The sequence below is a fragment of the Neokomagataea thailandica NBRC 106555 genome (genome assembly GCF_001598495.1).
Taxonomy (GTDB): domain Bacteria; phylum Pseudomonadota; class Alphaproteobacteria; order Acetobacterales; family Acetobacteraceae; genus Gluconobacter; species Gluconobacter thailandicus_A.
Genome location: NZ_BCZB01000008.1, coordinates 1 through 112,649 on the forward strand (window position 1 = coordinate 1; position 112,649 = coordinate 112,649).

Consider the following 112,649-nt stretch of genomic DNA (forward strand, 5'->3'; position numbering starts at 1 on the left):
GCACAGGCGCAGTCAGGGACGGTGCATGAGCCGTTCTCGTTTGTATTTATGACGGACACGCATTTACAGCCGGAGCTTGATGCGACCAAGGGCTGTCAGATGGCGTTCCGCGCGATTAATAAAGAACGTGCAGATTTCGTGGTGCAGGGGGGCGATCATGTTTTTGATGCTCTTGGGGTTTCAAAAGAACGTGCCAATAAACTGATTGATTTGTATGAAATGACCGAGCAGGTCATTGGTAAAAAAATATACCATACGATTGGTAATCATGACTGTTTTGGCGTGTATGAGCAGAGTGGCGCATCTTTGTCAGATCCGGAATTTGGGAAGAATTATTTTCGCCGGATTTATGGGCAAACATATTATACATTTGCGCATAAAGGCGTTCATTTCATTGTTCTGGACTCAATCGGGATTACGGAAGATCGGAAATATGAAGGGCGGTATGATGCCGCGCAGCTTGAATGGCTGAAAGCAACTTTGGCTGCTTTGCCTATGGGAGCGCCGATCATTGTCGTGACGCATATTCCGATGGTCACGGCGTTTGGGACTTATACGGATTTAGACCACAAAAAGCTTCGCCCCTCCGGCTTGTGTACGGTCAATACGCGTGATGTTTTAACGCTCTTGCATGGTCATAATGTTTTGGCAGTTTTGCAGGGGCATACGCATGTTCTTGAGCGTGTTGAATTGAATGGTGTGCCGTATATCACGGGCGGTGCTGTTTGTGGGAATTGGTGGCATGGTGAGCATTTAGGCACGCCTGAAGGGTATATGATTGTGCATGTGGATCAGGGAGTGGTGCGCACAGAATATCGGACATATGGTTTCCAGACGGTTAGTCCGCAGGAGACGCTTTTCTAAAGCGCTGTAAGGTATAGGAACCGGCGAGTATAAGGCTATTCACGATGAGGCCGGGAGTGGCGGGATGAAAACCGTATAAGCTCCCGGCATATTCATAGGTACTGACAGAGACGATTAGACTGCTGAAGAGTGCAAGAGAAATGGCTCTACTGGTGAATGGCCAGTTAAAGAGAATGCTGAATATGCCGGGGATAAGCTGCGCTAGTCCCATGTAGAAGAAGACATTGAGGCTCGTCATGAGTAGCCCGGGCACGGTGGCGCTGGCGAGTGAGAGTGCGAGGTAAAGCGCAATGATGCCGCGTCCGACGTGTTTTTGGGTCGTATGTGAGAGGTGAGGCACAACGTTGCGCGCCATAATAGCGGCGAGGGACAGGCAGACGGCTCCGAGCCACACTAAGCCAGTGAGCGCGATGCCAGCAAGCACGAGGCCGGTGACCCATGCGGGTAAGAAATGCTGCGTGATGACTAAGACAATGGTGTCGGCTTTATAGGCTCCGAGGTTGTGCGTAAGCCCGAAGCCGCCAATGGCAAAGAGAAGTGGGAAGAGTAAGAGATAAAACGGCATCCAGCATTGGGCACGCCGAATGGCATCTGCGCTGCGTGCGGAGAAGGCGGCGGATACGGCATGTGGAACCATGCAAAAGGCGATGGCCTGAATAATGATGGTGCTGAGAATGAAGGTATTGGCATGGGGAGCGGGTGATGTGGAGGCGATATGGTCTAAAGCGGTTTTGAGCGGGCGTATTGGGTGCTCAGACCAATGGTAGAAGGCGGCCCCAGAGAGGGTGATGACCAGTAAAATCATCAGCGCGTCTTTAAGGCAGGAAATGAGAGCGGCTCCGCGTAAGCCGGAGATGGCAACAAAGAGAAAAGCGAGGCCAGCGCAGCATAAGCCGATGGCGGTGCTTGAGAGGCTCGGTGCTAAGAGTTTTAACGCGCTGATGAGGCCTAAAAATTGTGTCGTCCCCAGGGGGAGGGTGAGCAGTGTTAAAAGTAGGGCGACGGCGCGTTCGAGTGATGGGCTTTTGAAATGGGCACGAAAAAGGTCTGGTAGAGTGATCGCCCCGTGTGTCAGCCCTAACGCATGTAATCTGGGGTACAGAATATAGCCTATGGGAAAGGCGAGGAGGATATAGCCCGTGAGCCATATGGCGATGTCGGCGCCATGTGCAACTACTCCACCGGGTAGTCCCATGACCGAGCCAATTGTATAAGTCTCCCCCACAGAGAGTACCAGAAATAGGGCGGTACCCAGTTGTCCGCGTGCGGCGAAGAAGGAGCGCGGGTCGGCCGTGGTGTGATGGCGCTGCGCGAGCGGAATGAGGGCCAGTGCGCAGAAGATAACAAGGCAGAAGCTTAGGATCATGACGAGGAGGAACGATTCACGAAGAAAAGAGTGCAGGAGATGAGAATAATACCGCTAAAGAGCCATAAGATCTGAAGGGGAATGCCGAAAAGAGCATAGGGCTTTGCGGCGTGTAGGGTGATCAGCACACAAAGCCAGAATAAGGGTAGGCCTATGAGGATAGAATAATTTGGACTTGGCCTCATAGCTGGGACCATGGTTGTGCGGTCATTCCGGGGGGGCAGGTGGCTAAATAAACGCCCCGCGCAATCGCGCGGGCGAGGACATCTGCTGCGAGTGCGCCTATGCGGGTGACGAGAATATTACGCTCTAAAGATCCGGGGGCTGGTGTGGGATTTTGTTGGGCGGTGGACAGCGCGAATACCACGTCTCCATCGAAGGGGGCGTGAACGGGGCGTATGGCACGTGCCATACCATCTTGGGCAAGAATAGCGACGCGCTTGAGTTCGTCATTGGTGAGGGTGATGTCTGTCGCGATGCAAGCCAAAGTGGTGTTGGTGCGTGGTTGTGGGTTGAGTTTGGCGAGGCCCCAATCTTCAGGGGAGGTCGCAGATTTAGCAGGGCCGAGGCCGCCGAATTCGTCCCCTATTTCGAACTCTCCAGCCCAAAAACGGCGCTCGCCCGGGACAACGACGGAGCCTAGGGAATTACAGGCTACAATGGCACCAACGGTGATGCCGTCATGGGTCATGTAAGAGGCAGAGCCGATGCCGCCTTTTAATGCACCTGCTGTGGCGCCGTATCCTGCGCCATGTGTGCCGAGGGGAAAGCTGTCAGACGCACGAGCAATGGCAGTCATACCGAGTGCTTGGTAAGGAGGGTTTGCGCCCCAGTTTTTATCGCCTCCTGTTGCGAGGTCATAGAGCGCGGCAGTCGGGACGATGGGGGCGGGAGGGGTGGTTGGGCTTGGACGAAATGCGAAGCCACGCCCACGGGCGCCGAGCCATGCTGCTGCGCCATCTCCCGACGCTAAGCCATAAACGGAGCCGCCAGAGAGGACAATTGCATCGACGGTGTGGACCATGTTGCCGAGTGTGAGCGTATCTGTCTCACGGGTGGCGGGGCCGCCGCCACGGATATCCACGGCTGCTGCTGCCGGGGCGCGTGGCAGAATGACACTGACGCCTGTGCAATTAGAAGGGGCATCAGCATAGCCGACTTGTAGGCCTGGAACGTCCGTTATGAGGTTGCGGGGGCCGACGGTACCGTGGCGAGACGGAGAGGCTGCGAAAATGCGAGGGGGCCTCACCATAAAAGCGGCGCTTGTAGTGAGCAGTGTGCGTCGTGTTGCTTTCATGGAGGAGGTAGGAGTTTTGCAGCTCATATTCGTTTTTCGTGCTGGAGGGGACAAGCCGTGAGGAGAGAACTGTATGTGTGTGGTGTGAGTATAAAAAACGACCTGTGCATTTACAGAGTTGCGGGATTTTATCTCTAAACGATACGATAGTAAAATTTTATTTCGGGTGTTTGTAGTCATGAGGATTTTTTATTTTGTAATAAAATTACTGTTAATCGATTGAATAAGTTGAAGTATTGGAAATTATATGGTGCTGTGTTTATGGTGTTTTTTATGAGGGTATGTGATGTCTTTTGGAAGAAAATTTTATAAAAATTCTCTGATTGTATCTTTTATTTTAATGCTGAGTGCAGGGATGGCACATGCGGCATCTGAAACGATGCCAAGCGCTTGTGATAATGCACAATTTCTACGGGATCAGCAGAATTTCTTACAAAATGGCGCGACGGGGGTGGACCTGCCAGAGCATATTTGCGGGCACGTTGTTGCGGTTGCACCGCGTGCGAGGCAAACGCGTAGCGGTTTGCATGGTTTTTTTTATGTCAATGTTGGCTCGGGTGTGTCGATCCGGATTGTCTCTGATCTGGACCGTATGAATGCTCCGTCATGGCCGTGGGTGCATAAGCAAGACCAGGTTGAAGTACAGGGTCGTTATTATTTTGATAACTTGCGTAGTCAAGGTATTGACTGGACGCATCATGGCACCGGGCGTTCATGGGCTTGGGGTGGCTTTGTTGTTGTGAATGGCCAGCATTACGAGTGATGTATGCCCCCGGCGGCTGATGGCCTGCCGGGGGGCGGTTAGTGCTAGTGCGTAGTCTCATCCGTTGATGTTTCAGATGTAGTCGTATGGCTGCCCGCTGCGGCAATGTCGAAAGTGAGCGCGTTATTTTTAAGGCCGATGGAGACTGTTCCGCCTTGTGCCAAGCGCCCGAAGAGAAGTTCTTCTGCCAGTGGCTTTTTAATGGTCTCCTGTATGACGCGACCGAGTGGGCGCGCGCCGTATAAGCGGTCATATCCACGCTCGGCCAACCACTCTTTTGCGGCGGACGAAATCTCAATGGTGACGTTGCGATCTGCCAATTGAGCTTCCAGCTGGAGGATGAATTTTTCCACGACGCGCCCAACCGTTTCCGGGGTGAGGTTTGCGAAAGGAATAATCGCATCTAGCCGGTTGCGGAATTCTGGTGTGAAGAGGCGCTTGATGGCTTCTTCATCTTCTCCAGAGCGGGCGGTGCGCCCAAAGCCGATGGCTTCCTTGGAGAGGTCAGAGGCGCCTGCATTGGTGGTCATAATGAGAATGACATTACGGAAATCAACGGTTTTGCCATTATGATCTGTCAGGCGGCCATGATCCATGACTTGCAGTAAGATATTGAAAAGCTCGGGATGTGCTTTTTCGATTTCATCGAGGAGCAGGACGGCATGGGGGTGTTGGTCAATGGCGTCTGTTAACAATCCGCCTTGATCAAATCCGACATAACCCGGAGGTGCGCCAAGTAGGCGTGAAATGGAGTGGCGCTCCATGTATTCGGACATATCAAAACGGATGAGTTCAACGCCAAGAGATGAGGCTAATTGGCGGGCAACCTCCGTCTTGCCGACGCCTGTAGGCCCGGAGAATAGATAGTTGCCAATGGGCTTTTCAGGTTCTCTTAGGCCCACCCGGGAGAGCTTGATCGCAGATGAGAGTGTTTCAATGGCATGGTCTTGGCCAAAGACCATGTTCCGCAAATCACGCTCAAGGCCACGCAGTGTTTCGCGGTCATCGGCGGAGATGCTCTTGGGAGGAATACGCGCGATTTTCGCGATGGCGTCCTCTACGTCTTTGAGCGTGACGGTTTTTCTGCGTTTGCTTTCTGGGACGAGCATACGTGCGGCCCCGACTTCATCAATGACGTCAATGGCTTTGTCAGGCAGTTTTCGGTCATGCACATATTTGGCCGCGAGTTCGACCGCGCCGCGTAGTGCTTCATCTGTGTAGCGGACGCTGTGGAACTTTTCGTAGCTGCTTTTAAGCCCGCGCAGAATTTTGATGGCGTCTTCCACGCTGGGTTCGGGGACATCAATTTTTTGGAAGCGCCGCACGAGGGCGCGGTCTTTCTCAAAATGTTGCCGGAACTCTTTATAGGTTGTCGAGCCAATGCAGCGCAGCGTGCCTGCGGCCAGGGCAGGTTTGAGTAGGTTGGAGGCGTCCATGGCGCCGCTTGACGTTGAGCCGGCGCCGATCAGGGTATGGATTTCATCAATAAAGAGGACGGCGTTTGGGGCTTCGTCAAGCTCAGTAATGACGGCTTTTAAGCGCTCTTCGAAATCCCCACGATAGCGCGTTCCGGCTAGGAGGGCGCCCATATCAAGGGCGTAAATTGTGGCGCCTTGTAAGATTTCGGGGACGTCTTTTTCGATGATGCGCCGTGCAAGGCCTTCAGCAATGGCCGTTTTGCCGACGCCCGGGTCACCGACAAAGAGGGGGTTATTTTTGGTACGACGGCACAAAATCTGGATTGTACGTTCGATCTCTTGGTCGCGCCCGATCAGGGGGTCAATTTTTCCGGCTTCAGCGCGCGCATTGAGGTCAACGCAATAGGTTGCCAGCGCACCATCTTTGGTTTTGCGTTCCTCGGACTCGTTCTGTTTATTTTTTGGATCGGTTGTTGAGGTTTTACGCGCTCCACGGTCGGGTGCTTTGGCGATGCCGTGTGAAATAAAATTGACGGCATCCAGCCGGGTCATATCCTGTAGCTGAAGGAAATAAACAGCATGGCTTTCGCGCTCAGCAAAGAGGGCCACAAGAACATTCGCGCCGGTGACGTCATCGCGGCCTGTGCTTTGCACATGAATGGCGGCACGTTGGATAACGCGCTGGAATGCGGCGGTGGGTTTGGGGTCAATACTGAGTTCTGATGCAAGGCCGGAGAGGTCTTTGTCCAGAAACTCGGTGAGTTCTGTGCGGAGTCGCTCGAGATCAACACCGCATGCGTGAAAGACGCTGAGTGCTTCTGGGTCTTCGGTCAGGCTCAGCAGTAAATGCTCGAGCGTGGCGTATTCGTGCTTTCGCTCCCCGGCGAATGTGAGGGCGCGGTGAAGTGTCTGTTCGAGCATACGGGACAGCATGGGCGCTCCTCTCGGCCTCTCAAAGGGAGAGGCATTTTGGTGCGATGTGGCTGTGGAAATGAGTCACAAACGCGGTCTTGGTGAGTTTTCCGGTTCCGGGATGGTTGGTTAGAAGGGTGGAATCGGCCTTATTCTTTTTCAAGGGTACATTGCAGTGGGTGCTGGTTTTTGCGCGCCAGATCCATAACATGAGCAACCTTGCTCTCGGCGACTTCATAAGTAAAGACACCACAGACGCCGACGCCGTGTTGGTGTACTTCGAGCATGATATCCGTTGCTTCATCGCGTGATTTGCCAAAGAAGCGCTCAAGGGCATGCACAACGAATTCCATGGGGGTGTAGTCATCATTCAGCATGAGGACGGTGAACATGGAAGGTTTGCGCGTGCGGGTGCGTGGACGCACGACGACGTCAATCTCGAATTCGGGTTCGTCATCCTCTCCGGGGGGCGGAGTGATCGGGTCTGAAGTACCCATCGCTGAGACGCGCACGGCGCTGTCATTCAGGCGGAGGGAATCAGGCAGCATAGAAGTGGGGCGCAATGTCGATAGAACCATGACGTTAAGAATATGGGATGCTTCTATAGCCATGAGAAGGGGGGATTTGCATGATTTTATGTGGCGGGATGGAAAGAGGTAAGGTGTTGCGTTCACCATGTTTTCGCCACCTTCAGAAAATATTAAGTAAATTCAGAAAAGGTCATGGACGTATGAGTGGGGCCACGCGTAGATAGTCGTGTGGTTATTAAGGTGCTGTTTTGAGGCGCTTTATGTGTCGGTCACGTTATTCGGCGGATGCCGGCGGCGTGGTTTTGTGCGTCTATGTGTTATGGCTCCGTGGTCACGGTTACGCTTAAAGGCTGCAAGGTAATGCGCTTCTCGTCCGGTTCGTCTGCATTTTTTTCTGCTCTTGTCGTTATTGGGTGTGTTTGCGCTATGCTCGTGCCATCTGGGCGTGCATGGGCGCAATATCCGGGGCATATTTCGAGTTATGTTCTCGATGCGCAGACGGGTGATGTTCTGTCGCAAAGTGATGCGGATTTGCAGCGTTATCCGGCATCTTTGACGAAGTTAATGACGCTGTACCTAACTTTTCGTGCCTCTCAAGCGCATCAAATTACGTTTGATGAGCAAGTGCCTGTGTCGATTCATTGTTCCATCCAAAAGCCGTCCAAATTGGGTTTGGTGCCGGGTACACGCCTGACGGTTGAGCAAGGGGTTTTGGCGCTGGTCACGAAATCGGCCAATGATGCGGCCTGTGCGTTGGGCGAGTTTCTGGGTGGCGGTGATGAGGTGCGGTTTGCACAACTGATGACGCAACAAGCGCGTGCGTTGGGCATGAATAATACGACATTCCGGAATGCGTCAGGCCTGCCAGATCCGGATCAGGTGACAACGGCGCATGATCTCGGCATTTTAGCGCGCCGTTTGATTAATGATTTTCCGGGCTATTACCATTATTTTGATGTGCCGCAGTTTTATTTCCATCGTCGTTTAATCCCGAACCATGATCCAATGTTGAAGATTTATTCTGGCGCGGATGGGTTGAAGACGGGTTATACGGACCTAGCGGGGCGTAATTTGGTGACCTCTGCGATGCGTGGAAACACACGTTTGATTGGCGTGGTCATGGGGGCGTCAAGTAATACAAGCCGTTCTTTGACGATGGCGGCTTTATTGGATCGTGGCTTTGCCGATAAAGGTTTGGCGCCAGAGCCTTTGATGCATCCGGCTGCGTCGCGTCCTGTCTTGGTGTTTGCTGGGCGCAGGGGCCGTGTGCGTGGGCGGCAGCTTGCTGCGACGCACCGTCCTGTTGAGGTGGCAGAAGCTTCAGCGCGGAAGCATGGTATGCGAGGTGTGCGCCATACAGGGAGTGTGCGGATGGTGAGTTTACATGCTCAGGGGGCAGCACATCACGTTAAGCGGCACGTGCGCGGATAATGTTTATCAACTGATTGCAACGCTAGAACTTGCGGTTCCAATCGGATCGACGCATCTTATCGGCACGTAGTGTAAGAATAAGGTGATAAGCGCGATGGCCGGTGAGATTACAATTTATAACGCAGACGATTTTGTTGGTCTACGTGCGGCAGGGCGCCTCGTTGCTGAAACCTTGGATATGATCGGGGATCATGTGCGCCCTGGTGTGACGACTGAAGAGTTGAACACGTTGGTGCATGAGTTCACCTTGGCACATGGGGCAACGCCAGCGCCTTTAAACTACCGTGGTTTCCCAAAGTCCTGCTGTATCTCCATTAATCATGTCGTGTGTCATGGTATTCCGGGTGGCAAGGTGCTGGCCGAAGGGGATATCTTGAACATTGATGTCACCTCCATTCTCGATGGTTGGTATGGTGACAGTTCCCGTATGTATATCGTCGGTAAGGCCCCAAAGAAGGCAGAGAAGCTGGTAGAGCTAACGTATCAGTCTTTGATGTTGGGTATTAAGGCGGTGCGCCCGGGCAATACATTGGGTGACATTGGTCATGCTATTCAGAGTTTTGCAGAACGGAACCGCTTATCCGTTGTGCGTGATTTCTGCGGGCATGGCATTGGGCGTGAATTCCATTCAGAGCCGAATATTTTGCATTATGGTAAGCCGGGCCAAGGCCGCGAGTTGGTGGCCGGAATGGTCTTTACCATTGAGCCAATGCTGAATCTGGGCCGCCCGGATGTGAAGATCCTTGATGATGGCTGGACGGCAGTTACGCGTGATCGTTCTTTGTCTGCGCAGTTTGAGCATATGCTGGGCGTGACGGAAGATGGTTGTGAGGTCTTTACGTTGTCCCCTCGTGGTTATACCTGCCCGCCTTATGGAGAAAAAGCATGATGGCTCTTTCATTGCGTTCAAAGGGTTTGGAGAGCCGCCGTAAGGCTCTGTTCTCTTCAGCGTTAGCCGTGGCATGTGCTGTCGCGCCATTTTCGTCGGTTTGGGCAGCCGGGGCGGCGTCTGTGGCTGCTACGTCTGCGGACCCCTTGGCGTTTGGTCCGGACCAAAAAGAAGCGGCGAAGCTCGTTGCAGCAAAGCATGGCATGGTGGTGTCCGCGCAGCATTTGGCATCAGAAGCGGGCGCTAAGGTGCTGGCTCAGGGTGGTAATGCTGTTGATGCGGCGGTGGCTGTTGGGTATGCGCTGGCTGTTGTTTATCCAGCTGCCGGGAATATCGGTGGTGGTGGGTTTATGACCATCCACCCAGCACATGGCAAAACGGTGTTTATTGATTTCCGTGAGCGTGCACCAGGCCAAGCGCGGGAAGATATGTATCTGGACGCGTCAGGTAATGTGATTCCGGGGGCGTCTACCGAAGGCTGGAAAGCGGTTGCTGTTCCGGGAACGGTGGCTGGGTTAGATGAAATTCATCGTAAATGGGGCAAATTGAGCCGTGCTAAGGTGATGGCACCGGCAATTGCTTTGGCGCGTGATGGTTTCATTTTAAACCAAGCCGATAGTGATCTTTTTGCGACGTCCTCGCGCTACTTTCAAAAAGATATTTATGCGCAAAAAATCTTTTTGCGCCCGGACGGAACAGCGTTGCAGCCCGGGGATCGGCTGGTGCAGCGTGATTTGGCCAAAAGTTTGAGCCTTATTGCGCAAAAGGGGCCAGATGCTTTTTATCATGGGCCGATTGCGGATGAACTGGTGCGTGCCAGCCACGAAGGTGGTGGCCTGCTAACGAAGGCTGATTTTGCGGCGTATCATACGCGGACGTTGGAGCCTGTGCGTTGTGTGTATCGCGGGTATTTGGTGGAAACGTCTCCGCCGCCGAGCGGTGGCGGTGTCGCGTTGTGTGAAATCCTGAACATTTTGTCGGGCTATGACATGACGCAGTTGGGTCTGCATACGGCTCCTGCGGTGCAGCGCGAAGTTGAAGCTATGCGCCATGCCTATTCGGACCGTCGGGACCTTGGAGATCCAGCATTTGTGCAAAACCCAATCGCGCATTTGACGGATCCGGCTTATGCGGCGGCTATTCGTGCGGCAACACCGACAGATCATGCTGTACCATCTGAAGATCTGCGCTCTAGCGAAGCGAAGCCAGTAGCTCCGCAGCCTATACCTGCACCAGAGCATGAAAAGCACGAAACAACGCAGTTTTCTGTGATGGATCGTGAGGGAACGGCCATTTCGGCAACCTATACGCTGAATGGTTGGTTTGGCGCAGGTGTGATGGGTGGTCATACGGGTATTTGGATGAATGATGAGATGGATGATTTCTCATCAAAGCCGGGTGCCCCCAATATGTTTGGCATTGTCGGTTCCAAAGCGAATGCGATTGCGCCGGGTAAAACGCCACTTTCCTCAATGTCTCCAACAATTTTGTCAAAGGACGGCAAGGTTGTCATGGTGATTGGGAGCCCGGGTGGTTCACGCATCCCGACGATTACGCTTTCCGCGATTTTGGGCGTTGTGGATTATGGATTGAATATCCGTGATGCGATTGATCTACCGCGCATTCATGAGCAGTGGGAGCCGAGTGCCGTTGAAATCGAAAATGGTGCGTTGAGTGCAGATGTGCAGAAAACCCTTCAGGCGGAAGGTTATGTTCTGTCGCCGCATCGTGTTTGGGGTGTGGCAGAAGGTATTCTGGCTGGGCATCCAACATTGAGTGCGCCGGTAACGGGGCTGCTCTATGGTGCGGCTGATCCGCGTCACGGTGGTGGTGAAGCTGCAGGGCAATAAGCATTCTGTAAAAATGATGTGGAATAGGGGGTTGCCAGACCCCCTACTTCATGTGTTAGACGGGCGGCGGAAGGTCGGCGCTGGACGGATGTGTCGCGAACTCGGTCAGGTCCGGAAGGAAGCAGCCGTAGTGAATTTCAGACGGGTCAGATGTTCGGCCTTCCACCCCTCCCCAAAAATGATGTTATTGCAAAATACAGAGCTGTTTCGGGCTTTCAGGGGTGGCGTGTGCGATGACCGCTACGGTTGTTCATGACAGAGATTGAAAACGATATTCCGTTACCGCCAGAGAGTGGTGGTGGGTTCTTTGGCGATGCACCCGTACAAAGTCCTGCGCCGTCTTTAGAGTCTGATGATTTGGCGGAACCTGAAAAAGTACTTCCCCCAAAAGATGATGTGTACCGGGTACTGGCTCGGAAATATCGGCCTCGTTCATTTGAAGATTTGATTGGGCAGGATACGCTGGTGCGTATTTTGCGGCGTGCATTCTCGCTTCAGCGCGTTGCCCATGCCTTTATGCTGACGGGTGTGCGTGGCGTTGGTAAAACGACGACGGCGCGGATTATCGCGCGTGCGCTGAATTGTGTTGGGGTTGATGGAAAAGGCGGGCCGACGGCGGATCCGTGCGGTGTGTGCCCAAATTGTACGGCGATTTTGGCAGATCGTCACCCTGACGTGTTGGAGATGGATGCGGCGTCACGCACGGGCGTAGATGACGTGCGTGAGATTATTGAAGCGACGCGTTTCCGCCCGATGCAAGGGCGCATGAAAGTCTTCATCATTGATGAAGTGCATATGCTGTCCCGCAATGCTTTTAATGCCTTGTTGAAAACGCTGGAAGAACCGCCTGCTCAGGTGACGTTCATTTTTGCCACGACGGAACTGCGTAAAGTGCCGGTTACGGTGCTGTCACGCTGTCAGCGTTTTGATTTGCGGCGTGTGCCGCAAGTACAGTTGCAGGAGCATTTTGATCGTATCGCCCGTAAAGAGGGTGCGGTGCTTTCAACGGATGCGTTGGCGTTAATTGCGCGTGCGGCAGATGGTTCTGTGCGTGATGGCTTGTCTTTGCTGGATCAGGCGATTGCGCAGGGCGCGGCTGATTCGCAATCTGTGTCTGACATGCTGGGCTTGGCAGATCGTGGGTTGGTATTTGATTTGCTCGAAGCTTTGATGGCAGGCCGCGTTGCGGATGCTTTGGCTTTGACGGATCAAGCTTATGCGCGTGGGGCTGATTTAGGTGTTTTGCTGACGGATGTACTGGATTTGGTGCATTTGGTGTCACGCTTGAAAGCTGTGCCCGCCTTGCGTGAAACGCGTGAGTTGCCTGAGGCGGAGAGGGTGCGTGGTGGTGCACTGGCGGACCGTTTATCCGTCTCCGTTTTGGGGCGTACGTGGCAGATGCTCTTGAAGGGCATTGGAGAGGTTGAGCAAGCGCCGGATCGCCGTCAAGCTGCTGAGATGATCCTTATTCGCTTGTGCCATGCGGCGCTTTTACCAACGCCAGATCGGTTGATCCGGCAATTAACGGAGTCTGCTCCTGAGGGTGGTGGCTCTGGACGTGTAGGGAGTGGAGGTTCAGCCGGGGGGGCGTCGTCTCATGGTGCGCCGGGAGGCCCTTCGGCTTCCACTCAGCGCGTGGATGCTCCTTCGCAAGGGTATGATCAGGGGCCTAGAGCGCAGTCATCGTCTTCAACAGGCGCGCCGCTGAAGTTGGTGGCAAATGGCGGGCAGGTTATTGATCCGCATTATGCTGGGCAGCGCGTGCCGGAGCCTGCTCCGACGCAGCGGCCTGTGGCGGTTGAAGCCTCGGCCAGTGAGGCTGTGCCGTCTGAGCCTTCGCAGGCGTCTCACAGTGATGCGGCATCTGAAGATGCAGCGCCTTTGCCGCCGAGAACGTGGCGTGAGATGGTGGCTTTGGCGCGTGGACGTGAACCGTTATTGCATGGCATGTTGCGTAATGCGGTGCATGTAGTGCGTTTTGCGCCGCCGGTGGTGGAGATACGCTCTGACGACCCTAAAGCGCGCGTGGAGCGGAGTTTACAGGCTTTATTGGATCATCTTTTTCCAAAAGCGTGGCGTGTGTCTACGTCAACGGAAGAAGGGGAGCCTACTCTGGATGAGCAAGGGGCAGAGATTGTTGCTCTGAACCAAGCTGAGGTTGAATCCCATCCGCTTGTCCAAGCGATTTTGATGGCTTTTCCCGGTGCTAAAATTGGGGAAGTGCAGGATCATGGCTTGGATGATTATGGATTGCCGCCAGAAGAGGTGACGTCTTTGGTGGATAATGAACCACCGGATCTGGAATTTGCGCCATTGGATGCAGATCTTTTGGATGAAGACGATATCTACTGAGTAATACAGGAGCAAACGCTATGAAGAATCTTGCTGGATTGATGAAGCAAGCAAGCCAAATGCAGTCTCGGATGCAGGACGCGCAGAAGGAACTGGCGAATCTGGTTGTTGATGGCAGTGCTGGTGCTGGTTTGGTGACGGTGCAACTGACCGGTAAGGGTGAAATGCGTAACTTGCGCATTGATCCAAAGCTTGCAGAGCCAAGCGACATGGAAACGCTGCAGGATCTGATTGTCGCGGCTTATGCAGATGCGAAGGCGAAGGCTGAAGCAGCAAGCTCCGAAGCGATGCGTGGCGTTACGGGCGGGATTGATCTGCCGCCGGGCTTGAACCTGCCGTTCTAATGCGGATGTAAGGGGCTGTATCCGGTGAACGCACTGTGAACGGTACGACAGAAATCGAGCAATTGATTACAATGTTCGCGCGTTTGCCGGGGCTTGGGCCGCGGTCGGCGCGTCGTGCTGTGTTGAATCTTTTGCGGCAGCCAGAGGCGCGGATGTTGCCTTTGGCGCGGCAGATTGAGCGCACGGCGCAAAGTGTGCGGACATGTACGCAATGCGGAAATCTGGATACGGTTGACCCTTGCCATTTATGCACGGACCCATTGCGTGATGGGTCCGTGGTGTGTGTGGTTGAGACGGTGGGCGATCTTTGGGCGCTGGAGCGCGCCACGGTGCATCGTGGGGTCTATCAGGTTTTGGGAGGGACGCTGTCTGCATTGGCAGGGTTCGGGCCGGATGATTTGAATGTACAGCCGTTAATGCGCCGTATAGAGGCGGGTGGTGTGTCAGAGGTCATTTTGGCGCTTGGCGCTACGGTAGAAGGCGCGACGACTGCGCATTGGTTGCAGGAAAAACTGTCCGTTTATGGTGTGTCTGTCAGTCGTGTCGGGCATGGTGTCCCGATGGGGGGAGCGCTGGACGGATTGGATGATGGTACATTAGCAGCCGCTCTTATGGCGCGTAGGTCTTTAGGGTGATGTTGGGGGCTGGGGCGATGTTGCCAATCTCGGCAAAAATGCCACGCGTGGCGCTTGTGACGGGGGGCGCGCGGCGTATTGGGCGTGCGTTGGTTGAGATGTTGGCCCAAGAGGGCTTTTCCGTTGCAATTCATTGCCGAGAAAGCGTGCAAGAGGCTGAGACGCTGCTGGCCCAGATTGGTGGCCGTGGCTGCGTTGTGCAGGCAGATTTGGCCTGTGAGGCAGATGTCAGTGGCTTGGTGGCGAAGGTGCACGATACGCTGGGGCCTATTGGGGTATTGGTCAATAATGCCTCAGTCTTTACGCGCGATGAGGTTGGCGATGTGACGCGCGAGAGTTGGGATCGTCACCTTGAGCCGAATTTACGGGCACCGTTCGTATTGGCGCAGGATGTCGCATCATTTTTACCGGATGATGCGGAAGGAATGGTGCTGAATCTTCTGGATCAGCGCGTGTGGAATCTGACGCCGCATTTTGTGACATATACTCTGTCTAAGTCAGGGCTATGGACGTTGACGCAGAGTTTAGCGCTCGCATTGGCACCACGTTTGCGGGTGAATGCTATTGGCCCGGGGCCTGTTTTGCCTGCCGTAGGGCAGTCTGATGAGCATTTTCAGGCGATGTGTGACCGTACCCCGTTAGGGCGGGGTTCCTCGCCTGACGAGATAGCTGCGGCGGCGCAGATGCTGCTCGCTTTGCCGTCAGTGACGGGGCAGATGCTAGCGCTGGATGGTGGTCAGCACTTAAACTGGTCTCCGCGGTAACGTATTGCGTTATGCTGAGCTCTGTTCTCTTGCGTGAGGTGGTTGCCGGTGACTGTGATGCGCTGGTGGCTGCGAATTGCGCGAATAAGCCGTTTCATGCCCCATGGGCGACGCCATTTTGTGACGAAGCAGGTTTTCGGCAATGGTTTGCTGTGTGTTCTTCTGATGGTGCAGCGGGTTACGTGGCGCTGGAGCGGCAGACGGGTCAGGTTATTGGCGTTTTGACGTTAAGCCAGATTGTGTACGGCAATTTCTGTAATGCTTATTTGGGGTATTATGGGATGAAGGCCGCGTGCGGTCGGGGCCTTATGACGGAAGCGGTGCGGCTGGTCTTGGTGCGTGCATTCGGGGATTTGGGCTTGCATCGGATTGAAGCCAATGTGCAGCCTGATAATCAGCGTTCGATTGCGCTTCTTCATCGCTTAGGGTTTCAAAAAGAAGGCTTTTCGCCACATTATTTGCGGATTTCTGGTGTGTGGCGGGATCATGAACGTTGGGCGATCCGGCGTGAAATGTTTAGCGGTAGTTAATGGCAGCGCTGGGAAAATAGTCTTCGATGACGAGCGAGATCGGTGCATGATCGCTGGCGCGACGCAGAACGGCGCGATTTTCGAGCAGATAGACTGATGCTTCTGGCATGGCCGTGCTGCTGATGGTGGTGCGTGAGAAATGAGTGTCTTGAACGGCGCGACCAAATGGGGTGGTGCTGTGCTCAAGGCGGGTATTCATCTCCGCAGTAAGGCGTTCTGGAACGTACCAATTCCATGCATCAGACACGGGAACGTCGCCGCAGAGGAGTTGAACGTGGCGCAGCTTAAGTGCGGTGGATGATGTCAGTTCTAAGCGTTGGATGATATCGGCTGCGGGGGCAGGTGGCGTACCAATTGTGACGCTGTGAACGTGAATGGGGGAGGGGCAGAAGCTCTGGAGTGTTGCTGTGGCGCTAGGGCGGCTGGCAAGGCGCTCTTGGAGGTTCTGGGTATCAGTGTGCCGTGAAGGAGCGGCGCATCCGCTCAGCAGTGCAAGCGTTAAGCCTGCACATGCCGAGGGAAGAACGTAACGGAGCAAAGGAGAACTGCTCTTAGTTATCGTCGCGGTCGTCTTTGTCTGTTGGGACTTCGATGTCGTTTGACAGATCATCGTCATCATCAAGATCATCATCGCTTTCGATAACATCATCGGCATCATCATCTGTGTCCAGATCGACATCGACGTCGTTTTCGTGCTCGCTTGGAGCCGCGTTGGGATCTTTTTCTTCAGGGAGCGGCTCATCGTTTTGTTTCAAACGACCGATATCGCTCGGTTGGGTACCACCGCATTTGGGGCAAATCGCGGGGACGCGGTTCAAGTCATAAAAGCGGACACCACAATCAACGCATGTCCGTTTCAGACCGAGTTCGGGTTTTGCCATGTTGCGCAAGCCTACCAATGCCACGGAATTAGAGAAGGGCGGCCATGCCAGCTTGAGCGGAGTCTGTCAATGTTTTTAGGGTTTTTTCGGTGATTCGTTTAGGGGGAATGGAGAATTTTCCTGCATAAACGGTAATTGACAGTGTCCAGTTATGGGCGGCATGAACGAAACTATGAATCAGCGACCTTTGACCGTTTCTCGTGCGTTATCAGGCTTGCAGGGTACGACCCGCGTGCCTGGCGATAAATCCATCAGCCACCGCTCACTTATGTTTGCAGCGCTTGCAACGGGGCAAACGCGTGTGAGTGGCCTCCTTGAAGGGGAGGATGTGTTGCGCACTGCGGATGCAATGCGGGCTTTGGGTGCGACGATCACGCAGGACGGTGATGTTTGGGTTATTGATGGGCGGGGTGTCAGTGCCCTGTCAGAACCTGAAGATGTGCTTGATATGGGTAATTCGGGGACGGCGGCGCGGCTTTTATCGGGTATCTTAGCGACGCAACCTTTCTTGAGTGTGATGACGGGGGATGCCTCTCTTCGTTCACGCCCCATGCGCCGAGTGACAGTGCCGTTGAGTGAAACTGGCGCTGTGTTTGAAGCGCGTGAAGGTGGGCGCTTGCCGATGGCCATTCGTGGCACATGTGAGGCTAAGCCGTTGAGCTATCGTTTGCCTGTGGCGTCTGCTCAGGTGAAGTCTGCGGTTTTGCTCGCGGGCTTGAATGCTCAGGGTCAAACGGTTGTTGAAGAGCCCGTGGCGACGCGGGATCACACGGAAAATATGTTGCGGCACTTTGGTGTGCCGGTTGCGGTTGAGGTGATGGAGGATGGTGGGCGCCGCATCGCGCTAACCGGGCCGGCTCAATTGAGCGCGCGTGATGTTGTGGTGCCGGGTGATCCGTCTTCAGCGGCTTTCCCGATTGTTGCAGCACTGCTGGTGCCGGGCTCTGATGTCTTGATCACGGGGGTTGGCCTCAACGTTCTGCGCACGGGGTTATTCCAAACTTTGCGTGAGATGGGGGGTGATCTTGAGGTGCTGAATGAACGCATTGAAGGTGGGGAGCCAGTGGGTGACCTGCGTGTGCGTTATTCGGCGTTGCGTGGTGTAGCTGTGCCGCCGGCACGTGCGCCTTCTATGATTGATGAATACCCCGTTCTGGCGGTTGCATGTGCGTTTGCAGAAGGGGAATCGCGTTTGCAAGGGTTGGAAGAGCTGCGCGTTAAGGAAAGTGACCGTCTTGCCGCGACGGTTGCTTTGCTGGATGTGAATGGCGCTGCGACCACGGTGGAAGGTGATGACCTGATTGTGCATGGCCTGAAAGGTGATGTGGGTGGCGGGCACGTGACGACACATATGGATCATCGCTTGGCGATGAGTGCGATTGTGTTTGGTTTGGCGGCGCATAAGCCGGTTTCCGTGGATGATACGGCGTTTATTGAAACCAGTTTCCCGGGTTTTGTAGAATTGATGAACGCTCTGGGAGCAGGAATTCGCTGATGTCCGGTGGGTTTGTTATCGCGGTTGATGGGCCGGCGGCAGCTGGTAAGGGGACGTTAGCGCGGGCTCTGGCAGAGGCTTATGGATTGCCGTATTTGGATACGGGTTTGTTGTACCGTGCTGTTGCGCGGCGTGTGCTCAATGCAGGCGGAGACCCACAGAATGCTGCGGAGGACATGGCGCAACATCTGACGGCCGAAGATTTGCAGCGCAATGATCTGCGTGTTCCTGAAGTGGATCGTGCGGCGTCTATGGTTGCATCGCAACCTGCTGTGCGTGCGGCTCTTCTGGAGCGCCAGCGTGTTTTTGGGCGTACGGGTGGGGCCGTTGTCGATGGGCGTGATATCGGGACGGTCGTATTTCCGGATGCGCCTGTTAAGCTGTTTATTACGGCGTCAGCCAAGACACGTGCATTGCGTCGTTATCATCAGATGCATGCAGATATGCCACTGGAAGGTGAAGCGTTGCGCCATGCGGTGGCAGAGATTGAAAGCCGGGATCAGAGAGACTCGGAGCGTGATGTTGCCCCGTTACGGGCGGCAGATGATGCCTTCACGATTGATACGGATGATTTGACGGCGGCTGAGGTTTTTCAAAAAGCGTGTGATTACATTGCGCAGCGTCGTAAGTAACGTCCTCTCGTCCTGATTGGGGAGTGGAAAAAGCACTTTTTGATTGACATTGACTGTGTCAAGGGTGTCTTTGCTTGCTTTGAAAGCAAGGCACCGTAAAGGTTTGCTTTCCTCTTATGTGTGTATCGCAGGCATGAGGGTATTTTGGATCATTGACCCGTTTGATGCTTTTAGGGCCGACGGGGAGACGTCACACGCATAACAACGTCATGTGTGGCGCAAGCATGGATTTCCAGCGTATTGCGGAAATCTGGGAATATTAGACTACATGGCTTCTGCCACTCTGATGAACTCGGTTGCACACGGCACCGAAGATTTTGCTGCCCTTCTCGACGAGACACTGGGTCGCGACACTGGTTTTGAAGGCTCCGTTGTTACGGGTCGTGTTATTCGTCTGTCTGACGAGTTCGCGATTGTTGACGTTGGCCTGAAGAGCGAAGGCCGCGTTGCACTGAAGGAATTCGGTCCTCCGGGTGCCGCTCCTGACGTGAAGCCTGGCGATGTTATCGAACTGTACGTTGAGCGTTACGAAGATCGTGATGGTTCCATCGTTCTGTCACGCGAGAAGGCTCGTCGTGAAGAAGCATGGACGGCTCTGGAGCGTGCATTCGGCAACAACCAGCGCGTGAACGGCACGATTTATGGTCGTGTTAAGGGTGGCTTCACGGTTGACCTCGGCGGCGCAATGGCGTTCTTGCCAGGCAGCCAAGTGGACATCCGTCCGGTTCGTGACGTTGGGCCGCTGATGGGTCAGCCGCAGCCGTTCCAGATCCTGAAGATGGATCGTGCGCGTGGTAACATCGTTGTGTCACGTCGTGCAGTTCTTGAAGAGACCCGTGCTGAGCAGCGTTCTGAGCTGATCCAGGGCCTGAAGGAAGGCATGATCCTTGACGGCGTTGTCAAGAACATCACCGATTACGGTGCGTTCGTTGACCTCGGCGGCGTTGACGGCCTGCTGCACGTTACGGATATCGCTTGGAAGCGCATCAACCACCCATCTGAAGCTCTTCAGATCGGTCAGCCGGTTCGCGTTCAGGTTATTCGCTTCAACTCTGACACGCAGCGTATCTCCCTTGGCATGAAGCAGCTTGAAGCTGATCCATGGGAAAATGTTGCTGTTAAGTATCCAGCAAGTGCTCGTTACACGGGTCGCGTCACGAACATCACCGATTACGGTGCATTCGTTGAGCTGGAGCCGGGTGTTGAAGGTCTGGTACACGTTTCTGAAATGTCTTGGACAAAGAAGAACGTACATCCGGGCAAGATCGTTGCTACTTCTCAGGAAGTCGACGTTATGGTTCTCGATGTGGACAGCTCAAAGCGCCGCATCTCTCTGGGCCTGAAGCAGGTTCAGCGCAATCCTTGGGAGCAATTCCAAGAAGAGAACAAAGTCGGTTCCGTCATCGAAGGCGAAATCCGCAACATCACCGAGTTCGGTCTGTTCATTGGTCTCTCCGCAGACATCGACGGCATGGTTCACATGTCCGACCTGTCTTGGGACGAAGCTGGCGAAGCTGCCATGGCGAACTACGAGAAGGGCCAGGTCGTTAAGGCTAAGGTTCTCGACGTGGACGCTGAGAAAGAGCGCATTTCGCTTGGTATCAAGCAGCTTCAGGAAGATCCAGCCGCTGACACGCTCGCACGCGTTCAGAAGGGTGCAATCGTAACCTGTGTTGTGACCGCAGTTCAGACGAACGGCATCGAAGTGAAGGTTGACGAAGTCCTGAACGGCTTCATCCGCCGCGCAGAACTGGCTCGTGACAAGGCAGAGCAACGCCCAGAGCGTTTCGCTGTTGGCGAGAAGGTTGATGCGAAGGTCGTTGCTGTTGAGCGTGCATCACGCAAGCTGGCTCTGACGATCCGTGGCCGTGAGGTCGAGGAAGACAAGCAAGCTATTACAGAATACGGCTCATCTGATTCAGGTGCATCACTGGGTGATATCCTGGGTGCAGCAATCCGTCGCCGTACTACGGATTGATGCAAAATAACGCCGCTTTATTTGGGGTGTTATGAAAAGGGTCGCTTCGGCGGCCCTTTTTTTATTTATTCTAAATCATGAGGGTATGCGAAAGGTGTTTTTGCTGTTTTAATAGATAAGCTAGAAATTATCATAACGTCGAGTGCAGTGCATATGAAGTGTACTGTATGTCGTGAGTCTTGATTCTAAATTGGGGGTGGGCGTAAGGCGCTCAATTGCTTGATGGCGGTCATTTATAATACAAACTTTACGCATAACCCCAATTCATACCTTACTCTTGCGATAGAGCGTGCTGCGAAGTCTCTATTTGGGCGCGAGGATGTTGTTGTTGCGGATAACATGTCTTTGGCGGGTATTGCTGCATCCGGCGCGCATGATGTGCTGATTTGTATTGATGCGCAGCGTATTCATTTGCCTCTTCTGCGCCGTGTTCGTCCGGCATTTAAAACGATGATCTTGTGGACGTTTGAAGATCCCTTTATGCGGGACTTTAACGTTGAGAATGCCAGTCTCTTTGATTTTGTATTCACGAATGATCCGTCTTGTGCAGAATACTACACTGGTAAAGGCCATTATCTGCCGCTTGCTGCGAGTGCGTCGATTCACGAACGGAAAGTATTGACAGCAAACGAGCTGGAATATGACATTTTCTTTGCGGGGACGATGTGGCCAAACCGTGTTGAGACATTGCGGCGTGTTATAGCAGCGTTTCCTGAGGCGCGTTTAAAGTTGATTTGCCCGGGGAATGAGTACTTGCCGCCTCTCCCGGCAGACTTGGCCGCCTTGGCTATACAGCGCCCTGTCAGTCATGAAGCCTTTATTGATTTTGCGAATGTCAGCGCTGTTACTCTGACGATGTTCCGGGATTATGCGAGCCATGGTGATGTAAGCCAAGCGACAGCACCGGGGCCGCGTTTTTTTGAACTTGGGCTGGCGGGAACGGCTCAAGTGGTTGAAGCGCCAGAAAATATGGCGAGCGAGCATTTCGAAACAGTTGATGGCGTAAGCCTTGCACGTGACCCTGATGGGGTTGTTGCTGCTGTTGCGCGCCTTTTGGAGAGCAAGAGTGTACGGCGTAAAGCCGCTCAGGCTGCGCAAAAGTCTGTCTTGCAGCACCATTTGTATGAAAATCGCTTGCGGAAGATGCAAGAGATTACGGGGGCTGATTTTGGCCGCCGTAAGAGTGGCATTGTTCCGGTGGAACGCCGCCGCCGTTTGCGGGTATTGATGTGCACGCATTCCACGATTCATGAGCAGGCATGGGGTGGTGTTGAAGTCTATCAGCAGGCTTTGTGCTCAATGCTGGGGCGTGATGTCGAATTCTTTTACTGGTTGCGCCGTAGTAGTTCTTGCTGGATGACAACGGCGAGCGGTCAAGAGTTGGATCGTTTTGAAGTGCCCGAAGCCGGCTGGCAGGATGTTATGTGCGATGGGGCCGAGGAAATGGCCTTCTCCAGTGTCATTGGACAGTATAACATTGATGTTGTTCACTTCCAGCATCTTGGTCACCACGCGCTTTCTTTACCGATTATCGCCAAAGCGAGTGGCGCAGGTGTGGTGTTTTCTGCGCATGATTTCTGGCTGGTGTCATCGCGTTACAACCTGCTGAACCATGAACTGCGCTACGTTGAGGAAGAGGTGCGGTCTGTTTTGGCGGCAGATGTGAGCCTCAAAGCGGCTGAAAACGTTGAATATGGTGGTGAGCAGACACGCCGTGCCTTTGTGTCAAAAATGTTACGTTCCATTGATGCCATTATGTTTGGTACGCAGCACTCACGGGACTTGACCCACGATATTTACCCAATCTTGGATCAGAAAGTCAGTCTGATTACGGGTATTCCAAGTCCTGAGAACACCGTACCCGTTGTGCCAAAAGCCTATCAGTCTTTGGAAGGTCGCCCATTAGGTGTGGCTATTGTTGGCAATTTCCTTCGTACGAAGGGTGCGGACACCATTTTAAGCTTGATCGAGATTGCGCACCCTGATCACTTCCACTTCCATATTTTTGGGTACGTCCACCCGGAATATGAGGCGGTTCTGAACGCGGTGCCGCGTTCAAATGTAACGGTGTATGGTCGTTATGATATGGGTGAGATTGATGCGCTGAAGGTTGCAGATGTTGCATTGAACCTCTCTATCTGGCCGGAGACGTATTGTATTTCTCTCTCAGAAGCGTGGCAGAATGGGCTTTTGCCGATTGTGACTGATGTGGGAGCTTTGGGAGATCGTGTTGAAGACGGTGTGAATGGCTTTAAGGTGCCTATTAACCGCCCAAGCATGGTCCTCGAGCGGTTGGAAATGTTACGTTCGTCTGAAGCGTTGCGCCGGAAGATGATGGCTAATATCGGGCCGCATCTTTTGACGAACGCTGCGGATTATTCGCGTGATTTGTTGCAGTTATATCGTGATGTGGCGCCCCGGCGTGAGATGGGGGTTTCCGATCTGCGCATTGATACGGGGCAAGTTCATTTGCTGCCGCATAATAATTGGCGCCATCAAGCGCCACCACGCCACATTTTTGATCCGCCGACGCAGCATGATTTGGCGATTGAGTTGCCGGTGGAGGTGAATGATTGGTTCTCGATACAGGGGGCAGAATGTTATGTTGATGACATTTGTCACCATGTTCTCCGCCCGAGCGGAGAGATTGATTTTAATGGTGCCAACGACTTCCATATTCGTGGGTGGTTCCTGCTGCCGGGAATTTCTACGGCAGGGCGTATGCTCGCTGTCTTGATCGGTGATGGGCCTGATAGCCCAACGATTTATGTTGAATGCCAACGTGAAACGCGTGGTGATATTGCAAAGCTGTTTGCTGATTCACCGCGTCGCTCAGGCTTCTCTGGGCGTGCTTCACTGCGTGGAAAGTGGTGTGAGGGCCGCTTCCGTATCGCATTAATTAATGTGCTTCACGGTCAAGGGGCATTCCAGCTCACGTCATACCAAATTGAGGTTGAAGGCGGTCAAGTTACTGAAATTGGGCGTGTTGCACCGTCTAATGGGCAGATTTTGGCAGATTTTGAGCGTGTTGCACATAATGATGGCGTTTTGCGCGGCATCAAGTTGTCATCTGTGCAAAAGGAAGGCCTGCATTCTTATGGCGATGGGCGCTTAGAGCAGTTTATTGATGACTTCACGGGGGTTGTAGGGGAGCCTCTTCGGGGTGTTGAGGCCGAAGGCACTCTACATATTCGTGGGTGGGGTTTTTTGAAAGGCCTCCAGCGCGCTGGGCAAATGTATGTTGCGTTAGTACAGCCTGAGCGGGGGGAGGTTGTGCTGTCAGCCTTGAGCCGTTGTGTTCGTCACGATGTGGCGGTGGTGCATGAGGATGCTCCTTTGTGTGCGGGCTTTGAAGGTACTTTAGATCCAAAGCGTGGCTATGCATTGACCCTGGAAGGGCACTATCAAGTGGCGCTTTTGAATGTTGCTGGTGAGGTCTTTGGGACGTATGTAACTGATTTGGCCGTCCATTTTAGTAAGGGTAAAATTCAGTCTACTGCTCGTGAAGGCTTGACGCAGGAAGCAGCGCAGCATGTCGATGAACTTCTGAGTAAGCGGGCTATGTCCTGAACATTAAGGGCACGACGTAATGCCAGGTGAACAAAGAAAAATGCTCTCCGATACAAATATACGCCAGCCTAGCTGGCGTATATTTGATGCTGATTGGTATATATTGCGATACCCGGAAGCTGAAGAGTGGATGAAAAAAGAGGGCATCAATGATGCTCAAGAATTCTATCATCAATTTGGACAAAAATATGGGCATTCTCCAAATAGGTATTTTGATGAGGTTTGGTATTTAAGTTTTTATCCTGATGTACATAAGTCCGTTATTGAGGGGAGTTATGAATCTGGGTTCGATCATTATTGTTCTGGGGGTTATGTTCATAATTCGGGGCACTGGCTTTTTGATGAGCTTGCATATCGTCGACGCTATCATGAGCTGACGCAGCGTTATTTGGAAGAGCAAGGTTTTTTAAACGGTTACGATCACTATTTAGAAGTCGGATCTAAAAGAAACTATATTGGCCATCGCTTTTTTGATTTGGAACTGTGCCGTAATCTGGCTTTACATTTTCCAGATTATTTTAAGCCGCATGACAATTTATTTGCATCATGGCTCGTGCTTCCAGCCTCAGTGGCGAATGCTGGGCGGGTGTCATGGTATTTTGATCCAGTATGGTACTTAAATCGTTATCCATCGGTTCAGAAAGAGATAGATGAAGGGCGTTATAGCTGCGCTCTCCATCATTATATGACGAATGGTAGAGCTAGGCACTACGATCCATTAGAGTTCTTTTCGGAAGATGAATACGCTGAGTTGTACCCCGATTTGAGGGGGGCATTAGACCAAGGTGTTTTCCGTAATGGTTATGATCATTTCGTTCGATTTGGTGCAAATGAAGGACGTTCACCGGGGAAGAACCTTAATATCGATGCATATAAATCACGTCCGCAGGTCCGGCGTGATTTACATAATAAGCTCTTTGATACTCCGTTCACGCATTATGTGGCAGGGCGTGTAACGCCAGATTCACAGGCTGCATTGGCGGGGGTGGTAGAACTGGACGAGGTGCAGGCGAAGGTTGTGTTTGAGCGTGAAGCTGAAGCACAATTGCCGATGCTGGTGCGCCGCCGTTTAGATTTCACTTATTCTGGGTTGCCGGAAATGAGTGTGATCATGGTCTTATATAATAAAATTGCACTGACCATGCAGGCTCTGGCGTCATTGCGTGCGAATTATTCAGGTGCCATTCAGGTCATCATTGTGGACTCTGGATCTCATGACCAGAGCCGCCAATTGGCGCAGTTTGTTCGTGGGGTGAAGCTTTTACGGTATCGATACAATATCGGGTATCTGGAAGGGTGTAATGCCGGGTTGGCGGAAGTCGAAGCTCCGTTTGTTCTGTATTTGAATAATGATATTCGACTGGCACCGGATGCAGTGCGTTTGGCTTTGAAGCGTATTCGGTCAGAGGCGAGTATTGGGGCTGTCGGTGCGAAGATTATTCGTACGAACATGCATTTGCAGGAAGCGGGTTCGGTGGTGTGGCGCGATGGTAGTACTTACGGCTACCAACGTGATGCGGACCCAAATTTGCCGGAAGCGAATTTTATCCGTGATGTGGATTACTGCTCCGCCGCGTTTATCGTGGTGCGCTCTTCTTTATTGAGGCGCTTGGGTGGGTATGATCCGCGTTTTCGGCCGGCCTATTTTGAAGACGTAGATTTATGTGTGCGCATCATTAAAGCAGGATTCCGGGTTGTTTATGATCCGACAGTGGTGATTGAGCATTTGGAGTTTGGGAGTTCGGGGGCATCAGGCTCATTGGCGTTGATGCAGGCGAACTTAAAAGCGTTTGCGCGGGCACATCCAGATTTTTTGCGCCATCAACAGCCGCATCATTTGCGTAATGCGGTTCATGCGCGTGAGCGCAGGCGGGATGAGAAGCGGATTTTATGTATTGAGGATCGTTTGCCGCTTAGGCGTTTGGGCTCGGGGTATGTCCGGTCTAACGACGTGGTGCGGGAGATGGCGGCATTAGGGTACCGCGTCACGGTCTTTCCTATGCTGTCGCGTGAGCAAAGTGTTCTGGATATTTTTGGCGATTTTCCAGACACGGTTGAATTGCTGCCTGATCTCCATGTGGCAGATTTTGCAGAATTCATCCAAGAGCGTGCCGGGTATTATGACCTGTTATGGGTGGGAAGGACGCATAATATGGCGCGTTTGCTCCCAATTTTGAATGAGACGAGCCGTTATCTTCCTGCGGGTGGTGCTGTTTTGGATACGGAGGTTATTGCGACACCACGAACGCTGGGGCGTTTGGATGTGTTGGATTTGCCGCGTTCTGGGCAAAGTTTTGATGAGATGCTGCAAGAAGAGCTGGATGTAGCTCATTTTTGTCAGCGTATTGTTACGGTGACGGAGAATGATGCGTCTTTGGTGCGTCGTGCTGGGTACGATAACGTGTCCGTGCTCGGGCATGAGATGCGCCCTAAGCCGACGCCTGCGGGTTTTGAAGAACGGCGTGATATTCTGTTCTTAGGGGCATTGCATGATGTGGGGGCCCCTAATCATGATAGTCTTGAGTGGTTTGTTGAAGAGGTTTTGCCGCATTTGGATGGCGTATTGCCAGATGATGTGAAGTTCACTATTGCAGGATTTATTAGCTCATCGGTTGATATGAGCCCATTTGCATTACATCCGCGAGTTGATATTGTGGGATCGGTGCATGACTTGGGACCATTATTTGATCGGCATCGAGTTTTTGTTGCGCCAACGCGTTTTGCTGGCGGTTTGCCCTTTAAGGTGCAAGAAGCAGCCAGCCTAGGGGTCCCGATGGTGGTAACATCTTTGCTGGCGTCTCAGGTTGGTTGGGAAAATGGTAAGCAGTTGCTTCATGCTAGTGGTGATGATGCGAAGTCTTTTGCAGATGCAATTGCGCGTTTGTATCAAGATGGTGAACTGTGGACGCGTCTACGCAATGAAGCTTTGTCATCGATTCGAGAAGAATGTTCGCCTGCAAAGTTCAGACGTGACCTCGATCAGATTATACAGACTTGTATTGTGTGATCAGATCAGGTTTTCATTGAGTTGGTAGGTTAATGCCGTTTCGCGATAGCGAACTATTTGAGGAAACAGGTGAAGTAATGTCGGAAACCGTGATTGAACGTCCTGACGAAACGGCAGCATTGGCCTCGGGTATGTCCGGTCGTGTTCTCGTGTGTAGTGGCGGGCGCTATGAAAGCCAAGCCAATGCGCAGATCCGTGAGTCGATCATGGATGGCTGGGCGGCATGTTTTGGTGAGGATAATGTAACGGCGGTGCATATCTCGGCGGCTGCGGCTTCGGTTGCGGTTTTGAAGCCGACCATTGTATTTGCCATTGGTTCATATCTGCCAGAGAGCACGTATTTCGGGGAAGTCTGTCGTGAAGCGCGCAAAATTGGTGCTGTAACGGTTTTTTGGGCTACGGAAGATCCCTATGAGCAGGATGCGAATTACCGCGTAGCGGATGATTTTGACGTTGTGTTCTCGTGTGATCGCTGGGGACATAATTTTTACCAGCGCGATCGTGTTTTTCACCTGCCATTGGCGGCGAGCCCGACGCTTCATTACATGCCGATTGATGAGACGGTAGAAAAGACGGTTGATGTTCTTTTCTGTGGTGTGGCGTTTACAAGCCGTAAAGACATTGTCCGTAATCTCCTCCCAGTCTTGCGTAATCTGAACATTAAGATCATTGGTCCGGGTTGGGGGGAGTTGGGGATTGGCTTCTCTGACGCACGTATTGAAAAAAACCAGCTTGTTGAGTTGTATCGTCGCTCCAAATTGGTTCTGAACTTGGGCCGTTCTCTGCATTTTGAAAATAAGCGCTTTATTATTGCGCCTTCTACGCCGGGGCCGCGTACGTTTGAAGCGGCGTTGGCGGGGGCGTTCCAAGTGTTTCATGAAGATACGCATGAAATTCGCCGCTATTTCCGTGCAGATGAAATCCCGACGTTTTCAAACCGTAAGGATTTTGAGAAGCTCGTTGAGACATATCTGAATGACGATGCGAAGCGTTTGAGCATGGCGCGTAAAGCGCAAGAGCGTACGCATAAGGAACATTTATATAAGCACCGTATTGCGCAGGCATTGGCGGTTCTGAAGTCTGAGGGCTTGATCGGCGGTTAAGTGGCGGTTCCGTTGTGAGAGACTATTTGTAAAAGGCGGGAGGCATCAGCTTCCCGCCTTTTTTATTGTTTGAAGGGGGTGGTGTCAGGGGGGGGGGAAGCCCTGACACGGTGAGATTATTGTGGGGCAGGGCCTAGGACGGCTTGAGCGAGGTCATGTGGGCGGACCCATTGGGCAAAAGCGGCCTGAACTTGCTCGGGGGTCATGGTGTAAATGGCTTTGGCCATCAGGTTGGGCGTGTCCAGTGGGCGGCCAAGGGTACTGAGGCTCAGAATGTTTGCGGCTAATCCATCAAAGCTGGAGCGTTCAACGGGCAGATCTCGGAGCAGGGCAGCTTTGGCGAGGTTCAGAGTATCTGTTGAAACGGGCTTTGTACGCATGGTTTCAACATCTTGTAGGGCATGTTCACGGGCTTTGGAGACTTTGCTGGGGTCTGAGCCAAAGGAAATGGAGAATGATGCACGTGTGCGTGAATAATTAAAGCCACTGCCTACGCCGTAAACATAGCCTGTTTTAACGCGTAAATCCTGCATGAGAAGTGATGAGAAGCCATCCCCTAAGATGGCGTTCCCAACGGTGAGTGCGTAATGTTGTGGGTCATTAACGTTCAAGCCGATGGTTTCTGAGAGATGTACTTCATCTTGAGAGCGCCCCGGATCTGCGACGTTGATTTGGGAGGCTTTGCTGAGTGGGATGGTTGGGAGGTCTACCTGTGGGATTGGGCCGTGTGCTGTCCAGCCGCCAAAGGCTTTTTCGATGTTGGCGCGGGCGGCTTCAGGGGTGATATCTCCAATGATGACGATGGTGGTGAGGTCGGGGCGGTAATTGGCCGCGTAGTAATTTTGTACGTCTGAAAGAGACACGCCCATAATGCTTTGCGGTGTTGCCTCTCGTAGTGTTGGGTCATTTGCAGGGACGAGGGCTGCGTGGCGTGCGCGCCCAAACTTATATCCTGGAGACTGGAGAAGTCCTGCGGTTGCTTGTGCGGCTTGGATTTGTTGGATGTGAAATGCCTGTGCCGGGAAAGCGGGGGTTAGTTCGTGCTCGGCTAAGAGGCTGAGCGCTTGGGGGAAGGCATCTGTTAGTGATGAGAGGCTAAATGAGGCTCCGGCGCTTTCGCTTGCGGCAAGGTCATCAAACGCACGGGCGAGCGCAAGGCGGTCATGATGTGTGGAGCCGAAGAGAAAAAGCGATGATGTGAGGTCTGCAACGCCTTCTTTGCCTTTGGGTTGTTGGAGGTCTGAATTTTGGCGGATCATGCCGTGTAGTACGATTGTGTGGCTGACATGTTCAGGCTGGACGATCAGTTGTAGTCCGTTGGCCAGTGTGTAGGCTGTTGGTATGGGCGCTTCTGGTGGCAGGGTGACGCGAGATAGGGCTTCTGTTGCCCAAGCGGGTAGTTCAACCTTACCGGATGGTGGGGCCGCAAAGGATTCTGTGCCGCCGAAACCTTTGGCACCGGTTGGGACGCCCTTTTTGCTGGGGGTTAGTGTGGCGGAGAGCATGTGATCGGGGTTCAGTATGGTGCGCGCGAGCTCATCGACTTGTGCTTTGCTGACATGACGGAACGCGGCGATCATATCTTCAGGGCTGTTGAGGTGATTAAATGTCAGAGCTTGTGACCACGTGCTAGCGAGGTCTGAGATGCTATTTGCGTTGAATTCGAGAGCTGCGATTTCTTTGCGTCGAGCGGCTTCGATAAGATCTTCGGGAATACCATTTTTGCGGTAATTTTCGAGAATAGCCGCCATAGCCTGACGCAAGGGTTCAGGGTTGGCTGTAGGTGGGAGTGCAGCGTAGCTGAAGGCGAGGCCAGCTTGCGGGTTGGGGTCGTATTCAATCCCTGTATCAAGCGCTTTGCCCGCAGGGACGAGGCCAAAAAGGTCAGCGCGATGGCTGCTGAGGGCATCAATCAAAAGGGTGAATGCCGCGTAGTTTTTGTCCCGTGCGCCGGGCGCTTGCCATGCATTGACGAGGACGGTCGCGGGGAGGTCTGTATCGAGAGCGATAGATTGAGATGTGATGGGGGTTGGGGTGACGGTCGGGCGTGCAGGTAGGGTTATGGCCGGGATTTTGCCAAAAGCAGCTTCTACTTGGGCTAGGGCTTCTTTCGGGTTTATGTCACCCGCTATGACGAGTGTTGCGTTATTGGGGCCGTACCAGTGGTTATAAAAATCACGCAGGGTTTTTGCTGTGGTTTTGTCAAAAGAGGGGCGTGAGCCGAGGGCATCTTCTTCATAGGGAGTATTTTTGAAGAGAATACCGTTAATTTGCGCGAACATGCGGTAGAAGGGACTGGAGAGGTCGCGAGAGACTTCTTGCTCAATCGCTCCTTTCTCATGGGCCCATTCTTTGTCGGTAATGTTTAAGCCCCGCATACGGCCTGCTTCAATTTGCAAAGGGACGTTAAGATTAGCCGCAGGCGCGCTGAAGTAATACTGGGTGACGTCCGTCGTGGTGTCGGCATTATCATTATTGCCGAGTTGTGCGCTGATGGTGGACAGCTGGTCCCGGGAGAGGGTTTTTGCGCCATTGAACATCATGTGTTCGAGCGCGTGGGCTGTGCCAGAAAAGCCTTTGGGTGCGTTTACGGAACCGGTTTCGTAGTTAATCATCGTCTGTACGACTGGGGCGAGCGCATTGCGGATGATAACGACGCGCAGGCCATTGGACAGTGTGGCGCGCGTGACGTTGCTCTCTTGTGTTGTTTGAGCATGTACAGGGGGGCTGCTGAGCAAAGGTGTTGTTAAAATGGATGCGGCCATAAGGGCTGCGCGTGAGAGGCGGGTAAAGTTGAGCATGGAGTAGGCTTCCTAGAAATATGTTCTAACAGTGACGTTAGCGTTACGTTTCTAAAACTGTCTAGCCGTGTTGTTTTTAATAAGGCTGCTTCGGAAAAAGATGTGCGTGCTGCGTGAGAGTGCAGTAAGAAAGGCGTATGACTCTTGGAGAACGTCTTACCCGTTGGGATGGTTGGTTGATTGACCATGTATTCCAACCCGCTGCAGATCGGCTGCCTTATGAAAAGGCTGCAATTCAGTTGGGAATGAGCTTTCAGCTTGGCTCACTGATGTTGACTGCGCTGGCTCTTCTTTTGCCGATTGTGCTGTTTGGATCCTCTTTTTCGGATGTTGTGGATTCAGGGCTGATCTGGCTGATGAATTTTGCTTTTTTCATGGGCATGAAACGGAGTGCGCCTTTGGTCCGCTCTGGGACGATGAATCCATTGCGGCCGATGCTGATGGCGCAGCGTCTTATTGCTATTGGGTTTGTGGTGTATCAGGCATGGTGGTGTGCTGGTGTGTATGGTCCGTTCTTTGAACTGGCGATTATTATGCTGCTTTCGCAGGTGACGTTTGTGTTGGGGCTGTATTTTGTTGCGTGTCAGCCAAGACCTCCGCGTGCACGCTTTGCCCAAAGAGGTGGCCCTGTCATTGATGGTCCTTGGCAGGCGAGTGGGCAGATACGCTGATTCATTGAAAGAGGGGCGTATGGCTGAAGGGGGGAAGCGTTTGCGTATCTTGCATGCGCTATCGACCTGTGAGTTTGCTGGGACAGAGCGGCATGTTGCACAACTGACGGCACTTCAGGCTCAGGAGCATGATGTCACGCTGCTGCTGGAGCGCCATACACGTGACCCGCGTACGGGCGGGGATATTATAGAGCATGTGGCGCCTTCTGTCCGGGTGATACGGGCGGGGCGTTTGGGGTATCTTTGGCGTTTGGCACGGCTCTGGCGTTCTGGGTATTATGATGTTGTGCATACACATTTGGGGCGTGCTTCAGCGCGTGTAAGCTGGTTGCGGCGGTTGGGGCTTGGAGGAAAGGCGCCGATTATTGCGACTTTGCACACCCGCTATCGTGGGCGCAGTTATGGTGTGCATGATGGGCTTGTGTGTATTGCTCAATGGCAGGTCAAAACTCTCCCGATGGCGCAAAGGCAGCGTGCCGTTGTGGTTCCTAATTGGACGACTCTGACTGTTGCGGCCGAAGAGCGCGTGCGGCAGAGACAAGAGGTGCGTATGTTGTTGGGACTACCCGAAACAGCGTTTCTTGTTGTTGCGGCGGGGCGAATGGTGAGAGAGAAAGGTTTTTCTCTTCTTCTGAAGGCTTGGCGCGGCGCACGGCTCACTCAGCCGGCGACGTTGGTGCTGGTAGGAGACGGGCCGGAACGTGCGGCTTTGGAAGCACAAGCACACGCTGCACCGGATATATGTTTTTTGGGGTATAGAACGGATATGCCCGAGCTTTTGGCTGCGTTTGATGCGTTTGTTCTGCCGTCTGAGCATGAGCCGTTCGGACTGGTGTTGTTGGAAGCAATGGCGGCAGGGCTGCCAGTCTGTGCGACAGCTGCTGGTGGGGTTCTGGATATTTTGGTGGATGAGCCGGAAAGTCTTGTTCAGCCTGCGTCTGTAGAGGCACTGATCGAAGGGATACAAAGGTTATGTGCTTGTGGGGTGTCTAGCCGAGATATGACGGCATGGCGGCCGGAGGCGCAGGTGAAGCGGCTTGACGATTTTTATAGAACCTTGGCAGCAGTTTAGTGTTGTGTTGCAGTACGATATATTTCGGAGGAAGTATCACATGGGGTTTTATGCTCGTTTTGGTATGATGTGTGCATTGGGGCTGGCGGTCTGTACGGTACCAGCAATGCAGGCGGCGACGGTTAGCAATACTTTGCAGATTCCTTTGTCGTTTAAATTTAACACGAAAGGCGTGGTGCAGAGCGCTCGTTATCGTTGTGTCGAGCAGCCTGCGGCATTGCGCTCTGTTCTCCCTAAGGGTGTTTTTAGCGCAGCTTATATTAATCTCGATGATATCAGTTTGCTGGCGGTGAGCATTCATAACAAGACACAGATTTTTTCCAGTGTTGTGTCTGCCAGTGGTGCAAAATATGCGGCGGGCTCTTATGAGTGGTGGGAAGAGCACGGCGAAGTGAGCTTTACAGACACCGAGCAGGGCAAGGCTGTGTTGACGTGTAAGGAAGTTCAGTAGCCGTATAGTCAGTGACCGCTTCAGGGTAAGGTTTTGATGCAACGCGATATTTTTCTTCTTGATTATGATGGTACGTTAGCGGAAACGCGCCCTGCCATTTTGTCGTGTCTTGCTCTTGCTTTTGAAGCGGTACTGGAGCCTTCGCCGAGTGCGGAGGCTTTAAAGGAGCAGTTGTCACGTGGTGGAACGTTGGCAACGCTGTTTCAAGCATTCGTGCCGCAGTGTGATCTCTCAAAGGCTCAGGCATTTGAGAAAGCATATCGTGCGCGGTATTTAGAGGAAGACGAAGGCAAAACGGTGCTTTTTGACGGTGTTGTGCCGGTCTTAGAGGCTTTGAAAGCAAAAAATATTCATTTGGCGGTCCTGAGTAACAAGCACGCTCCAACAGTCTTGGCGAGTATTAAGCGTTTCCAGTTGGGGCATTTTTTTGATGCGGTGATTGGTTCTGAACCGGGGCACGCAGTGAAGCCCGATCGTCGTGTAATGGATGAGCGTGTGCGTCTTGTTTACCCGGATGCGGCTGTAGAACGTTTTATGATGGTTGGTGATACTACGGCGGATCTTTTATTCGCGCGGCGTGCGGGACTAGCGTCGTGTTGGGCGCGTTATGGGCACGGACGCGCAGAGCAGTGTGTGGAGCAAAATCCAGATTATATCATAGATGATGTTTGTGGATTGTTGGATCTCCCTGTCGAGCATTAGGTGGATGGGGCAGGGCCAGTGCTCTCCCGTTGGATAACTTGTGTATCAAGGATAACGTTTTGCCGCTCTTCCTTGAGTAGTAATAGGCGGGCAGCCTCAATGCCTTTTTGGGTGTGAGGCTGCCGGATTGTGCTGAGCTGGGCTGTTTCTGCTGTGGGAATATCATCAAAGCCAAAGACGGATATGTCTTGTGGAATTTTGAGGCCAGCCGCTCGTATGGCGCGCATGGCACCAATGGCGATGCGGTCACTCATGGCGAGTATAGCGGTTGGGCGGCAGGGGGCTTGTAAAAGGTATTCTGCACCTTCAGCGCCTGCCTCTTCAGAGTTTACAGGGATTTCCCAGCATAAGACGTTATCTGGCTGTATGCCTGCTTTTTGTAGTGTTGAAAGGTAACCTTCCAAGCGCATAGTAATGGTACTATGGGCGATATTGGCGCGGCGCTTGGGGGTGAGTGGGCCACAATAATTATCATGGGCCGTTTTGAGGGATAAGATACCAAAGCGTTTATGGCCGAGTTCCAGCAGTTTTTGAGCGGCCTGTGCTGCCGCAGCGCAGTCATCAATGCCGACAAATGAAACGTTTTCGAGGCGAGGCTGATCAATCACAATGAGGGGTATATTGCGTTGCTGGGCCATGAGGGCACAGCGATTATCGGGTGCCATTGAGTATAAGATGTATCCGTCTACGGCAGCATGGCCGAGGGATACTGGGGCTTCATTATCGCGCAAATTATCACCGGCGGAAATAAGCGCGAGGTCTGAATGGCGGCGCGTGCAGCTTTCAGCAACGCCTTGCAAAACTGAAACGATGGCGGGGTCTGTGAAGGCGTACGGGAGTTCTTCACTAAATAGAAACCCTATTGCGCCAGCGCGGCCTGTGGCTAATTGTTTGGCCGCAGGGTCTGGTCCGGTATATCCTAATTCTTGCGCAACAGCGAAGATGCGTTCTCTGAGTGCTGCGGAGAGTTGATTTGGGCGAATATAGGCGTTGGATACGGTGGTGTGAGAGACTTTTAACCGTGCCGCGACGTCTTTTAGGGTGACCTTGCGCCGTGAGTGCTGGCGCCTGTGAGGTGTTTTGGGGGACAAAAGGGGGGAGGAGCCGACTGGTTTCATATTTAGTCTCTTAACATAATAGGAAAGAGCCGTAATTCGGCATCTCTCGGTATGCTGGTCTTATTTGGGCTTATAATACGGTAGGTGGTATGTTTTTGAGGGGGCGCAAAGACATGAAACGTCCTCTGGTTCAGAGTGTATGACATTAGGAAAGGCAGAAGCAATGAGTGATACGGTAATACAAGCGGCTGTCATGCATCTGGAGCAGGCGCATGCGCCGGGGGCTGTTCGTCCAATTATTAAAGCATTTTTTGATGAAGCAACAAACACGATCAGTTATGTCGTGCATTGCCCGGAAACGTTGCAGGCTGTCATTATTGATTCTGTTTTGGATTATGATGCCGCTTCAGGGCGCACGTCCTATGCATCAGCGCAAGTCATTGTGGAGTATGTGGCATCAGAGCGCTTAGAGGTGTTGTGGCAGCTTGAGACGCATGTCCACGCGGATCATTTATCTGCGGCTCCATGGTTGCAAGAACAATTGGGCGGGCGTTTGGGCATAGGCGCTGAGATTATTCGTGTGCAGAATGTCTTTGGTAAAATTTTTAATGCGGGTTCTCGTTTTGCGCGTGATGGCTCACAGTTCGATGCTTTGTTTGAAGATGGTCATGCATTTACGGTCGGGCGGTTGCCGGTGATGACGTTGCATCTGCCGGGACATACTCCGGCTGATATAGCGTATCTTATCGGTGATGCTGTGTTTGTTGGTGACACGATTTTTATGCCAGATTTTGGCACGGCGCGTGCGGATTTCCCGGGGGGCGATGCTGGACAGCTTTATCGCTCTATTCAGCGACTCCTGAGTTTGCCGCCGGAAACACGTTTGTTTTTATGTCATGACTATAAAGCTCCGGGGCGCGATAAGTATTGCTGGCAGACTACGGTTGGTGAGGAAATCACTGCTAATATACATATAAAAGATGGGGTGGATGAGAAAAGCTTTGTAAAAATGCGTATGGCGCGTGATGCGGGTTTGGCAATGCCGAAGCTTTTGATGCCATCTGTTCAGGTAAATATGCGAGGGGGTGTTTTTCCTGAACCAGAAGATGATGGGGTGAGTTATATTAAGATCCCATTGAATAGGGTATAGTTAATAATATAAACTATTATATTTATGAAAATAATAATAAAATTATTTTATGGTGTAGTTATTAACGGTAAGTCATAAGTAATGGGTGCATCATAAATGCTGTGTGGCCAATGACGGACGATCACAGGAGCTTGTTGGTAACCCGTATAGTGTTGCCATACGGTGGATACTGTCAAACATAGCCGAATGTGGGGCCTGATGGCGTTATTATGGCCTGTTTTCTTACTGAGGTCAGCCCCTCTATGGGGCAGGCCCAAGGGCCGTGCTGCTTGGGACGTTGGTGCAGATAGATCAAAGCGCTCATATGTTTTGAGTATAGATGCGATCATGCCTCAAGATGAAGCGGAGTTTCATTTAGAGAACATAGCGTAGTCAGTAGTATTGTCTATTATATGGGTGATATTTATAATTTGGTGTAAACATATTAGTTTTTTCACTTGCGGATGCTGGGGCTGGTTGTCTGGGAAAACCCATTGCAGGTCTCCAATGTCTTCTGGTCATATTTATATGATAATATGTCTAGCGGTGATGTCGCATCATTTATCAATACTATTGAAAATAAATAATGAGTATGTATGGGGTTATATTTTCAAACAAATTGCGCGTCATATGGTATGATCTTAGATCGGACTATGGCAATAATGATGTTATGCTTAACCGTTTCATGTCTGTAAGAAATCAGTAAACGATAGATTTGTTTTTGTAGTTCTGAAGTCACTATTCTTCTATGCGCCGCCTGTGACGTTTTTGTCGCAGGTGGCGTTTTTTGTCTCGTGAGAGTGGCGTGGTGCTTGTAACGTTATGATATAACATACATAAAGGAGGGATAATTTTATTCTACCCTTAAGGGGCCATAATGCTGTCTTCTCATTTTCTGCGCGGTGTTGCGCTGTCATTATTATCTACTACGGCGCTGTGCTCTGCTGTGTATGCTCAAGATGGGAGCAACACTCAGGAAGGCAGTGGGCGTACGAATTTTGGTTCGGTCGATCACCAAAAGAATGTTTCGGTATCAGAAACAAGCCGTACGGGTGAAGATAATATTGTTGTAAACGCTCATCTTGAGCGGGCGCGTGCTGCTTTGGAGCCGGCAACTGGTGCGACAACGTATCGTTTTTCGCGTCAGAATATCGAAGCTAATCCGGGCGGTGATAATGCCCCGATGACCTCATTGCTGGTTCAGGCGCCGGGTGTGGCGTTGGATAGTTATGGGCAAATTCATATTCGTGGTGACCATAATGAAGTGCAGTTCCGGCTTGATGGCGTGGCATTGCCTGAAGGTACGAGCGTCTTTGGTCAAGCTTTGATGACGCGTTTTGCTCATGATTTATCACTGACCACTGGTGCGCTGCCTAGCGAATATGGCTTTTTGCAAGCGGGTGTCATTGATATCACGACGAAAAATGGCTTTGCGGATGCGGGGGGGGATGTCTCGCTCTATGGCGGCGCACGTGATTATTTCCAGCCATCCGTGCAGTATGGTGGGCATAAAGGAAAGTGGGATTGGTTTGCTACGGCAGATTTTGTGCATAACCGCGTCGGTATTGAAAACACAGAGCCGAATTTTAATGCCCTTCATGATTTGACAAACCAATATCATTTTCTGGGGCATGCTCGGTATACAGTTGATGCCGATACTCGTCTTAGCCTAACGGCAGGCGTCTCAAACGCTGAATATCAGTTGCCCAACAATCCGGGGCAGCAACGACAATTTGCAGATCCAAGCTTTTTGAACAGCTCTTTGTCTCAGAAAGTATATGGCAGCGTTGATAGTGCCGGACTGAACGAGCATCAAAAAGAAATTACAGATTTTGGGATTTTATCGCTGCAAAAAGAACTGGGGCATTTGAGCGTCCAGAGTTCCATTGTCACACGTTATAGTTCCTTGCGTTATACGCCGGATCCGTTGGGTGATTTGGTCTATAATGGCATCGCGCAAAATGCGGCGCGTGGTGTGTTTTCTACGGGTAATCAGACGGATGCCACATGGCGCGTATCTTCTGCGCACACGGTACGTTTCGGTTATCAGACATATGTTGAACGTAATATCTCAAAAACAGATTCAAGTGTTTACCCGCAGACTGGCGCAGATGATAGCGGGAACCCAATCTATGGGAATACGCCGATTGGGATTCATTCTGGAACTGGGCGTACGGGGTGGATGTATGGGCTGTATGCCCAAGATGAATGGCGCCCTGTGCATAACCTGACCGTGAATTATGGCCTGCGTTTTGATGGCGTTGATGAGTATACCCATGCCAAGCAAGTAAGCCCGCGTTTGAACATTGTCTATCAGCCTTGGAGGGGTGGAGTGCTTCATGCCGGGTACTCGCGTTACTTCACGCCGCCACCTTTTGAATTGGTGGGTGGAACATCACTCTTGCCTTTTGCTAATACGTCAGCAGCGCCGGGGACGTTCCAAAATGATACGCCGCGTGCTGAGCGGGATCATTATTTTGATGCCGGTATTGCTCAGACCATTCTGCCTGGTTGGCATGCCTCTTTCGATGCGTATGTGAAGCTTGCGAAGAACATGATTGATGAGGGGCAGTTTGGTTCGCCCGTTCTGTTGTCTGTTTTCAATTATCGCCGTGGGCAAGTGCATGGCTATGAATTCACGACCGATTATACGCATGGGCCTTTCAGTGTGTACGGCAATATGTCGTGGTCACGGGCTATGGGTAAGGATATTGTATCCGCGCAGTGGAACTTCTCACCTGATGACTTATCTTATATCCAAAACCGTTGGATCCATTTGGATCACGATCAACGTTGGACGGCATCTGCTGGGGGAAGCTATACGGCCTTTGATCGTTCATCGCACCCACTGCGCATGTCTGCGTCTATGATGTATGGCAGTGGTCTGCGTGCAGATGGTGTCGTGCCGAATGGTGCATCCGTGCCGCAATATGCGACGTTTAATCTTTCGTTCGTACAGTCCTTCCAAAACTTGTTCCATAGTCGTTTCTTTAAGACGACGCAGTTGCGCTTGGATGTGACGAACCTCTTTGATCGCACGTATTTGTTGCGTGATGGGTCTGGGATTGGGGTTGGAGCGCCGCAATATGGTCTGCGTCGTACTATTTTGACGGGTATTGAGCAGCGTTTTTGATGCTCTGGCACAGGGCATATTTTATGCTCGGAGCGGCATGATAAAAAAGGGGGCGGATTATTCCGCCCCCTTTTGTGATTTGATTACATAGCGAGCAGTTTGTGCTCGGATTGGGAAGCAATAATGCTATGCTGTTCTTTTTGTAAGCCGATAACCTCAACCGGTAGATTATGCGTTGCGAGTTTATCGACCACATTTTCAAGCGCTTGCACGGAGGTGATGTCCCAAAAATGCGCTTGAGTAAGGTCTAAGATGATGCTTTTGGCGTGGCTATGATAGTCAATAGCGTCGGAGAGGCCATTGGCTGATGCGAAGAACATTTGTCCTTGCACGCGGTATGTATCTGTCGTGCCGTCCGTTGTTTTTTCTACAGATAGCATGGCGGCTGCGCGCCATGCGAAGAAAACACCATAAAGAAGAACGCCAACCAGTACGCCTGCGGCTAAGTCATGTGTGAGAACGACCACAGCGACAGTGACCAGCATGGTGAGGCTGGAGAGTTTTGGTTGGCGAGCTAGTTCGCGGAAGCTGCCCCATGCAAAGGTGCTGGCAGAGACCATGATCATAATGGCGACGAGGGCTGCCATCGGCACTTGAGCCACCCATGGGTGCAGCATGACCATGAGGATGAGCAAGAAAGCACCGGCGGTGAAAGTGGATAAGCGGCCGCGGCCACCATAGCGCAAATTGCCGACGGTCTGACCAATCATACCGCACCCAGCGATACCGCCGAAGGCACCAACGAGAATGTTGGAGAGGCCAAGCCCCGTGCACTCTGCGCGTTGGTTGCCGTGTGTATCTGTTTCGTCGTCAACGACGGTTGCCGTCATCATGGACTCCAGCAGGCCGACGGATGCCATGGCGAGTGCGTAAGGAAAGATGGTGGAAAGCGTTTCCCATGTTAGCGCAATATGCGGCCATGTGAGGTGGGGCAGGCCTGTTGGGAGGTCGCCGAGGTCATGCACGGTGCGGACCGGCATGGGGTGCAGCATGGTAATGGCCGTTAGAATAATAATGCAGATCAGAGGGGAGGGGATGGCGGTTGAGATTTTGGGCGCGAGATAAATAATGGCTAAGCCAAGAGCGATGAGGGCATAGGTGGGCAGGCCAGCGCCAAGGATTTGGGGAATTTGTGCCGAAAAAATGAGAATGGCGAGCGCGTTGACAAACCCTGTGCGGACTTCCGCAGGGACAAAGCGCATGACCGATTCAAAACGTAGAAGGCCGAAGATGATTTGTAGAGCGCCTGCGAGTAACGTGGCAGCCAGCATCATATCCACGCCGTGGCGGTGTACGAGTGGGGCCGCAACGAGGGCGACGGAACCAGCCGCGCCGGAGATCATGCCGGGGCGGCCACCAAAGATGGCGATGGATACCGAAATAACAAAGGAAGCAAACAGCGAAACCGCCGGGGAGACGCCAGCGATGTAGGAAAAGGCAATAACTTCAGGAATAAGGGCAAATGTGCCGACCATACCGGCCAGCACTTCGCGCAGTGGGTTTTCTGCCCATTGTTGACGATAAAGTGCAAAATTCATGACGATAGTCCTTTCTTGGTACGTGGTCGTGTTCACTCACGAAAGCAGTTAATAGGGTGCGACGTATTCGGGCCCGGCGCGGCAATGTTGACCCCAGTGTAACGCGGGAGCGTGTAAGAATGAACCCTCGTTTCTGCTGAGGGGGCGGGTGAGCATGGGGGTGCTTGTGTATTTTGCGAGGGTGGAGTGCGTTTTTTGAAAAAATTGCATTTTTAAGAAAAAATCTTTGAAAAAGGGCTAGACGCCTTCAGCCGAATTTCCTATACATCCCCTCGCTGTGTGGCGGATGTAGCTCAGTTGGTAGAGCGCCGGTTTGTGGTTCCGGTTGTCGCGGGTTCGATCCCCGTCATTCGCCCCAGCAAACTTTCCCTAAAAATAAAATACTCTCTTCTATTCAGTGAATAGAACCGGTTTCTTTGGGTTCTGTAGCTTGAATTTTTATAGAGCTCTCTTTGTGGAAAATTGTAGTAGTGTGTGCTCCTTATTGTTTGAAAAGGGCACAAAAAACGCGCCTTGTAGCGCGTTTTTTTATGTATTGGCTCAGAAACGTCTGAGCCAATGATCGTTTAGAAGCGTGCAGAAACGTCGAGGTAGTAGTAGCCACCCGTAATGCCAAGCTGGTTGGTGCTCATGTAATACTGTGGAGCGCCGAGGTAGCGGTTGTTGTTTGGAATGCGTGATGGATACGCGGAAAAAATGTTATTTCCGCCGAGTGTGGCACTCCAGTTGGGATTAATATTATAGGTAACGGAAGCATTTGTCGTCCATTTGGGTGTGTTCTGGAACTGACGGTACACATTGGTCAAGCCAACGAGAGGACCTGAATAATAGGTCAACTGAGATGTTGTTTGGCCGTAGCGGATTTCATGTACGGAGACATTCCATTTGTTTTGTGGGGAATGCCATGTGCCGCCAAAGATGAGTTTTGAGCGTGGATACGCCGTTGTGATGTAGGCAATATACTGTGCGCTCAGCAGGGGATCGCCATTGGTTGCGGTGGATTGGTGGCGAAGGCGTGTACGGTTGAGGTTCAGGGCGGCATCCCAATCAACCTGTCCGTAGTGTCCAAGCGCTGTATTATATGTCGCGGTGAGGTCTAGCCCTTGAGTGCGGGTGGTCGCGACATTGGCAAACCAGTGTGTTGAGAGTTGGCTGGCTGGCCAGTTTTGTGCGGCAGAAGAGATGGGGAAGTTGTCTTGGACCAATGCGTTATAGGCATTGATGCCATAGACATTTCCGCCCGGTTGAATGCGGTCCCGTAGGTCAATTTGATAGATATCTGCGGTGACATGCAGTTTATGAATTGGCTCGGCGATAATGCCGCCTTCAGCGCTTGTCGAGTATTCTGGCGTTAGGGCGGAGGCTCCGTTGCTCAAAGCGCCGGGAGAGTTAACGGCAATCAGGCCGCGTGCGGCGTTTGGAGAGACGGCCAGTGCGGAATAATGCTGTTGTGCAAGCGTTGGTGCGTGGAAGCCTGTGCTGAAGGTTCCGCGAATGGCAAGGCGTGGGTTAAAGTCATAGCGTGTGGCGATTTTGCCTGTGCGTGCATCACCAACATCTGTGTAATGCTCAGTGCGCCCGGCGAGATCAACCTGCCATTGTTTGGTTAGGTGTGTGGCGATGTCGATATAGCCTGACACAACATCACGGTTCCAATTGCCTGCGTTGAAGGCGGAGGTGCCGGGAATGGCGTCAGAGCCTGTGCCTGCCGTGCTATCGGCAGAGCCGGTGCCGATGGAATAGGACTCATAGCGGTAGGATGCGCCGCCTGCGATGTTGATGCTGTGAGGCCAGAAGGAAAGATTGACCTTGCGGGAGAGGTCAAAGCTATTGGTCCACTGGGAGTCGTTATATCCCTGAGCATTGCTAAATCTCGTGGGAGTACGGCCTGTTGCTTTTAAGACGGCAGTATTGGTGGTGCTCAGAGCATCAAAGCGATCAAAATCACGGCCATAAACGGATGATAGATCCCAGTTCCAGCCTGCGAAAACGCCTTTTAAACCTGCGGTGAGTTCGAAGTCATTTTCCTCCAGCGCCATGATGGGGGTGTAGCCATTGGGGTAGAGGGCCGCATAGGCTGGATAAGATTTGAGAGAACTCGCGAGGCGGTTGTTCTGGTAAGATTCTGCATGCCGGTGTGCATAGGTTGCTGAACCATATGCTTGAATGTCTGCCGTTAGGTCATAACCGGCATTGAGCGCGATGCTTTCGCGGGTTTGTTCGGGTTGGCTCAGAATGGGGTTGCTGTATGTTCCAGTACGGTTATCTGCTGCGGAACGGTAAGCATGGTCTTGGTGAACAAAATCACCGCCAATATGTAGGAATCCGCGATCACTAAGGTGGAATCCACCGTCTAAATAGACGCCTTGTTGGAAGCCGTCACCTTGGCTGGTGATGCCCGTATTCGAGCGGATATTGAGGCCATGCGCCTGCTTTTTGAGAATAATATTCACGACGCCAGCAATGGCGTCTGAGCCGTATTGAGCAGATGCACCATCACGCAGGACTTCAACATGGTCGATCATGGACATGGGGATCATGTCGATATCAACGGGGGTTGCGCCTTGGGTTGGGCCGGGGTCTGCGTAAATATTTGCTGTAGTGTGGCGGCGCTTACCGTCAACTAAAACGAGTGTTTCGTTAGGGTTGAGGCCGCGTAGGGAGATAGTGTCTGTCAACGCGCCGGCATCAAAACCTGCTGTTGGAACGGTTAGGGATGGTAGGAGCAGAGAGAGTGCGTCGCGTAGGGTGGGTTGCCCCGTACTGGTGATTTGGCGGTTGGACACGACGTCAAGCGGGGAGAGGGAATCACGGGCTTTTTTGCCGAATTCACGCGTGCCTGTGACGATGACCGCTTCACTGCCGCCGGCAACTTCTGGTGCTGGTGCTGAAATGTGGGTGGTGCGGTGTTTGGTATGAGGTTGTGTTTTGGTCGTTTCTTGGGCGTGAGCACCGGACATGGGAATAAGAAGAGTGGTGCTGAGCAGTGCGCCCAGCAGGGCTGGAGAAACACCTTGTTTCTTCCGATGAACTTGTATGTGCTTCACGTTATAACGTCCATATATCGTTATTATTGTTTCATGGACATTAGAGCGCGTTTTGGAGTCGTCAATAGTGGGGAAAAGAATACTATATCATTCATTGTGTGAAGTGTTGAAAAAAGCACACTAATAAAAGGTTATTTTTGTATCCTAGGCGCTAAGTTTATTACGTTTGGGTTTCAAAATAATATACTTCAAGCATAAAAAAGCTGGCTCCTTAGAAGAAGGAGCCAGCTTCCCAAGGCTTTTGGCATTTTGCAGAGAGCAATTATGCGCTCTCTTGTGTGCCTGTATGCTTGTCCACTGCTGCGGGTAGGAATTGCGCAAGTGCTGGTAGGATGGTTTCTGCTGGCAGGCCTGTTTTGGACACGATGGTTTGGATTTGCGTGTCGGTCAGTAGGTTACGCAGTTCGTCGGTTGAGATCGGCAGGTTTTCGCCATTGCCAATCCATGACTGAATTTTTTCTTCCAAGCCGGCATTGCGTGCTTGGGAGATCAGCATATCGATGCCTTGTCCCTTAAGCATATCACCAATCTGGCCGCCGAATTTATCAGCTAATTGACCGCCAATTGCGCCAGCAGCTTGGTTCAGAAGGTTACCGAGGAAGCCACTCATACATGTTCTCCGTTCAAAGGGTATGCGCTAGGTGTTAAAGCTTAGAAAACTTTCTTAAGTTTCCCATCTTGTGGCACTTCGATGTCGATTTCGAGCATGGAAACAGAATTGCCACGATCAACTTTGACCTGAACCTTCTCTTGATCCACCGCTACGTGGCGGCTGATCACCTCCAAAATTTCTTTATGGAGTTGTTTGATGAGGTCAGATTCCCCTTCGCCGTCTCCACCGCGCTCATGGGCGAGGAGGATTTGCAAGCGGTCTTTCGCGACAGCGCTGGTCGATTTGGGGCGGCGGGTTAAAAGATTGCTAAGAAAACTCATGCGCCCCTCCGCTTGAAGAGCCATTCGAAGAGGCCGCGTTTTTCAACGGGGACGGAGACTTCCAGCTCTTCACCGGATAGGCGGCGTGCGGCTTCCTGATAGGCGCGTGCGGGGAGGCTGTCCGGTGCTGCGAGCGTGACGGGGGAGCCAACATTGGAGGCTTTGAGTACGTCTTCGCTCTCTGGCACGATCCCAACGAGCGGGATGGACAGAATTTCGAGCACGTCTTCGACGCTCAACATTTCCTTGCGGGCTGCGCGTGCTGGGTCGTAGCGGGTCAGAAGAAGGTGCTTTTCAATCTTCTCTCCGCGTTCTGCACGAGCGGTTTTGCTGTCGAGTAGGCCGATGATCCGATCAGAGTCACGTACGGAGCTGACTTCTGGGTTTGTCACGATCACGGCAGCATCGGCGTGGTGCATGGCTAATTGTGCGCCGCGTTCAATGCCTGCGGGACTATCGCAGATAATCCAGTCAAATTTTTCACGCAGCTCTTCGATGACTTTAGCAACGCCCTCGGAGGTCAGGGCATCTTTGTCGCGTGTTTGAGAAGCGGGAAGGATGGAGAGTGTTTCGCAGCGTTTGTCACGAATGAGGGCCTGAGCTAGTCGGGCATCGCCTTGTACGACGTTAATTAAGTCAAAAACAACGCGACGTTCAGCACCCATCACAAGGTCAAGATTACGCAGACCGACGTCAAAGTCGACAACGACAACATTTTGCCCGCTTCGTGCGAGGGCGGCCCCGAGAGCTGCGGTCGAAGTTGTTTTGCCGACCCCGCCCTTGCCCGAGGTGACAACCAGAACCTTGGCCATGAATACTCCAGCTTTAAAAACAGCGATGCGAACATCGTTTTTGGGCGATAAACCTACCGTATATCTTATGAAATTTTACAGAGATACGGCAACAGAGGAAAATGAGAGCCCGTTAAATTATAGTGTACGCAGTGTAATGTGATCATTCACTAAGAGGGCATAAGCAGATTGACCGAGAAAGGTTGCCTCGAGTTCATCTGCGGTGGTGTAAAACCCGTCAATGGCGAGTAGTTCTGCTTCCATCTTTTGAGCAAAAATGCGGGCGTTCGCGTGTTCCATGATGCCAGCAATAGCGCGGCCGCGCAGGGCGCCATAAATATGAATGGAGCCTGCGGCAATAATTTCTGCACCGGATGATACAGCGCCTAGTACTACGACGTCTCCGTCAAGGTTTTGGATGCGTTGGCCGGAACGTACGGCGTCTTCAACAATGAGTGTCTTACCCGGTTGTGTCGTTGGGGAGAGTGTTGGTTCTTGTGTGGGGGCGTCAGGGAGTTCAACGGGGCCAGAGGGTTTTCCGCCATCGAGAGCTGCGGGCCAGTCCCATGTAGCAACAGCAGGCCAAGTGGGGTCGCCACCTTCAATGCCGATAATGCGCAGGCCGCGTTCGATGAGTGCGTTTTGAAAATTAGATAAATCGGGCGTGTCTGACGAGAGCAGGCCGAGATCTAGGATAATGGGTTTGCCATTGAAGAGCGTGCCAGAACGGGCGATCTGTTGGTCAAGGCCGTTTAGCCAGTGATTGAGTGGTGCTTCTGGGGAGAGGACAAGCGCGAGGAAGGAACGCCCACGTGCCCGGATTCGGAGTGCAGGAGTGGTCTCGGTTTTCGGGGGAGGGGACTGGGACATCGCTGAATCGTGCGCCTGACAATCGGAGTAGGAAAAACGTCGTTGCTTCACACTGCCAGATGAAGACTGTGCTGATAAAGTGCACACAGTGATTTCCTCCGAACCGGAAGTGGTCTAGTAAAGACGTATGCGTATTCTGCATCACCTTCCACTGTCGCCGCAATGCCGGCTGGTTCGTCTCGCTCTCAGTGAGAAGCGTTTGCCATTTGACCTAGCTGTTGAGCGGGTATGGGAACAGCGCGAAGATTTTCTAACGTTGAACCCCGCAGGTGAAGTGCCTGTTCTGGTCGAGGAAAACGGACTTGCTGTTCCGGGGGGGCGCGTTATTTGCGAGTATCTGGATGAGGCGTATCCAGATACCCCATTAATGGGGCGGACGTTGGCGGAGCGCGTGGAAGTTCGCCGTCTGTTGGATTGGTTTGAAACACGCTTTGCGGCGGAAGTGACCCAGAATCTTTTGGGTGAGAAAGTCGATAAGCGTTTGCATGGCCGTGGGCATCCAGATGGGAATGCGCTGCGGGCAGGCTATGGAGGCTTACGTTTCCACCTCGATTATATCAGTTGGTTGGCAGAAACGCGTTCATGGTTGGCTGGGAAGTCTATCAGTATTGCTGATTTTGCTGCAGCGGCTCATTTGTCGTCCTTGGACTTCATCGGGGATATTACATGGTCTAAGGCGCCAGCCGCTAAAGAATGGTATGCTCGGGTAAAGTCACGCCCGTGTTTCCGTGGGCTTCTGTCGGATCGTATGAGCGGTATTGTGCCGCCTGCGCATTATGCGAATTTGGATTTTTAAGACCTTTGACTCAACATTCTTCTTCCCAATATGACGCCGTTATATTGGGCGCAGGTGCTGCGGGCCTGATGGCCGCAACGGTTGCTGCGCGTGGTGGTTCGCGTGTTTTGGTGCTGGATCATGGTGCAGAACCGGGGCGTAAAATTCTCATTTCGGGTGGTGGTCGGTGTAACTTCACCCATTTGGAAACGAAGCCAGAGTGCTTTTTGTCTAATAATAAGCATTTTGCACGTTCAGCATTGGCGCGGTTCACGGCTAAAGACTTTTTGGCCATGGTCGAGCGGCATCGTATTGCGTGGCATGAAAAGGCGCGTGGGCAGTTATTTTGCGATGGTTCAGCACGCCAAATCGTGGCGATGTTGATGCAAGAAGCAGAGGCTGCTCATGTCGAATTTGGCTTTGGCGTTAAAATTGACCAAGTGCAGCGTAATGACGCGGAGTTCCGGGTTCTGACGTCTGAAGGTGAGATTACGGCGCAGTCTGTTGTGCTGGCTACGGGGGGACTATCAATCCCGAAGCTGGGTGCCAGTGATCTCTCTTTACGTGTTGCGAAGAGTTTTGGTCTTTCATCAACCGCGACAGATCCTGCGCTTGTGCCGCTATGCATAGCGGAAAGCGATCCGGCATTGGCGGGTGTATCTGTGCCTGTTATCGCCTCGGCACAGAATGAGCGGACGGGACGCAAGGCGGTGCGCTTTGAAGACGGGTTAGTCTTCACTCACCGTGGTATCTCGGGGCCTGCAGTACTACAAATCTCATCGTATTGGGATCGTAATGCGCCGGTCATGTTTAACCTCGCGCCGGGCCGTGATCTGTTGGCTGACTTTCAGGCCTTAAAGGTTTCACGACCACGTGCAAAGCCGCCAGCACTTTTGGAGTTCCTGCCGACACGTTTGGCGCGCTCGATTGTGGACGGCTTCCCGCAAGAGATGATGCGTACCGAACTGGCCAATGTCCCAGATCGTGTTCTGAAGGCTTTGGCGGAGCGCGTAGGGCAGTGGAGTGTGATGCCTTCAGGGACTGAGGGGTATGCTAAGGCTGAGGTTATGCGAGGGGGTATTGATACGAAGCATTTATCCTCGCAGACGATGGAAGCACGAAAAGTACCGGGCCTCTTCGTTATTGGTGAAGCAGTTGATGTGACGGGCTGGCTGGGTGGACATAACTTCCAGTGGGCATGGTCTAGTGGTGTTGCTGCTGGGCGTGGCATTGTGGCGCGCGCTCAAGCCAATGCGGCGGTGCCGGATATTATGCCATAAGATTTCATTGGTGCGCTTTGTTGTGTCTGAATCATGCGGAGGTCGTTGTGTTTCGTATCGTACAACAGAGCGCGCTTGTGGTTTTGGGGTGTGCGTCTTGCTTGTTATTGGCGGCATGTGAAGGAGGTGGGGTGTCCGGTCCAGGGGGGCCTATGGCTGTCAATGGGGCAGGGTGCCAAGCGGGCATTTATACTTGCAAGCCTCCGATGAAGGTGCCGTTTGCTGTGCCGTGTTCGTGTGAGCAGGCTAGTGGGTGGAGCGGTGGAAGTGCCGGGCAGCGGTAAGGGGGCTGTCGGGTTGTTTTCTTTATGTTCTTCTCTAGGGTGGTGGGTCGGAAGCGGCTTATTATAACGTTAGAGTAGTCAGTATGATTTCCATGCTCCCATGGATTGTTGCGTTTATTTCTTTGGTAATTGCTGTTTTGGCGTTGACGAAAAACGGACGGCAGCAAGATTTTACGCTGTTTTTTGATCGTGAAGCAGATGAGCGGGCACGTGATGCGGAGTATCAGCGCCAGCATCTTGTGGATATTGAGCGGGCGCTTTCTGGGCGCTTAGATGCGCTGCGTTTAGAAACAACAGAGCGTTTGGCCGCAGTAACGCAGCGTGTGGGGCAAGATCAGGCAGATAATCGCTTGCTATTGTCAGAAGCGCTGCGGAATATGTCCGATGGGCAAGCCCGGCAAATCGAGCGTATTCGTCTTGCGGTGAATGAGCAATTGCATGGTGCTGTTGAAAAGCAAATGCAAACAAGCTTTCAGCGTGTGGTTGAGCAGTTTGGCTTAATGCAAAAAGCTTTGGGTGAAGTGTCGAGTGTGACCGCGCAGATCGGAGACCTAAAGCGCTTATTCTCTAATGTAAAATCCCGAGGAGGCTGGGGCGAGGCGCAGTGTCGTGCTTTGTTGGATGATGTTCTGCCGGAAGGCAGTTATGAGACGAATTTCCGCGTAGGGGAGGGGCTGGAAAGTGTTGAATTTGCAGTCCGTATGCCTGTGCGGAGTGAAGCGCCACCTTATTTGCCGATTGATAGTAAGTTTCCAACGGAGGCGTATGAGCGTTTGTTAAACGCAGCAGAAGCCTCTGATGTGATGGGGGAGAAGGCCGCCCGCCGTGAGTTGGAAGTCGTGATTAAGGCAGAAGCGCGGAAGATTGCTTCTAAGTATATTCGTCCACCCGTTACGGTGGAATTCGCGGTTTTATATGTGCCTACGGATGGGCTTTACACTGAAATTTCTCGGATGCCGGGTGTTATTGATGAGATAGGACGCCTGCACCGTGTGCTGATCATGGGGCCTTCTTTGTTACCGGCTATGTTGCGTACGGTGCATCTAGGTTATGTTACTTTGGCCCTTGAGGAGCGGACTGAAACCATAGCTTCTCTTTTGGGCACGACGCGACAAGAAATGTTGCGTATGGATGAAGTGTTGGAAAAGTTGCAGCGTAATGCTGGAACGATGGGCAGTACGATTGAAGAAGCCCGGCGTCGCACACGGGTTCTGGGGCGTAAATTGCGTGCGCTTGACGGAACTGAGATGAGTGATGCTGAAGGTTAACCCCGTTTTTAATGGGAACTTCAAGCGTTACGGCTCATGTGGGGAGGTATGATGATGTCTGCTGAAAGTCATGAGGCGGTACTCCGCCAATCCGAACCTGCGATCCGGCTGCTGCTGATCGAGGACGATGATAGCATCGCGGCGGAAGTTGTCGCGGAATTGGAGGCGCGTGGTTACGGCGTAACGCGTGCGAGCACTGGGTTAGAGGGCGTGGATGAAGCGATCTCTCGCCGTTATGATCTGATGGTAGTGGATCGTATGCTGCCAGAGCTGGACGGTTTGAGCGTGATTGAGCGCCTACGCCGTGAGCAGATTATGACGCCTGTCTTGGTTCTGTCCGCGCTGTCTGCTGTAGATGACCGTGTCAATGGCTTGAAGGCGGGTGGTGATGATTACCTGACGAAGCCTTTCGCCATGGAAGAGTTGGCCGCACGCCTTGAAGCACTGCTGCGCCGTCCGACGGATAGCCGTGAAACGGTTTTGCGGGTTGGCCCGATTGAGATGGACCTGATTGAACGCAAGGTCTTTCGTGAAGGGCGTGAAGTGGACCTGCTGCCGCGAGAGTTCCGTTTGTTGGAATATATGATGCGCCGCCCCGGAGCTGTTTTGACGCGGACCATGCTCTTGGAAGATGTGTGGAACTATCGCTTTGTACCGCAGACCAATCTGGTGGATGTGCATATCGGTAAGCTGCGTCGCAAGATTGATGTGCCGGGTGAGGCGCCGTTGATTCAAAGTATCCGTGGCGCTGGGTTCAGTTTGCGTGTTCCAAACTGATATTTTTCGGACGGCGACGTTCCGGCTGACGCTGGCCTTTGTCGTCGCCATTATCGCGGGCGTTTTGCTCCAGTTTATGCTCGTTTACGGGCAAATGACGAATTATGAGCGCGCCCGCTCTACAGATTTTTTAAAGCGTGAAGCGGCTCTTCTGGTGCAAGAAACACCAGAAGAGCTAGAAGATGCTGTTCGTGACCGTACGAAGACGGATCTTCGCGTTATTTTGAACGGTGCTGCGCTGTTTGATCTGATGCATCAGCCTATTGTGGGTGATATTCATACATGGCCGGAGGGCTTGGAGGTTTCACCTGAAGCGCAGCGTCTCTGGGTTGTGCCACGTAAGGATCGTCCGTTTGAGATGCGCTTTATGGCGGTGCGTGTGCCAGATCGGGACGGACATTCGGATGGGCGTGTTCTAGTATTAGCCCGCTCAATGCATATGGCGGATGAGCTACGCTATATCACCAAGCGATCGGCGCTTATGTCGGTTATCCCGATTGTTTTATTTGCATTATTGGCGGGTATTTTCTTGAGCCATCGTGCTTTGGCGCGTGTGAAGGAAATGCGCGAAGCGATTGTGCGGATTATGGGCGGGGATTTGCAAGAGCGCCTTCCGGTAGGGCGGGAGCGGGATGATATTGAGCGTCTCGCCAGTGCTGTAAACCGGATGTTGGATCGTTTGGAGCACCTTCTGGATGAGATCCGAGATGTCGGGAATGACATTGCACATGATTTGCGGACGCCTTTAGCCCGCGTTAGGGCGTCCTTAGAGCGCGTGACAGGATCGGAGGATGTGGAGCATTTAAATGCGGTGATTCAGCGTGCAACGCAGGATCTCGATCAATGTTTTTCGATTATTACCGCTCTTTTGCGTATCGGGGAGCTTGAGAATGGCCGGCGGCGCGCGGGCTTTGCGATGACGGACTTAACGGAGGTCGTTGCAGGTATTGTGGACTTATATGAGCCCATTGCGGAGACACAGGGCATTGCGTTGCATCAGGACGGCCTGACATCAAAAGCTCTTCTCTATGGGGACGCGGACCTTTTGAGTGAGGTTTTGGCAAATTTGGTGGATAATGCCATTAAATTCACCCCAGAAGGCGGCGAGGTTGGGCTGCGCGTTGAGCGACAAGCGGATCATAAAATATCGGTACAAGTTTTTGATACGGGTATTGGTATTCCTGAGCAGGAACGCGGCGCAGTCTTGGGGCGCTTTTACCGTTCTGACAAGAGCCGGCATATTCCGGGGAGCGGTCTGGGGTTAAGTCTTGTTTCCGCTATTTTGGATCTTCACGGTGCGACTCTGACAATTGAGGCTTATCAGGAAGGTCATCATTATCCGGGGTCCGTCTTTACTCTGGTCTTTGAGGCTGCTGCTGCGGAGAATGGCATGGAGAATGGCACATAAGTGACGTGATATTTTCGTGAAATTAGGGGTTTGGCAAAGAACTAAATTCAATTTTGCTTGTCGCATCGTGTTCTTACGATATGTCTGAGGGGCTTGTGTAAGGAGAGCCCGTTGAGACGGATCATGAATGACGAGATGTTCGCCTTAGGCCAATCTAAAGGGATCTGCTCCCAGTTTGGTCTATGGAAGGTTAAAGCCGTATGAACGCGATTGTTGTTACCGCGCTAAAGCGGCCCTATACCTTTGTCGTCTTGTCGATCATGATTTTGATCTTCGGCGTCAAGGCTATTATTGCAACGCCGACAGACGTTTTCCCTTCGATTAAAATCCCAATTGTTGCTATTGTATGGGCGTATACGGGTTTGATGCCCGAAGATATGTCCGGCCGTATGGTCTATTATTATGAGCGTTCGCTCACGGCGACCGTGAGTAACATTGAGCATATTGAAAGCTCCTCATATTACGGTCGTGGTATTGTTCGTGTCTTTTTCCAGCCGGGAACAGATACAGCCGTTGCGCAGACGCAAATTACTTCCGTTTCGCAGACGGTTATTAAGCAAATGCCGACAGGTGCAACGCCCCCGCTTATTCTGGCGTTGGATGCCTCTTCAGTCCCGGTTTTGACGCTACAAGTGAATAATCCGAGCATGTCAGGCTCGGAAATTTACAACATGGCGTCCAACTTGATCCGGCCTGAACTTGTGTCTGTACCCGGTGCCGCCATTCCAAACCCGTATGGTGGTTTGGCGCCAGATATCATGGTCGATATTGATCCGGTAAAGCTGTTGGCTCACCGTTTATCGCCTGAAGATGTGGCGAATGCGCTGAACCGTCAAAACATCGTCTTACCTGCTGGTGACCAGAAGGTCGGCGGTTTTGACTGGATGGTGAAAACCAACTCAGCGCCGATTGATCTGTCCAGCTTTAACCGTATGCCGATTAAGCAGGTCGGGAATTCGGTGATCTATTTGCGTGATGTGGCGTGGGTGCACCGGGGTGGACCGCCACAGATTAATGCAGTGCTGGTGAAGGGGCATCAGTCGGTTTTGATCGTCATTCTCAAAAGTGGTGATGCGTCGACCCTGTCTGTCGTAAGTGGTGTGAAAAAGCTTTTGCCACAGGTTCTGTCTACCCTACCCGCAGGGACGAGCATGAACATTTTGACGGATGCTTCCGGCTTCGTGAAGGATTCCGTTTTTGACGTTCTGCGTGAGATGGTTACGGCTGCTATCTTAACCAGCTTGACGGTGCTTCTGTTCTTGGGGTCATGGCGCTCCACGGTGATTGTGGCCACGTCAATTCCCTTGGCCATGTTATGCTCGATTATTGGGTTGAGCATCGCGGGGCAGTCGATCAATGTGATGACGCTGGGTGGTTTGGCTTTGGCTGTCGGTATCCTTGTGGATGATGCGACGGTGATGATCGAAAACATCGACGCGCATTTGGATACCGGAAAAGAGCTGGAAGACGCGATTATTGACGCGGCTAATCAGATTGTCATTCCAACCTTCGTTTCGACGACTTGTATTTGTATCGTGTGGTTGCCGTTGTTTGAGCTGACCGGCATTTCTGGCTGGCTGTTCATGCCGATGGCTGAAGCGATCATCTTTGCGATGATAGCCTCGTTTATTTTGTCACGAACTCTTGTGCCAACGATGGCGAATTGGCTTTTGCCTGCACAAGTAGCTGCTCATCGTGATCCTGAGCATGCGCACCGTAAGCCGGGTTTTTTTGGACGTTTCCAGCGTGGATTTGAACGACGCTTCATGGCGTTCCGAGAGGCGTATCAAGGGCTTTTGGCTGGCTTGATCCAAATTCGTGGTCGTTTTGTCGCGCTGTTTCTTTTTGCGGCCTTGGCGTCGCTTGGTCTGCTCTTCTTTGTTGGGCAGGATTTCTTCCCAGAAATTAAGTCTGGAACGATTCAGATGCATATGCGTGCCCCGATTGGTACGCGTATTGAAGAAACCGGCAAAATCGCAGGCTTGGTTGAGCAGCGTATGCACCGTCTCTTGCCAGGGCAGATTGTTAACGTTGTGAATAATTGTGGTTTGCCCTTTAGTCAGTTGAACCAAGCGATGGTACCATCCCCAACAACCGGGGCGCAGGATTGTGATATCACACTGCAATTGCGGAATGATGAAAGTCCGATTTCCGAATATAGGCAGACCTTGCGTCGTGGTTTGAGTGATGCGTTCCCGGGAACGATCTTTACGTTCCAACCGGGTGATTTGACGGCGAAGATCCTGAACTTCGGGTTGCCATCACCGATTGATGTGCAGATTGTCGGGCGTGATTTGCAAAAAAACTTCACGTTCGCAACGCAGGTGGCGCAGAAGTTAAGGCATGTTCCGGGTATTACGGATGTGTCGGTTCAAGAGCCAATGACGCAGCCGACGCTCTTGGTTAATAACCGCCGTAGTTTTGCTTTGGGGACAGGGATTACGCAGCGCGATGTTGCGCTGAATGCCTTGGTCACGCTCTCGGGCAGTGCGCAGGTTGGGCAGACATACTATCTGAACTCACAGGGTACGTCACAGCTCATTGATGTCCAAACACCTGCGAATTATCTGCAGACCTTGAATGAACTGGAGATTGTGCCGATTGATAAAGGGGATGGTAATCCATTGAACCAAACCCCGCAGCTTTTGGGGGCTTTGTCGGATATTGTACAATCGGGCACGCCTGCTGAAGTTGCGCATTATAACATCATGCCGGTGGTTGATATTTATGCAGCGCCTGAAGGTGTGGATTTGGGTAGTCTGTCACGCGGGGTTGATCGTGTTGTGGCAGAAGAGCGTAAGTATTTGCCGCATGGAGCGACCATGGTTGTACGTGGCCAAGCGGTGACAATGAATGATGCGTATGTGCAGTTGCTGACAGGTTTGGCGCTCTCTATTGCATTGGTTTATCTGATTATTGTTGTAAACTTTCAGTCATGGCTTGACCCGTTTGTTATTATCACGGCCTTGCCGGGGGCGTTGGGGGGAATTGCTTGGTCGCTCTTCTTAACGCATACGGCAATGTCCGTTCCGGCTTTGACGGGTGCGATTATGTGCATGGGGACCGCGACGGCGAACGCCATCTTGGTCGTGTCCTTTGCGCGTGAGCAGTTGGATAAGCATGGTGATCCGCTTAAGGCAGCTTTGGAAGCTGGGTATGAGCGTATTCGCCCTGTGATGATGACGGCTCTTGCTATGATGATCGGGATGATCCCGATGTCGATTAGTAACTCTGATAATGCTCCGTTGGGTAAAGCCGTGATTGGTGGTCTGTTGGTCGCGACTATCGCCACCTTGCTGTTTGTCCCCTGTGTTTTTGCTCTACTACATTACAAACGGCCGACCGCGCCGGAAGGAGATCACGCGTGAACCAGTCTACGCAACAAGGCTCAGGCGTGTTCGGGCCACGAGGAAAGCTCATTTTTGTCATTGTCGTCTTGATCGCTCTGGTCATCGCGATTTGGGGTATTCTTGGGCGCATGGCCGATCACGCGAATGTGGCGCGTGAGACGGAGGAAGTCTCAGCTCCGCCGGTATCGTTGATTATGCCGCAAGCCGGGCCGAAAACCCGTGAGGTTGATCTCCCAGCAAACTTGGCAGCTTGGTATGAAGCGCCGATTTATGCTCAGGTCTCTGGCTATGTGAAAATGTGGTACAAAGATTATGGCGCACATGTGAAGCAGGGGGACTTGCTGGCTGAGATCAATACTCCGAGTATTGATGCGCAATATGCGGCTGCGAAAGCGCATTATAATGTGGTCTTGGCCCGTTATAAACTAGCCGTTATTACGACCAATCGTTGGACCGCACTGAAAAATACGCAGGCTGTCTCACGCCAGGAAGTGGACGTTCAGGCCGCCAATGCTGCCGCGCAGAAAGCGGAATTGGAAGCCGCAGAGCATGACGTGGATCGTTTCCAAGCACTGGAAGACTTTAAGCGGATTGTTGCGCCGTTTGATGGGATCGTAACATCACGCTTGGTCAATGTGGGGGACTACGTGAATGCTGGCGGTGGTAATGTGAACTCACGCGGTGCAGCGTCCGAACTATTCTCGGTGGCGGATACGCACCGTATGCGTGTGTTCGTGTCCGTGCCGCAGGATTTTGCGAGTGTTATCTCGCCCAAAATTACGGCGCAGCTGACCGTACCGCAATATCCTGGCCGTCATTTCTTAGCGACGTATCTTGCATCAGCGAATGCGTTTAATGCCGCAACGCGTACGGTGACGACGGAACTCAGCATTGGCAATGATGAGAATTTACTGTGGCCGAATTCCTACGCAACGGCGCATATTACAGCACCAGGTGACCCCAATATCTTGATTGTGCCAGAAAGTGCTTTGCTATTTCGGGCGCAGGGTATGCAAGTGGCGAAAGTGGTCGATGGGCATATTCATCTGATGTCTGTAACGGTAGGTACGAATTTCGGTACGACGGTACAGGTGTTGAGCGGTATTTCAGCGCATGACCAGATCGTGGCGAACCCAACCGCGGATATGCTTGAGGGCGATCAGGTCCGCGTTGTGAACTCTACGCCGGGTTATAACGCGCCGACAAAGGCGCAAATTGAAGAAGACCACCGGGCAGAGCGTGAGCATGATGCGAACCCAGCAGAGGCGAGTAGCCGGTGATGCGCAAGGTAAAAGAGGCGCGCTTTTGGCGTGATAAGTATGGGGCACGCGGTATTTCATTGGCTGCGGCTCTGACCTTGGGGTTAAGTGCGTGTGACTTGGCTCCGCAATACCAACCGCAAACTTTTCTGTACCCAGATGGGTGGCATGGCAAAGGCATTATGGTGGATGCACGGCCAGCCGATTCAACATTGCCCGGAAATTGGTGGTCAGTTTTCCATGATCCCATTTTGAATGGCCTTGAAGAACGGATGCTGAACGTTAACCCGGACCTGCAAGCCGCAGCTGAGTCATTTACGCAAGCACGTGATATGGCGCGTGAGGCGGAAAGTCAGCTTTATCCGCAACTTGTGGGTAGTGGGCATATGAGTGATAACAAGGGGTCTCTGGGCCGCTTGTTTAATAACCGGGAGAGTTCCTCATTCGCTTATGAATCGAATGAGGCTTATAGCGGTGCTGCTACGTGGGAGCCGGATTTTTGGAGTAAGATCCGTAACTCAACGCGGATGGAAAAGAACCTCGCACAGGCGACAGCAGCTGATTACGCGCAGGCCAAGCTCAGCCTAGAGGCAGAGCTCGCCAGTGATTACGTGACTTTACGCGGTCTCGATGCGCAGAATGAAGTGTATAGTGACTCCATTCGGTATTTCCAGACGGCAGTAGAAATTACACGCTTGCGTCAAGAAGGCGCTATTGGCGCGGGGCTCGATGTCTCTCGTGCTGAAAACCAGCTTTATTCTGCGATGTCGTCTCAGTCGCGGATTGTGGCGCAACGGCAAGTGATTGAGAATGCAATGGCGGTGTTGTTGAACACAGCGCCTGCAGCGTTTCATATTGCGCCGGTGAATGATGTACGGCTGCATTTTGGTGTTGTGCCGATTAATGCGGGTGTGCCTTCAACATTGCTTCAGAGGCGGCCAGATATTGCTGCGGCTGAACGCCGGATGGCCGCTGCCTCACGGGCTATTGGTGTGTCCCGGGCTGCTTTTTATCCGGATATCTCTATTAGTGCGAGCGGTGGTTTTGAGAATGCCGGGTTCGACCTTGGTGGTATCTCAAATGCGTTTTGGCGCATTGCGGTGCAGGCTGTTGAACCAGCCTTTACGGGTGGTTTACGTCGGGCTGCGTTGCAGCGGGCATGGTCTCAGTATCGCCAGAGTGTAGATGAATATCGTTCTACGGTGTTGTCTGCATTTGGGGATGTGGAGAATGGTCTGACCCAGACGGTGCAATATCGTACGGCGCAAGAGCAAGAAGGAAAGGCTGTTGATGCGGCGTTACGCACTCAACATATGACCATGTCACTCTATACGGGTGGTTTGTCGAACTATCTTGATGCCTTGGTCGCTCAGCAAGATGCTTTGCAGGCGCGTTTGTCACTAGTCCGTGTGCAGACGGCTCAGGTTCAGGCGAGTGTTCGTTTGATGCGGGCGCTTGGTGGTGGTTGGCAGGCAGATTCTTTGCCAAAGATGGGACAAATTAACCCATTTGGTGTGCTGCAATATAACAACTTGCGGACACCTAAAGCTGTTGGTGGTGTGGAAAATCATGATACACCTCAACAGAATGATCTAAGGGGGTTGACCCACTAGGGTAATATAGTCTAGGGGACCCCCTCAATTCGAACGCGGGAGGAGTTGCGTTAAGCGACTCCGTACCACCGCGGTTCGGGAACGCAATATTAGGGGAGTCCCGGATATGGCCAAAAAAGTTGTTGGCTACATCAAGCTGCAGATCCCGGCGGGTAAAGCTAATCCGTCACCACCAGTCGGTCCAGCACTGGGTCAACGCGGTCTGAACATCATGCAGTTCTGCAAAGAGTTCAACGCGAAGACGCAAGGTCTTGAGCCAGGTATGCCAATCCCGGTGGTTATCACCGCGTATGCAGACCGTACGTTCAGCTTCATCACGAAGACGCCGCCAAACACCTACTTCCTTTTGAAAGCTGCAAAGATTTCTAAGGGTAGCCAGACGGTTGGTAAGGCTGCTTCAGTTGGTTCCGTAACGACGGCTCAATTGCGTGAAATCGCTGAGACGAAGTTCAAGGACATGAACGCTAACGACATTGATGGTGCAGTTCGCATGCTTGCGGGTTCTGCTAAGTCAATCGGTCTCGATGTGGTGGAGGGCTGATATCATGGCGAAGAACAAGCGTCTGACGGCTGCTCAAGCTACTGTTGAGCGTAACAAGCCTTATGCACTTTCTGAAGCGGTTGCTTTGGTTAAGGGTAATGCAAAGGCAAAGTTCGACGAAACGATCGAAGTTTCTTTGAACCTTGGTATTGACCCGCGTCACGCGGACCAAATGGTTCGCGGTCTGATCTCCTTGCCGCATGGCACGGGTAAGACACTGCGCGTTGGTGTGTTTGCGCGTGGTGCTAAGGCTGAAGAAGCTTTGGCTGCTGGCGCAGAAGTTGTTGGTGCAGAAGATCTGGCTGAAAAGATTCAAGCTGGTGAAATTGCATTCGATCGCTGCATTGCGACGCCTGACATGATGGCTCTGGTTGGTCGTCTTGGTAAGATCCTTGGTCCACGTGGCCTGATGCCGAACCCACGTCTCGGTACGGTAACGATGGATGTTAAGGGTGCTATCACGGCTGCTAAGTCCGGTCAGGTTGAATACCGCGCTGAAAAAGCTGGTATTATCCATGCTGGTGTTGGTAAGGCTTCTTTCGACGAAGCAAAGCTGGTTGAGAACATCAACGCTCTGGTTGACGCTGTTCAAAAGGCACGTCCAACTGGTGCGAAGGGTACCTACCTGAAGAAGGCTGCTCTGTCTTCTACGATGGGTCCGGGCGTCCGTGTGGACGTTTCCAGCTTCCAGGCGTAATTTTCGCTTGAGTTTGCCGAGGGGGTTTTTCTCCCTCGGTTTAGAATGACGCCGCACTTCGGTGTGGTGGCGTAGGGGGCGATGCTTTCGGGTGTTGCTTCCCAACCTGTCCAAGATCGCGCGTGATACTTTGCTTAAGCGAGGTGTCCTAAAGGGCTTGAAGCCGCGAGCGTCAGATGGGGCGTCAGTGTCTTATGTAGTTTAGGCTGCAATGCACTTGGAACGCTCTTGGCTGGACAGGCGAGCGGAGTAGTTTTGCTTTTAAGTGGGGCTACTCCATGGGTAACCGGGTCTGATTTCGATCAGACTGACGAGGAGACTGGTTTTGGACCGCACGGAAAAACGGGCCTTTGTCTCGTTCCTCGCCGAGGTGTTCGCAAGCACGTCAATGGTAGTCGTCACCCAGAATAAGGGTTTGACGGTTGCTGATGTGACGGAATTGCGTCGCCAGATTCGGGCTGTAGGGGCGACATATAAGGTTGCGAAGAACCGGCTGGCCAGCCGCGCTCTGGATGGGACCCAATTCGACGGTATCGTACCTCTGCTGAAGGGTCCGACTGCGCTTGCGTGGTCTGAAGATCCAGTAGCAGTGGCTAAGGTTATCGTCGAGTTCGCCAAGAAGAACGAAAAGTTGGTAGTGCTCGGTGGCGCTCTCGGCTCCCAGACGCTGGACGTCAATGGGGTCAAGGCTCTTGCCGAACTGCCGTCGCTTGATGAGCTGCGTGCAAAGCTGGTTGGTATGATCCAAACGCCAGCTACGCGTATCGCAGGTATCACTCAAGCGCCGGCTGGCCAGCTTGCTCGCGTTCTTGGCGCCTATGCCGAGACCGGCGACACGGAAGCCGCCTAAGAGTTGGATTTACGCTGCGGCGTAGGTCCTTTACCACGACACTAGTGCATTACACAGGAAGAAAACCATGGCCGACCTGGCAAAGATTGTTGAAGAGCTGTCAGCTCTGACCGTTCTCGAAGCTGCTGAACTGTCCAAGCTTCTCGAAGAGAAGTGGGGCGTTTCTGCTGCTGCTCCAGTTGCTGCTGCTGCTGCTCCGGCTGCTGCTGCTGCTGCTGTTGAAGAAAAGACCGAATTTGACGTTATCTTGGCATCTGCTGGTGACAAGAAGATCAACGTCATTAAGGAAATCCGTGGCATCACGGGTCTGGGTCTGAAGGAAGCTAAGGACCTGGTTGAAGGCGCACCGAAGACCGTTAAGGAAGGCGCGTCTAAGGACGAAGCTGAAAAGATCAAGGCCGCTCTTGAAGCAGCTGGTGCAAAGGTCGAAGTTAAGTAATTAACTCGACTGGATCGCTCTCCTCTTGGGGGAGCGATTTCTGCGAAAGCAGACGGACGGGGCGGGAATCGTATACGGTTCCCGCCCGATTTGCCGTTGGCGAAAATTTCGCGTATAGTGCGCGACTCGCCACGTTAATGATAACCAGTTTGGTCCGGTCGTTCCGGTCGCCCGTCAGGGAAGTGGGTTTTCCTGACTTCTATCCGGGCGCCCCGAAGGTCTGGTGCAGAGGGCAATAATAGATGAACGCGATCGCCAAATCGTTCACGGGACGCAAGAGGATCCGCAAAAGTTTCGGGCGTATCCCCGAAATCGCGCCGATGCCCAATCTGATCGATGTGCAGCGCGCTTCGTATGAAGCGTTCCTGCAGATGAACGTGAGTCCTGACGCGCGGCAAGAAGCCGGGCTTCAAGAAGTGTTCCGTTCGGTCTTCCCGATCAACGATTTTGCGGGCCGTGGACGTCTGGATTTCGTTTCCTACGAATTCGAAGAGCCGAAATACGACGTCGAAGAATGTATTCAACGTGGCCTGACATTTGCAGCTCCGTTGAAGGTGATCCTGCGTCTGACGACGTGGGATATCGATGAAGATACAGGGTCACGCTCCATTCATGATTTGAAGGAGCAGCCGGTTTACATGGGCGATATGCCGCTCATGACCGATAATGGTACCTTCATCATCAATGGCACAGAGCGTGTCATTGTGTCTCAAATGCATCGTAGCCCGGGCGTGTTCTTTGATCACGACAAGGGTAAGACGCATTCTTCTGGTAAATATCTTTTCGCAGCACGTGTGATCCCTTACCGTGGTTCATGGCTCGACTTTGAGTTCGATGCTAAGGACCTGATTTACGTTCGTATTGATCGTAAGCGTAAGCTGCCTGTCACCACGTTGCTTTATGCGCTGGCAGGTGAGAATTATATCGCACAGCGCGCAGCAAAAGAAGCTGAAGGCGGTGATGTTGATTCGCTCGACATCGCGGGTATGGATCAGGATGAAATCCTGAACTACTTCTACGGAATGGTGCCGTTCACCCGTCAGGGTGATTCTTGGGCGCGTCCGTTCGAGCCAGAAGCATTCCGTGGCTTGAAGTTGCTGAGCCCGTTGGTGGATGCCGATACGGGTGAAGTCGTCGCTGAAGCTGATGCGAAGCTGACGGGCCGTATGGTGCGTAAGATCGCTGAGAAAACCCGCGTTGTGCAGGTTGGTCGTTTGGATGTGCTCGGCCGCTTCCTTGCGTATGACTTAGTGAATGAGAATACGGGTGAAATCTACGGCGAAGCCGGCGATGAGCTGACGGAAGACCGTCTGGCAGCGCTGGAAGAGCAGGGGATCACGGAACTGCCGACGCTGGCTGTTGACGGTTCGCATGGTCCATGGATCCGGAACACACTGGCTGCTGATAAGAACACGAGCCGTGATGAAGCGCTGATTGATATCTACCGCGTCATGCGTCCGGGTGAGCCGCCGACCAAGGAAACGGCAGAAGCCATGTTCCATGGCCTGTTCTTTGCTAATGACCGCTATGACCTGTCATCAGTTGGTCGTGTGAAGATGAACATGCGTCTGGATGTTGAAACGCCGGACACGCTGCGTGTTCTGCGTAAAGAAGACATCCTGCGCACGATTAAGATCATGTGCGACCTGAAGGATGGTCGTGGTCAGATCGACGATATTGATAACTTGGGTAACCGTCGTGTTCGTTCAGTGGGCGAATTGATGGAAAACCAGTATCGCGTTGGTCTGCTCCGTATGGAGCGCGCTATCCGTGAGCGTATGGGCTCTGTCGACATTGATACGGTCATGCCGCATGACTTGATCAATGCTAAGCCTGCTGCTGCTGCCGTGCGTGAGTTCTTCGGTTCGTCACAGCTTAGCCAGTTCATGGATCAAACCAACCCACTCTCTGAAGTGACGCATAAGCGTCGTCTTTCAGCGCTTGGTCCGGGTGGTTTGACACGTGAACGCGCAGGCTTTGAAGTTCGTGACGTTCATCCAACGCATTATGGTCGTATCTGCCCAATCGAAACGCCTGAAGGCCCGAACATTGGTCTGATTAACTCACTTTCGACCTACGCGAAGGTGAATAAATACGGCTTCATCGAAACACCTTACCGTCTGGTTAAGGACGGTGTTCTGCAGGACGGCTGGAAGTATCTTTCTGCGATGCAGGAAGAGAAGCTGGTCGTTGCTCAGGCTGATGCAAAGCAGGATGCTGATGGTCAACTGACGGATGAACTGGTTTCCGTTCGTAAGTCTGGTGACTTCCGTGTGGTTCCGCCGGAGCAAGTGACCGCTTGTGACGTTTCGCCGAAGCAGTTGGTGTCTGTCGCTGCTGCGCTGATTCCGTTCCTTGAGAACGATGACGCGAACCGTGCACTGATGGGCGCGAACATGCAACGTCAAGCTGTGCCGCTGGTACGTGCAGATGCACCGCTGGTTGGTACGGGCATGGAATCCGCTGTGGCGCGCGATTCCGGTGCGACGATCGTTGCGAAGCGTAAGGGTGTCATTGATCAAATCGATGGTGCGCGTATCGTTGTTCGCGTGACGGATGATGCAGGTTCAACGCAGGGCGTTGATATCTATCGTCTGCGTAAGTACATGCGCTCTAACCAGTCCACCTGCATTAACCAACGTCCATTGGTGAAGGTTGGTGACACGGTTCATGCTGGCGATATTATCGCTGATGGTCCGTCTACTGATCTGGGTGATCTGGCACTTGGCCGTAACGTGCTCGTCGCGTTTATGCCATGGAACGGTTACAACTTTGAGGATTCCATCCTCATTTCCGAGCGCATCGCGCGTGATGACGTCTTTACCTCGATCCATATCGAGGAATTTGAGGTCATGGCTCGTGATACCAAGCTTGGCCAAGAAGAAATCACGCGTGACATTCCGAATGTCGGTGAAGAAGCTCTGCGTAACCTCGACGAGGCGGGTATCGTCTATGTCGGGGCAGAAGTTAATCCGGGTGATATTCTGGTCGGTAAGGTAACGCCGAAGGGTGAAAGCCCGATGACGCCAGAAGAGAAGCTTCTGCGCGCTATCTTCGGTGAAAAGGCTTCGGATGTTCGTGATACGTCTCTGAAGTTGCCGCCTGGAACGAGTGGTACCATTGTTGACGTGCGCGTCTTCTCGCGTCGTGGCGTGGATAAAGACGAACGTGCGATGGCAATCGAACGCTCTGAAATTGAGCGTTTGACGAAGGACCGTGACGACGAACGCGGCATTCAGGAGCGTAGCTTCTATAACCGTCTGCGTGAGCGTCTGGTCGGTCAAACGGCAGGTTCTGGCTTCAAGGGTATCCGTACGGGTACGCCGATTACGGCTGAACTGCTTGACGAACACCAGAAGGTGACGTGGCGTAACATCGTTGTATCTTCTGACGAAGTTACGGCGGAGTTGGAAACGCTGCGCGCTGAGTTCGATGAAGCGGTTCGTCGTATCAATGCACGCTTCGACAACAAGGTTGAGAAGCTGCAGCGTGGTGATGAGCTGCCACCGGGCGTAATGAAGATGGTTAAGGTCTTCGTTGCTGTGAAGCGTAAGCTTCAGCCAGGTGATAAGATGGCGGGTCGTCACGGGAATAAGGGTGTTGTATCCCGCGTTGTTCCTGTGGAAGACATGCCATTCTTGGAGAACGGTCAGGCGGTCGATATCGTTCTGAACCCGCTCGGCGTGCCGTCACGAATGAATATCGGGCAGATCCTTGAAACCCATCTGGGTTGGGCTTGTGCGAATATCGGCGCCAGCATCGGCGAAATGGTCGATGAATATCAGCGTACGGGTGAGCGTAAGCAAGATCTGTTGGATCGTCTGCGTGAAGTTTATGGCGATGCTGTTTTCGAGCAGGATGTCGCTACGCTTCCGAATGAGCAGTTGGTTGAACTCGCGAATAACCTTCGCAAGGGCTTGCCAATCGCAACGCCAGTCTTCGACGGTGCGTCCATTCCGGATATTGAAGACATGCTGGCAAAAGCTGGTGTGGATACATCCGGTCAGTCTCAGCTGATTGATGGTCGTACAGGTGAGCCGTTCGAGCGTAAGACGACGGTTGGCTACATCTATATGTTGAAGCTGCATCACCTTGTGGACGATAAAATCCACGCACGTTCGATCGGTCCATACTCGCTTGTTACGCAGCAGCCGCTGGGTGGTAAGGCGCAGTTCGGTGGGCAGCGTTTTGGTGAGATGGAGGTCTGGGCACTGGAAGCATACGGTGCGGCTTACACCTTGCAAGAAATGCTAACGGTGAAGTCGGATGACGTTTCTGGTCGTACCAAGGTTTATGAAGCTATCGTGCGTGAGCAAGATGACTTCGAAGCGGGTATCCCGGAGAGCTTCAACGTTCTGATCAAGGAACTGAAGTCGCTCGGCTTGAATGTCGAGCTGGAGCAGGGGGAATCCTGATCCGTGCTTCGTAGCTTCACTTCACGATACAATTTTGACCTGTCCGCGGGAAACCGCGGCGCAGATTGGGGTTTCGGCGCATGAACGAACTCATGAAGATTCTCGGTCAGACCGGCCAGTCCTTGACCTTTGATCACATCAAGATCCAGCTCGCTTCGAGCGAGCAGATCCGCTCTTGGTCTTTTGGTGAGATTAAAAAGCCAGAGACGATCAACTACCGTACATTTAAGCCAGAGCGGGATGGTCTGTTCTGTGCGCGTATTTTTGGTCCTATTAAGGACTACGAATGCTTGTGCGGTAAGTATAAGCGGATGAAGTTCCGCGGCATCGTCTGTGAGAAGTGCGGTGTTGAGGTTACGCTGGCGAAGGTTCGTCGTGAGCGTATGGGCCATATTGAGTTGGCCTCACCTGTTGCGCATATCTGGTTCCTGAAGTCCTTGCCGAGCCGCATTGCTACAATGCTGGATCTGCCGCTGAAGGACGTTGAGCCCGTTCTGTATTTCGAGCGCTTTTTGGTGCTGGATAAGGGCGTCTGTGATTCTGATCAGATCGAGTCCTATAAGCACGGTAAGAAGCGTGACCAGTATCTTCTGGACGAAATTCGCTGTGAAGATCTGCTCGACGAATACCCAGATGCGGGTATTGAAGTTGGGATCGGTGCGGAAGCCATCAAGAAGGCTCTTTCCAGCTATGACTGGGGTATCCCGAATGATGAAGAGCGCGCACTAAGCCTCGCAGCTCAGGAGCAGGGTCGTCCGGATCCGTTCGACTATGACGCAGAAGTCATGGAAGGCGACTCCGAAAAGACGATGATGCGTAAGAAGTTGCGTAAGGCAACGTCTGAAGCTGCTCGTAAGAAGCTGGTTAAGCGTCTGAAGCTGGTTGAATCCTTCGTTGAGAGTGGTTCACGCCCGGATTGGATGATCATGGACATCGTTCCAGTGATCCCGCCGGAACTGCGTCCGCTAGTACCGCTGGATGGTGGTCGTTTTGCAACGTCTGATCTGAACGATCTGTACCGCCGCGTTATCAACCGTAATAACCGTTTGAAGCGTCTGATCGAACTTCGTGCACCGGATATTATTGTCCGTAACGAAAAGCGTATGTTGCAGGAAGCTGTTGATGCGCTGTTCGATAACGGTCGTCGTGGTCGTGCGATTACGGGTGCGAATAAACGCCCTCTGAAGTCTCTTTCAGATATGCTGAAGGGTAAGCAGGGCCGTTTCCGTCAAAACCTTCTCGGTAAGCGTGTTGACTATTCTGGCCGTTCGGTCATCGTGGTGGGCCCAGAGCTGAAGCTGCATCAGTGCGGTCTTCCGAAGAAGATGGCGCTGGAGCTCTTCAAGCCGTTCATCTACTCCAAGCTTGAGAAGTATGGTCACGCGACAACCATTAAAGCTGCAAAGCGTATGGTTGAGAAAGAGCGTCCGGAAGTCTGGGATATCCTTGAAGAGGTTATCCGCGAACATCCCGTGATGCTGAACCGTGCACCGACGCTTCACCGTTTGGGCATCCAGGCGTTCGAGCCGACGTTGATCGAAGGTAAGGCGATTCAGCTGCATCCGTTGGTCTGTACAGCGTTTAACGCTGACTTCGACGGTGACCAAATGGCTGTTCACGTGCCGCTGTCGCTGGAAGCTCAGCTTGAAGCACGCGTGTTGATGATGTCCACCAACAACATCCTCAGCCCGGCTAACGGTAAGCCGATTATCGTGCCGTCTCAGGATATTGTCTTGGGTCTGTACTATCTGAGCCTTGAAGTGCCTGAATACCGTGCGACGCCGGATGAACCGGTGATCGAAGGGGATAAGGTTGTTAAGGCAGGGCCACCGGCTTATTCAGATGTGTCTGAAATTGAGAGCGCCATGCTGGCGGGCTCGTTGCAGTTGCACGATAAGATTCGTCTGCGTCTGAATACGGTTGATGCTGATGGTAATAAGATCCGTGAAACGATCTTGACGACGCCGGGTCGTGCTTTGATTGCACAGATTCTGCCACGCCATCCGCTGGTCCCATTCAGCTTGATCAATAAGCAATTGACGAAGAAGAACGTGTCTGACGTGATTGACACGGTTTATCGTCATTGTGGTCAGAAAGAAGCGGTGATCTTCTGTGACCGTTTGATGGCGCTTGGTTTCCGTCACGCTGCGCGTGCTGGTATTTCCTTCGGTAAGGATGACATGATCATCCCAGCTGAGAAGGCGACGCTGGTTTCGCATACGGCTGACGAAGTCAAGGAATTCGAACAGCAGTATCAGGATGGTCTGATTACAGCTGGCGAGCGCTACAATAAGGTGGTTGATGCTTGGTCGCGTTGCACGGATGAAGTGCAAGCTGCGATGCTGAAAGAAATTTCCAAGCAAGTCATCGGTAAGCCGACGAACTCTGTGTGGATGATGAGCCACTCCGGTGCTCGTGGGTCGCCAGCGCAGATGAAGCAGCTTGCGGGTATGCGTGGTTTGATGGTGAAGCCATCAGGTGAGATTATTGAGCAACCGATTATCGCAAACTTTAAAGAAGGTTTGTCGGTTCTCGATTACTTCACCTCAAGCCATGGTGCGCGTAAGGGCCTTGCTGACACTGCTCTGAAGACAGCTAACTCTGGTTATCTGACGCGTCGTCTGGTGGACGTTGCTCAAGACTGCATCATTGTTGAAAATGATTGTGGTACGGAGCGTGGCCTCACGGTTCGTGCGGTTATGGATAGCGGTGAAGTTGTTGCTTCGTTGTCTGAGCGTATTCTGGGCCGTACGATCTCCAAGGATGTTCTGCACCCTGTAACGCAGGAAGTCGTAGCGCCACGCAATGCGCTGGTAGATGAAGCTATGGCCGAAGCTATCGAGAAGGCAGGCGTTGAAAGCATCGAGATTCGTTCGGTTCTGACATGTGATAGCCGCGTTGGTATTTGTGGTCATTGCTATGGCCGCGATCTGGCGCGTGGTACTCCGGTCAACATTGGTGAAGCTGTAGGTGTTATTGCCGCGCAGTCCATCGGTGAGCCGGGCACGCAGCTGACCATGCGTACCTTCCATATTGGTGGTGCGGCGACGCGTGGTGCTGAGCAGTCCATGGTGGAAGCATCTCGTGATGGCGTGATTACGATTAAGAATCGTAACGTTGTCGAGAACTCACAAAAAGTTCCGGTCGTTATGTCCCGTAACTGTGAGCTTCTACTGAAGGACGAGAACGGTGTTGAGCGTGCTCGCTACCGTGTGCCTTACGGTGCGCGTTTGATGGTGGGTGAAGGTGAGACGGTTGCACGTGGCCAGAAGATGGCTGAGTGGGATCCGTACACCCTCCCAATTATCACGGAGCGTGCGGGTACGGTTGAGTATCTGGACCTGATCGATTCAATTACGCTTGTTGAGCGTATGGATGAAGTGACGGGCCTGAGCTCGAAGGTTGTCGTTGACTATAAGCAAGCAGCGAAGGGTGTAGATTTGCGCCCACGTCTGCAGCTTAAGGACGAGGCAGGTAACGTTGTTAAGCTGGTAAACGGCAATGACGCGCGTTACTTCCTGTCACCAGACTCGATTCTTTCGGTTGAGAATGGCGCTGTTGTTCATGCGGGTGACGTGTTGGCGCGTATTCCGCGTGAAGGTTCGAAGACGCGTGACATTACCGGTGGTCTGCCGCGCGTGGCTGAACTCTTTGAAGCACGTAAGCCGAAGGACCATGCGATCATTGCTGAAGGTGATGGGCGTATTGAATTTGGTAAGGACTACAAGTCTAAGCGCTGTGTCATTGTGAAAAACGATGAGACGGATGAAGAGACGCAGTACCTGATTCCAAAGGGCAAGCATGTTTCCGTTCAGGAAGGTGACTTTGTCCAGAAGGGTGACCCACTGGTCGATGGTCCTCGTGTGCCGCATGACATTCTAAAGGTTATGGGTATTGAGGCGCTGTCGGATTACTTGGTGAACGAAATTCAGGACGTTTATCGACTGCAAGGTGTGAAGATCAACGATAAGCACATTGAGGTGATTGTTCGCCAAATGCTGCAGAAGGTTGAGATTCTGGAGCCTGGTGATTCGACGTACCTGATTGGTGAGACGGTGGATCGTATTGAGTACGAGATTGAGAACCAACGTCTGATCGAAAATGGTGATACTCCTGCGAACGCTATGCCGGTCCTGCAGGGTATTACAAAGGCGTCGCTGCAAACGCAGTCCTTCATCTCGGCAGCATCCTTCCAGGAGACCACACGTGTCCTGACGGATGCTGCAACCTCCGGTAAGATCGATACATTGAACGGTCTGAAAGAAAACGTGATTGTGGGGCGCCTGATCCCTGCAGGAACGGGTAGCGTTATGAACCGTCTCCGTGGTATTGCAGCGAGCGAAGACCGTCGTCGAGTCGCACGACCGGCGACTGCAGTTGAAGATGCGGCAGAATAATCTGCTGCATTGCTTGTCCGTTCTTTAGAGAATGGGGGGTGTGGATTCGGATCTGATTTATTAGCGATTACGCTAGAATCGGTCCAATCTTCGCCGAAACACTTGACTTAGTGCGGAACCTTTTGTAGGTTCCGCGCCCTCGGCTACCCCCGCCTCTCGAGGCGAATTAAGCCGTCGAAGATAAAAGAATCGCTTGCGGTGCCGCTAATCTCCTTCGGGAGATGATTGCTAAGGCCGTAGGCACTTTTTAAGCCGTGAAAGTCGCATCAAGTGACTTTCGTGGCTTGATAAGCAGTAGGCAGGCGGGTAGCCCGCGTGTCGGTGAGAAATAGGTGAAGACAGGGAGTTTTGGCTCTCTGTCTGGAGCAAGACAAGGATTGGGAAGGGCGCATGCCGACCATCAACCAGTTGATCGCGAACGGCCGTGAGCCGGCCGCAAAGCGGAACAAGGTTCCTGCCCTGCAGGGCTGTCCCCAGAAGCGTGGCGTTTGCACGCGCGTCTACACGGTTACTCCGAAAAAGCCGAACTCCGCTCTGCGTAAGGTCGCCAAGGTGCGTCTGACCAACGGGTATGAGGTCGTGAGCTATATTCCGGGTGAAGGGCACAACCTGCAGGAGCATAGCGTTGTTCTTATCCGTGGTGGTCGTGTAAAGGACCTTCCCGGTGTGCGTTATCACATCCTGCGCGGCGTGCTTGACACGCAGGGTATCGCTAAGCGTCGTCAGCGTCGTTCGCTGTATGGCGCGAAGCGTCCGAAGTAAGAGGTATTTGGCATGAGTCGCCGTCACCGCGCTGTAAAGCGTGAAATCCTTCCTGATCCAAAATTCGGTGACGTTGTCATCACGCGCTTCATGAATGCGCTGATGTATGACGGCAAGAAGTCCACGGCAGAGGGCATCGTTTACGGTGCGCTTGAAGTTCTGCGCGGCCGTGGTGGATCTTCTGCTGATCCGGTTGCGATGTTCCATTCCGCGCTTGATAATGTGAAGCCGGCTGTTGAAGTCCGCTCACGTCGCGTCGGTGGTGCAACCTACCAGGTTCCTGTCGAAGTTCGTGCAGAACGTCGTCAGGCGCTGGCGATCCGCTGGCTTATCGATGCTTCTCGTAAGCGTGGCGAAAACACAATGTGTGATCGTCTGTCTAACGAACTGATGGATGCGATTAATAATCGTGGTTCAGCAGTAAAGAAGCGTGAAGACACCCATCGTATGGCTGAAGCGAATAAAGCGTTCAGCCACTATCGCTGGTAAACAGAACCCGCTAAAGGGCTTCCGGCAGTGTCTTGGTTTTCTGAGGCACTCACTGGGAAGAACTTTTCAGTCTTACCCCCGCCTTATGGAAAGGTGGGGTTTTGGAGAGAGACGATGGCAAAGGCTAAATTCGAGCGGAATAAGCCGCATCTGAACATCGGCACCATTGGTCACGTTGACCATGGTAAGACGTCGCTGACGGCTGCGATCACCAAGACGCTGGCAAAAGCTGGTGGTGCTGAATTCCGCGCGTACGACATGATCGACGCGGCTCCGGAAGAGCGTGCTCGTGGTATCACCATTTCAACGGCTCACGTTGAGTATGAGACGGCTAACCGTCACTATGCTCACGTTGACTGTCCTGGTCACGCCGACTACGTGAAGAACATGATCACGGGTGCGGCGCAGATGGATGGCGCGATCCTGGTGGTGTCTGCTGCTGACGGCCCAATGCCGCAAACGCGTGAGCACATCCTGCTTGCACGTCAAGTTGGCGTTCCGGCACTGGTAGTCTTCCTGAATAAGGTTGACCAAGTTGATGACGAAGAGCTTCTTGAGCTTGTCGAAATGGAAGTTCGTGAACTTCTGTCATCTTACCAGTTCCCTGGCGACGATATCCCCATCATCAAGGGTTCCGCTCTGGTAACTCTCGAAGACGGTGACGTTGCAATCGGTGAAGACCGCGTTAAAGAGCTGATGGATGCCGTTGATGCGTACATCCCGCAGCCAGAGCGTCCGGTTGACCGTCCGTTCCTGATGCCGATCGAAGACGTGTTCTCGATCTCAGGCCGTGGTACGGTGGTAACGGGTCGTGTTGAGCGTGGCGTGATCAACGTTGGTGACGAAGTTGAAATCGTTGGTCTTAAGGACACGACGAAGACGACCGTTACGGGTGTTGAAATGTTCCGTAAGCTGCTCGATCGTGGTGAAGCTGGTGATAACATCGGCGCACTGGTTCGTGGCACGAAGCGTGAGGACGTTGAGCGTGGTCAAGTTCTGGCAAAGCCAGGCTCCATTACGCCTCATAAGACCTTCAAGGCTGAAGCTTACATCCTGACGAAGGAAGAAGGTGGCCGTCATACGCCATTCTTCACGAATTACCGTCCTCAGTTCTACTTCCGTACGACTGACGTGACGGGCGTTGTTCAGCTTCCGGAAGGCACCGAAATGGTCATGCCGGGCGACAACGTTGCTATGGACGTGGAGCTGATCGCTCCTATCGCCATGGATGAAGGCCTGCGCTTCGCAATTCGCGAAGGTGGCCGTACCGTGGGTGCAGGCGTGGTTTCTTCCATTAGCGCCTAATCTCCTGCGTCTCGCCGTTGGCGGAAGGGCCCCGGTCGGATTATCCGGCCGGGGTTCCTTTCAAAAATGGCGGTAGTAGGACGACACCCGAATTTTTGAGTTGGACGAATTAAGACTATGGACAACCAGAACATCCGCATTCGCCTCAAGGCGTACGATCATCGCGTACTGGACAACAGTACGAAAGAAATCGTAAACACGGCGAAGCGTACGGGTGCGCGGGTTCGGGGTCCGATCCCGCTACCGACGCACATCGAACGGTTCACGGTGAACCGTTCTCCACACGTGGATAAGAAAAGCCGCGAACAGTTCGAAATTCGGACTCACCGCCGGCTGCTCGACATTGTTGAGCCAACCCCGCAGACCGTGGACGCCCTCATGAAGCTCGACCTCGCCGCTGGCGTTGATGTCGAGATCAAACTCTAAGGTCCAGACGATGCGTACCGGATTGATTGCAAAGAAGCTGGGTATGACCCGGCTGTTTAAGGATGATGGCACTCATGTGCCTGTAACGGTCCTTCATCTCGACAACGTTGAGGTGGTGGACGCTCGCACAAACGAGCGCGACGGCTATACAGCTGTTCAGCTTGGCTTGAGCAACGCAAAGGTGAAGAACGTCACCAAGGCCAACCGTGGTCATTTTGCGCGCGCTAAAGTTGAGCCGAAAAAGCATCTTGTGGAGTTCCGCGTAGCGGAAGACGCAGTGCTTGAAGCTGGTACCAAGCTGTCAGCGGCTCACTTTGTTGTTGGGCAGAAAGTTGACGTTACGGGCCAGAGCAAAGGTAAAGGCTTTGCGGGCGTTATGAAACGTCACAACTTCGCAGGTCTTGAAGCCACGCACGGCGTGTCCATCAGTCACCGTTCTCACGGTTCTACAGGCCAACGCCAGGATCCTGGTAAGGTCTTTAAGGGCAAGAAGATGGCTGGTCATATGGGTGATGAGCGCGTTACGACGCTTAACCTTGAGATCGCGGCTGTCGACGAAGAACGCAACCTGTTGATGGTCAAGGGTGCGGTTCCAGGTGCGAAAGACAGCGTTGTGCTGATTCGCGATGCAATCAAGAAGGCTCGCCATGCCGATGCGCCGTACCCGGCAGCATCCGTGGCAGCCGCCGGTTGAGGACGAGGGGTATGCAGTACGATATCAAGACCCTCGATAACGGTAGCGCAGGTTCAATCACGCTTCCGGAAGAGATTTTCGCTGTAGCACCACGTGCCGATATTATGGCTCGTGTTGTTCACTGGCAGTTGGCAAAGCGCCGTGCAGGCACGCATCGTACCAAGGGTATGGGCGAAATTTCCGGCACGACGAAGAAGCCTTACCGCCAAAAAGGTACGGGTTCTGCACGTCAGGGCTCATTGCGTGCGCCGCAATTCCGTACGGGTGGTGTTGTTCATGGTCCGGTTGTCCGTGATCATGGCTATGACCTGCCTAAAAAGGTTCGTCGTCTTGGCCTGATCTCTGCGCTGTCGCAGAAGGCTGCTGATGGCAAGCTGATCGTGCTGGAAACAGCAAACGGCGTAAGCAAGACGCGTGAAGCTGCAGCAAAGCTGCAAGCTCTTGGCCTGACCTCTGCGCTGTTCGTGGATGGTACGGTTGATGAGCTGTTCGCTCGTGCAATTGCGAACCTGCCAAAGATTGACGTCATCCCGACGCTCGGGGCGAACGTCTATGACATTCTCAACCATGACGTGCTGGTTATCACGCGCGCTGGTCTTGAGGGGCTGAAGGAGCGCTTGGCATGACTTTACCTATCGTCATGAATGCTCGCAAAGCTGCTGAGAATCTCTCGCAGGAAGCGCTGTACGACGTATTGCGTGCACCGTTGATCACGGAAAAGGCTACGCTTCTTTCAGAACGTAACCAGGTTGTGTTCAAGGTCGCGCTGACGGCGACGAAGCCACAGATCAAGGCCGCGGTTGAAAAGCTCTTCAACGTAAAGGTTTCTGGCGTAAGCACGCTGGTCCAGAAGGGCAAGATCAAGCGCGTCAAGGGGCGTCCCGGTCGTCGTTCCGACATCAAGAAGGCTTATGTTCAGCTCGCAGAAGGTCAATCTATTGACCTGACCGCAAAGCTGGGCTGAGGCGGGGTACACTACCATGGCATTGAAGCACTTTAATCCCACGACGCCGAGCACACGCGGCACCGTGCTGATTGACCGTAGCGAGCTCTGGAAGGGCAAGCCGGTCAAGCAGCTGACGGAAGGTAAGACCAAGTCTGGCGGCCGTAACAACCACGGTCGTACGACAGTTCGTTTCCGTGGCGGCGGGCACAAGCAGTCCTACCGTTATGTCGATTTCAAGCGTCGTAAGTTCGACGTTGCGGCAACGGTTGAACGTCTTGAGTACGATCCAAACCGTACGGCCTTTATCGCACTCATCAAGTATGATGATGGTGAACTGGCTTACATCCTGGCACCACAGCGTATTAAGGCTGGTGATCGTGTTGTTGCGGGTCACCGCACAGACGTAAAGCCGGGCAACGCTATGCCAATGGGCTCTATGCCGGTTGGTACGATCGTGCATAACATCGAGCTGAAGCAGGGCGCTGGCGGTAAGCTGGCACGTTCAGCTGGTACGTATGCTCAGTTGGTCGGTAAGGATAATGGTTACGCCCAGATCAAGCTGCAGTCCGGTGAACTGCGTCTTGTTCGTGGTGAGTGCATGGCAACTGTCGGTGCGGTTTCTAACCCCGACAACATGAACCAGCACATGGGTAAAGCCGGTCGTTCACGTTGGTTGGGCCGTCGTCCACACAACCGTGGCGTTGTCATGAACCCAGTTGATCACCCACATGGTGGTGGTGAAGGCCGCTCTTCCGGTGGTCGTCATCCGGTTACACCTTGGGGTGTACCGACAAAGGGTTACAAGACGCGTGTTAACAAGAAGACGGACAGCCTGATTATCCGTCGCCGCAACCGCGGTAAGTAAGAGGGGGCACATAGAGATGGCACGTTCCGTCTGGAAGGGCCCGTTCGTTGACGGGTATCTGTTCGGCAAAGCTGAAGCATCACGTGCTTCAGGTCGTAATGAAGTGATTAAGATTTGGTCACGTCGTTCTACGATTCTGCCGCAGTTCGTCGGGCTGACGTTCGGCGTTTATAATGGTCACAAGTTCCTGCCAGTGCAGGTAACGGAGAACATGGTTGGTCACAAGTTCGGTGAATTCTCACCGACACGGACATATACCGGTCATGGCTCCGACAAGAAGTCGAAGCGGGGCTGAACATGAGCAAGCCGAAGCATATCCGCACGCTTGCGGACACGGAAGCGCAGGCAATTACGCGCAACATCCGCGTCAGCCCGCGTAAGCTTAACCTGGTTGCGGCAATGATCCGCAACCAGCCTGCTGACAAGGCAATTGCAGCACTGACGTTCTCACGTCGTCGCATTGCTCAGCAGGTTAAGAAGACGCTGGAAAGCGCCGTTGCTAACGCTGAGAACAACCATCAGCTGGACGTTGACCGTCTGGTGGTGAAGACAGCTGAAGTTGGCAAGTCCATTGTCATGAAGCGTTTTCATGCGCGTGGTCGTGGTCGTTCTGCACGAGTCGAAAAGTTCTTCAGCCATCTGAAGATCATTGTGGCTGAACGTGCGGAAGCACCGGAAACCGACAAAGAGCAGAAGGCAGCCTGATCAATGGGACATAAGGTCAATCCGATCGGGCTTCGGCTCGGCGTCAATCGTACTTGGGACAGCCGTTGGTATGCAGATGGCGACTATGCTCGTCTGCTCCATGAAGATCTGAAGCTGCGTACGCATCTGCGTCGTAAGCTTTCAGGTGCAGGTGTGTCTCGCGTGGTTATCGAGCGTCCGGCTAAGAAGCCGCGCGTTACGATCTATGCTGCTCGTCCGGGCGTTGTGATCGGCAAGAAGGGTCAGGACATCGATGCGCTCCGCAAGGAGCTCAGCCGTATGGCCAAGACCGACGTGGCGTTGAACATCGTTGAAATCCGTAAGCCGGAAATCGACGCAACGCTGGTTGCTGAAAACATTGCTCAGCAGCTCGAACGTCGTGTTGCTTTCCGTCGTGCGATGAAGCGTGCGATTCAGTCTGCTATGCGTCTTGGTGCGCAGGGTATTCGAATCACATGTTCTGGCCGTCTTGGCGGTGCAGAAATCGCTCGTGATGAAAAGTATCGTGAAGGTCGCGTGCCGCTGCACACTCTGCGTGCAGACATCGATTACGGTGTAGCTTCGGCTATGACGACTTACGGAACCTGCGGCGTGAAAGTGTGGATCTTCAAGGGTGAGATCCTGGCGCATGACCCAATGGCACAGGATCGTCGTGCCGCGGAGCAGGCTCCGCAACGTTGAGGTACGGGCGCAAGCCCGTAACTCCTTGCAGGTGCATTGAGGATTTAACAACATGCTTTCCCCAAAGCGGACAAAGTTTCGTAAGGCGCATAAGGGTCGCATCCACGGCCTCGCGAAAGGCGGAACAACACTGAACTTCGGAGCTTATGGTCTGAAGGCGCTGGAACCAGAACGGATCACGGCGCGTCAGATTGAGGCTTCACGTCGAGCCATTACTCGTGCAATGAAGCGTGCGGGTCGTGTGTGGATTCGCATTTTTCCGGATCTTCCAGTCTCGACAAAGCCGGCAGAAGTGCGTATGGGCTCCGGTAAGGGCTCACCAGAGTACTGGGCAGCACGCGTCAAGCCGGGTCGTATCCTGTTCGAGATCGAGGGTGTACCCCCCGAGGTTGCACGTCTGGCTCTGAGCCTGGGCGCTGCAAAGCTCCCGATCAAGACCAAGTTCGTTCAGCGTATCGGAGACGCGTGAGATGGCCGACACATATAAGCCTGCTGATCTGCGGGCGAAGAGTGAAGATGAGCTGAAAGCTCTTCTGATCGATCTCAAGCGCGAGCAGATCAACCAACGTTTCTCGGCTGCCACGGGGCAGTCGGAAAACACCAGCCGCGTTAAGGTCGTGCGTCGTGCGATTGCACGTATCAAGACGTTGGCTACACAGTCGAAGAACCGTGCGGGCGCAAAAACGTCCGCCGCAGAGTCCTGAGAGGAGACGGACGATGCCAAGGCGCGTCCTGACAGGTCGGGTCACGAGCGACAAGATGGACAAGACGGTTACCGTTCTTGTTGATCGTCGTGTGATGCACCCGCTCTATAAGAAGTTCATCCGCCGCTCTAAAAAGTATGCGGCTCATGATGAAGCCAATGTCTGCCAAATCGGCGATGTTGTTCGCATTGAAGAATGCGCACCCATCTCCAAGCGCAAGACATGGTCTGTCGTCGGTCGTAACGGAGAGGACCTGGTTCAGGCCTCTACCGTTAGCGCATAAGGGGGTAGGCACATGATTCATCCCGAGACCAACCTTGACGTAGCCGATAACTCCGGCGCACGTCGGGTGCAGTGCATCAAGGTACTGGGCGGCTCCAAGCGGAAGACTGCCTCGGTCGGCGACATCATTGTCGTATCCGTCAAGGAAGCAATTCCTCGCGGTAAGGTGAAGAAGGGTGACGTGCATCAAGCCGTCATCGTTCGCACCTCTTACCCAGTGCGCCGTGCTGATGGTTCTGCTATTCGCTTTGATAAGAACGCTGCTGTTCTGATCAATAAGCAGCAAGAGCCAATCGGTACGCGTATCTTTGGCCCGGTGGTTCGTGAACTGCGTGCGCGCAAGTTCATGAAGATCATCTCGCTGGCTCCGGAGGTGCTATAATGGCTGCTCGTATTAAAAAGGGTGACCAGGTTCTGGTACTCTCTGGCAAGTCACGTGGCGTTCGCGGTGAAGTGCTTTCTGTTCTGCCGAAAGCTGAAAAAGCTGTCGTGCGGGGCGTAGCGGTTGCTAAGCGTCACACGAAGCCTAACCGCATGGGGAGCGAAGGCGGCATTATCGAACGTGAAATGCCGATCCACCTGTCCAACCTCAAGCTGGTTGATCCGAAAAGCGGCAAGCCGACTCGCGTTGGTTTCCGCGTTCTGGAAGACGGTCGCAAGGTTCGTGTTGCTAAGGCAACCGGCGAAGTGATCGAGGGCTGAGGAGCGCAAGATGACAGACAACACGTCCGTGCTGCCGCGTCTGCAGCAGCACTACGAAACGGTTCTGAAGAAAGAACTGCTTGAGCAGTTCAACTACGCGAACCCGATGCAGGTGCCTAAGCTCGAGAAAATCGTGCTGAACATGGGTGTTGGTGAAGCAGCTGGTGACCAGAAAAAACTGGATGCTGCTGTTGCTGAAATGACAGCAATTTCTGGGCAAAAGCCTGTGAAGACGCTGGCACGTAAAGCAATCGCTGGCTTTAAGATCCGTGAGGGTCTGCCCATTGGTTGTAAGGTGACCCTGCGTCGCGCACGTATGTACGAATTCCTCGATCGTCTGGTGACGATCGCGATGCCGCGCATCCGTGACTTCCGTGGTCTTCCGGCAAACAAGGGCTTTGATGGTCGTGGCAACTTCGCCATGGGTATCAAGGAACAGATCGTTTTTCCGGAAATCGAATACGACAAGATTGATGCCGTACGTGGTATGGACATCATTTTTGTGACCACGGCGAAGACTGATGCGGAAGCTAAAGCGTTGCTGAAGGCTTTCAAACTGCCTTTCCAAGGCTGATCGCATCATTTTTTCAGACCGATCGTGCCAAAAAATAGAGAATCGGCCTTCCATTGGGAGGCCGGTTTCCTATATAGAGGCGTCGATTGGAAAACCGTCGGGATTGGCCTGACAGGTTCCGGGAGAAAATTCGAGATGGCGAAGATCTCAGCGGTAAACCGCAACAACCGTCGTGCTGCTATGGCAAAGCGCGATAAGGCGAAGCGGACCGCGTTGAAAAATATTATCAAGGATCGCTCCTTGTCGGTCGAAGACCGCTTTGAAGCGACGCTGAAGCTGGCACAGTTGCCGCGTAACGGTGCGGAAACCCGCGTTCGTCTGCGCTGCAAATTGACGGGTCGCCCCCGTGCGAACTATCGCAAGTTCGAACTTTGCCGTGTTGCTCTGCGTGATCTGGCTTCTACAGGTCAGATTCCTGGCATGGTTAAGTCGAGCTGGTAAGGGAGCGAATAAATGTCTCTGTCTGATCCGTTGGGTGATATGCTCACCCGGATCCGCAACGCGCAGCGTGCGCGTCATGCGGCCTGTGTTGCTCCTGCGTCAAAGCTGCGTGCAAGCGTCCTGGAAGCTCTGAAGCGTGAAGGCTACATCCGTGGCTTCTCTTCAGAAGAAGTCCGTAAGGGTGTTTCTCAGCTTCGCATTGAGCTGAAATACGTTGAAGGTCAGCCGGTTATTAAAGAGATCCACCGTGTCTCTAAGCCGGGCCGTCGCGTTTATTCGAAGATCAAGGAACTGCCGCGCGTTTACGCCGGTCTTGGTGTGTCGATCCTGTCCACTCCGCGTGGCGTCCTGTCGGACGTCGAGGCCCGCGCTACCAATGTTGGTGGCGAGGTCCTGTGCCGCGTCTTCTAAGGAGGATCGCATGTCTCGCGTAGGTAAGTATCCGGTAGAGGTTCCGTCAGGCGTTCAGGTTTCTCTGGCGAATGGCGTTATCACTGTGAAGGGTAAGCTCGGCGAACAGTCGATGCCAATTTCCCGTCACGTCGACGTAAAAGTCGTCGAGAACTCTGTTGAAGTCGCCCCAGTTGGTCGCCGTTCGCGCGAAAACTGGACGATGTGGGGCACAACGCGCGCGTTGATTGCCAACATGATCAAGGGCGTTTCAACGGGCTTCTCCAAGGCTCTTGAAATTCAGGGTACGGGTTTCCGTGCTGCTGTTCAGGGCTCTAACTTGGTGATGAACCTCGGCTTTTCGCACGACGTTGTGTATCCGATTCCTGCTGGAATTAAGATCACGACGCCGCGTCCGACGGCTATCGTCGTCGAAGGCAATGACAAGCAGCGCGTTGGTCAGGTAGCTCTGGATATCCGTAGCTTCCGTCGTCCAGAGCCTTACAAGGGCAAGGGCGTTCGTTACGAGACCGAAGTTCTGCGTCGTAAGGAAGGTAAGAAGAAATAATGGCATCGCAGCAAGGATTGCAGGAACGCCGCCGTCAGCGGCTGCGCTTCCAGCTTCGTCGCAAGAGCGGCGGCCGGCCGCGTTTGTCGGTCTTCCGTTCCAGCAAGCACATTCACGCGCAGATCATCGACGATGCGCAGGGTCGTACGCTCGCCAGCGCTTCCACGCTGGAGAAGGACATCCGCTCAGCTGGCAAGACTGGTGCAGACGTTGGTGCGGCTTCCATCATCGGCAAGCTGATCGCAGAACGTGGTGTGGCAGCAGGCGTCAGCACTGTCGTGTTCGATCGCGGCTCTTATATGTATCATGGTCGGGTCAAGGCCCTGGCCGAGGCTGCCCGCGAGGGCGGGCTCTCGTTCTAAGGAGGATCACACATGGCACGTGAGCCAAGAGAAGGCGGCCGTGGTGGTCGTGAGCGTGAGCAGGGCGACGATCTGGTCGACAAGCTCGTAACGATCAACCGTGTTGCAAAGGTAGTAAAGGGCGGTCGTCGCTTTGCTTTTGCTGCACTGGTCGTTGTGGGGGACCAGAAGGGCCGTGTCGGTTACGGCGCTGGTAAGGCACGTGAAGTTCCGGAAGCTATTCGTAAGGCTACGGAACGTGCAAAGCGCACGATGATCCGCGTTCCTATGAAGGAAGGCCGCACGCTGCATCACGATCTGTTCGGTCACTACGGTGCTGGCAAGGTTGTGGTTCGTACGGCTGAAGCAGGTACCGGTATCATCGCTGGTGGTCCGATGCGTGCAGTCTTCGAAAGCTTGGGCATTAACGACGTTGTCGCTAAGAGCCTGGGTACGCGGAACCCGCACAACATGATCAAGGCAACATTTGCAGCGCTTGAAAAAGCCAGCAGCCCACGTCTCGTCGCATCGCGTCGTGGCAAGAAGGCAGCTGAGCTTTTCGGTAAGCGCGAGCAAGTCCAGACCGAGGAGGGTGCAAATGTCTGAGCAAGGCAAAACTCTTCAGGTCACGCAGATTGCTTCAGTAATCGGGCGTAAGCCCGGTCAAGCTGAAACGATCGTTGGGCTTGGTCTGCGCGGCATTGGTTCAACCCGTACACTGGAAGATACTCCAGCTGTACGTGGTATGATCCGCAAGGTTGCTCACCTTATCAAGGTGGAGGGCTGACATGAACCTGAATGAACTGCGTGACAACGAAGGTTCACGCTACCGCAAGAAGCGTCTTGGGCGTGGCATCGGCTCTGGTAAGGGCAAGACCTCTGGTCGTGGTGTCAAGGGTCAGAAGGCGCGTGAAGGCGTCTCGCTGAACGGCTTTGAAGGTGGTCAGCTCCCGCTGTACCGTCGTATGCCGAAGCGCGGCTTCGTGAATATCTTCCGTAAAGAATATGCTCCAGTGAACCTGGGCGCACTTTCTAAGGCGATTGAAGCTGGTAAGCTTGATGCCGCTGCGGTTGTGAACGAAGCAACGCTGCGTGCGGCTGGCCTCGTCAGTGGTAAGGTAGACGGTGTACGTCTGCTTGCTAAGGGCGAACTGAGCCAAAGCCTGACGATTGAAGTTGCTGGTGCTTCTGCAGCTGCTGTTGCAGCTGTTGAGAAGGCCGGTGGCAGCGTCAAGGTTGCAACGCCGAAAGCGGACGCTTCGGCTGAAGGCTAAGTTCACTAAACCTTCATCATCGTTTTGTTTATGAAATATGGGCAAAACGGTGGTCTTGGTGGTGACAGGATAAGCAGCGTCCCGTACTTATGTGCGGCGACGCTGTTTTCGTGAAAGGACAGGTGGATGGCTTCCGCAGCAGAGCAGCTTGCCGCCAATCTCAATATGGGTTCCTTCGCTAAGGCGACTGAACTTAAGAAGCGCATCTGGTTCACCTTGATTGCGCTCGTTGTTTATCGTCTGGGAACGTATATCCCCGTTCCTGGTGTCGATGCGACGGTGATGGGACAGCTATTGGCCCAGCATCAGGGCGGTATTTTGGGCATGTTTGATATGTTCACGGGGGGCGCCTTGGGGCGTATGACCGTGTTCGCACTGAATATCATGCCTTACATCAGCGCCTCGATTATTATTCAGTTGCTTTCGACGGCTGTTCCGTCAATGGATGCGCTGAAGAAAGAAGGGGAGGCGGGGCGTAAAAAGCTTAATGCTTATACGCGTTACCTGACCGTCTTGATCGCGCTTTTCCAAGCTTATGGGATCGCTGTTGGCCTTGAGAATATGAGTTCTCATGGTGCCAGTGCAGTGGTGTCACCGGGCCTGTTCTTCATCATATCCTGTGTTGTAACGCTGGTTGGCGGTACAATGTTCCTGATGTGGATCGGGGAGCAAATTACCTCACGTGGTGTTGGTAATGGCATTTCGCTGATTATCTTCTCTGGCATTGTTGCGAACCTGCCGCACGCTCTTGCGAGCTTGTTTGAGCTGGGGCGCACGGGCGCGTTATCTCCTGTATTCGTGGTGATTTTCCTCGTGTTGGCCATCTTGGTCATCGCGTTCATCGTGTTTATGGAGCAGGCGCAACGCCGTGTGGTGATCCAGTACCCTAAGCGTCAGATGGGTAATCGTATGTTCGGCGGTGAGTCGACACATATGCCGCTGAAGGTGAATACGGCTGGTGTTATTCCACCAATCTTTGCCTCTTCGGTTTTGCTAATTCCGGTTACGATTTCTGGTTTTGTGAGCAATCACAATATGCCGGGTTGGTTGGCGACTTTGGGGCAGCAATTGGGGCAGGGGCAGCCTTTATACATGGCATTTTATGCTGCCATGATTCTGTTTTTCTCCTATTTCTATGCAGCCGTTACGTTTAACCCAGAAGAGACTGCAGAAAATCTGCGTAAGCAGGGTGGTTTCATTCCGGGTGTGCGGCCAGGGGCAAGTACGTCACGCTACTTTGACCGCATTCTTTCGCGTTTGACGACGATTGGTGCGCTGTATCTTGTTGTCGTGTGTTTGTTGCCGCAGATTTTGATTAGCCGTTATAATGTGCCGTTTTATTTCGGTGGGACGAGTTTGATCATTATCGTTTCGGTGACGATTGATACGGTCACGCAGGTTCAGTCACATCTGGTCGCGCATCAATATCAAGGTTTGATCCGTAAGCAGCGTGGGCGTGGTCCTCGCTCTGGTATGGCGGGAGGAATTCGTCGTCGATGAACATTATTCTTCTTGGCCCTCCGGGGGCTGGTAAAGGGACGCAAGCAAAGCGTTTGGAACAGAAATTCGGTCTGAAGCAAATCTCAACAGGGGATATGCTTCGGGCGGAAGTGGCTGCGGAAACGACGATTGGTCGTGAAGCCAAGGCCATTATGGAAAAAGGCCAATTTGTGCCGGATCCGATCATTGTTGAGATGATTCAGAACCGGATTGGTCAGCCGGATTGTGCACAAGGTTTTATTCTGGATGGTTTCCCGCGTACGGAAAGCCAGGCTGAAGCTCTGGATGCGATGTTGGCTACGCGTAAGCTGACGATTGATGCGGTTGTTCTTCTGGATGTTTCAGAAGAGCAATTGGTTGAGCGTATTGCCGCGCGCACGACGGAAGATGGCACACGTCGTAAGGATGATGAGCCAGAAGTCGTACGTTCACGTTTGCAAGTTTACCGTGATCAGACGGCGCCGATTTTGCCGTACTATGAACGTGAAGGCCGTTTGCGCCGGATCGATGGTATGCAGTCGGTCGAAGCTGTTGGGGCGGCCTTGGAGACGCTTTTGGCTGAAGTGTCCCGTTAATTTAGGGGTATATAGGCGTTAAAAGTGGAGAAAATGCCGATTATCACGAAGATGTGATCATTGGCATTTGACACTTAGGGGGTGGGCAGTATATTGCGCGCCCTCGACATCACTGCGGTTATGCCTTGTGATTCTCCGTTAGAATCGGTGAATCGACAGGTTTGGCGTATAAGTATGGTCCGGTTTCGATCGGTTTTTTATAGGTGGACGTGGCTGCGGTCGCGTCGATGGGAGAAGTAACGTGGCACGTATTGCCGGCGTAAATATTCCGACCAACAAGCGGGTGGTCATCAGCCTGCGTTATGTTTACGGCATTGGTCCGTCAACGGCGCAGTCAATCTGCACGAAGCTCGGTATCCCCGAAGCTAAGCGCGTCAACGAACTGTCAGACGACGAAATCGTAAAGATTCGTGAACTGATCGACAACGAATTGCGTGTTGAAGGTGATCTGCGCCGTGAAACGGCAATGAACATCAAGCGCCTGATGGATCTGGGTAGCTACCGTGGCCTGCGCCACCGTCGTAGCCTGCCAGTTCGTGGTCAGCGTACGCATACCAACGCACGTACCCGTAAGGGTAAGGCAGTGGCTATTGCTGGTAAGAAGAAGGCTACACGCTAATAGCGTTGGTCTTTTGACCCTTTTTTGAAACTTACAGGACGACCTCTCACATGGCTAAGGCCGCTGCACCACGTATTCGTAAGAAAGAGCGTAAAAACATCATCTCTGGTGTTGCTCACGTGCTTTCAACGTTCAACAACACCATGATCACGATCTCTGACGCGCAAGGCAATGCAATTGCATGGTCTTCTTCAGGCGCTCAGGGCTTCAAGGGCTCGCGTAAGTCTACGCCGTATGCTGCTCAGGTTGCTGCAGAAGATGCAGGCCGTAAAGCACGTGAACACGGCATGGAAACGCTTGAGATCGAAGTTTCGGGTCCAGGTTCGGGGCGTGAAAGTGCGCTGCGTGCATTGCAGGCTGTTGGCTTCACCATTACGTCTATTCGCGATATGACGCCGGTTCCCCATAACGGCTGTCGTCCGCGTAAGCGCCGCCGCGTTTAAGTGATGTCAGGCTGTCGATCCGGTGTGGTCGGCAGCCTTCGCAGTGATCGCATCTTCTTCCGCACAACCCGTGCGGGCCAGGTGCCGCCAATGATCGTTGGCGGGCTTCGTTGTTTGAAAGGCCACGACCTTGGTTCTCCAGAAAAACTGGCAGTCCCTCATCAAGCCCGAGAAGCTTGAAGTCGAACCCGGCCCGGTTGCTTCGCGCATTGCCACCGTTGTGGCTGAGCCGTTGGAACGCGGTTTTGGTATGACGTTGGGTAATGCCCTGCGTCGTATCCTCCTGTCTTCATTGCAGGGTGCAGCCGTGACGGCATTGCAGATCGATGGCGTTCTGCATGAGTTCTCGGCTGTTCCCGGTGTACGTGAAGACGTTACGGATATTGTGCTTAATGTTAAGCAACTTGCCCTGCGTATGCATGGTGAGGGGCCAAAGCGCATGATCCTGACCGCAACCGGTCCGGGCGAAGTAACGGCAGGCCAGATTCAGGCCGGTCATGACATTGAAGTCATGAACCCTGATTTGGTGATCTGCACCCTTGATGATGGTGTGAAGCTCGGAATGGAGTTCACCGTTAACATGGGTAAGGGTTATGTTGCTGCTGCGGCTAACCGTCCTGAGGAAGCACCGATTGGGATGATCCCCATTGATGCTATCTACTCGCCGGTACGTCGCGTGTCGTATAAAGTTGAGCAAACGCGTGTTGGTCAGGTCACTGACTATGACAAGCTGCTGCTGACACTTGAAACAAATGGGGCTGTTACGCCTGAAGATGCGCTGGCTGTTGCTGCGCGTATTCTGCAGGATCAGGTCCAGTTGTTCATCAACTTCGATGAGCCGCGCCCTGTTCAGCATGAAGAGCCGGAAGACGATCTTCCGTTCAACCGGAACTTGCTGCGTAAGGTTGACGAACTCGAGTTGTCGGTCCGCAGTGCAAACTGCCTCAAGAACGACAACATTGTGTATATCGGTGATCTGGTTCAGAAATCCGAGCAGGAAATGCTCCGGACGCCGAATTTCGGGCGCAAGTCGCTCAACGAGATCAAAGAAGTTCTCACCGGTATGGGGCTGTCGCTCGGCATGAGCGTTCCAGCCTGGCCGCCCGAGAACATCGAGGATCTGGCCAAGCGTCTCGACGAGACGTTCTGAGAACTTCTAAGGTAAGGAAAACTAGCAATGCGTCATGGAGTGAGCGGGCGTAAGCTCAACGTCACCTCGTCTCATCGCGCTGCCATGTTCCGTAACATGGCGGTAGCGCTCATCAAGCATGAGCAGATCACCACAACTCTGCCAAAGGCGAAGGAACTTCGTCCGGTTGCAGAAAAGTTGATTACGCTTGGTAAGCGTGGTGACCTGCATGCTCGTCGTCAAGCTTTTGCTCAATTGCGTGATGACGCAGTTGTCAGCAAGCTCTTTAGTGCAGTGGCAGAACGCTACAAGGCACGTGCAGGTGGTTACACCCGCGTTCTGAAGGCTGGCATGCGTTATGGTGATAACGCTGACATGGCTGTGATCGAGCTGGTCGATCGTGATGTTGATGCAAAGGGCAAGGACAGTGGTCCGAAGCCAGAAGTTGAGCAGGTTGACGCTGCTTAATCTTTGCAGATAGCACAAGAGAGAAAGCCGGGGCATTTAGGTGCCCCGGTTTTTTTTGCTTCACTTTCACGGTAAAATTTTGTATCTTTACAGCAACAGGTGCAGAAAATGTTCTCATTTTAGAGAACTTAAACGTTTTTTTCGTTGTGAAGCCTTACTTTAAGGTCGGTTTGAGAGACCCTTCGGGTTTCCGCTTTTTCTGTATCATTATCCTGAATAGGCTCGAGCACTCTCGTAGAGCCTGCAACGACGCGTCGCTTTCAATTCTTTTTCGGCAATGAGGTCGAAGGTAGAATCATGACGCGCCTTTTGTCTGGAGAGCATTAATGTCCGAATCTACCGCGAAAAGACGAGGTCTTGCGGAGATCCTAGGAATTCCACCGGCACTGTTCTGGGCTTTTGTCGGTCAGCTTTTGTTCATGGTCGGCGATGGTGTCGAGGCTGGTTACCTTGACACGTTCATGCTGCATAATGGGCACTCTCAAAGTTTTGTGAATGAATTGTTCACCTTCTATGGTGTCACCGTGATGATTGCAGCGTGGTTCTCTGGGCCACTCTCTGATCTGATGGGGCCGAAAAAGGTGATGTGGATTGGTCTGGTCCTGTGGTCTGTTCTGGAGGTTGCGTTTTTGACCTTCGGTCTTGGCCCTAATAATGGTCCGATGATCCTGTTATTTTATACATTGCGTGGCTTTGCGTATCCGCTATTTGCTTATGGTTTCTTGGTGTGGATTGCAGCAGCAACGCCTGCACCTATGCTGGGCTCAGCTGCGGGTTGGTTCTGGTTCTCATTCTCGGCAGGTTTGCCGACATTGGGTTCTCAGTTTGCGCGTTACACTATTCCTGCGATTGGTGAGCTGAACACGTTCTGGTGCTCTTTGGGGCTGGTGATTCTTGGTGGTTTGATTGCGTTGTTGTTTACGCATGAGCCGACGGGTAAGAAGCGTTTGCTGCCTGAGCATGTCTCAACCAAAGAAATTTTCTTTGGCTCGTTGAGCATTATGTGGCGTGAGCCGAAGACGTTGATCGCGGGTATCGTCCGTGTGATCGATACGTCTTCTGAGTATGCGTTCTTGGCTGTTATGCCGTCCTTCTTTGTGGATCATCTGCACTTCTCACTGGGGCAGTGGCTGGACATTTTGTCCATCATCTTCCTGAGCAATATCCTCTTTAACCTTGTTTCAGGGATGCTTGCGGACCGTTTGGGCCATCGCTTCATGGTTGCTGTGTTCGGCGGTGTTGGTGGCTTTGTCTCTATTCCGCTGTTCTACTATACGCCGATCTGGTTCCCGGGTAATTTCTGGGCAGTGGCTGCGGCTGGTGTTCTGTACGGTGCTGCGGTTGCGGCTTTCGTACCACTTTCTGGTTTGATGCCGCAGATTTGTCCGCGTGAGAAAGCGGCTGCTTTGTCCATCTTGGGTTTGGGTGCTGGTGCATCCACCTGGGTTGGTCCGGCGATTGTTTCTCTGTGTGGTGCTGTGTTCGGTCCCGGCATGAGCTATGTGATTTGGACGTTCGCTGGTATTTATCTGCTGTCCGCAGTGGGTACGATGGCACTGACGATTTCTCCGGAAGCACGTCGCTACACGGAAGAGATGGAAGCACGTGGTGAAAAAACGACGGTGGTCGGTCACTAACGTTTTCCATCGCTTTTGATGGTATAAGGAAGGCGGTCCTGCGGGGCCGCCTTTTTTTGTTTGTACTCTCGGTTCAGTCACTAGAGGAGCAGGTGGGTTATGGCGTTAGAGACATGTGTTTCAGGGCAGGAGAAGCAGCCTGTATGCCGTTCGTGCTGTCGTGGGATTCACGCTGCACGGGATTTGCTGGAGGATTTAGTGATTGACCAGCCATGGCTTTGGATATTGCTTGCGGCTGGTTTAGGCGCTTTGATTGGTCGCTTTGTGTTTAAGCGCGGTAAAACTTCTGAATGAACCTAGCGTTCTGCCTCTACTAAACTTTTCCTGAAGGGGCATGTGTCATGATCAAATGGGCGATCATCTTTTTCTTGATCTCTGTTGTTGCGGGTGTCTTTGGCTTTACGGGCATTTCGGAAGCAGCAGCAGGTATCGCGAAATTTCTGTTCGTTGTGTTTATTGTCCTGACTATTTTGGTCATTGTGCTGGGCTTGGCTGGGGTCAGTATGCTCTGATTGCGCCAACATAAATCAATAAAAAAGGCGACCTAACGAGGTCGCCTTTTTTATGTGATGTGCCGTGCAGGTTAGGGAGTGGGCTGTGCACCATTTGTGTCTTTTTGAATGAAAGACGGCAGAAGGGGGTTATCAGTTTGGAGGCCATCTTTACTTGGTACGCTCGTCGAGTTCCAGCCGCCACCGAGGTCTGTCAGGAGTTTGATTTCAGCGAGGAATTGCTGTTGGCGAATACTGAGTTGTGTTTGTTGGTACTGTAGCGCCGTTTGCTCTGAGGTGATGACGGTGGTGTAGATTTGGGTGCCAGCCAGATATTCATTGGTGGCGACGCGCACGGCGCTTTGTGCGGTGGCTGTGGCTTGATTTTGCATCGTGAGTTGTTGGTCGAGGTAGTGCAGATTCGATAGTTGGTCTTCGGTGTCTTGCATGGCGGCAAGGACGGTTTGACGATAGGTGGCTACCGCATTGTCGTAGTCTGCTTCGGCACCACGAACCGCAGCAGAACGAGCGCCACCGTTAAAGATGGTTTCAGAGGCCGCAGCGCCGAGGCCCCATGTGCGTGTTGCCGTTTGAATGAGTTGTTGGATCGGGTTGCCGCTATAGCCGTAGCTTGCGGAAAGCGAAATCTCTGGATAATACGCGCCGATTTCGTAACCAATCTCAGCGTTATAGGCTTCCATGTTACGCTCGGCTTGAGCGACGTCAGGGCGGCGTTCAAGCAAGGTGGATGGCACTGCAATGGGGGCTGGAGGTAGCGTATTGGGCAGTGGTGCGGCTGGGATGGTCACTTCGGCAGGTGTGCGCCCTGTTAGGACGGCAATGGCGTGCTCGTATTGGGCGCGCGCAACATGCGCGTTAGCCAAGCTCGCCTGTGTGGATTGGAGTTGGTAGCGCGCTTGTAGGGCGGCGGTTGGGTCTGAAACGCCAGCATCGAGTTGATTTTGCACAATCTGTAGGTTGCGGGTGTAGAGTGCGACGTTGCGGGTGTAGAGATCAATCAGGCTGTCTTGATAGCGCAGGTCAAAATAATCCTGTGCGAGTTGAAGCTGGTAGGACAGACGCATTGAGGCAACGAGTGCGGCATCTGCTTGTGTGGCAGCGACTTGCTGCTCCACTTGGCGGCGGATGCGTCCCCAGACGTCAATCGTCCAGCTTGCGGAAGGGCCTGTGCTCCATGTGTTGGAGGTGGCTGAACTGGCGCCGTTACGGTTGAATTTGAAGGAGCCGCTCAGGGTGGGGTAAAGTTGTGCGCGTACGGAATCAATCGTACTGGCGGCTTTACGGTATTGGGCTTCGTATTCCTTTAGGCTTTGATTGGATGTGGCAACGCGGTTTTCGAGTTCGTTCAAAGTGGCGTCATTGAAAATGGTCCACCAATCGCCTTTGGGAAGTTTGGCGAGGTCAGGCTGTGTTTTGCCCCAGCCTGCAGGTGGCGGGCTTTCTTTAAATTGGGAAGAGATAATCGCTTTGGGGCGTTTGTAATCAGGGCCAACCATGCAGCCACTGAGAGCGGGAACCGCCAAAGTGCCGAGTAAGAGGGCGCGTAGAGAGGAGAGGCGGAACGTTGTCATGGGGTTTTATGCTCCCGGTGTGAAGCGAAAGGCAGAAGAGAGAGGATGCGCTGTGGTAGGGTTTTTACCCATTGCCCGAAGCGCTCCAGAATGAGGAAAATAATGGGGGTTGTGTACAGGGTGAGCAATTGGCTCACCATGAGCCCCCCAAGAATGGCGATGCCGAGTGGGTGGCGGAGCTCGCTGCCATAGCCATTACCGAGGATAAGTGGCAGTGCTCCGAGGGCGGCTGCGAGAGATGTCATGAGGATAGGGCGGAAGCGTAGGAGGCTGGCCTCATGAATGGCTTCCAGGGCGGTTTCGCCTTTGCGTTGTGCTGCTAAGGCGAAATCAATCAGCATGATGGCATTTTTCTTCACGATACCGATCAGAAGGATTACGCCGATCATGGCCATGAGAGAGAAATCTTCTCCGGCGATGCGCAGGGCTAGGAGCGCGCCTACACCCGCTGAAGGCAGGGTGGAGAGAATGGTGAGGGGATGGATGAGGCTCTCATACAGAACGCCGAGCACAATATAGACAGCCGCTAAGGCAGCAAGGATGAGCAGAGGTTCATCGCTGGTGGATTTTTGAAAAGCGGCGGCATTTCCGGCGAAGCCACCTTGGATGGTGGGTGGCACGTGGAGTTTGGTCATAGCGGTTTGTATCGCGCTGACGGTTGGGCCGAGTGCTGCGCCGGGGGCGAGGTTGAAGGAAATGGTGACGGCAACGGACTGGCCGTCATGGTTGATGGTAAGAGCAGTATTGGTCAGGCGCTGGCGCGCAACGTCTGACAGGGGGACCATCGTTTCCGCATTCGTGGTTACGGCAGCGCCTGAAGATGCGCTGCGCCCGCCAGCGAGGGCATTTGCTTGTGAGTTGAGGTAAGAGCGCTCACTTTGGGACAGGGTGGTGGAAGCGCCGTATCGGACGCGGATATTGTTGGATGATACGCCGCCAGCAGCGGTGCCGCCTGAGATGCTGACCCACATTTGGTTCAGCATGGTGGGGGAGGTGGTGTATTCTGGAGCCACACCCATGATGACGCGGTATTGATTGAGGTTTTTATACATGATGGATGCCGCCCGTTGGCCGAATGCATCATACAGGGCGTTGGAAATAAGCTGTGGGGTGATGCCGTAACGGGATTCTGTATCACGGGCGAGGGAGAGGGCAATGGCCTGCCCCCCTTGTTCGGCATCAGACGAGACATCCATGATGGATGGGATGTGCGACAGGGCTTCGGTGATGCGTGGCGTCCAAGCAAAAAGCTCTTCGGCATCAGAAGATTTGAGCGTGTATTGATAGGCTCCATCGCCGCTGCGAGCACCGACGCGGACGCCACCTGCGGACATCAGGCGGAGTTGAGCACCTGCGTGGTGGCCGAAATGTCGTGTGATACGTGCGGTCATTTCAGCGATAGAATCTGAGCGCTCTTCTTTAGGTTTGAGGCCTATGAAGACGTTCGCTGAGTTTGATGAACGGCCACCGACACCGCCGATAACTCCTGCAACGTCTGGGTCCGCAGCGATGCTGTGCATGGCGCGGGCAGTGGTGGCCTGTAAGGCATGAAACGAGATGGATTGATCTGCAACGACACGGCCCATGACTTGACCGGTATCTTCCGCAGGAAAGAAACCTTTGGGCATGCGGATGAATAAGGCGCAGGCGAGGAGAATGGTTGCAGGGAGTGATAGTGCAACGATGCGGCGGTGTTGTAAGCACCACCCCAAAGAGGTGGCATAGCCTGCGGTGATCGCGTTGAGGGTTGTTTCTAAAGCGCGGTCTATAGCGGCAAGCGGGCCGGATTTTTGCTCATGCGTATGTTGTTTGAGAACAAGCGCGCTGAGCATGGGTGTCAGGGTGAGGGAGAGGATCAGTGAGATAGCCAGTGTGACCACCATGGTCATGGCAAACTCATGAAAGAGGCGGCCTGCAATGCCTTCCATTAAGAAAATGGGCGCAAAGACAACAATCAGAGATACTGTGATGGACAGGACCGTGAAGGCAACCTCACTGGCACCTAATATGGCAGCTTTGGTGCGTGAGTGGCCCATCTCAATATAACGCGCGATATTCTCTAGAACGACGATGGCATCGTCCACGACAAAGCCAGTGGCGATAGTCAGGGCCATCAGCGACATATTATCGAGTTGGTAGTGCAGGAGCAGCATAGCGCCGAAAGTGCCGATAATAGAGACTGGCACGACAATGGCAGGGATGAGAATGGCGGATGCGCTACGAAGAAAGAGCAGGACGACGCCAATCACGAGAATGACAGCGATGATGAGCGTTTGCTGTGTTTCGTTCAGGGATGCGCGGATCGTTTTGGAGCGGTCAATGACGGGGTGGAGTTCTGTGTCACCGGGGAGGGTGGCGCGGATGGTAGCCAAGCGCTGGTTAATACTATCTACGGTGTGAATGACGTTTGCGCCGCCTTGAGAAAAGACGGTGCAGATAATAGCGCGTTGGCCGTTAAAAAAGCCTGCTTGTCGGATGTCTTCAACGCTGTCTGTCACGGTTGAGACATCGGACAGGCGTACGGGTAAGGCATTGCGGTAGGCGACGATTAGGTTTTGGTATTCAGCCGCTTTTGTTGCTTGGTCATTGGTCGCGAGGGTGAGGCGCTGCCCGTGTGCGTCAATGAATCCTTTGGGTGTATGGGCGTTGGCGGAGGCGAGGGCTGCCCGAATATCTTCGAAGCCAATACCGTAGTGAAAAAGTTGAAACGGGCTGAGGTCCACACGAACGGCAGGGAGTGCGCTGCCGCGGATATCGACTTCTCCGACGCCATCCACTTGGCTCAGTTGTTGGACCAGCACGTTACTGGCGTAATCGTATAAGGCTTCGGGGGTATGTGTCGTGGAGGTCAGGGCAAAGGCCATGACGGGTGGGCCGTTGGAGTTGGCTTTATTGTAAGAGGGGTTGCTGCGTAGTGTTGTGGGGAGGTCTTGGCGCGCACCTTGCAAGGCAGATGCGACATCACGTGCCGCGCCGTTAATATCCCGCGAGAGATCAAATTGGAGGGTGACGCGGGTTTGGTTCACCATGGATTGAGACGTCATTTCGGTAACGCCAGAAATGGCGCCGAGGTGACGTTCTAGTGGCGCGGCCACGGTACTGGCAATCTCTGAGGGAGAACCGCCGGGCTGAGAGGCGGTTACCACAATGACGGGGAAATCCACATTCGGGAGGTCGGCAACCGGGAGGTTGAGATACCCCAATACCCCCCCGATCAGGATGGCGAGTGCCAGCAATGTGGTGCCGATTGGCCTAGAGACGAAGAGGTGGATAAAGCGCACGATTATGCCTGATGCGGTGCCGATGGGCGGTCATGGTGTTGTTCTTTGGTGAAGGCTGCGTTGACGCGGTGGCCGATCTTATCCATGAACAGGTAAATGACGGGTGTTGTGAACAGCGTCAGGAGTTGTGAGAGCATTAGGCCGCACACAATGGTGACGCCAAGCGGCTGGCGCAGTTCAGAACCGACACCACTGCCGAACATGAGGGGCAAGGCTCCAAAGAGTGCGGCCAATGTGGTCATGAGGATGGGGCGGAAGCGCAAGAGGGCAGCGCGGCGGATGGCCTCAAGGGGGGAGTTCCCGTCGGTGCGTTCGGCTTCGAGGGCGAAGTCGATCATCATGATGGCGTTTTTCTTCACGATACCGATGAGCAGGACGATGCCGATAATACCCATGACGTCGAGTGGCATGCCGAAGAGTTCCAGCCCGACCAACGCGCCGATTGCTGCGGATGGCAGGGTGGAGAGAATGGTGATTGGGTGGATGAAGCTCTCATAGAGAATACCCAACACGATATAGACAGCGACTAATGCCGCCAGAACGAGCCAGACTTCATTGCCTAGAGAGTTTTGGAACGCTGCGGCTGTTCCTTGGAAGGCCGTTTGGAAGGCTGGGGGCAGGTTGAGGTTAGCGCGTACGCGGTCAATAGCCGTGGTTGCTTCGCCCAAGGAGTGTCCTGCGGCCACGTTGAATGAGACGGTTGTGGAGGGGAACTGTCCATAATGGCTGATGAGCAACGGCATGAACTTATGTGTGACCGTCACCACTTGATTGAGGGGCACCAAACCTGCGGTTGGTGCGCGTGTTGGGCCTGAGGTACTGCCGCCCGCTTCTGAGGAAATACCGGGGAGGTAGAGGCGGTTGAGGGAGTTGATATCGGTTTGGAGGGCAGGGTCTGCCTCTAGGATCACGCGATATTGGTTTGATTGTGTGTAGATCGTGCTGATTTGGCGTTGGCCGTAGCTGTCATAGAGCAGGTTATCCACCGTTTGTGGTGTGATGGAGTAACGTGCGCCTGTTGTACGGTCGAGCGTGACTTCAGCCGTGAGGCCTTCGGCTTGCAGATCTGATGTGACGTCTGCAAGAGCGGGCTCTTTTTGGAGGGCCGCAATGAATTTTGGGACCCATATTTGGAACGTGTCGTAATCGGGGTTTTCCAGAATGAACTGGTACTGGGTTGCTGATACGGAGGTATCCAAAGACAGATCTTGAATGGGTTGTGTGTACAGTCGGGCACCCGCGACTTGGCGGCCTTTATCACTCAGGCGGTCAAGAATGGTTTGCAAGCTGGAACTGCGTTGTTCGCGTGGTTTGAGGTTGATGAGGAAACGCCCGACATTGAGCGTCATGTTCTGCCCATCGATACCAACGAATGATGAAATGCTGGCAACGTCTGGATCCGTGAGGATGACGCGGCCAAGCTCTGCCTGACGTTCTTTCATGCCGTCAAAGGAAATGGTCTGAGGCATGACGGAAATGCCTTGTACCACGCCTGTATCTTGTGTGGGGAAGAAGCCTTTGGGGATGTTGATGGCTAGAATAGCCGTTAGGATAATTGTGCCCAAGGTGGCTAGAAGGGTCAGCCCACGGAAGCGCAGGACGACATCCAGCCAGCGGCCATAACCGCGGATGAGTGCGTTGATCCCGCGTTCTGTGGTGTCAGACAGGCGGCCCCAGATCCCTTTGTTTTGTGAAGGGGCGTGTGTGTCTGTGAGAATACGGGCACACATCATCGGGACAAGGGTAATGGAGACGACGGCTGAGATAGCGATGGTGATGGACAAGGTCATGGCGAATTCGTGGAACAAACGCCCGACCACGTCTTGCATGAACAGCAGAGGGATCAGAACTGCAATGAGGGAGACGGTAAGGGAGATAATGGTAAAGCCAATTTCCCCCGCGCCTTTGATGGCGGCTGTGTAGCGGTCTTCGCCTTCTTCTACGTAACGTGCGATGTTTTCAATGACGACAATGGCGTCATCCACGACGAAGCCTGTCGCGATGGTGAGCGACATGAGTGAGAGGTTATCCAGCGAGAAGCCGAGCAGATACATGGCGGCTAAGGTGCCGACCAGTGACAACGGTACGGACAGGCTGGGGATAATGGTGGCGGGGATATTCCGTAAGAAAACAAAAATCACACCCACGACGAGCAGCATGGCGAGGCCAAGTTCCACTTCAACATCCGAGACAGACGCGCGGATGGTGGTGGTGCGGTTGGTGAGGGGGGTGATGTCGATCCCCGGTGGGAGATCACGTTTGAGCTGCGGCAGCACGCGCAGCACATTATCGACGACGGAGATAACGTTGGCGCCGGGCTGACGTTGAATGTTCAGAATGAGGGCTGGATTGCGGTTTGACCAGGCGGCGAGTTGAGTATTTTCAGCGCCTTCTACGACTTTGGCGACGTCCCGCAGGCGGATTGGGCCGTTATTTTGATAGGCGATGACTTGGTCCATAAGCTGTTGGACTGAAGAAATCTGACCATCAATACGGAGTGTTGTGGCTCGCTTGGGGCCGTCAAACGTGCCTGTTGGTGAGTTGATGTTAACGGTGCCGATAATGGTCCGGAGGGTATCAATAGCGATACCATAGGAGGTCAGTTTCGGGATGTTGACCTGAACACGATAGGCCTTGCGGTTGCCACCAGAAAGGCTCACGAGGCCGACGCCGGAGATCTGGCTGATTTTTTGCTCAAGGCGTGTGTTGACGTAGTCTTCTACCTCAGGGAGGGGCAGGACTTTGGATGTAATGCCTAAGGTGAGAACGGGTGTGTCTGCCGGGTTGACCTTCGCGTAGATTGGTGGGGCTGGCAGGTCAGATGGCAGAAGAGCCTGAGCATTATTGATGGCCGCTTGGACCTCTTGCTCAGCAACATCCATGGCCATATCTAGGCCGAAACGCAGCGTGACGACCGATGCCCCCCCGGAGGATTGGGAAGACATTTGTTGCAGCCCGGACATTTCGCCGAGCTGTGTTTCGAGCGGGGCGGTGACCGAGGTGGCCATCACGTCTGGGCCGGCGCCGGGATAGAAGGTCGAGACCGTAATCGTTGGGTACTCGACCTGCGGCAAGGCCGAGACCGGGAGGAAATGGAAACCGAGCAGGCCGCTCAGCAGAATGGCGAACATCAGGAGGCTAGTAGCCACCGGACGTTCGATGAACAGGCGGGACGGGTTCACGGTCGGTCTGTTCCCCGGAAAACGGTCATGGAAGGGCGATTAGTTGCGGTGCTGGGTGTGAGCGGGTGAGCCTGCCTCAGCCTGTGCGGGGGGAGTCTCTGATGGGATAGAGACTTTGGCCCCGGGGCGGAGATGGTTCACGCCGTCCGTCACGACGCGGTCACCTTCTTGTACGCCGCTGAGAATGACGGTTTGATTGATATCGGCCGCACCAATGTGAATGGGCGCTTCACGGACGGTCATATCGTGTTGGACGAGGTAAACGAACTGCCCGTTCGGGCCGGTTTGGATGGCATTGGCTGGGACCAGCAGGGCGTTATGCTGTGTGTCGATCAGCAGATGTGGGTTCACGAACTGGTTCGGGAAGAGGCGTTCATCGTCATTGTTGAAAATAGCACGCATACGGACGACGCCGGTTGCGGTGTCAATTTGGCTGTCCAGTGCTTTGACGGTTCCTGTGGCGATGTTGTGCAGATTGTCACTATCCCATGCTTCGACAGGAAGTTCGTGTACGGCATGCAGACGCTCAACCACTTGGCCTAGGGTTCGTTGTGGCACGGCAAGAATCACCGAAATGGGCTGCATTTGGGTGAGGATTGTCAAACCACCGCTTTGGCCGGCGGAGACGAAGTTGCCTTTATCGAGCACACGGATACCAACGCGTCCATCGACGGGCGCGGTGATGTGGCAGTACATGACGTTGAGTTCTGCTGTACGCACATTGGCTTGGTCGAGGGCGACGGTGCCTTCAAGCTGTTGGACGACGAATTCTTGGTCACGGGCTGTCATGGCAGAGGTAGAGTTCTGGCGGATCAGCTTTTGGTAACGTGCGTTATCGACGCGCGCTTTTTCTAGCTGGGCCGTATCGGCTGCGAGTGTACCACGGGCTTGGGCCAGAGTTGCCTCATACGGGCGAGGGTCGATCAATTCGAGGACATCACCCTTATGAACGTATTGGCCTTCTTGATAATAGACATCAAGGATATGCCCGGTGACGCGCGGGGTGATGGTGACGTTGGTGATAGGGACCACAGTGCCGGTTGTTTGCAGGACGATCGGCATGTCACCGCGATGGACGGTTGCGACGGCTACGGGGATGACGTTGGTATTGGCAGCACTGTCGGTGCTGTTGGGGGTATGGCCAGCAGGAGTGTGATGTGCGCCGCCGTGATGATTGGGGCGCAGAACAGCGAAAAGAATCAGAAGAACGATGAGTACAATGACGAGGCGTATGAGCCATCGTAGTGGTCCCTTCTTCTTCGGAGATGGAGGAAGGGGCCCGGAACCTGAGTGGCTTTGGGTAAGGCGGTCGTGCTGATCGGCCGTCTGCTCGTCCATGCTGTGGTATCTTTCCCGTATCACTAGGCCGCCAAGAGGGCAGCGTTTAAAATTCGTTCTGTATGCTTAACCTTATACTGCACGTTATTGTGACGTGCCATGACAAGACCTTAAATCCTGTTCAGGTTTTTAGAACTGTGTTAAGATGACACATTGCGTAATAATTCGTTGCAAAAAAAGCCCCTCTTGTTCCAAGCTCAAAAGAGACACATATGTTTTTGCAACCTATGGTTTGGTAGCCCGTTTTGGAGCTAATCGAATCATAGTTTCATTCAGTAGGAGTGCATAGCATGACGGATACAACGGCAACGAAGGCTGAAGGTCTGCTTGACGAAGCTAAGGGCAAAGTTAAGGACGCTGTTGGCGGCCTGACGGGCGATGCTAAAACGCAAGCTGAAGGTAAGTTTGAGCAGGTTTCCGGCCTGGCGCAGCAGGAATTCGCTGATCTGTATGATGAAGGTGAGACGAAGCTTGAAGCTGCGACGGCATTTGTGCAGGACCGCCCATTGGTGTCCGTTGTGATTGCGGCTTTTGTCGGTATTTTGATTGGCGCATTGGCTTTTGGACGTAAGGGCTAATCGGCTCCCTGCTTTTGCGCAGAATATGGTAAAAGCCTCTTGGAGTGATCCGGGAGGCTTTTTTTGTGAAGTGGTATTACGCATTTGAGGGGCAGCAAGTTGGCCCGATAACAACAGAACAGCTTAAGTATCTGGCGGGTTCTGGTACGATTACGCCGCAGACGCTGGTATGGCGTCAAGGCTTTGGAGATCAATGGCGCCCTGCGGCTCAGGCGGGGATTATCTTCATGACGAGCCAAGCTGGGTCTGTTGAGCGGAAGCCGGTTCAGGAAACATGGGCATGGGTTTTTGTGCTGGTTCCTTGGCTGTTGAACCAATGTTTTCTTATTCTCTCGGCATGGCAGCATTGGACGCCCGTGCAAGAGGTGAAAGCGTCTCTGCCATTATTGATCATTGTGCTTGGTGTATCCGTATCCGCCTTCATGGCGGATAGGGCCGTGTTGCGTGATGGTGGGTATCGGCCGCCGAGTGGGTGGTGGTGGCTTTTGCCCCCCGGTTACTGTTGGGCACGCTTGCGTCTGGTAGGGCGTGGTAAGGCTTTGTTTTGGGTATGTATTTTGACGTTTCTCATCAGCTTTGGGGTTGGCCTTAACCGTGCCGCGCATAATCCTGCTTATATGAATGCGTCTCACTCTGCGGCGGTGCAGCATGGCGCAGATCATGGTGGTACGGCCGATGATGATGAGCAGGAAAACCTCTAAAGACGTGTGATTCAAAAGCCCTTGACTCATTAAAAAATCATCGAAAGCGAAATTTTCACTTTCCTTTCGATTCGGCATGATTCAAAACGATTCTCGATTCGCACGTATTTGATGAAGGGGCGCGACACGAGAATGCCGGATTATTTGCTAGAAGCTGCCCATGGAGGCGTCGTCGCTGGGGTTGACGAAGTCGGTCGTGGGCCTTTGGCGGGTCCGGTTGTTGCTGCGGCTGTTATTTTTCGGGGTGCGCCCCCTGAAGCGCTCTGCCAGCTCTTGGATGATTCAAAGAAGCTGACAGCGCGCCGCCGTGATGCGGCTTATGCCGCTCTGTGTTCTTCGCCTCAGGTGACGTACGGAGTTGGCGCGGCCTCGGTGACGGAAATCGAAAACATCAACATTTCGAATGCGTGCCATTTGGCGATGCGGCGTGCGGTGGAGCGTTTAGGGCGCATGCCGGATCTCGCATTGGTCGATGGTAAGTACGCGCCAGACATGCCTTGCCCTGTGAAAATGGTTGTGGGGGGGGATGGTATCAGCCTGTCGATTGCGGCGGCGTCCATTCTTGCGAAGGTGGTGCGGGACCGGTTGATGGTGCGTTTGGCGGATCGCTACAGCGTCTATGGCTGGGAGCGTAATGCCGGCTACGGCACTGTGGTCCATAAGGCAGGATTAAGAGAATACGGCGTGACACCGCACCATCGGCGGGGTTTTGCACCAATAAGGGCCATGATTGAGGCCTCACACATGATTTCAGGTAAAGCAGGGGAAGTCGCAGCATGAATAAGAGCCCAGAAGGACGTCCTGTGGATGAAATCATCCGTGGTGAGTGCGTTGAAACGATGCGCGGCTTGGCGGATGGCAGTGTTGACTGCATTTTTGCGGACCCGCCATATAATCTGCAACTGCGTGGTGAGCTGCGCCGCCCGGATGAAACCGTGGTGGATGGCGTGGATGATGCTTGGGACAAATTCTCAGATTATGGGGCTTATGATCAGTTCACGCGCGAATGGTTGAGTGAAGCTCGCCGGGTGATGCATAAGGATGGGACGATCTGGGTGATCGGCTCGTATCATAACATCTTTCGCCTGGGCGCTATTTTGCAGGATCTGGGCTTCTGGATTTTGAACGATATTGTGTGGCGTAAGTCCAACCCGATGCCGAATTTCCGGGGCCGCCGTTTTACAAATGCGCATGAGACGTTGATCTGGGCGGCGCGTAGTCCGCAGAGCCGCTATCGCTTTAATTATCAGGCGATGAAGGCGTTAAATGATGATTTGCAAATGCGTTCTGACTGGTATTTGCCGATTTGCACGGGGCATGAGCGCCTGAAGAATGAGCATGGTTTGAAGCTTCACCCTACGCAAAAGCCTGAGAGCTTGTTGCACCGTGTGCTCGTGGCATCCACGAATTCGGGCGATACGGTTCTAGACCCGTTTTGTGGTAGTGGGACGACGCCTGCTGTAGCCAAGCGTCTTGGGCGTCGTTACATCGGCATTGAGCGTCATCCTGATTATGTAAAAGCCGCGCGTGAGCGTGCGGAGCGTGAAGTGCCGTTGGCGTCTGAGCATTTGGCCGTGACGCCTGCCAAGCGCGATATGCCGCGTGTGCCGTTTGGTAGTTTTGTGGAAACAGGTGTGCTGCCTGCGGGAACGGTTCTGCATGATCGGCAGCAGCGTTTAACGGCAACGGTTGCACCAGATGGTACGCTGGTTTCGGGGAATCAGCGCGGCTCAATCCATAAATTGGGGGCTGCGTTAACGGGGGCGCCGTCCTGTAACGGTTGGACGTTCTGGTATTTTGAACGTGACGGCCAGTGGGAACAGTTGGATCTATTGCGCCAAGAAAGTGCGATGCTGCGCGCAGCGGCGGGGTAAATAATGTGCAGCCCGCTGTTATGCAGCAGGCGCACGGTATCATGCTGATGGGCTGCGCCGATGTGGGACCGCCCTGTTCTTAAAGGTTTTTTGGGCCGGACGTGACGGGGCGATGAGAGCTGTCGTTCCGATGCGGCATGATTTTTCTGGATGGTATAGCGATGCGACGGCATTGTTTGCATATGCGCTTATCGTATCTGTAAGCGCGTGCATTTTGCCTTGCGCTGTTGCGTCATTTTTGATGAGAAGCGCTGAAGCAGGGCATGTTTGATCTCCCTTAATGGGAGCAAACGGAGAAAATGCAGTGCCTGTACCCACCTCAAGAGAGCGTTGTAAGGTACAGGCTTATATTTTAGCGGTGGCCAAAGCCTAAGAAGCCTATGGATGTGTCAGGTGTGCCGCCACGCGTATCATAAGGTGATGCAGGTTGAGCTTTAGCCTTGGCGTTAGGACGGGTCATGGTGGCTGTGCCGCCAATCGTCATATGTGGTGTGCCTGAGCTATCATCTATGCCGCTATCGGACAGGTTCGTGCTGATGCGACCATCGGGGTTATAGGTGCGCATGGAGAGAAGCAGGAACATGATGTCGTTGCGGTTGAGGTCAATCGCCATATCGAGTGGTGTTTGATTAAGGACGTTATGGCCGCCCATATCGGCACCACGGTTCAGTGCTTCTTTGGCCGCATTGAGAGAGCCACGATTGATGGCGTCAAAGAGGGCTGTGGTTGGGTTCACATCCACACGGGCGTGGCCAGCATCTTCGTCAGCGCCATCAGCACCGGGAAGGGCGGAGGGGGGCGCTGCGCGTTTGGCAGCCTTACGGGCCTCCGCCTTTTTGGCAGAATCTTCCGCTTCTTGCTGTGCCTCAGCTTCATCAGCGTCCTGCGCGTGGGCAGAATGCAATGGCACGAGAAGAGCAGGTGTCGTGGCCAAGCAGGCGACGAGCAACAGACGGGAAAAACGGTTCAAAGCACGCATGCTGTGATTATAGGCTAGCTCACGGCTCTGTGCGAGTCTTCCTGTGTAGTAAAGCGTGTCTTTCATGTGTTCTTAACGTCCTTCACGCCACCAACCGAGTCCGAGGCATAGCAGGAAGAGCGGGAGAATGGCCCAGTCTGGGAAAAGTGCTTTGTGTTGGGCGGTTTCGGTATTTGCTTCCATGCGTTGCGGTAGGCGGATGGTGTTTGAATCCGAATCGTAATTATGCGTAGGGGTAAGGCTCAGCGTGGGAATGTTTTGTCCGAGCCAATGTGTTGTACCGCCGGTTATGCGGGAGAGTGGGCCAATTTTTTCGGCTGTGGTGCGTAAGTCTCGGAGTTCGAGGCTGTCATTTTGCGCAGGGCTGGCAAAAGCGGTGAGGCCATCTTGGTGAATGGTCCAGATGCCACTGCCGGTCATGGGGGTATGGCCGCGCCAGACATGGTCCGTCTCTGTCATGGGGAGTGGGAAGCTCTGGCCATTGGGGGGCGTGACCATGGCTTGTGAGGATACACTGGGTTGGCCGATGGAGCGGCGTTCAACAAAGAGGTCATGACCTTCAATATGTGCGGTCAGGCGATTCTCTTCGAGTTCTGGCTCTTTCATGAGCCAATGGGCAAGGCGGCGGAGGAGTTCGGCTTGTGGGCCGCCACCGCCTTCATTGCGGGACCAGAGCCAGAGTTGATCTGAGAGGAGCAGCGCTACGCGGCCTTGATCCACATGATCGAGCAGTAAGAGGGGCGTACCGTTTGGACCGTTCATCAGGTCTTCGCCATGGGTCTCGTCTGCGTGGAGGGCGCGATACCATGGGCCCCAATTGGGAGTGAGCCCTTCGGTTACGGGGTGGAGGTGCCCGAGGGGGGCTAAGCTGGCTTTGAATGCTCCCGTGAGTAGGCCGTTATCGGGGACATGGGCTGGGAGAATTTGGGAGAGGGGTGAATCTTGAAGTGTGCCCGTTTGTACAAATTCAGGGCCAGCAGTGATGAGGAGGCCACCGCCATGGCGAACGTAATTGGCAATGTTCGTGATGTAGCGCTCTGGCAGGATATGTGTGTTGGAGAAGCTGTCTAGAATGATCAGGTCAAAGCTGTTGATCTTGTCTTGGAACAATTCCTTGATGGGAAAGGGGATCAGAGCAAGGTCGGAGAGTGGGGTGTTATCATCACTCGTGGGAGAACGCAGGATGGTGAAGTGGACAAGGTCCACGGACGGGTCTGCTTTGAGTAAGCGCCGCCAGACACGCTCGCTTTGATTAGGTACGCCGGAGACAAGCAGCACGCGCAGCCGGTCTCGGACGCCACGGATGCGCACAACATCACTATTATTGGCTGTTGAGGCTTCACCATCGAGTGGTGGGGTGGAGAGGGCGATGAGTGTTTCACCAGCGCGCTGGATCGGGAAGGTGATGTCTTGTGGGGTGCCGGTTTGGATGGTTTGGGTTTTGGGAGGGGCGTCTCCCATATGGATGGTGAGTGAGGTGCTGGTGTTGTGCGTTGTGCCGAGGTCATCAACCTCAACGCGTATGGTGGCATTTTGCCCAATAATCGCAAAGGGAGGGGCGCTGAGAATACGCAGGCGACGGTCTGTTTCTTCGCCTTTACCTGTGAGGAGCACGTGAAGCGGTAGAGTGTGGCCAGAAGAATCTTTGAAGCGCTCAGGGAGTGTTGTGGGGACGTCGTGGTCCATACCATCCGTCACCATGAGAGCGCCGGCAAAGTGCGCGCTAGGAATGTCGGTTTGTTGAAGGGCTTGGAAGAGCCGCGTGCCGTTATGGCCATCGCCTGTGACGTCAATACGGTGCAGCGTCAGGTTCGGGAGTGTGGCTGCATCGTTTTGGAGATGTTGCGCGGCATTCTGCGCCAGAGTGTTTCGTTCCCCAATGGCCATGGAGGGGGAGTGGTCCACGATAAGAAGGGCGTCTTCTGCGGTGGGATGTGGTGTGAGGTGCTCAATTTGTGGCGTTGCACTCCATAAGAGAAGCACCAGAACAGCGAGGCCGCGCCAAAAAATACCGCGTAATCGGCCGATGATGCCCCAAAGCGTGATGCAGAATGTGCAGGCGGTGAGGGCTAGTAAAAGGCTGGTTGGCAGAAGGGGGGAGAAGCTGATGCTCATATCCATAGTCATGGGGTATCATCTCCGTCTGTATCGTCTGACGGATTATTGGGGGGGACGTTTGAGCCGAGGCGGTGCAGCATTTCGGGGTAATGAGCTTGATCGCTTTTGTAGCTGCCGGTGAGGGCATAGACGATCATGTTGAGGCCGAAGCGATAGGCGATAGTGCGTTGGTCATCGCCGCCGGGGATGGTGGCGTAGGGGTGGTTTCCGGTGTTGTCGATGGCCCATGCATAGGCCCAGCCAGCATTCCCGATGATGACTGGGGAGACGCCGTCATTCGCTTCATCGCCGGTCTGCGCAACGTAAACGGGCTGCCCTGCGATGCGCCCCGGATAGGTGCCGTGCATGAGGTAAAACGTATGGCTCAAGACGTGTTGGTCGTTCAGTTTGGCGAGGGGCGGAACCATCAGGCCGTCCGTGGCGCGTTTGAGTGCGGCACGGATGGCATTGCTGTGGCCGGGGTCAAGGTCTGTGCCTGCGCCGAGTTCATCCATGAGCAGGATTCCGCCATGCTCCATAAAGCTATTGAGTGCTTTGGTGCGGGTTGGGTCTGTTTGAAGATCCGTGGTGATGGGCCAGTAGAGCAAGGGATAAAAGGCGAGGTCATCGCGTCCGGGTTGGACACCAATGGGGGCGCCGAGTAAGGCCGAACTGCGGGTGCTGGTGTAATCTGATAATCCCTGAAGGCCCATGCGGGAGACATTATCAATCTCGGGGTTGCCCGTTTCGATATAAGCGAGGTGGGTTTGTAGCGCGCCTGCGGGGGCGTTGGAGCTTGCGGCCGCGTCATCGGCCTGTGCCGGGATAGCCGTTATTGAACAGAGCGTGAGGACCAATAAAGCGGTGCGGCGGCGGAGTAAGCCCCGGCGGTATAGTGAGAGCAGCATATCGATGATGAGCACACCAAGCCCGGCAAGGAGTGCGAAGGGGGTAAGGGATGTGTGGCGTTGGAGGCCATCGGGTGTGATGGGGGTGCCGAAGAGTGGTGCGGCGCTGAGTGGAGGCGCGTTATCTCCTAAATTGAGGGCATGTGTTCCGTGAATGGGACCATAGAGGCCGGCTGGGTGATGAATGGTCACGGAGGTGTTTGCAATGGTGGCCATGGTGAGAGGTTGTGCGGCGGGTGGCGGGGTGATGAGTGATCCTTGATCATCGAAGGCCCGCCATAAGGGGAGTGTGCCTGTCTCCGCCTGAGGGATGCCGGCGGAGCGGGCGATGAGGCGTTCAAGCATGGAGGGGAACAGTCCCGAGAGGGGGAGGTTGGACCAGTCTGGTGATGCGGTGATGTGAAACAGGATGATTTCGCCATTCCCATAATTATGGGCGGTAACGAGTGGTGTTCCGTCTTTGAGGGCGGCCCAGACATGGTTGTTGAGATCGTCTGTTGGTTGGGCGAGGACTTGTTTGGTTACAGTCACATCCGTGGGGATTGGCAGCCCATAAAAAGGGGATTTGGATGAAAATTCAGCCAGCTCTTGGGGTTTGCCCCATGACATAGGGCCGCCAAGTTGGCGGAGGCCATTCATGAGAGGAACGGCAATGAGTGGATCTGTTGTGTTGCCAGTCGTGTCGCCGTTGTTTTGGTCGGGGCTTTGAGCAGGGGGTTGTGCGGCAAGTCCGGGGCCAGCAAAGCGAATGAGTGTGCCGCCTTGCTTGACCCATGCCAAAACATGTTCACGCGTGCTGTCCCCGCTTAAGGCACCATCCGTGGCGATTAAGACGGATAATGGCGTGGTGGTGAGAGCCGTGCTGGGCACGCTATGGCGCTCGGCCACGCTATCCAAAGCTTGGTTGAGGAAAAAGGCAGAGCCGGTGAGGGGTGTCGCGTCTCCCGGTGTGGGGAGTACGCCAACGGGGCGGCGGTGACCGGTATCGCCCAAGTAATACTGGCCCGCTAAGCCATAATCGCCCTCAAGGGTGAAGTGATCTAATTGGCGGCGGAGTGCCGGGGCAATGGGCAGTGCGGTGTCTGTTTGGGAGGGGAGTGTGACGCTGGTGAGTGTGCCGCCTTGCTGGCTCACCGCGTGGAGCGTGAGTGTGTGCGGGGTACAGCTTTGGGGCTGAAGGATGGAGGCGTGGTGTGTGTGGTCTGCGGTGTTGTGGATTGTGAGAAGGGCGATGTCACATAAGGGCCATCGGAGGTCTGACTGTGTGGCATAGGATGGGATGCTGTGCAGAAGGGCGCGGTCATGTTCTGTGGCGATGCCGTCTGAAATGAATAAAAGGTTTTCGGTTGGGTGTGGCTGTGCGTTGAGGCGCGTGATCAGTGCGGCCCGGTCAATCGGCCAAGGTTGTGGTTGAAGGTGGTGGAGCATGTCGCTCCATTCTTGTGTGGTGTGTGGATGAAAAGGCTGAGGTAAAAAGCCGTCTTCTGTTGGGGCTGAGCGTAAAAATGTCACGCGGTGGTGGTGTAGGAGGGCTGTGCTGCCTGCGGCTTCTGCTGCGTTGATTCGGGCAGCCCAATGGGGCGCTGAAGTCCAGCCATCATCGAGAATAATGGTTAAGTCTTGTGTGTTTTTGAGTGGAGGATGGCCGGGAAGAATTGGGCGCGCTAGTCCGAAGATGATGAGTGCGACGGCGAAAAGACGCAGTAGAAAAAGCCATAATGGAGAGCGGGCGGCATCCTGATGGTTGGGGTGTAAGCGTTCCAAAATCATGAGTGATGGAAAGCGCTGTAGACGTGGTGCGGGTGGGGTGGCGCGGATGAGCCACCACAGCGCAGGGAGTGCGAGAAGGCCAAGGAAGAGCGCCGGGGCGAGGAAAATCATGGTCTGCCCTCAAGGGCTGAGTGGAGAGCAAGGAGCGCGGGGAGAGGGTTTTCATCTGTTTTATGCAGGATGAATGGTGCGCGTAGAGCGGTGGCGTGGTGTTGTAGCGTGGTAAGATGGGCGGTCATCATGTGGTGGTAAGTATGGCTGAGGCTTTCAAGCGCGGGCAAAGTAAGGGAGCCGCCTTCTAGGCTCTCAAAGCGGATGCGGCCTTGTTCTTGAAGGTGCTGTTCAGCCGGGTCCAGAATGCAGAGGAAAGCAAGGCGTCCTGCGGAGTGGGCGTGCTCGTCACACCAGTGTTTGAACTGTGTTTCGTCCCATAGGAAGTCACTTATAATGAGGAGTGCGGCACCATGTGGGGCTGTGTGTACGTCTGGCAATGTGCTTTGGGGTGTGGTGGTGAGGAGTGTGCTTGCAATATGTGGGAGAGCCGTATGGCTGGAGTAACTGCGGCCAGTTGCATGTCCCGTGAGGGGTGTAACGCGCTCTCCGCCTTTGAGGGCGGCACCTGCAAGGGCAAGGGCGCAAAGATGTGCGCGCTCGGCCTTGGTGGGGAGTGTTGGATGTGAGCGCCAAGCCATTGAGGCGGAAGGGTCACACCATAGGGCGAGATGATGGGGGGTATCCTGTTCACGCTCACGGACCCAAAAAGTATTATCCGTTGTGCTGCGGGCCGATTGCCGCCAGTCAATAGCGGATGCGGGTTCCCCTTGGTGGTAGGGACGGAACTGCCAGAAATTATCGCCTGCTCCGCTCCGCCTGCGGCCGTGCTGGCCAGCGTCTAAACTTTGGGCGAGGTTTAGCGCTGCCAGAAGCAAGGCTTCTAATGCTGTTTGTGCGCTGTCATCGGCGTGTGCGTGCTGGCCAGTCTGGGGCGTTGCGCGCGCTGTCTGAATATGAGGCGCGCGCATGATGCGACTGAACTGTTGGCGCAGAGCGGACAGGCTAAAGCGGGAGGGGGGCGGTTGCGTCACGATATGATCTGGCGTTGCGTTTTAGAGAACCGTTTCAACTTGGCGGCGGATGAGGGCGTTGACGTCTGTACCGCGTGCACGGGCACTGAAATCGAGGCCAATACGATGGGCTAAGATGGGCTCTGCCAAGGCTGCAATGTCATCGAGGCTGGGGGACAGGCGACCGGTCAGGAGGGCGCGTGCGCGGGTGGCAATCATGAGAGCTTGTGCTGCGCGTGGGCCGGGGCCGTATGCGATGGCGTTGCGGATATCTGTGTTGGCCGCGGCGTCTTCTGGGCGAAGGCTGCGTGTTAAGGCGAGAATAGCATCCACAATGCGTTCACCGACGGGGAGTTGGCGGACAAGTCTTTGGGCCGCGATGAGGTCAGCTTGTGAGAGAAGTGGCTGTGCTTCTTTCGGTGTGCTGCCCGTTGTCTGGAGCAGCATTTGGCGCTCAGCCTCGCGTGGGGGATAGTCCAGTGTGATGCGGAGCATGAAGCGGTCAAGCTGTGCTTCGGGCAGAGGGTATGTGCCTTCTTGTTCAATGGGGTTTTGTGTGGCGAGGACGTGGAACGGCTTGGGGAGCGGGTAATCTTTGCCCGCTTGTGTGACGCGGTGTTCTGCCATGGCTTGCAGCAGGGCAGATTGGGTACGGGGGCTGGCGCGGTTGATTTCATCCGCGAGGACTAATTGCCCGAAGATGGGGCCGGGGAGGAAGCGGAAGTTACGCCGTCCCTCTGCATCCTGTTCCAAAACCTCTGCCCCGGTAATGTCAGAAGGCATGAGATCGGGGGTGAATTGGATGCGGCTGGCGTCCAAGCTCAGGACGCGTGAGGTCGTATTGACCAAAAGGGTCTTGCCGAGGCCGGGCGCACCCATCAAAAGGGCGTGACCACCGGAGAGGATCGTGATGAGCACCTGCTCAATGACCGCCTCTTGACCGAGGACAATGTCACCAATCGCTGCTTGTGTTGCAGCAAGGCGTGGTGCCAATGCTTCAGCGTATTGGGAGATGTGGGCGGTATCCGGCGTAGTCGCCGTGTGAGAAGAGACGTTCATTGCAGAGGGGACATCGTTCTGTTCGCGCATCTCGCTAGTGTGACAGGTGTGGGGGTTTCATCAAGGCTCGATTGTACCCAAGTTGGGGTTAGAGAGAATTTTTTAAGGATGATCGGAGGAAAAATTGAACGGAAACGGCAGTTTTGAGCATCCGGTTGCTGCTGAGTTGGGGTGTATGACGTCAGAAAATGCTCCGCAGGGAGCGCATGTGCGGCGTTTACCGTTTTTGATCCGTCGGGATGGGGCGTGGCTTTACCGTGGTTCCCCCGTGACGCGTAAGGCGATGGTGTGTTTGTTCGCCTCAATGTTGGTACGGGATGCAGAGGGCCAGTACATACTGCGCAATCCGATGGAGGAAGGGGTGATTGAGGTGGAAGACGCTCCCTTCATCATCACGCAGCTTGATTTCAAAGGGTGTTGTGGGCGGCAACAGACATTATGCATGCGCACGAATATGGATGAAGTGATCTGTATTGGGCCAGAACACCCCATTACGTGTGATTGGGACCGGCCTACGGCGGAATGTGCGGCTGTGCCTTATGTCCATGTGCGTGATGGTGAAGGCGCGTATCCTTTGCAGGCGCGGATTAGCAGGTCTGTCTATTTTGAGTTGGCCGCTTTGGCAGTGCCGGGGCATGTGAATGGGCAGTCATGTCTTGGTGTTTGGAGCCGGGATCAATTTTTCCCATTATCGCGTTCCTGACCGGAACGTATAGAAGCGTGTGTATGAAGCACGTGAGTACAACACAGCGAGGTGGTGCGTGGTGACAACAAAGCGGGAAGCGGCGGGGTTATTATCGGCATTACCGCAGGATACGGGGCGGGATGGCTTGGCGCGGATTTGGTCCGTTCTGCCAGAGGCGCGTTTGGTTGGTGGGTGTGTCAGGGACTTATTGTGCGGGCGGGCGCTGCATGATTTTGACCTTGCTGCACCAGAAGCTCCTGATGTTGTCCTGCGGATTTTGAAGCAGGCAGGTATTCGTGTTGTACCAACAGGGCTTGAGCATGGAACTGTAACGGCAGTTGTGAGCCGTGTGCCGTATGAAATCACGACGTTGCGGCGCGATGCACAGACGGATGGGCGGCATGCTGTTGTCGAATGGACGTCTGATTGGGCGGAGGATGCCGCGCGGCGTGACTTTACGATCAATGCGATGTCGCTCGACCAACATGATTGTTTGCATGATTATTTTGGCGGACAGGAAGATCTAACCGCCGGGCGTGTGCGGTTTGTGGGGGATGCAGGGCAGCGTATTGAAGAGGATGCTTTGCGCGCCCTGCGGTTCTTTCGTTTTGAAGCCCGATATGGTGCGGGGGTGCCCGATCATGCGGCTCTGACGGCTATTACGGAACGAGCTTCTTTGGTTGCGTCTTTGTCCGTTGAGCGTGTTGCGTCTGAGTTGCTGCGTATTATGGCAGGGCCAGAGGTGGTGCGGATTATTCGTCTGATGCATGAGGCCGGGGTATGGGCACAGTGTGGCCCTGCGGAGGGTGCTGGCTTTGACGTGTTGACGGGCGTTACCTGTTTAGAGGGCTTGTTGAGGAGTGGTGCGCCAGCACAGGCGTTGTTGCGCTTGCGTGCTTTATGCGGGGAGTGGAGCGAAGTCTTGGCCCGACACCTCAAGCTCTCCAATGCGGAGAAAGAGCACCTCAAGCTCTTGGGCGAATCGTCACCTGATCTGCTGCCAACAATGGATGATGATGCTGTGCGTCGTGCGCGTTTTGTCCAAGATATGACAGTTTTGCTGGAGCGGAGTTGGCTGCTGCAAGCGCAGTGTCTGGGCTCAGTTTCGGCGGAGTGGGATGGGTTACGGAAGCGTTTGGCGGATATGCCTCAACCGGTTTTCCCACTTTCTGGGCGGGATGCGCGTGAGGCTGGGATTGAACCGGGGCCGAGTATGGGGGTGTGGCTACGTACTGGTCAGGCGTGGTGGCTGGAGCAGGGATGTCGTCCGGATCGGGATGCGTGTTTGGTTTATTTGCGCACGAAGGCGTGAAGCGATTTCACCCTTTGGCCAAGGCCTGCTAAATAGGCGCTTATGAATGCAAAATCAGCGCTTGATACGAATAGTCAGCTTTTAATTCGCCGCATTTGGCGGGATGAAATGCGGCACCATAAACGGCAGATCTGTGCGGTTTTGGTGTTGACGGTTTTGATGGCAGGGCTGACGGCCTTGTATCCGGTGGTCATTAAGCGTGCGGTGGATATGTTCGCGGCACATGACCCGCGCATCTTGTACCAAGTTCCCGCGCTGGTGGTGTTGGTCACAGGTCTGAAAGCGGCCTCCCAGTACGGGCAGACGGTGGCGGTACAGAGTTTAATTTTGACCGTTATTCGTGGCCTTCAGGCGCGGATGTTCGCGCATACTTTGCAGACGGATATTGCGCGTATTGAACGTGATGCTCCCGCACAATGGGCAACACGCTTTACGACGGATGCAATTTCTATTCGTGAAGCGATGGTGCGTGCCGTGAATGCGCTGGGTGATGGTGTGACCGTCGTGGGTTTGGTCGCGGCGATGATCTGGGCAGACTGGGAATTAAGCCTGATTGCGTTGGTTTTGTACCCTATTGCTGTGGTTCCGATTCAGAAGCTAGGTAAGCGCATCCGTCGGGCATCGGGCGGGATGCAAGAGCAAATCGGCGCGACGTCTGCCTTGCTGAATGAGAGCTTTGCTTTGGCGCGTCAGGTGCGGATTTACCGCATGGAAGAGCGTGAACAAGCGCGAGTGGATCAGTCTCTCTCCTTGTTACATATGGCGTTTTTGCAGATTGCTAAGGGCCGTGCACGTGTTGATCCAGTGTTGGAAGTGCTGGGTGATACGGCGGTTGCTGTGGTGCTTGGTTTTGCTGGGTGGCGCGCGGCGATGGGCGGAGCCACGCTGGGCGATTTTACAGCGTTTATTACGGCATTATTGACGGCGGCGCGGCCTATTCGTGCTTTAGGGTCGCTCAATACGGCTTTGCAGGAAGGGCTGGCAGGGTTGGCGCGGACCTTTGCGGTGATTGATGAGCCACCGGCTGTGTCTGAGCGTGTGAATGCGCTGTCTGTCCT

Annotated in this window: 99 protein-coding genes, 1 tRNA gene and 1 other RNA gene; 78 read left to right on the forward strand and 23 right to left on the reverse strand. The window is 53.6% G+C overall.

Translation table 11 applies throughout. The annotated features are described in order from the left end of the window. On the forward strand, positions 1–864 hold an 864-nt coding region (locus NTH01S_RS03640), incomplete at its 5' end, for a metallophosphoesterase family protein (protein ID WP_218015969.1). Here the strand turns inward: NTH01S_RS03640 and NTH01S_RS03645 are convergent. Further along, the gene (locus NTH01S_RS03645; RefSeq protein WP_068169622.1) at positions 839–2,230 is read right to left on the reverse strand and encodes a sodium:solute symporter family transporter; all 1,392 of its coding nucleotides are present in this window, start codon (positions 2,228–2,230) and stop codon (positions 839–841) included. The two genes, NTH01S_RS03640 and NTH01S_RS03645, sit on opposite strands and share 26 nt — an antisense overlap. 181 nt (positions 2,231–2,411) lie before the next feature. Then, on the reverse strand, positions 2,412–3,482 hold the full coding sequence (locus NTH01S_RS03650) for a P1 family peptidase (RefSeq protein ID WP_245642132.1): 1,071 nt from the start codon (positions 3,480–3,482) through the stop codon (positions 2,412–2,414). 385 nt (positions 3,483–3,867) lie between these two features. Here NTH01S_RS03650 and NTH01S_RS03655 point away from each other — a divergent pair, with 385 nt between their 5' ends. Then, entirely contained in the window at positions 3,868–4,290 is a 423-nt protein-coding gene (locus NTH01S_RS03655) for a hypothetical protein (RefSeq protein WP_245642145.1), read from the forward strand. A gap of 44 nt (positions 4,291–4,334) precedes the next feature. Here the strand turns inward: NTH01S_RS03655 and clpA are convergent, their stop codons facing one another. Both clpA and clpS read right to left on the reverse strand, forming a co-directional pair. Then, a complete protein-coding gene (clpA, locus tag NTH01S_RS03660; protein ID WP_068169631.1) occupies positions 4,335–6,641 on the reverse strand; it encodes an ATP-dependent Clp protease ATP-binding subunit ClpA in 2,307 nt (768 codons plus the stop codon). A 128-nt stretch (positions 6,642–6,769) separates the two neighbouring features. Continuing rightward, positions 6,770–7,117 (reverse strand): ATP-dependent Clp protease adapter ClpS, encoded by a 348-nt coding sequence (gene clpS, locus NTH01S_RS03665; RefSeq protein WP_068169831.1) that lies wholly within the window; start codon positions 7,115–7,117, stop codon positions 6,770–6,772. Positions 7,118–7,576: 459 nt separating this feature from the next. Here clpS and NTH01S_RS03670 point away from each other — a divergent pair, with 459 nt between their 5' ends. From NTH01S_RS03670 to NTH01S_RS03710, 9 genes are all read left to right on the forward strand, one after another. Beyond that, the gene (locus tag NTH01S_RS03670; protein ID WP_068169834.1) at positions 7,577–8,581 is read left to right on the forward strand and encodes a D-alanyl-D-alanine carboxypeptidase family protein; all 1,005 of its coding nucleotides are present in this window, start codon (positions 7,577–7,579) and stop codon (positions 8,579–8,581) included. A gap of 94 nt (positions 8,582–8,675) precedes the next feature. Then, positions 8,676–9,470 (forward strand): type I methionyl aminopeptidase, encoded by a 795-nt coding sequence (map, locus tag NTH01S_RS03675; protein WP_068169634.1) that lies wholly within the window; start codon positions 8,676–8,678, stop codon positions 9,468–9,470. Next, a complete protein-coding gene (ggt, locus tag NTH01S_RS03680) occupies positions 9,470–11,320 on the forward strand; it encodes a gamma-glutamyltransferase (protein WP_084366939.1) in 1,851 nt (616 codons plus the stop codon). Before map ends, ggt begins: the two co-directional genes overlap by 1 nt. A gap of 69 nt (positions 11,321–11,389) precedes the next feature. Then, an RNA gene (gene ffs, locus NTH01S_RS03685) (signal recognition particle sRNA small type) lies at positions 11,390–11,486 on the forward strand. Between the two features lie 86 nt (positions 11,487–11,572). After that, the gene (locus NTH01S_RS03690) at positions 11,573–13,672 is read left to right on the forward strand and encodes a DNA polymerase III subunit gamma/tau (RefSeq protein ID WP_068169639.1); all 2,100 of its coding nucleotides are present in this window, start codon (positions 11,573–11,575) and stop codon (positions 13,670–13,672) included. A 20-nt stretch (positions 13,673–13,692) separates the two neighbouring features. Beyond that, on the forward strand, positions 13,693–14,016 hold the full coding sequence (locus NTH01S_RS03695) for a YbaB/EbfC family nucleoid-associated protein (protein ID WP_068169642.1): 324 nt from the start codon (positions 13,693–13,695) through the stop codon (positions 14,014–14,016). A gap of 35 nt (positions 14,017–14,051) precedes the next feature. Continuing rightward, the gene (gene recR / locus NTH01S_RS03700) at positions 14,052–14,651 is read left to right on the forward strand and encodes a recombination mediator RecR (RefSeq protein WP_068169645.1); all 600 of its coding nucleotides are present in this window, start codon (positions 14,052–14,054) and stop codon (positions 14,649–14,651) included. A 17-nt stretch (positions 14,652–14,668) separates the two neighbouring features. Continuing rightward, complete coding sequence (locus NTH01S_RS03705) at positions 14,669–15,415, forward strand: SDR family oxidoreductase (protein WP_068169840.1); 747 nt, start codon at positions 14,669–14,671, stop codon at positions 15,413–15,415. 11 nt (positions 15,416–15,426) lie between these two features. Next, on the forward strand, positions 15,427–15,945 hold the full coding sequence (locus tag NTH01S_RS03710; protein ID WP_174523601.1) for a GNAT family N-acetyltransferase: 519 nt from the start codon (positions 15,427–15,429) through the stop codon (positions 15,943–15,945). Here the strand turns inward: NTH01S_RS03710 and NTH01S_RS03715 are convergent. Together NTH01S_RS03715 and NTH01S_RS03720 are read right to left on the reverse strand one after the other, a co-directional pair. Next, positions 15,932–16,483 carry a hypothetical protein gene (locus NTH01S_RS03715; RefSeq protein ID WP_245642136.1) on the reverse strand — a complete coding sequence of 184 codons (552 nt, stop codon included), beginning with the start codon at positions 16,481–16,483 and terminating at the stop codon, positions 15,932–15,934. The genes NTH01S_RS03710 and NTH01S_RS03715 overlap by 14 nt on opposite strands. 13 nt (positions 16,484–16,496) lie before the next feature. Continuing rightward, positions 16,497–16,826 (reverse strand): FYDLN acid domain-containing protein, encoded by a 330-nt coding sequence (locus NTH01S_RS03720; protein WP_068169846.1) that lies wholly within the window; start codon positions 16,824–16,826, stop codon positions 16,497–16,499. 160 nt (positions 16,827–16,986) lie between these two features. Between NTH01S_RS03720 and aroA the strand changes: the two genes are divergently transcribed. The 6 genes from aroA to NTH01S_RS03750 all read left to right on the forward strand — a co-directional run bounded on the left by aroA (position 16,987) and on the right by NTH01S_RS03750 (position 28,611). Beyond that, a complete protein-coding gene (gene aroA, locus NTH01S_RS03725; protein WP_068169851.1) occupies positions 16,987–18,321 on the forward strand; it encodes a 3-phosphoshikimate 1-carboxyvinyltransferase in 1,335 nt (444 codons plus the stop codon). Then, positions 18,321–18,953, forward strand: coding sequence for a (d)CMP kinase (gene cmk / locus NTH01S_RS03730; protein ID WP_068169648.1), 633 nt, complete (start codon positions 18,321–18,323; stop codon positions 18,951–18,953). Before aroA ends, cmk begins: the two co-directional genes overlap by 1 nt. A 268-nt stretch (positions 18,954–19,221) precedes the next feature. Then, positions 19,222–20,931 carry a 30S ribosomal protein S1 gene (rpsA, locus tag NTH01S_RS03735; RefSeq protein WP_068169650.1) on the forward strand — a complete coding sequence of 570 codons (1,710 nt, stop codon included), beginning with the start codon at positions 19,222–19,224 and terminating at the stop codon, positions 20,929–20,931. A gap of 222 nt (positions 20,932–21,153) precedes the next feature. Beyond that, positions 21,154–24,501 (forward strand): glycosyltransferase family protein, encoded by a 3,348-nt coding sequence (locus NTH01S_RS03740; protein WP_068169653.1) that lies wholly within the window; start codon positions 21,154–21,156, stop codon positions 24,499–24,501. A 40-nt stretch (positions 24,502–24,541) separates the two neighbouring features. Next, complete coding sequence (locus tag NTH01S_RS03745) at positions 24,542–27,508, forward strand: glycosyltransferase (protein WP_068169854.1); 2,967 nt, start codon at positions 24,542–24,544, stop codon at positions 27,506–27,508. Between the two features lie 77 nt (positions 27,509–27,585). After that, the gene (locus NTH01S_RS03750) at positions 27,586–28,611 is read left to right on the forward strand and encodes a CgeB family protein (protein WP_068169656.1); all 1,026 of its coding nucleotides are present in this window, start codon (positions 27,586–27,588) and stop codon (positions 28,609–28,611) included. A gap of 116 nt (positions 28,612–28,727) precedes the next feature. Here NTH01S_RS03750 and NTH01S_RS03755 read toward each other — a convergent pair whose 3' ends face one another. Beyond that, positions 28,728–31,412 carry a M16 family metallopeptidase gene (locus NTH01S_RS03755; protein ID WP_068169658.1) on the reverse strand — a complete coding sequence of 895 codons (2,685 nt, stop codon included), beginning with the start codon at positions 31,410–31,412 and terminating at the stop codon, positions 28,728–28,730. Between the two features lie 137 nt (positions 31,413–31,549). Between NTH01S_RS03755 and NTH01S_RS03760 the strand changes: the two genes are divergently transcribed. From NTH01S_RS03760 to NTH01S_RS03775, 4 genes are read left to right on the forward strand one after another with little or no spacing between them, the layout of a single operon-like run. Then, positions 31,550–32,083: a hypothetical protein gene (locus NTH01S_RS03760; RefSeq protein ID WP_068169660.1), complete on the forward strand. Its 534-nt coding sequence runs from the start codon at positions 31,550–31,552 to the stop codon at positions 32,081–32,083. Positions 32,084–32,102: 19 nt separating this feature from the next. Continuing rightward, positions 32,103–33,155: a glycosyltransferase family 4 protein gene (locus NTH01S_RS03765; RefSeq protein ID WP_157070857.1), complete on the forward strand. Its 1,053-nt coding sequence runs from the start codon at positions 32,103–32,105 to the stop codon at positions 33,153–33,155. A 40-nt stretch (positions 33,156–33,195) separates the two neighbouring features. Further along, positions 33,196–33,606 (forward strand): MliC family protein, encoded by a 411-nt coding sequence (locus NTH01S_RS03770; RefSeq protein ID WP_068169662.1) that lies wholly within the window; start codon positions 33,196–33,198, stop codon positions 33,604–33,606. A 36-nt stretch (positions 33,607–33,642) separates the two neighbouring features. Beyond that, positions 33,643–34,308, forward strand: a complete 666-nt coding sequence (locus NTH01S_RS03775; protein WP_245642138.1) for an HAD family hydrolase — start codon at positions 33,643–33,645, stop codon at positions 34,306–34,308. Here the strand turns inward: NTH01S_RS03775 and NTH01S_RS03780 are convergent. Further along, positions 34,305–35,426 carry a LacI family DNA-binding transcriptional regulator gene (locus NTH01S_RS03780; RefSeq protein WP_068169669.1) on the reverse strand — a complete coding sequence of 374 codons (1,122 nt, stop codon included), beginning with the start codon at positions 35,424–35,426 and terminating at the stop codon, positions 34,305–34,307. The genes NTH01S_RS03775 and NTH01S_RS03780 overlap by 4 nt on opposite strands. A 163-nt stretch (positions 35,427–35,589) precedes the next feature. On the opposite strand from NTH01S_RS03780, the gene NTH01S_RS03785 reads away from it, so the two are divergent. Beyond that, a complete protein-coding gene (locus NTH01S_RS03785; protein ID WP_084366949.1) occupies positions 35,590–36,516 on the forward strand; it encodes an MBL fold metallo-hydrolase in 927 nt (308 codons plus the stop codon). 856 nt (positions 36,517–37,372) lie between these two features. Then, positions 37,373–39,628 (forward strand): TonB-dependent receptor, encoded by a 2,256-nt coding sequence (locus NTH01S_RS03790; RefSeq protein WP_068169671.1) that lies wholly within the window; start codon positions 37,373–37,375, stop codon positions 39,626–39,628. A gap of 83 nt (positions 39,629–39,711) precedes the next feature. Here NTH01S_RS03790 and NTH01S_RS03795 read toward each other — a convergent pair whose 3' ends face one another. Then, the gene (locus NTH01S_RS03795; RefSeq protein ID WP_068169674.1) at positions 39,712–41,166 is read right to left on the reverse strand and encodes a SulP family inorganic anion transporter; all 1,455 of its coding nucleotides are present in this window, start codon (positions 41,164–41,166) and stop codon (positions 39,712–39,714) included. Positions 41,167–41,448: 282 nt separating this feature from the next. On the opposite strand from NTH01S_RS03795, the gene NTH01S_RS03800 reads away from it, so the two are divergent. Then, positions 41,449–41,524: transfer RNA gene (locus tag NTH01S_RS03800), tRNA-His, on the forward strand. A gap of 208 nt (positions 41,525–41,732) precedes the next feature. Here NTH01S_RS03800 and NTH01S_RS03805 read toward each other — a convergent pair. The 5 genes from NTH01S_RS03805 to minC all read right to left on the reverse strand — a co-directional run bounded on the left by NTH01S_RS03805 (position 41,733) and on the right by minC (position 46,807). After that, positions 41,733–44,126: a TonB-dependent receptor plug domain-containing protein gene (locus tag NTH01S_RS03805; RefSeq protein WP_084366951.1), complete on the reverse strand. Its 2,394-nt coding sequence runs from the start codon at positions 44,124–44,126 to the stop codon at positions 41,733–41,735. 349 nt (positions 44,127–44,475) lie between these two features. After that, a complete protein-coding gene (locus tag NTH01S_RS03810) occupies positions 44,476–44,823 on the reverse strand; it encodes a YidB family protein (protein ID WP_068169677.1) in 348 nt (115 codons plus the stop codon). 41 nt (positions 44,824–44,864) lie between these two features. After that, on the reverse strand, positions 44,865–45,146 hold the full coding sequence (gene minE, locus NTH01S_RS03815) for a cell division topological specificity factor MinE (RefSeq protein WP_068169865.1): 282 nt from the start codon (positions 45,144–45,146) through the stop codon (positions 44,865–44,867). Next, positions 45,143–45,958 carry a septum site-determining protein MinD gene (gene minD / locus NTH01S_RS03820; protein ID WP_068169680.1) on the reverse strand — a complete coding sequence of 272 codons (816 nt, stop codon included), beginning with the start codon at positions 45,956–45,958 and terminating at the stop codon, positions 45,143–45,145. Before minD ends, minE begins: the two co-directional genes overlap by 4 nt. Before the next feature lie 117 nt (positions 45,959–46,075). Further along, positions 46,076–46,807, reverse strand: coding sequence for a septum site-determining protein MinC (minC, locus tag NTH01S_RS03825; protein WP_068169683.1), 732 nt, complete (start codon positions 46,805–46,807; stop codon positions 46,076–46,078). Positions 46,808–46,934: 127 nt separating this feature from the next. Here minC and fzlA point away from each other — a divergent pair, with 127 nt between their 5' ends. From fzlA to NTH01S_RS11550, 47 genes are all read left to right on the forward strand, one after another. After that, positions 46,935–47,603: an FtsZ-binding protein FzlA gene (gene fzlA, locus NTH01S_RS03830; protein WP_068169687.1), complete on the forward strand. Its 669-nt coding sequence runs from the start codon at positions 46,935–46,937 to the stop codon at positions 47,601–47,603. Between the two features lie 68 nt (positions 47,604–47,671). Next, on the forward strand, positions 47,672–48,862 hold the full coding sequence (locus NTH01S_RS03835) for a BaiN/RdsA family NAD(P)/FAD-dependent oxidoreductase (RefSeq protein WP_068169868.1): 1,191 nt from the start codon (positions 47,672–47,674) through the stop codon (positions 48,860–48,862). Positions 48,863–49,229: 367 nt separating this feature from the next. Further along, positions 49,230–50,414: a DNA recombination protein RmuC gene (locus NTH01S_RS03840; protein WP_068169689.1), complete on the forward strand. Its 1,185-nt coding sequence runs from the start codon at positions 49,230–49,232 to the stop codon at positions 50,412–50,414. A 54-nt stretch (positions 50,415–50,468) separates the two neighbouring features. Beyond that, on the forward strand, positions 50,469–51,191 hold the full coding sequence (locus tag NTH01S_RS03845; RefSeq protein WP_370664297.1) for a response regulator transcription factor: 723 nt from the start codon (positions 50,469–50,471) through the stop codon (positions 51,189–51,191). Then, positions 51,178–52,599, forward strand: a complete 1,422-nt coding sequence (locus NTH01S_RS03850; RefSeq protein WP_068169693.1) for a HAMP domain-containing sensor histidine kinase — start codon at positions 51,178–51,180, stop codon at positions 52,597–52,599. The genes NTH01S_RS03845 and NTH01S_RS03850 overlap by 14 nt, the downstream gene beginning before the upstream one ends. 200 nt (positions 52,600–52,799) lie before the next feature. Beyond that, positions 52,800–55,967, forward strand: a complete 3,168-nt coding sequence (locus tag NTH01S_RS03855) for an efflux RND transporter permease subunit (protein ID WP_068169696.1) — start codon at positions 52,800–52,802, stop codon at positions 55,965–55,967. Further along, positions 55,964–57,229 carry an efflux RND transporter periplasmic adaptor subunit gene (locus tag NTH01S_RS03860; protein WP_245642140.1) on the forward strand — a complete coding sequence of 422 codons (1,266 nt, stop codon included), beginning with the start codon at positions 55,964–55,966 and terminating at the stop codon, positions 57,227–57,229. Before NTH01S_RS03855 ends, NTH01S_RS03860 begins: the two co-directional genes overlap by 4 nt. Next, on the forward strand, positions 57,229–58,821 hold the full coding sequence (locus NTH01S_RS03865; protein WP_068169699.1) for an efflux transporter outer membrane subunit: 1,593 nt from the start codon (positions 57,229–57,231) through the stop codon (positions 58,819–58,821). The genes NTH01S_RS03860 and NTH01S_RS03865 overlap by 1 nt, the downstream gene beginning before the upstream one ends. Positions 58,822–58,927: 106 nt before the next feature. Beyond that, entirely contained in the window at positions 58,928–59,362 is a 435-nt protein-coding gene (gene rplK / locus NTH01S_RS03870) for a 50S ribosomal protein L11 (protein WP_068169702.1), read from the forward strand. A gap of 4 nt (positions 59,363–59,366) precedes the next feature. Then, positions 59,367–60,059: a 50S ribosomal protein L1 gene (gene rplA, locus NTH01S_RS03875; RefSeq protein WP_068169705.1), complete on the forward strand. Its 693-nt coding sequence runs from the start codon at positions 59,367–59,369 to the stop codon at positions 60,057–60,059. 325 nt (positions 60,060–60,384) lie between these two features. Then, positions 60,385–60,909, forward strand: a complete 525-nt coding sequence (gene rplJ / locus NTH01S_RS03880; RefSeq protein WP_068169709.1) for a 50S ribosomal protein L10 — start codon at positions 60,385–60,387, stop codon at positions 60,907–60,909. Between the two features lie 67 nt (positions 60,910–60,976). After that, positions 60,977–61,348, forward strand: a complete 372-nt coding sequence (gene rplL, locus NTH01S_RS03885; RefSeq protein WP_068169712.1) for a 50S ribosomal protein L7/L12 — start codon at positions 60,977–60,979, stop codon at positions 61,346–61,348. A gap of 242 nt (positions 61,349–61,590) precedes the next feature. Continuing rightward, positions 61,591–65,763: a DNA-directed RNA polymerase subunit beta gene (gene rpoB, locus NTH01S_RS03890; protein WP_068169716.1), complete on the forward strand. Its 4,173-nt coding sequence runs from the start codon at positions 61,591–61,593 to the stop codon at positions 65,761–65,763. A gap of 80 nt (positions 65,764–65,843) precedes the next feature. Beyond that, positions 65,844–70,160 carry a DNA-directed RNA polymerase subunit beta' gene (gene rpoC / locus NTH01S_RS03895; protein ID WP_068169719.1) on the forward strand — a complete coding sequence of 1,439 codons (4,317 nt, stop codon included), beginning with the start codon at positions 65,844–65,846 and terminating at the stop codon, positions 70,158–70,160. A 390-nt stretch (positions 70,161–70,550) separates the two neighbouring features. Continuing rightward, complete coding sequence (gene rpsL / locus NTH01S_RS03900; protein ID WP_010502158.1) at positions 70,551–70,922, forward strand: 30S ribosomal protein S12; 372 nt, start codon at positions 70,551–70,553, stop codon at positions 70,920–70,922. A gap of 12 nt (positions 70,923–70,934) precedes the next feature. Beyond that, a complete protein-coding gene (gene rpsG / locus NTH01S_RS03905; protein WP_068169722.1) occupies positions 70,935–71,411 on the forward strand; it encodes a 30S ribosomal protein S7 in 477 nt (158 codons plus the stop codon). A 114-nt stretch (positions 71,412–71,525) separates the two neighbouring features. After that, positions 71,526–72,716, forward strand: a complete 1,191-nt coding sequence (tuf, locus tag NTH01S_RS03910) for an elongation factor Tu (protein ID WP_068169725.1) — start codon at positions 71,526–71,528, stop codon at positions 72,714–72,716. 117 nt (positions 72,717–72,833) lie between these two features. Beyond that, a complete protein-coding gene (rpsJ, locus tag NTH01S_RS03915) occupies positions 72,834–73,142 on the forward strand; it encodes a 30S ribosomal protein S10 (RefSeq protein WP_007282720.1) in 309 nt (102 codons plus the stop codon). A gap of 10 nt (positions 73,143–73,152) precedes the next feature. Next, positions 73,153–73,836, forward strand: a complete 684-nt coding sequence (gene rplC / locus NTH01S_RS03920) for a 50S ribosomal protein L3 (protein ID WP_068169728.1) — start codon at positions 73,153–73,155, stop codon at positions 73,834–73,836. Between the two features lie 11 nt (positions 73,837–73,847). After that, positions 73,848–74,462 carry a 50S ribosomal protein L4 gene (gene rplD, locus NTH01S_RS03925; RefSeq protein ID WP_068169730.1) on the forward strand — a complete coding sequence of 205 codons (615 nt, stop codon included), beginning with the start codon at positions 73,848–73,850 and terminating at the stop codon, positions 74,460–74,462. Beyond that, the gene (locus NTH01S_RS03930) at positions 74,459–74,800 is read left to right on the forward strand and encodes a 50S ribosomal protein L23 (RefSeq protein WP_068169733.1); all 342 of its coding nucleotides are present in this window, start codon (positions 74,459–74,461) and stop codon (positions 74,798–74,800) included. Before rplD ends, NTH01S_RS03930 begins: the two co-directional genes overlap by 4 nt. Before the next feature lie 16 nt (positions 74,801–74,816). Further along, the gene (gene rplB / locus NTH01S_RS03935; RefSeq protein WP_068169736.1) at positions 74,817–75,647 is read left to right on the forward strand and encodes a 50S ribosomal protein L2; all 831 of its coding nucleotides are present in this window, start codon (positions 74,817–74,819) and stop codon (positions 75,645–75,647) included. A 16-nt stretch (positions 75,648–75,663) separates the two neighbouring features. After that, positions 75,664–75,942 (forward strand): 30S ribosomal protein S19, encoded by a 279-nt coding sequence (rpsS, locus tag NTH01S_RS03940; RefSeq protein ID WP_011251962.1) that lies wholly within the window; start codon positions 75,664–75,666, stop codon positions 75,940–75,942. Positions 75,943–75,944: 2 nt separating this feature from the next. Continuing rightward, positions 75,945–76,352, forward strand: coding sequence for a 50S ribosomal protein L22 (gene rplV, locus NTH01S_RS03945; protein WP_068169740.1), 408 nt, complete (start codon positions 75,945–75,947; stop codon positions 76,350–76,352). Positions 76,353–76,355: 3 nt separating this feature from the next. Further along, positions 76,356–77,033, forward strand: coding sequence for a 30S ribosomal protein S3 (gene rpsC, locus NTH01S_RS03950; RefSeq protein WP_068169746.1), 678 nt, complete (start codon positions 76,356–76,358; stop codon positions 77,031–77,033). 52 nt (positions 77,034–77,085) lie between these two features. Continuing rightward, on the forward strand, positions 77,086–77,502 hold the full coding sequence (gene rplP / locus NTH01S_RS03955; RefSeq protein ID WP_068169748.1) for a 50S ribosomal protein L16: 417 nt from the start codon (positions 77,086–77,088) through the stop codon (positions 77,500–77,502). A 1-nt stretch (position 77,503) separates the two neighbouring features. Continuing rightward, complete coding sequence (gene rpmC, locus NTH01S_RS03960) at positions 77,504–77,737, forward strand: 50S ribosomal protein L29 (RefSeq protein ID WP_068169753.1); 234 nt, start codon at positions 77,504–77,506, stop codon at positions 77,735–77,737. Between the two features lie 13 nt (positions 77,738–77,750). After that, positions 77,751–78,020: a 30S ribosomal protein S17 gene (gene rpsQ, locus NTH01S_RS03965; protein WP_068169756.1), complete on the forward strand. Its 270-nt coding sequence runs from the start codon at positions 77,751–77,753 to the stop codon at positions 78,018–78,020. A 12-nt stretch (positions 78,021–78,032) separates the two neighbouring features. Beyond that, a complete protein-coding gene (rplN, locus tag NTH01S_RS03970; protein ID WP_007282731.1) occupies positions 78,033–78,401 on the forward strand; it encodes a 50S ribosomal protein L14 in 369 nt (122 codons plus the stop codon). After that, on the forward strand, positions 78,401–78,721 hold the full coding sequence (rplX, locus tag NTH01S_RS03975) for a 50S ribosomal protein L24 (RefSeq protein WP_068169758.1): 321 nt from the start codon (positions 78,401–78,403) through the stop codon (positions 78,719–78,721). Before rplN ends, rplX begins: the two co-directional genes overlap by 1 nt. Before the next feature lie 10 nt (positions 78,722–78,731). Continuing rightward, positions 78,732–79,295 (forward strand): 50S ribosomal protein L5, encoded by a 564-nt coding sequence (rplE, locus tag NTH01S_RS03980; RefSeq protein WP_068169760.1) that lies wholly within the window; start codon positions 78,732–78,734, stop codon positions 79,293–79,295. A 135-nt stretch (positions 79,296–79,430) separates the two neighbouring features. Further along, entirely contained in the window at positions 79,431–79,736 is a 306-nt protein-coding gene (gene rpsN / locus NTH01S_RS03985) for a 30S ribosomal protein S14 (RefSeq protein WP_068169763.1), read from the forward strand. 12 nt (positions 79,737–79,748) lie between these two features. Continuing rightward, positions 79,749–80,147: a 30S ribosomal protein S8 gene (gene rpsH / locus NTH01S_RS03990; RefSeq protein ID WP_068169766.1), complete on the forward strand. Its 399-nt coding sequence runs from the start codon at positions 79,749–79,751 to the stop codon at positions 80,145–80,147. Between the two features lie 10 nt (positions 80,148–80,157). Next, complete coding sequence (gene rplF, locus NTH01S_RS03995) at positions 80,158–80,694, forward strand: 50S ribosomal protein L6 (protein ID WP_068169769.1); 537 nt, start codon at positions 80,158–80,160, stop codon at positions 80,692–80,694. Then, positions 80,694–81,056 (forward strand): 50S ribosomal protein L18, encoded by a 363-nt coding sequence (rplR, locus tag NTH01S_RS04000; RefSeq protein WP_068169770.1) that lies wholly within the window; start codon positions 80,694–80,696, stop codon positions 81,054–81,056. The genes rplF and rplR overlap by 1 nt, the downstream gene beginning before the upstream one ends. A 12-nt stretch (positions 81,057–81,068) precedes the next feature. Then, positions 81,069–81,641 (forward strand): 30S ribosomal protein S5, encoded by a 573-nt coding sequence (gene rpsE, locus NTH01S_RS04005; protein ID WP_068169772.1) that lies wholly within the window; start codon positions 81,069–81,071, stop codon positions 81,639–81,641. Next, positions 81,634–81,822, forward strand: coding sequence for a 50S ribosomal protein L30 (rpmD, locus tag NTH01S_RS04010; RefSeq protein WP_068169774.1), 189 nt, complete (start codon positions 81,634–81,636; stop codon positions 81,820–81,822). The genes rpsE and rpmD overlap by 8 nt, the downstream gene beginning before the upstream one ends. A 1-nt stretch (position 81,823) precedes the next feature. Next, positions 81,824–82,309, forward strand: a complete 486-nt coding sequence (rplO, locus tag NTH01S_RS04015) for a 50S ribosomal protein L15 (RefSeq protein ID WP_068169776.1) — start codon at positions 81,824–81,826, stop codon at positions 82,307–82,309. A 126-nt stretch (positions 82,310–82,435) separates the two neighbouring features. Further along, complete coding sequence (secY, locus tag NTH01S_RS04020) at positions 82,436–83,809, forward strand: preprotein translocase subunit SecY (RefSeq protein ID WP_068169779.1); 1,374 nt, start codon at positions 82,436–82,438, stop codon at positions 83,807–83,809. Next, positions 83,806–84,384 carry an adenylate kinase gene (locus tag NTH01S_RS04025; protein ID WP_068169785.1) on the forward strand — a complete coding sequence of 193 codons (579 nt, stop codon included), beginning with the start codon at positions 83,806–83,808 and terminating at the stop codon, positions 84,382–84,384. Before secY ends, NTH01S_RS04025 begins: the two co-directional genes overlap by 4 nt. A gap of 241 nt (positions 84,385–84,625) precedes the next feature. Further along, positions 84,626–85,003: a 30S ribosomal protein S13 gene (gene rpsM, locus NTH01S_RS04030; protein ID WP_068169788.1), complete on the forward strand. Its 378-nt coding sequence runs from the start codon at positions 84,626–84,628 to the stop codon at positions 85,001–85,003. A gap of 50 nt (positions 85,004–85,053) precedes the next feature. Next, the gene (gene rpsK / locus NTH01S_RS04035; RefSeq protein WP_007282744.1) at positions 85,054–85,446 is read left to right on the forward strand and encodes a 30S ribosomal protein S11; all 393 of its coding nucleotides are present in this window, start codon (positions 85,054–85,056) and stop codon (positions 85,444–85,446) included. 130 nt (positions 85,447–85,576) lie between these two features. After that, positions 85,577–86,596 (forward strand): DNA-directed RNA polymerase subunit alpha, encoded by a 1,020-nt coding sequence (locus tag NTH01S_RS04040; protein ID WP_068169791.1) that lies wholly within the window; start codon positions 85,577–85,579, stop codon positions 86,594–86,596. Between the two features lie 27 nt (positions 86,597–86,623). Then, positions 86,624–87,043: a 50S ribosomal protein L17 gene (gene rplQ, locus NTH01S_RS04045; protein ID WP_068169795.1), complete on the forward strand. Its 420-nt coding sequence runs from the start codon at positions 86,624–86,626 to the stop codon at positions 87,041–87,043. Positions 87,044–87,369: 326 nt separating this feature from the next. Next, positions 87,370–88,680 (forward strand): MFS transporter, encoded by a 1,311-nt coding sequence (locus NTH01S_RS04050; RefSeq protein ID WP_068169798.1) that lies wholly within the window; start codon positions 87,370–87,372, stop codon positions 88,678–88,680. Between the two features lie 99 nt (positions 88,681–88,779). Beyond that, complete coding sequence (locus NTH01S_RS04055; RefSeq protein ID WP_068169800.1) at positions 88,780–88,974, forward strand: DUF883 C-terminal domain-containing protein; 195 nt, start codon at positions 88,780–88,782, stop codon at positions 88,972–88,974. Positions 88,975–89,021: 47 nt separating this feature from the next. Continuing rightward, on the forward strand, positions 89,022–89,192 hold the full coding sequence (locus NTH01S_RS11550) for a DUF1328 domain-containing protein (RefSeq protein ID WP_084366943.1): 171 nt from the start codon (positions 89,022–89,024) through the stop codon (positions 89,190–89,192). Between the two features lie 71 nt (positions 89,193–89,263). On the opposite strand, the gene NTH01S_RS04060 is transcribed toward NTH01S_RS11550, so the two are convergent. The 4 genes from NTH01S_RS04060 to NTH01S_RS04075 are packed head-to-tail and all read right to left on the reverse strand — an operon-like array spanning position 89,264 to position 98,564. Continuing rightward, positions 89,264–90,763, reverse strand: coding sequence for an efflux transporter outer membrane subunit (locus tag NTH01S_RS04060; protein ID WP_068169803.1), 1,500 nt, complete (start codon positions 90,761–90,763; stop codon positions 89,264–89,266). Continuing rightward, the gene (locus tag NTH01S_RS04065; RefSeq protein WP_068169805.1) at positions 90,760–94,044 is read right to left on the reverse strand and encodes an efflux RND transporter permease subunit; all 3,285 of its coding nucleotides are present in this window, start codon (positions 94,042–94,044) and stop codon (positions 90,760–90,762) included. Before NTH01S_RS04065 ends, NTH01S_RS04060 begins: the two co-directional genes overlap by 4 nt. A 2-nt stretch (positions 94,045–94,046) precedes the next feature. After that, complete coding sequence (locus NTH01S_RS04070; RefSeq protein WP_068169808.1) at positions 94,047–97,226, reverse strand: efflux RND transporter permease subunit; 3,180 nt, start codon at positions 97,224–97,226, stop codon at positions 94,047–94,049. Positions 97,227–97,265: 39 nt separating this feature from the next. Further along, the gene (locus NTH01S_RS04075; RefSeq protein WP_068169811.1) at positions 97,266–98,564 is read right to left on the reverse strand and encodes an efflux RND transporter periplasmic adaptor subunit; all 1,299 of its coding nucleotides are present in this window, start codon (positions 98,562–98,564) and stop codon (positions 97,266–97,268) included. 290 nt (positions 98,565–98,854) lie between these two features. Between NTH01S_RS04075 and NTH01S_RS04080 the strand changes: the two genes are divergently transcribed. The 4 genes from NTH01S_RS04080 (at position 98,855) to NTH01S_RS04095 (ending at position 101,717) form a co-directional block, all read left to right on the forward strand. Then, complete coding sequence (locus tag NTH01S_RS04080; RefSeq protein WP_068169813.1) at positions 98,855–99,142, forward strand: CsbD family protein; 288 nt, start codon at positions 98,855–98,857, stop codon at positions 99,140–99,142. A 65-nt stretch (positions 99,143–99,207) separates the two neighbouring features. After that, positions 99,208–99,843, forward strand: coding sequence for a DUF4339 domain-containing protein (locus tag NTH01S_RS04085; RefSeq protein ID WP_169802039.1), 636 nt, complete (start codon positions 99,208–99,210; stop codon positions 99,841–99,843). 132 nt (positions 99,844–99,975) lie between these two features. Beyond that, entirely contained in the window at positions 99,976–100,623 is a 648-nt protein-coding gene (locus tag NTH01S_RS04090) for a ribonuclease HII (RefSeq protein WP_068169817.1), read from the forward strand. Then, complete coding sequence (locus tag NTH01S_RS04095; protein ID WP_068169820.1) at positions 100,620–101,717, forward strand: site-specific DNA-methyltransferase; 1,098 nt, start codon at positions 100,620–100,622, stop codon at positions 101,715–101,717. The genes NTH01S_RS04090 and NTH01S_RS04095 overlap by 4 nt, the downstream gene beginning before the upstream one ends. A 352-nt stretch (positions 101,718–102,069) precedes the next feature. Here NTH01S_RS04095 and NTH01S_RS04100 read toward each other — a convergent pair whose 3' ends face one another. From NTH01S_RS04100 to NTH01S_RS04120, 5 genes are all read right to left on the reverse strand, one after another. Beyond that, positions 102,070–102,696, reverse strand: a complete 627-nt coding sequence (locus tag NTH01S_RS04100; RefSeq protein WP_068169875.1) for an ankyrin repeat domain-containing protein — start codon at positions 102,694–102,696, stop codon at positions 102,070–102,072. A gap of 72 nt (positions 102,697–102,768) precedes the next feature. Next, positions 102,769–104,811 (reverse strand): hypothetical protein, encoded by a 2,043-nt coding sequence (locus NTH01S_RS04105; RefSeq protein ID WP_068169878.1) that lies wholly within the window; start codon positions 104,809–104,811, stop codon positions 102,769–102,771. 8 nt (positions 104,812–104,819) lie between these two features. After that, positions 104,820–107,582 (reverse strand): DUF4159 domain-containing protein, encoded by a 2,763-nt coding sequence (locus NTH01S_RS04110; protein ID WP_068169822.1) that lies wholly within the window; start codon positions 107,580–107,582, stop codon positions 104,820–104,822. Beyond that, positions 107,579–108,556, reverse strand: coding sequence for a DUF58 domain-containing protein (locus NTH01S_RS04115; RefSeq protein WP_245642141.1), 978 nt, complete (start codon positions 108,554–108,556; stop codon positions 107,579–107,581). Before NTH01S_RS04115 ends, NTH01S_RS04110 begins: the two co-directional genes overlap by 4 nt. A 21-nt stretch (positions 108,557–108,577) precedes the next feature. Continuing rightward, positions 108,578–109,594, reverse strand: coding sequence for an AAA family ATPase (locus NTH01S_RS04120; protein WP_068169884.1), 1,017 nt, complete (start codon positions 109,592–109,594; stop codon positions 108,578–108,580). 175 nt (positions 109,595–109,769) lie between these two features. Here NTH01S_RS04120 and NTH01S_RS04125 point away from each other — a divergent pair, with 175 nt between their 5' ends. From NTH01S_RS04125 to NTH01S_RS04135, 3 genes are all read left to right on the forward strand, one after another. Beyond that, positions 109,770–110,297 carry a DUF1285 domain-containing protein gene (locus NTH01S_RS04125; RefSeq protein WP_084366957.1) on the forward strand — a complete coding sequence of 176 codons (528 nt, stop codon included), beginning with the start codon at positions 109,770–109,772 and terminating at the stop codon, positions 110,295–110,297. A 61-nt stretch (positions 110,298–110,358) separates the two neighbouring features. After that, entirely contained in the window at positions 110,359–111,591 is a 1,233-nt protein-coding gene (locus NTH01S_RS04130) for a CCA tRNA nucleotidyltransferase (protein ID WP_068169826.1), read from the forward strand. A gap of 42 nt (positions 111,592–111,633) precedes the next feature. Then, the coding region (locus NTH01S_RS04135) for an ABC transporter permease (protein ID WP_245642143.1) at positions 111,634–112,649 on the forward strand (1,016 nt) is incomplete at its 3' end.

Excerpts from the sequence above, each read along its gene's own strand:
- NTH01S_RS04110 (WP_068169822.1), bottom strand. The coding sequence starts at position 107,582 with ATGATTTTCCTCGCCCCGGCGCTCTTCCTTGGCCTTCTCGCACTCCCT.
- NTH01S_RS04125 (WP_084366957.1), top strand. The coding sequence starts at position 109,770 with ATGACGTCAGAAAATGCTCCGCAGGGAGCGCATGTGCGGCGTTTACCG.
- minC (WP_068169683.1), bottom strand. The coding sequence starts at position 46,807 with ATGTCCCAGTCCCCTCCCCCGAAAACCGAGACCACTCCTGCACTCCGA.
- NTH01S_RS04095 (WP_068169820.1), top strand. The coding sequence starts at position 100,620 with ATGAATAAGAGCCCAGAAGGACGTCCTGTGGATGAAATCATCCGTGGT.
- NTH01S_RS03670 (WP_068169834.1), top strand. The coding sequence starts at position 7,577 with ATGCTCGTGCCATCTGGGCGTGCATGGGCGCAATATCCGGGGCATATT.
- rpsA (WP_068169650.1), top strand. The coding sequence starts at position 19,222 with ATGGCTTCTGCCACTCTGATGAACTCGGTTGCACACGGCACCGAAGAT.
- minD (WP_068169680.1), bottom strand. The coding sequence starts at position 45,958 with ATGGCCAAGGTTCTGGTTGTCACCTCGGGCAAGGGCGGGGTCGGCAAA.
- NTH01S_RS03775 (WP_245642138.1), top strand. The coding sequence starts at position 33,643 with ATGCAACGCGATATTTTTCTTCTTGATTATGATGGTACGTTAGCGGAA.
- rpsJ (WP_007282720.1), top strand. The coding sequence starts at position 72,834 with ATGGACAACCAGAACATCCGCATTCGCCTCAAGGCGTACGATCATCGC.
- rpsK (WP_007282744.1), top strand. The coding sequence starts at position 85,054 with ATGGCTAAGGCCGCTGCACCACGTATTCGTAAGAAAGAGCGTAAAAAC.
- NTH01S_RS03855 (WP_068169696.1), top strand. The coding sequence starts at position 52,800 with ATGAACGCGATTGTTGTTACCGCGCTAAAGCGGCCCTATACCTTTGTC.
- rplN (WP_007282731.1), top strand. The coding sequence starts at position 78,033 with ATGATTCATCCCGAGACCAACCTTGACGTAGCCGATAACTCCGGCGCA.
- NTH01S_RS03645 (WP_068169622.1), bottom strand. The coding sequence starts at position 2,230 with ATGATCCTAAGCTTCTGCCTTGTTATCTTCTGCGCACTGGCCCTCATT.
- NTH01S_RS04090 (WP_068169817.1), top strand. The coding sequence starts at position 99,976 with ATGCCGGATTATTTGCTAGAAGCTGCCCATGGAGGCGTCGTCGCTGGG.
- NTH01S_RS03805 (WP_084366951.1), bottom strand. The coding sequence starts at position 44,126 with ATGTCCGGTGCTCACGCCCAAGAAACGACCAAAACACAACCTCATACC.
- NTH01S_RS04120 (WP_068169884.1), bottom strand. The coding sequence starts at position 109,594 with ATGAACGTCTCTTCTCACACGGCGACTACGCCGGATACCGCCCACATC.
- rpsS (WP_011251962.1), top strand. The coding sequence starts at position 75,664 with ATGGCACGTTCCGTCTGGAAGGGCCCGTTCGTTGACGGGTATCTGTTC.
- secY (WP_068169779.1), top strand. The coding sequence starts at position 82,436 with ATGGCTTCCGCAGCAGAGCAGCTTGCCGCCAATCTCAATATGGGTTCC.
- rpsQ (WP_068169756.1), top strand. The coding sequence starts at position 77,751 with ATGCCAAGGCGCGTCCTGACAGGTCGGGTCACGAGCGACAAGATGGAC.
- rplO (WP_068169776.1), top strand. The coding sequence starts at position 81,824 with ATGAACCTGAATGAACTGCGTGACAACGAAGGTTCACGCTACCGCAAG.
- NTH01S_RS03740 (WP_068169653.1), top strand. The coding sequence starts at position 21,154 with ATGGCGGTCATTTATAATACAAACTTTACGCATAACCCCAATTCATAC.
- NTH01S_RS11550 (WP_084366943.1), top strand. The coding sequence starts at position 89,022 with ATGATCAAATGGGCGATCATCTTTTTCTTGATCTCTGTTGTTGCGGGT.
- NTH01S_RS04050 (WP_068169798.1), top strand. The coding sequence starts at position 87,370 with ATGTCCGAATCTACCGCGAAAAGACGAGGTCTTGCGGAGATCCTAGGA.
- NTH01S_RS03785 (WP_084366949.1), top strand. The coding sequence starts at position 35,590 with ATGAGTGATACGGTAATACAAGCGGCTGTCATGCATCTGGAGCAGGCG.
- clpS (WP_068169831.1), bottom strand. The coding sequence starts at position 7,117 with ATGGGTACTTCAGACCCGATCACTCCGCCCCCCGGAGAGGATGACGAA.
- NTH01S_RS03720 (WP_068169846.1), bottom strand. The coding sequence starts at position 16,826 with ATGGCAAAACCCGAACTCGGTCTGAAACGGACATGCGTTGATTGTGGT.
- NTH01S_RS03810 (WP_068169677.1), bottom strand. The coding sequence starts at position 44,823 with ATGAGTGGCTTCCTCGGTAACCTTCTGAACCAAGCTGCTGGCGCAATT.
- NTH01S_RS03835 (WP_068169868.1), top strand. The coding sequence starts at position 47,672 with ATGGCCGCAACGGTTGCTGCGCGTGGTGGTTCGCGTGTTTTGGTGCTG.
- rpoB (WP_068169716.1), top strand. The coding sequence starts at position 61,591 with ATGAACGCGATCGCCAAATCGTTCACGGGACGCAAGAGGATCCGCAAA.
- NTH01S_RS04025 (WP_068169785.1), top strand. The coding sequence starts at position 83,806 with ATGAACATTATTCTTCTTGGCCCTCCGGGGGCTGGTAAAGGGACGCAA.
- NTH01S_RS03865 (WP_068169699.1), top strand. The coding sequence starts at position 57,229 with ATGCGCAAGGTAAAAGAGGCGCGCTTTTGGCGTGATAAGTATGGGGCA.
- rplL (WP_068169712.1), top strand. The coding sequence starts at position 60,977 with ATGGCCGACCTGGCAAAGATTGTTGAAGAGCTGTCAGCTCTGACCGTT.
- rplP (WP_068169748.1), top strand. The coding sequence starts at position 77,086 with ATGCTTTCCCCAAAGCGGACAAAGTTTCGTAAGGCGCATAAGGGTCGC.
- rpsL (WP_010502158.1), top strand. The coding sequence starts at position 70,551 with ATGCCGACCATCAACCAGTTGATCGCGAACGGCCGTGAGCCGGCCGCA.
- tuf (WP_068169725.1), top strand. The coding sequence starts at position 71,526 with ATGGCAAAGGCTAAATTCGAGCGGAATAAGCCGCATCTGAACATCGGC.
- ggt (WP_084366939.1), top strand. The coding sequence starts at position 9,470 with ATGGCTCTTTCATTGCGTTCAAAGGGTTTGGAGAGCCGCCGTAAGGCT.
- clpA (WP_068169631.1), bottom strand. The coding sequence starts at position 6,641 with ATGCTGTCCCGTATGCTCGAACAGACACTTCACCGCGCCCTCACATTC.
- rpsH (WP_068169766.1), top strand. The coding sequence starts at position 79,749 with ATGTCTCTGTCTGATCCGTTGGGTGATATGCTCACCCGGATCCGCAAC.
- rplA (WP_068169705.1), top strand. The coding sequence starts at position 59,367 with ATGGCGAAGAACAAGCGTCTGACGGCTGCTCAAGCTACTGTTGAGCGT.
- NTH01S_RS03705 (WP_068169840.1), top strand. The coding sequence starts at position 14,669 with ATGTTGCCAATCTCGGCAAAAATGCCACGCGTGGCGCTTGTGACGGGG.
- NTH01S_RS03845 (WP_370664297.1), top strand. The coding sequence starts at position 50,469 with ATGTCTGCTGAAAGTCATGAGGCGGTACTCCGCCAATCCGAACCTGCG.
- NTH01S_RS03750 (WP_068169656.1), top strand. The coding sequence starts at position 27,586 with ATGTCGGAAACCGTGATTGAACGTCCTGACGAAACGGCAGCATTGGCC.
- rplC (WP_068169728.1), top strand. The coding sequence starts at position 73,153 with ATGCGTACCGGATTGATTGCAAAGAAGCTGGGTATGACCCGGCTGTTT.
- NTH01S_RS03780 (WP_068169669.1), bottom strand. The coding sequence starts at position 35,426 with ATGAAACCAGTCGGCTCCTCCCCCCTTTTGTCCCCCAAAACACCTCAC.
- rplK (WP_068169702.1), top strand. The coding sequence starts at position 58,928 with ATGGCCAAAAAAGTTGTTGGCTACATCAAGCTGCAGATCCCGGCGGGT.
- rplE (WP_068169760.1), top strand. The coding sequence starts at position 78,732 with ATGACAGACAACACGTCCGTGCTGCCGCGTCTGCAGCAGCACTACGAA.
- NTH01S_RS03755 (WP_068169658.1), bottom strand. The coding sequence starts at position 31,412 with ATGCTCAACTTTACCCGCCTCTCACGCGCAGCCCTTATGGCCGCATCC.
- NTH01S_RS03765 (WP_157070857.1), top strand. The coding sequence starts at position 32,103 with ATGGCTGAAGGGGGGAAGCGTTTGCGTATCTTGCATGCGCTATCGACC.
- NTH01S_RS03655 (WP_245642145.1), top strand. The coding sequence starts at position 3,868 with ATGCTGAGTGCAGGGATGGCACATGCGGCATCTGAAACGATGCCAAGC.
- NTH01S_RS03770 (WP_068169662.1), top strand. The coding sequence starts at position 33,196 with ATGGGGTTTTATGCTCGTTTTGGTATGATGTGTGCATTGGGGCTGGCG.
- rplX (WP_068169758.1), top strand. The coding sequence starts at position 78,401 with ATGGCTGCTCGTATTAAAAAGGGTGACCAGGTTCTGGTACTCTCTGGC.
- NTH01S_RS03695 (WP_068169642.1), top strand. The coding sequence starts at position 13,693 with ATGAAGAATCTTGCTGGATTGATGAAGCAAGCAAGCCAAATGCAGTCT.
- rpsC (WP_068169746.1), top strand. The coding sequence starts at position 76,356 with ATGGGACATAAGGTCAATCCGATCGGGCTTCGGCTCGGCGTCAATCGT.
- rplD (WP_068169730.1), top strand. The coding sequence starts at position 73,848 with ATGCAGTACGATATCAAGACCCTCGATAACGGTAGCGCAGGTTCAATC.
- NTH01S_RS03930 (WP_068169733.1), top strand. The coding sequence starts at position 74,459 with ATGACTTTACCTATCGTCATGAATGCTCGCAAAGCTGCTGAGAATCTC.
- rplR (WP_068169770.1), top strand. The coding sequence starts at position 80,694 with ATGGCATCGCAGCAAGGATTGCAGGAACGCCGCCGTCAGCGGCTGCGC.
- NTH01S_RS04075 (WP_068169811.1), bottom strand. The coding sequence starts at position 98,564 with ATGGACGAGCAGACGGCCGATCAGCACGACCGCCTTACCCAAAGCCAC.
- rplQ (WP_068169795.1), top strand. The coding sequence starts at position 86,624 with ATGCGTCATGGAGTGAGCGGGCGTAAGCTCAACGTCACCTCGTCTCAT.
- NTH01S_RS03745 (WP_068169854.1), top strand. The coding sequence starts at position 24,542 with ATGCTCTCCGATACAAATATACGCCAGCCTAGCTGGCGTATATTTGAT.
- rpmD (WP_068169774.1), top strand. The coding sequence starts at position 81,634 with ATGTCTGAGCAAGGCAAAACTCTTCAGGTCACGCAGATTGCTTCAGTA.
- NTH01S_RS03690 (WP_068169639.1), top strand. The coding sequence starts at position 11,573 with ATGACAGAGATTGAAAACGATATTCCGTTACCGCCAGAGAGTGGTGGT.
- rpoC (WP_068169719.1), top strand. The coding sequence starts at position 65,844 with ATGAACGAACTCATGAAGATTCTCGGTCAGACCGGCCAGTCCTTGACC.
- NTH01S_RS04105 (WP_068169878.1), bottom strand. The coding sequence starts at position 104,811 with ATGAGCATCAGCTTCTCCCCCCTTCTGCCAACCAGCCTTTTACTAGCC.
- NTH01S_RS03710 (WP_174523601.1), top strand. The coding sequence starts at position 15,427 with ATGCTGAGCTCTGTTCTCTTGCGTGAGGTGGTTGCCGGTGACTGTGAT.
- rplF (WP_068169769.1), top strand. The coding sequence starts at position 80,158 with ATGTCTCGCGTAGGTAAGTATCCGGTAGAGGTTCCGTCAGGCGTTCAG.
- fzlA (WP_068169687.1), top strand. The coding sequence starts at position 46,935 with ATGCGTATTCTGCATCACCTTCCACTGTCGCCGCAATGCCGGCTGGTT.
- minE (WP_068169865.1), bottom strand. The coding sequence starts at position 45,146 with ATGAGTTTTCTTAGCAATCTTTTAACCCGCCGCCCCAAATCGACCAGC.
- NTH01S_RS03795 (WP_068169674.1), bottom strand. The coding sequence starts at position 41,166 with ATGAATTTTGCACTTTATCGTCAACAATGGGCAGAAAACCCACTGCGC.
- rpsE (WP_068169772.1), top strand. The coding sequence starts at position 81,069 with ATGGCACGTGAGCCAAGAGAAGGCGGCCGTGGTGGTCGTGAGCGTGAG.
- rplB (WP_068169736.1), top strand. The coding sequence starts at position 74,817 with ATGGCATTGAAGCACTTTAATCCCACGACGCCGAGCACACGCGGCACC.
- rpmC (WP_068169753.1), top strand. The coding sequence starts at position 77,504 with ATGGCCGACACATATAAGCCTGCTGATCTGCGGGCGAAGAGTGAAGAT.
- rpsN (WP_068169763.1), top strand. The coding sequence starts at position 79,431 with ATGGCGAAGATCTCAGCGGTAAACCGCAACAACCGTCGTGCTGCTATG.
- map (WP_068169634.1), top strand. The coding sequence starts at position 8,676 with ATGGCCGGTGAGATTACAATTTATAACGCAGACGATTTTGTTGGTCTA.
- rpsG (WP_068169722.1), top strand. The coding sequence starts at position 70,935 with ATGAGTCGCCGTCACCGCGCTGTAAAGCGTGAAATCCTTCCTGATCCA.
- NTH01S_RS03790 (WP_068169671.1), top strand. The coding sequence starts at position 37,373 with ATGCTGTCTTCTCATTTTCTGCGCGGTGTTGCGCTGTCATTATTATCT.
- rplV (WP_068169740.1), top strand. The coding sequence starts at position 75,945 with ATGAGCAAGCCGAAGCATATCCGCACGCTTGCGGACACGGAAGCGCAG.
- NTH01S_RS04060 (WP_068169803.1), bottom strand. The coding sequence starts at position 90,763 with ATGACAACGTTCCGCCTCTCCTCTCTACGCGCCCTCTTACTCGGCACT.
- NTH01S_RS03840 (WP_068169689.1), top strand. The coding sequence starts at position 49,230 with ATGATTTCCATGCTCCCATGGATTGTTGCGTTTATTTCTTTGGTAATT.
- cmk (WP_068169648.1), top strand. The coding sequence starts at position 18,321 with ATGTCCGGTGGGTTTGTTATCGCGGTTGATGGGCCGGCGGCAGCTGGT.
- aroA (WP_068169851.1), top strand. The coding sequence starts at position 16,987 with ATGAACGAAACTATGAATCAGCGACCTTTGACCGTTTCTCGTGCGTTA.
- NTH01S_RS03650 (WP_245642132.1), bottom strand. The coding sequence starts at position 3,482 with ATGGTGAGGCCCCCTCGCATTTTCGCAGCCTCTCCGTCTCGCCACGGT.
- NTH01S_RS04055 (WP_068169800.1), top strand. The coding sequence starts at position 88,780 with ATGGCGTTAGAGACATGTGTTTCAGGGCAGGAGAAGCAGCCTGTATGC.
- NTH01S_RS04080 (WP_068169813.1), top strand. The coding sequence starts at position 98,855 with ATGACGGATACAACGGCAACGAAGGCTGAAGGTCTGCTTGACGAAGCT.
- NTH01S_RS03760 (WP_068169660.1), top strand. The coding sequence starts at position 31,550 with ATGACTCTTGGAGAACGTCTTACCCGTTGGGATGGTTGGTTGATTGAC.
- NTH01S_RS04100 (WP_068169875.1), bottom strand. The coding sequence starts at position 102,696 with ATGCGTGCTTTGAACCGTTTTTCCCGTCTGTTGCTCGTCGCCTGCTTG.